The following is a 115,343-nucleotide window of genomic DNA, read 5'->3' on the forward strand; positions in this document are numbered from 1 at the left end:
GGCGCAGCGCCTCCGCCAGGCGGCCCGCGGCCGCGGCGGCATCCACCGCGAAGGGCTCGGCCGGCTCGGCGGCCACCTGCCGTGACGCGAAGCGCAGCGTGCGGACGACGAGGACGCCCACCAGCAGCAGGACGAGGACCAGCAGGACGAGGAGGACGCGCTTCATCGGTGGGGAGTTCCCGGAGAGGTCGCCGTCGAGCCTAGCAGCAGCCCTGGCGCGGCACGCCCACCGGTGCGCCCGGACCCCGCGACGACAGGGCGAGGCCACGGCGCGTCACCGCCCGGATTCCAACATCGGGGATGCCCCGGCGGGCGGCTTCAGCGCAGGGGCTGACAGGCTACCGTGCAACGTGAAAGCCAGTAACAAAGTGAAATACATTTGTGATGCCACAGGTGGCGGGGGGGCACAGCCATGCGGATGATGCGAACGAGCGCGGTGCTCGTGCCTGATCAGGGGGCCTTGGCGCTGTCGGAGGATTACTTCCGCTCCGCGCATCATCTTCGAGCCGAAGGCGTGACGCACACGCTGCTCCTCAGGGACGAGAGGGGGAACGCGCAGCGAATACCGCTCATCGTGCGGCCCATCGAGGGAACGCCCTACCACGACGCCATCTCCCCCTATGGCTTTCCCGGCGGCGCGCTGCACGGGCTCCAGGAGGTGTCGAAGGAATCGGTGGATTGGACGGGGACGGGGCTCGTCAGCATCTTCGTGCGCGACCGCGTCGTGGGGCCCCAGTGCTTCGCGGGCGGGACGGAGCGCAACGAGGTGTTCTTCATCAACCCGCGCCTGCCGGTGGAATTCCGGGAGATGCATTACCGGCACATCCGGCGCAACCTCCGGCTGGGCTTCGTGAGCATCGCGCGGGAGGCGCGCGCGGCGCCGCGCGAGGAGCGGGAGGGGTTCCAGGCGGCCTACCGGCAGACCATGGTCCGCGAAGGCGCGAGCCCCCGCTACTTCTTCTCCGATACCTATTTCGAGCAGCTGTTCTCGTCGCCGTGGACCTGGCTGGTGACGACGCATGCACCGGAGGGGGGCGTGGCCTCCGCCGCGCTGTGCGTCAGCAGCGACGGCATGCTGCACTACTACCTGGGCGGAACGGCGGATGCGCACCTGTCGCGCTCGCCCGCCAAGAATGTCTTTGGAACGCTGGTGGAGCTCTGCTCGCAACTCGGCGTGACGCTCCATCTGGGTGGAGGCATCCGGCCGGGGGACAGCCTCGAGCAATTCAAACGGAGCCTGTCCAATGCGAGCTCCCGCCTCCACACCCATGAGCTGATCTGCGATCCGGCGGTGTATGCGTGCCTGTCGGAAGGCCGCGGCGGCAGTGACTTCTTTCCGGCCTACCGTGCGCCCCGGAGCTGAAAGGGCATGTCGCATGCCGACCCTCCTCCGGGAGGGCTGACACATGCGGAAGACGTGACACATGGCCGTGACCCAGGTGCGCATGGTGAGAACGCCGGAAGACACCTACCGTTCGACTCGCTCCGAGCTCTGAATCGGAGAGGTTCAGGAAGGGTGAATCCGGATGACACGCATTGCCGCCACCGCAGAGGCGAACCCGCCGCGCCTGGTTGAACTGGACGCGCTCCGGGGCTTCGCCGCGCTGGCGGTCGCGCTGTATCACTTCACGGCGGAATACAGCGACCTGTACGGGCACTCGGTTCCTCTCTGGGAGATGCGCTTCGGGAAGTATGGGGTCCAGCTCTTCTTCGCCATCAGCGGCTTCGTCATCCTGATGTCGCTGGAGCGGGTCGAGCGGGCCCGGGACTTCGTGTGGAGCCGCGCGGCCCGGCTCTACCCGTCCTATTGGACGGCTGTCGCGCTCACCTTCACGGTGGTGACGCTGTTCGGGCTGCCGGAGCGCGAGTTCAGCCTCCAGACGGCCCTGGTCAACCTGACCATGTTTCATGAGCTCCTTCGCGTCCCCCACGTCGACACCGTGTATTGGACGCTGACCATCGAGCTGTCGTTCTACCTGCTGATGTTCGTGCTCGCGTACGCGCGGGCGCTCCCCAGGGTCATCCCCATCTTCATCGTGCTCGTCGTGCTGCAGACCCTGGCGGAGCTGTCCGCACAGGCCGTGGGCATGACCTTCCTGGCACGCCTGGCGAGCCGGCCCCACCTGCAGTACTTCGCGCTGGGCGTGCTGGCCTTCAAGCAGAGCCGCGGCGAGGTCTCCCTGCCGTCCGCGCTGGTGCTCGTGGCGGTCAGCTTCGCGCACGAGGTGCTCGTGGGGAGCGAGGCTCCCGCGTACGTGTTCCCGGTGGTGCTGGGCATCTCCCAGGCCCTGTCCCGGGGCTGGCTGCGGTGGCTCACCTGGCGACCGCTGCTCTTCATGGGGTTCATCTCCTACTCGTTCTACCTGGTCCACCAGAACATCGGTTACGTCATCATCCGGCGGCTCGAGGCCGCGGCCTGGCGCCCGGAGGCCGCCATCGCGGTCGCGATGACGGTCGGATTCATGCTGGCCATTGTCATCACCTACGGGGTCGAACAGCCCGCGTTGCGTGCCTTCCGGCAGTGGCGGCGGAAGGCAGGCACCCGGGCGGCGATCCCCTCACACCCCGCCTGAGGGCCTCCGCGCCCCCGCTGGAGCAGGGACGGCGGCCTTGCATCGCTCATGGAAAGGATGCGCTCGAATGAACCCCACCGAGGCCTTGAGATTGACGTCTCCGAGCCGGAAGCCCTGCCGCGCCGTCCTGGTGCCTGATGCGGGGATGTCCGCCCTGTCGGAGGACTACTTCCGCTCCGCGCACCACCTGCGGGCCGAGGGGGTGACGCATACGCTGGTCATCGAGGACGGCGAGGGGAACGCGCAGCGGATGCCGCTCGTCGTGCGGCCCATCGAGGGGACGCCCTACCACGATGCCATCTCGCCCTATGGCTATCCCGGCGGGCGGCTGGATGGATTGAGCGAGGTCTCGAAGGATGACGTGGATTGGACCGGCATCGGGCTCGTGAGCCTCTTCGTGCGCGACCGCGTCGTGGGACCCCGCTGCTTCGCGGGCGGGACGGACCGCAACGAGGTGTTCCTCATTGATTCCCGAAGCCCCATCGAGTTCCAGGCGGAGGCCCGCCGGCAGATGCGGCGCAACACCCGGCTGGGCTACGTGAGCACCTGTGCTCCGGTGCGCGAGGCCACGCCCGAGGCGCGCGAGGGTTTCAAGGAGGTCTACCGGGAGACCATGGTCCGTGACGAAGCGCACGCCCGGTACTTCTTCTCCGACGCGTACTTCGAGGACCTGTTCTCCTCCTCCATGGCCTGGCTCGTGACGACGCGTGCGCCGGACGGCGGCATCGCCTCCTCGGGGATCGCGGTCGCCAGCGACGGCGTGCTGCACTACTACCTGGGCGGGACGGCGAATGCGCACCTGTCACGCTCTCCGGCCAAGAACACCATCTTCGAGGCCATGGTGGAGCTCAGCATCCGCCTGGGATTGCCGTTGCACCTGGGGGGCGGCGTGCGGCCGGGTGACGGCCTCGAGCAGTTCAAGCGGAGCTTCTCCAATGCGAGCTCCCGCCTCCACACCCACGAGGTCATCTGCGAGCCCTCGGTGTACGCGCGCCTCTCCGCGGGCCGCGAGGACACCGGCTTCTTCCCGGCGTATCGCGCGCCGAAGGGCTGAACAGGGGAGGGCCCTCCCATCTTCGCGGGCCTTGTCAGGACGGAGCCGGTGTTTTCGTCCCGCCCGGACCTGACACACCCAGGAGCCCACCGGATGGGAGACCCCAGTTCCGCAGATGAGTGAGCCGCGGCGACACGTCCACCGTTGCCGCGGCCCTCTGCCCCAGCTCATCCCGGTCCCCGTGGAGAGGCAGATCGCCGCCAGATGTTTCTCATTTGCGCGGATGCCTTCATGTCTGACCCCAAAGCCCTGCCGTGGAATCTCTCCGTGCCAGCAGCGCTGTTGCTGATGGCCCCCTTCGACCTCCTGGCCTCGCTGGCCATGGACATCTACCTCCCCGTGGTTCCGGCCATGACCGGAGTCCTCGGAACCTCTCCCTCCATCATCCAACTCACGCTGAGCCTCTACATGGCCATGCTCGGGGCCGGACAACTGGTGTTCGGCCCGCTCTCGGACCGCATCGGCCGGCGCCGGGTGTTGCTGGGGGGCGCGTGGGTCTTCGCGACCACCTCCTTCCTGCTCGGGAGCACCACCGATGCCGCAGTGTTCGTCGGGCTCCGGCTCGTGCAGGCCCTGGGGGCCTCCGCGGCGCTCGTCGCCACGTTCGCCACCGTCCGGGACGTCTACGCGGAGCGGCCTGAAGGCGCGGTCATCTACAGCCTGTTCAGCGCCATGCTGGCCTTCGTCCCGGCGCTGGGGCCCATCGCCGGGGCCCTGCTCGCGAGGCACTTCGGATGGCGGGCCATCTTCGTCACGCTCGGTGTCCTGGCGACGGCGGCGTTGCTCCAGGCCCTGCCACGGTGGCCTGAAACACGTCCCTCCGCCGTTGCCCGTCAGCCGGTGTCCATCCAGCGCATCCTGCGCAGCGGCGCGTTCTGGACGTACACGCTGGGCTTCAGCGCGGCGATGGGCTCCTTCTTCGTGTTCTTCTCCACGGCGCCCCGGGTGCTCATGGGCCGGGCGGGCTTCTCGGAGCTGTCCTTCAGCCTGGCCTTCGCCACCGCCGCGCTGGCCATGATGGTGACGACGCGCTTCGCGAAGCACTTCGTGGCCCGCTGGGGGCTGGCGGGGAGCCTTGCCCGAGGCATGCTCCTGTTGCTGCTGGGCGCGGTGTTGCTCACCGCCGGGCAGCTCCTCACGGCTCCGTCCTTCTGGACCTTCGTCGTGCCCATGTGGGTCATCGCCGCGGGGATTGTCTTCGCCGCCTCCGTCACCGCCAATGGCGCGCTCCAGGCCTTTGGCGCCGTGGCGGGGACGGCGGTCGCGCTCTACTTCTGTATCCAGAGCCTCATCGTCGGCGTCGTGGGGACCCTGATGGTCGTCCTGCTCGACGGCGATACCGCGTGGCCCCTGGTGGGTTACGCCTCGCTCATGGCGGGCGTGACGTTGGGCTGCCTGGCAGCCTTCAGGCGCTCCTAGCCCTTCCGGTCCCGGCGCCACCTCGCGGGGGTGGTGCCGTGGGCCCGCCGGAAGGCCTTGCCGAAGTGCACCGCGTCGGCGAAGCCCGTCGCCTCGGCGACCTGCTCCAGCGACGCGGGCGTGCTCAGCATCATCGCCTGCGCGCGCTCCAGGCGGGCGCGCAGCTGCCATTGATAGGGCGCCACGCCGGTGGAGGCCTTGAAGGCGCGGCTGAAGTGCGCCTGCGACAGGTCCACCAGCGCCGCCAGCTCCGACAGCTCGACCCGTTCGGGCAGGCGCGACTCCATGAAGTCGAGCACCCGCCTCAGCTGCCACGGCGCCAGTCCCATACGCGCCGAAGGGCGTTCGCCACGGCGCGACCCCAGCATGGCGAAGAGGGCGGCGGTCAATCCGTCGCCGTAGAGCTGGGTGGCGGGGTCGTCGTCATCCACCACCTCGGCCAGCAGCCGCATCAGGGTCCAGAGGCGGTCATCGGAGAAACGCAATCTGGGCGCGGAGCCCAGCCCGGTGGGGCTCAGGGATTGGCCCAGGCGCTCGCCCAGGGCCTTCGGGTCGAACGTGAGCACGGCGTCGCGCACCAGGCGCGAATTGGCGCTGTAGCCCCACAGCGGCATGCCGGCGGGCATGAGGTTCAGCTGCCGGGGCACGTAACCGATGGGGCAGGGCCGGCCCTCGCGCAGGCGCGGCTCGCAGGGCTCCCCGACCTCCTCCAGCAACGCGCTCAGGCGTGTATGGCTTTCCAGGCACAGGGGCGTTTCGGCGGGCCCCGAACAGCGGGTGGCGTTCACATCCACGCTGATGCCATTCCAGCTCCGCCGGGTGACGGAGATGTCCACCACGTTCTCCGGCAGCGGAGTCAGCCGTTTCGCGCGCGTCTCCACGACATCGTCCTCCCGTCTCCCCAGGCAGTGGGGAGTCATAACCCGGGAGGACGGTGTCCGCAGTCCAAAGGCGGGTCATCCCCTGGTCGGGGCCCGCCACGCCTTCAGACGCCCTTGCCGGCCCGGCCCGCCAGCAGTTGCAGCTCCCAGGCGAAGGCCACGGCGCTGCCGCCGCCATGCTCGGCCAACACGCCGGCGAGCCCGGTGGCGCTCTCCTCGCGGGCCCAGTCGCGCTGCCACTCGGCGGCCACCGCCATCCAGGTGATGGGCGTCACGCCCGCCATCTGCATGCGGCGCACGGCCATCTCATGCGCTTCGCGGCTGACGCCTCCGGAGGCGTCGGTCACGGCGTAGACGTCATAGCCTTCGCCCGCGGCCTGGATGGCGGGCATGGCCAGGCAGATCTCGGTCCACAGCGCGGCGATGATCAGCTTCTTGCGGTCCGTCTTCTTCACCGCGTCCACCACGCGGCGGTCCTCCCAGGTGTTGATGAAGGTCCGGTCGATGGGCTTCTGCTCGGGGAACACGTCCTGCAGGCCCTTGACCAGGTAGCCGCCGCGCTCCTCCAGGACGGTGGTGAGCAGGGTGGGCACGTTGTAGACGCGGGCCGCCTTGGCCAGGCCGATGACGTTGTTGAGCACCATCGTCGGCTCGTGGCTGTGCAGGTTGGCGAACTGGTAGGGCTGATGGTCGATCAGCACCAGCACGGAGTTCTGGGGCGTCAGCAGGGCTTCGAGCCCGCGGTGGGAGGGCGAAGGGGACGTGCTCATGGTCAAAAGGCTCCTGGGTGGGGTGACAGTGGGGGAGGGGATTGGGCCCGAAACCAGGGGCGGACACACGGTCCGGACCTGCGGCGTCTGGTCCGTTCCTGCTCCGGAATCAGGCCGGTTGCGGTCCCAGGGCCTGGATGGTGAATTGCCCCCCTTCCGATGAGCGCCCCCCTCCAGACCCACCTCGCCCCTGACCCGTACCGGACGCGGCTCGACGGCCTGATTCTCGTGGCGCTCGTCGTCTGGGGGCTCGCGCAGCTGGCGCCGCATCTGGCCCATCCCGCCATCTACAACTGGGACGAGGCGATGCATCAGGCCGCCGCGCGCGGCACGCACGACACCTTCTTCACGCCGCACATCTACAAGGACCCGCTCTACCCGAGCGACATCCGGCACTGGTGGGCCGCCAACGTCTGGATGCACAAGCCCACGGGCCCCTTCTGGTTCGGGGCGCTGATGATGCACGTGGTGGGGGTGACGCCGCTCGCGCTGCGGCTGGCCTCGCTGCTGGGCCACCTGGCCGCGGGGGCCGCCATCTACCTCATCGCCCGGCGGCCCGCGGGGCGGCTGTGGGCCACGCTGGCGGCGGTGGGGTTCCTGGCGCTGCCCTTCGGCTGGCAGTTGGTGCAGGGGCGCTTCTTCGGGGACGTGACGGACTGCACGCTGGCGGGGTGCAACGCCGTGGCGGTGGCGCTGCTCTTCCACGCCACCCGGGAGCGCTCCTGGAAGTGGGGGCTCGCGGCGGGAGTCGTGGTGGGGCTGGGCTACCTCTGCAAGACAGGGCTCGCGCTGACCCCGCTGGGCGTGGCCGCGACGCTGTGGCTCCTGAGCCGGCTTCGTTTCTGTCCGGGCCCCAAGCTCGCCACGGTGGTGGCCATGGTGGCCGCGGCCGGCGTGGTGGCGGCGCCGTGGAGCCTCTACTCCGCGTGGCGCTGGCCGGAGCTGCACGACCTGGAGTCGCGTGTCACGCGCGCGCACCTCTTCCATGACCCGACCGTGGACGTGGGGCCCTGGCGCCGTCCGCTGGACGCCGTCCTCAACGAGGTCAACCGCACGAGCCTCCAGCCGCTCCCGAACGTGCTGCCCCTGGTCGCCTTCTGCTGGCTGCTGGTGCGCGCGGTGCGCAAGCGGGACCTGGAGACGGTGGGGCTCGCGCTGTGGGTGGGGGCGACGTGGCTCGTCCTGTCGCTGGGCACGGTGAAGGTCCCGGCCATCGCCTGGGGCGCGGTGCCCGCGGTCCTGGCCGCGCTGGCCATCGCGGGCTCGGACGCGTGGCGCCATCCAACGCTCGCGGCGCTGCTCCTGGCGGCGCTCGGCACGCCGCTGGCCATTGAACACCTGCCCGCGCTGACGCGGATGCGCGAGTCGCTCCCCGCGACCTGGGACCAGACGCGGACGCTCCCGGGGCTCGCAGAAGGACTGGTGATGGCCTTCTTCGCGGGGGCGTTCACCGCCGTGGTGTGGCGGCTGGCGCGCCGGCCCGCGTGGATGACGGGCGCGCTGGGGCTCGCGGCGTCAGGCGTGCTCGCGTGGCACCTGGCCGTCACGCTGCCGGTGGAGAAGGCGCGCTACGAGAAGGAGCACCTCGAGGAGCTGTACGTCAGCCATTCGCGCGAGGTGGGGCTGGCGCTGTCCCGGAACACGCCGGAGCGCAGCGTCGTCTTCGCGGCCCTGGACTCGGATGCTCCGCTCAACTTCGAGAACCTGAACCTCATGTTCTGGAGTGGCCGCATGACGTACCGGCGGGCTCCGGACGTGGCCCTCGCGCACGAGCGTGGGTATCACCCCTATCTCGTCTCCCCGCTCGCGGAGCGCTACGCGCCCGTGCCGGGAGTGCCGCCCCAGGCCGCGCTGCGCGCCTACGACCTGGATGCGCCGCTGCCCCAGCCCGCGCCCCTGCCGGACGGCATCACGCCGCTGTCCGTGCGGCAGGGCAACCTGGAGGTGCTCGGGTTCGCGTCCCGGAAGCTGGGCCACGGCCTGGAGCGCTACGCCTTCTATGTCCGGGCGCTCGGCCCGCCCCAGCCGCTGCGGGTCACCTTCCATGGCCCGGACGGCATCGTGGAGCGGGTGCTGGAGCCCGGAGCGACGCTGCGCAGGCCCCAGGCCCTGGTGGGCGCGGCGTGGTTCATCCTGCCCGCGCTGGGGCCGCCCCGCGCGAAGGTGACACACCTGGAGTTCGGCGCCGTGGGGCAGCGCGTGGCCGTGTCACCTCCGTGAGCCGGCTGCCAGGGGTGGACCGTGGCAGCCGGCGGTCCTCACCTCACGGCGTGGCCGTGGGGAGGGTGTAGTAGACGATCAGCCGCGGCCAGCGGGCCGTGGTGTTCGAGTACTCGCGCGAGTCGTACACCGAGCGGCTTCCCGGGGAGTCGAGCCGCAAGGAGAGCAGCCCGCCCGGGGACAGCATCTCCTGCACGATCGGCACCAGCAGCGGGCTCTCGTTGATGCCCGCCTGCGTGGTGTACGGCACTGGCCGGCTCGGGAGCTGCCAGGAGCCCAGCTCGCAGCTGAAGACGGAGGGCTTGGTGTTCCAGGTGAGGCCCGTCTCGCTCCACGTGTTGTTGCGAACCCACCGCGTGTAGACGTTGCCGTCCGCGCCAGCCGTGACGTCGCTGCTGCCCGTGGCCGTGGTCACCAGGACGACGGAGGCCACCTGGGCGGTGGACGGGATGGCCGCGAGGTTGAAGCGCAGGAAGGTCTCCGCGTCGTCCCGGTCCACGGTCAGGGCCATGGACGCGCCGGCGTTCGCGTTCGGGTTGCTCATCCAGACGGACGCGTCCGCCACCGGGAAGAAGGACGCCGCCTCCAGGTGGGTGGTCACCTGCGGGTCGCCCGGCTCGAAGTAGCTGACGACCAGCCGCGGCCGCTCACTGGCGACGCCGTACTCACGCGAGCGGTACACCGTGTGGTAGCCCGGCGACCTCAGCCGGAAGGAGATGAGCCCATCCGAGTCCAGCGCCTGCTGCACGGGCACCTGCAGCTTCGGATCGGCGTTGACGCCCAGCTGCAAGGGTTTCGGAGAGCTGTTGCTGTTCCAGAGCCACCAGGAGCCCAGGTCGCTCCCAGTCACGGGAGGCCGGTTGTTCCAGGTCATGCCCGTCTCGCTCCAGGTGTCATCCGGCACCAGGTGCGCGTAGACGCTGCCGTCGCCGCCCGCGGAGGAGCCGTCATAGGCCAGGGCCTCCAGACGGACCGAGGCGATGTGCGAACCCGCCGGGATGCCGCCCAGGTTGAAGCGCAGGTAGGTCTCACCCTTGCCGGAGTCGACCCACAGGTTCTGGTTGGCGCCGTAGTTCGTGGTCGGGCTCAACGACCAGACGTACGTGTCCGCCTCCGGCTCCAGGACCACCTGCGTGGGCGCGGAGGCGACGGGCGTGGGGCAGGGGGGCGGCACGAAGTAGGAGACGATCAACTGGGGCCAGCGGGCCATCGTCGCGTCGTACTCGCGCGAGTGGTAGTTCGTCCGGTACCCGGGCGAATCCAGCCGCAGGGAGATCATCCCGTCCGACTCCAGCGCCTCCTGCACGGGCGCCACGAGCTTCGGGTTCGAGTTGATGCCCACCTGGGTCGTGTACTGACCATTGCGGTTCCACAGCAGCCAGGAGCCCAGGTCGTCCGTGGAGGCGGCGGGCTTGTTGTTCCAGGTGATGCCGGTCTCGCTCCAGGAGTCGTCGGAGACCAGCCGCGTGTAGACGTTGCCGTCCGCGTTGTCATACGCGTAGCCGTCATTGGACGTGGCCACCAGGGAGACGGCGACCACCTGCGCGTTCTCCGGGACGCTGCCCAGACCGAAGCGCAGGAAGGACTCCGCCGACGTCCGGTCGACGGTCATCCCCCCGCTCTTGCCGTAGTTGGTGGTGGGGTTGCCCGCCAGGACCTGCGCGTCCGCCTGCGGGTAGAGCGCCACGACCTGGAGATCGGTGGTCACCTGCGGATCGCCAGGCTCGAAGTAGTTGATGATGAGCCGGGGCCGCTCGCTGGCGACGCCGTGTTCACGCGAGCGGTACACCGTGTGGTAGCCCGGGGACATCAGCCGGAAGGAGACCAGACCATCCGAGTCCAGCGCCTGCTGCACGGGCGCCTTCAGCTTCGGGCTGAAGTTGGCGCCGACCTGCAAGGGTTTGGCCGTGGTGTTGGGATTCCAGAGCCACCAGGAGCCCAGCCTGTCGCCGGTCACCGCGGGCCGGTTGTTCCAGGTCATGCCTGTCTCGCTCCAGGTGTCGTCCGGCACCAGGTGCGCATAGACGCTGCCGTCACCGCCCGCGGAGGAGCCGTCATAGGCCAGGCTCTGCAGCACGACCGAGGCGATGTGGGCGCCGGCCGGAATGGCGCTCAGGTTGAAGCGCAGGTACGTCTCGGCCTTGTTGGAGTCCACGAGCAGGTTCTGCGCGGTGCCGTAGTTCACCCCCGGGCTGGCGGCCCGGACGTACGTGTCCGCCTCCGGCTCCAGGATGATCTGCTTGGGCGTGGGGACCGCCGTGAGCGCAGTGGCCTGGGCCCGGGCCGGAGGGGCCGGCGCCGGGGGGACTTCGCCGACATCACAGCCAGGGACGAGCCCCGCCACGAGCGGCGCGATGAGAAGGGAACGGAGGGACTGCTTCCACGGGGGTGCGCGATGCATGCGAGGGCACTCGGGGTCATGCGCGCCGGTCCTTTCCGGCGCGACGTGCGCACCTTGAGCAACCCTTGCGCCAGGGCGCGGCGGACGCCGGAACCCTTGTCACTTCCAGCGCTTGCGCGACGAGGTGCCGCGTGACGCCGCTCGTGACGGGGCGGAACGTGCCAGAACCGGCACGCGCGTGGAGGCGCCTGGCGGACGCGGATGTCATGGGCCTCGCGGTGTTGGCGGCTCGAGCGCAAAGACATTCCAGGTGCGTGCGTTCGCAGGTCAATGCGCCACCTCCTTCCACTGCTCCTGCTGACCAGCCTTTGCACCCTGCTCGCGTGCAAGCCTCGCGAGTCATGGATCACGCCCACACCCATTCCCCCGGGGTATGACTTTCCAGGCAACCGGGACGAAATCCAGCAGTGGGCGGACGCATGGAACACCGCCCGCATCACGGCCAAGGCCTGGAACCTCTGGGCGGGCCTGCATGCGGATTCCGGACAGACCTATCCGGGAACCGGGCTCCCCATGCCCGTGTGGGACACCTGGAGCGGAGAGGAGCTCTTCCCGGCCCCGGGTGAGCCAACGCCAGACGTGTCACGGCGCAAGGCCACCCATGGCTTCCACGGGCCCCGCCAGTTCCATCATCCCGCGGGCTCGGGGCCGGTCGTCACCCCGACCGACCAGCTCGTCTCCTTCAACAAGTTCAATCCGGAGATGGCCGCGTACCTGACGCAGGGCCATCCGGCCGCGCCGGGGGGACCGTCGTACTTCTACAACCGGTTCACCAGCCTGGGGGACCTCAACAGCCAATGGCCGGCGAACACCCCCACCGCGCAGCGGACCGTGCAGCAGGCGCCGTACACCGCGCCCTCCCAGGGGAACCGGGGCTCGGCGGCCATGGAGCTCAAGCCCGTGCTGTACCTGGTGAAGAAGCACAAGCCCACGCCGGTGCCCGTGTGGAGGGGCCTCGCGGGCAGCCTCGACTCCGGGACCACATGCACGCCCGAGCAACAAGAGGCGGACCAGTGCCATCCCACGCCGTCGCTGTGGCTGACGTGCGCCATCGTGGACCCCGCGGCGCCGGCGGATGCTCCCATCACGGAGGCCACCCCCGAGCAGATCCAGGGCGTGGCGCCCCTCATCGACGAGGTGAACAACGCCCACCCCGAGGCCGCGATCCTCAGCTGCGAGCACTACCTGCACACGCCGCTCTCCGCCATCTACTCCTTCCAGATGACCGCGGACGAGGCCCAGGCCTTCAACGACACCAACATCGAAGGGCTCCAGGCGGAAGCGGGCGACTACGCCGTCCTCACGGCGATGCACGTCAACACCAAGGAACTCGTCAATTGGACATGGCAGACCTTCTGGTGGCAGCCCGGCGGTGACGCGCCGGATGACTTTCCCGGAAGCAAGAAGGGGATGACGGACAAGGTCACGGGGGCGGGGCGCAACTACGCGATGTGCACGGCCTACAACCAGACCCAGGGCCAGGGCAGCGGCAAGATGACCGTCTGCTTCAATCCCTATCTGGAGACCTCGCCGAACATCCCCGTGGGCGTCCAGAGCAACTGCATGACGTGCCATGGCACCGCGGCCGTGGCCAGCGCCTTCGCGAACACCGCCAGCAGCCCGCCCGCGACGTGGGTGCTCCAGACGCCCTCGTATCCCTGTGATTACAAGGCGCCCATCGACTTCGCCACGTACCCCTGGTTCACGGGCTTCACGACCACGGACTTCTCCTGGGCCATTCCGGCGGATCCCCAGCCGCTCCCCCAGAACCCGAACAACCTTCCGTCCCCGGCGACATTGAACTGTCCTTGAGCGGCCTGCTTCGGCGCCAGGAGAGCCGCAGGGGCTCCTGGCGCGCGGTGGCCCTGACGGCGTCCTTCAGCCGTTGCGCGTCGTAGGGGCTCCCATTCACGGCCGTCACCACCGCGCGGGACATCAGGCCCACCTCGAAGGCAGGCCGCTCCCACTCCACCCGGAGCGCCTTTCCGTCCTTCGCGAGTGTCATGCCGAGGGAGTCGCCGAGGTCCACGTTTCCACTCGCCGCTTCGGCGCACCAGACGGCCTCCGTGGGGTGCTCACTCGACGCTGGCCGTGCTGGAGCCCGGCCCCTCGGGCTTGCCCGCGCTGGGGAGCATTCCGGTGTACCTGCTCAGGGCCGAACGGGAGCCGAGCGAGCCCGTGGCCCAACTGGCGGGCATCCTGCGAGAAGCGCTCGCGCAAGAGCTGACGGCACCCCGGTGGTCACGGCCGCGCCGCGTCAGGGCGCGCGAGGCCGCGCGAGCTTCCAGGCGAGGGACATGAGCAGTCCCGCGATGACGGCCTTGAGCAGTCCGCCGGGGACGAAGGGAGCGAAGCCCTTCTGGAAGGCGGTGGCGAAGTCGAGCCCGGCCTTCGCCTGGAGCCAGCACACGCCGATGAGCAGGACCAGGAGCTGGCCCGCGAGGAAGAGCGGAACCGCCGTCCACCACCGCCGGTCGTATCCGTGGCGCGCGGCGAGTCCCACGAGGAACGCGGCGGGGAGGAAGCCCACCAGGAAGCCACCGGTGGGCCCGGTGAGCGCTCCCCATCCGCTGGCGCCCTTCGCGAAGAAGGGCAGTCCCACCGCGCCCAGCAGGAGATAGGCGGCCTGTGCCGCCAGACCCCGCCCCGCCCCGAGCGCCGCCGCCGTGAGGACGACCGCGAGCGTCTGCCCCGTGATGGGCACCGGTGACCCCGGCACGGAGATGGCGACCTGGGCGAGCAGCGCGGTGAACAGCGCCGCGCCCAGGACGAGCGCGGCTTCCTGTGCGCGCGTGCGCACGAAGCGGTCCGCCAGGACGCCGGCCGACGAAGAGGGGAGGGGAGACACGGGCCGATGCTCGGTGAGGACGTACGCCGGTGCAAGGCTTCCCGCGCGGTGCATGAGCCGCCCACAGGCGTCATGAAACGGCTAGCGTCTCAGCCTTCTCGTGGTTGGAGGCCTTCGCTTTGACGAACCCCCTGCTCGGCACGCTCTCCCTGGTCCCTGTCACCTCGCTCTACGCCGCGCTCAACGCCTTCCTCACGCTGGCGCTCTCCATCAACGTCAGCATGGTCCGCACGAAGCTCAAGGTGTTCCGGGGCGACGGAGGCCATGCCGGCCTCGGGTCCGCCATCCGCGCGCATGGCAACAACGTCGAGCAGGTCCCCCTGGCGCTCATCCTGCTGCTGCTGGCGGAGCTGAGCGGTGGGAACTCGACGGCGCTCCATGTCTTCGGTGGTGCGCTGCTCGTGGCGCGCCTGGCGCATGCCGTCGGAATGCTCCGCACCAACCCCATCCAGGCGGTTGGCGCGACGCTGACCCTGGTCGTGCAGTTGGGCCTCGCGGGTTGGGTGCTCTGGCTGAGGCCCTGGGGCTAACGCTTGGCGATGTTCAGGTGGACGTTGCCGCACTCACCCTCGTAGCCCTCGACGATGATGAGCAACTGGGTGCCCTTGATGAGCGTGAGGGTGATGCCGGACGTCAAGAGGTCGCCCGAGTCGTCGTTGCACTTCAGGACCTCGTTCGTGGCCTTGTAGTTCCGGATCTCCATGATGGTGTCGAAGTTGGAGTTCCTCGTGCTGAACGAATAGGTCGCCGTCTCGGGCACCCGCCACACCCAGGAGACGTCTCGCGACGAGCCCGAGCGGCACGTCGTCGCCCACTGATTGCTCGCCGTGCAGCTCGTGGGATAGGTCGCGACCGGAACGCCCATGGCGGTCCCCAGGTCTCCCGCGAGCGTCTGCGCCTCCACGCGCCGGGGCTCCTCGGATTGGGTGTCGTCCAGGACCTCGGCCTCCCCGGGAACGGAGCCGTCGAGCTCCTCACCCTCCGGAAGGGGACCGCAAGCACCGAGGAACAACGCACACGAGGCCACACCCACAAGGGATTTGCCGATGTTCGCCATGGTTCACCTGGGCACGCCGCCATCCGGGGACAGGAAGCACTGGCTCCCCACACATGGGGAAATCCGGCCGGACGGACATGGATGGCTGTGCCCGCCTTGAACCGAAGGGTGCGTCTCACTGGCAATGACAGCCATTGCCCCAACCGGCCAAGACACGGGTCATTTCTGGATAGTATGGATTCCTTGTTCTCTCAGTTTCCCAATGTCTAACCCACGTCTTCCTTTGCCCGCGCGCGGACCTCCGCCGCGAACAGCTCCGCCGCGGGTGTGCGCGGCGCGCCCTTGCGCCAGAGGAGCGCCGCCAGCTCCGAGCGGGGCGCGGGGGACAGCCGCTTCACCACCAGCCGCTCCGCGTCCGCGAGCCGCGGCTCCGGAAGCACCGTGACGGCAAGGCCCGCGCGGACGATGGCCAGCACGGTGGCCACCGCGTTCGATTCGAGCGCGATGCGAGGCGCGAACCGCATCGCCGCGAAGTGCGCGTCCACGCGGGCGCGCACGCGCAGGCCGCGTGACAGGAGCGCGAAGGGCTCCTCCGCGAGCAGCTTCATCCCCACGGACTCCGCGGCCGCCAGCGCATGCCCCCGCGCGACGACGAGCGCGAGCCGGCTGTCGAAGACGGGCTCCGCGTCCAGGTCCGCCAGCCGCGCGGGCGCATAGCCCAACCCCACGTCCAGCCTTCCGTCCGCGAGCTGCCGCTCCAGCTTCCGGACCACGGCCTCCTGCGCGCTCAGCGCCAGCCCGGGATGTCTGCGCAGCACCGCCGTCAGCGCCGGCAGCACGAGGCCGCGCATGCTCGGGGGATAGCCCACGCGCAGCGCCCCTGTGGCGAGCCCTCGCAGCGCGCCCACCGCGGACAGGCCCGCGTTCACGTCCTCCAGCGCGCGGGAGGCATAGGTGCGGAACAGCTCCCCGGCCTGCGTGAGCCGCACCCCGGTGCGAGCCCTCTCGAAGAGCGGGGTTCCGACCTCCTCCTCCAGCTGGTGGATCTGGTGCGACAGCGTGGGCTGGGAGACGTGCAACCGCCGCGCGGCGCGCCCGAAGTGCAGCGCGTCCGCGACGGCGGAGAAGTAGCGGAGGTGTCGGAGCTCCATGGCGCCATCATAGACGGCATCTATCGCCCCGATGAAAACAGACGAATGTACGAATCGAGCCCCCTGGGTACATCTTCCTCGTCACCGAAGGAGAGGCACCCCATGAAGGCATCGGATCTGTTCGTGAAGGCGCTCGAAGCGGAGGGCGTGCGCTGTGTCTACGGACTCCCCGGCGAGGAGAACCTGGACCTGCTGGAGTCCATGCGCACCGCCGGCATGCGCCTCATCGTCACCCGGCACGAGCAGGCGGCCGGGTTCATGGCCGCCACGCAGGGACGGCTCACAGGACGCGCGGGCGTGTGTCTGGCGACGCTGGGACCGGGGGCCACCAACCTCGTCACCGCGGCCGCGTACGCGCAGCTCGGCGCCATGCCCATGGTGATGCTCACCGGCCAGAAGCCCATCAAGGTGAGCAAGCAGGGGCACTTCCAGATTGTCGACGTCGTCGGGATGATGCGGCCGCTCACCAAGTCGACCCGCACGCTCGTGTCCGCGGAGCACGTGCCCTCGGCGGTGCGTGAAGCCTTCCGCCGCGCGGAGGAGGAGCGCCCCGGCGCCACCCATCTGGAGTTGCCCGAGGACGTGGCGCGCGAGTCCACCGAAGCGCTGCCCCTGTCGCCGGGTGTGGCGCGAAGGCCGGTGGCGGATGAGGCCTCCATCGCCCAGGCGGTGGACGCGCTCGCGTCGGCCCGCCGTCCGCTGCTGATGATTGGCGCGGGGGCCAACCGCAAGCTGACGTCGGAGATGCTCCGCGCCTTCGTGGACCGGGTGGGGCTGCCCTTCTTCAGCACGCAGATGGGCAAGGGCGTGGTGGATGAAACACATCCCTTGTGGATGGGCACCGCCGCGCTGTCCGACGGCGACTTCGTCCACCGCGCCATCGAGGCCTCGGACTGCATCCTCAACGTGGGCCATGACGTCATCGAGAAGCCCCCGTTCGTCATGCGCGACGGCCGCCGCACGGTCATCCACCTGAACTTCTCCTCGGCGGAGGTCGACCCCGTGTACTTCCCGCAGGTGCAGGTGACGGGAGACCTGGCGAACGCCGTGTGGCGCATCGCGGAGGGCGTGGGCCCGCGCTCGCACTGGGACTTCACGCCCTTCGAGAAGTCGCGCGCGGGACTCGACGCGCAGTTCGTCAGTGGCGCCGCGGACGACCGCTTCCCCATCTACCCCGCGCGGCTGGTCGCGGAGGTGCGCCGCGCCATGCCGGATGACGGCGTCGTGTGCCTGGACAACGGCATGTACAAGCTGTGGTTCGCCCGCTACTACCGCTGCCGTCGGCCCAACACGCTGCTGCTCGACAACGCGCTCGCGACGATGGGCGCGGGCCTGCCATCCGCCATCGCCGCGAAGCTCGTGCACCCGCGTCGCAAGGTGGTGGCCGTCTGCGGTGACGGCGGGTTCATGATGAACTCGCAGGAGCTGGAGACGGCGGTGCGCCTGAAGCTGGACCTGACCGTGATTGTCGTCCGAGACGACGCCTACGGGATGATCCGCTGGAAGCAGGAGGAGATGGGCCTGCCCGATTATGGGATGACGTTGGGCAACCCGGACTTCGTCCGCTACGCGGAGGCCTACGGCGCACGAGGCCACCGCCCGGCGAGCGCCACCGAGTTCGGCGCCACGCTCACGCGCTGCCTGGAGTCGGGCGGCGTGCACGTCATCGACCTGCCCATTGATTACACGGACACCGCGCGGGCGCTCGGTGCCGGTCCCCTGGTGGAGTCGTGAGCCATGGGCACACACGCGAAGGAGAGGAACGCCATGCTGGCTGAGCGCTACCCGTACTACCTGGCCAACCGGCCCATGCAGCCCAACGCGGAGCTGCCCGTCACCGACAAGTACACCGGGGAGGTCGTCACGCGAGTCGCCATCGCGGACGCATCCGCCGTGGAGGAGGCCATCGCCGCGGCGGTGCGAGCGGCGGGGCCCATGCGCAAGCTGGCGCCGTATGCCCGGCAGCAGGTGCTGGAGCACTGCGTGCGCCGCTTCCAGGAGCGGGCGGAGGAGTTCGCGCTCGCCCTCTGCATCGAGGCGGGCAAGCCGCTGCGCGACGCGCGAGCAGAGGTCGTCCGGCTCATCGAGACCTTCAAGGCGGCCGCGGAGGAGGCGGTGCGCGGCGGCGGCGAGGTCCTGAACCTGGAGGTGTCTCAGCGCGCGGCGGGCTACCGGGGCTTCACCCAGCGCGTGCCGGTGGGGCCGTGCTCCTTCATCACGCCGTTCAACTTCCCGCTCAACCTGGTGGCGCACAAGGTGGCGCCCGCCATCGCCGCGGGCTGCCCCTTCGTGCTCAAGCCGTCGGACCGCACGCCGGTGAGCGCGCTGCTCATGGCGGAGGTGCTCGCGGAGACAGCGCTGCCCGAAGGCGCCTTCTCCGTGCTGCCCACGCGCCTGGAGGACGTGGGGCCCTTCATCGAGGACGACCGGCTGAAGCTGTTGTCGTTCACCGGCTCGGAGAAGGTGGGCTGGGATTTGAAGGCCCGCGCCGGCCGCAAGAAGGTGGTGCTGGAGTTGGGCGGCAACGCGGCCTGCGTGGTGGACGCGGATCAGGCCGGGCGCCTGGACTTCGTCGCGGACCGCATCGCCCAGGGAGCCTTCTTCCAGGCGGGGCAGAGTTGCATCTCGGTGCAGCGCGTGCTCGCGCACGAGTCGCTGTACGACGCCCTGCGGGAGAAGCTCGTCGAGAGGGCGAAGGCCCTGCGCGCGGGCAATCCCCGGGATGACTCCACCACGCTCGGGCCGCTGATTGACGAGCCCGCCGCGCGGCGGCTGGAGGGATGGATTCAACAGGCCGTGGAGCGAGGGGCCCGGGTGTTGACGGGCGGCGGGCGGCGCGGTGCGCTGCTCGAAGCCACCGTGCTGGAGGGCGTCCCGGAGGACGCGGCGCTGTGCGCGGAGGAGGCCTTCGGTCCGGTGGTGCTGCTCCAGCCGTTCCGAGACTTCGACGAGGCCCTGCACCGGGTGAATGACAGCCGTTACGGCCTCCAGGCAGGCCTCTTCACCCAGGACCTGTCCCGGGCGATGCGGGCCTGGGATGAACTGGAGGTGGGCGGAGTCGTCGTCGGTGACGTGCCCAGCTTCCGCGTCGACACCATGCCCTACGGTGGCGTGAAGGGCTCCGGGCTGGGACGCGAGGGCGTGAAGTACGCCATCGAGGACATGACGGAAGTGCGGCTGCTGGTGCTTCGGCAGACATGAACCTCCCGCTTTCGATAGTCTGGGTTTGATGTGGGGGCCCGGAGGCCGGCATGCGAAAGTGCACGAGCTGTGGTTTTCAGTACTCGTGGGGAGTGGGAAGTCGGCAAGGCACGCCACGGTGCACTCAGTGCGGGTCCTTCGATTCCACGAAGGCTCCCTTGAGACTGTTCCCGCCGCTTCCCGTGCCCAGCATCCTCGGCAAGCGGGAGACGAGCGACGTAGGCGTTCCCTTCGACCTGCCCTCGCGCCCGGAGAAGCGTCGCAGGCTGCTGCCCATTGACCTGGGGGTGGCGACCTGGAACGTCAACCACACGCAGAAGCAGAAGGCGAAGGTCGCCTCGCTCCAGCGGCTGTTCGACAAGAACCCGTGGCTGGACGTCGTCGTGCTTCAGGAGGTCAACAAGGAGGAGCTCCTGGCGCCCCTGACCGGGGGGCTCCTCGTCACGAAGGGGCCGCAGATGGTGAACGTGAACCATCTGGAAAATCGCATGGGGCGCACCCTGGTGGAGGGGGGCGTGGACGTCATCGCGGCCCAATACGAGTACTACCCCATCGTGATGCGTGCCGGTCAGCAGCGGGTCACGGTGGCCGATGTCCAGGCCTACGATGGGCGCAAGCTCCTGCCGCCAGGCGACATCCAGTGGACCAAGCCCCTGGAGGTCCGGTCGGGTTGGACGAACACCTCCGAGGCGTACCAGGTCAACGTCAGCGCCCTCAATGTCTGGCTTCCCCCCTACCGGCCCATCATCGTCTACACCCTTCACGTGGGGGAGGTGGTGGTGCGGCTTGGCGTCGTCCACACGTCGCCGAGCGGCAAGAAGCTTGGGCGTCAGGGGGAGTTCAAACAGATCAAGGACTTCCTCGAGCACGTCATGAAGCCCGACGAGGCGTGGATCCTCGCGGGAGACTTCTATCTGGACGAGGAATCGTCGGTGTTCCACAACAGCAACCCGACGTCTCGGGGCGTGGAGCAGTTGTTCCGCACGGCGTTGGAGGAGTTGAAGCTGCGGCCCATCGTCCCGGTGTCCGCGACGAACATGTCGGTCCTGTCGCACAAGACGACGACGTTGAAGGTCGAGACAGGCAAGCTGGGCGATTCCTGGGAACTCTTCGGAGGGCAGCTCGCGGTCAACAAGCGAGCGGACTTCTTCATCGCCACGCCGTGGTTCGAATACTCGCGCGCGCACCTCCTCAGCCCGCGCGCCATGCCCCTGATTTCGGACCCCAACCACCATGCCCTGACGTGGTGGTCGCGCGTCAGCGACCACGCGCCGGTGGGAGGCATGTTCAGCTCCGACCTGGAAAGTGAACAGACACGGAGCTTCCAGGCGGACCTGGCCAGCGACCGTCGTCAGGTGGAACAGGTGCGGATGGAGGTCCAGATGCTGCACAACAAGGCCGTCCTCGACCTGCACAAGCTGATGCCCTCCCTCATCCAGGAGGTGATGAAGGCCCCGCTGAACCAGGAGGAGCAGGTTGCCTTGAGCCGGCTTTGCGCGGAGCTGCGCGACCGCATCCGGGCGAACTACGCGCAGACGGTCTCGCCAAGCGAACTGAGCCATCCTCTCTTCACGGTGACGGTGCCGGAGCCGATGGAGAAGCTGGCCGGAGTGGCGGGGTTCCGGCGGGAGGAGTGCACCCGGTTGCTGAACGCGACCGAGCAGAACCCCCAGGCTTGGAGCCTGGCTCCCGGCCTTCGCGCCCAGCTCCTGAAGGTCGCCGATGCATGGCGTCTCCTGGAGCGCCGTCCGGAGGACTACGAGGGCGCGTGGGAGTACGACACCTACGCGGACGTAAACCCGGCGAAGGTGTGAAGCGGCCGGGCAGGGGCGGCGATAGAGTGCGCCGGGCCCGGGCATGTCCTCGTGAAAGGAATCCGCCGTGATGCTCTTGAAGGCTGTCGTCCTCCTGTCGCTGGCTTCGGCACCTCCCGCGAAGCCGGCGTGTGCCACCACCAACATCGAGACCGCGGTCCAGAACCTGGCGGCACACCTCAAGACGGCCGTGAAGCCCGCGCCGAAGGACGACTCGGTGGATGACTCCGACATGTACTTCGCGGAGGAGGCCGTGGGTCAGACGTGGAAGGTCCGGGACGTGCCCAATGGCTACATGTCCACGGAAGACGACTCCGGCACGACCTTCGAGGCCGCCCTCTTCAAGAACCCGGAGGGCTACCACCTGGCGCTCGTGGGCACTGGGGCCTCCGTGGTCAACACGGCGGTCTACCGGTGCGACAAGTCGGGCTGGACGCTCGAAAAGGACGCCCTGGAGGTGCCACTCGAAAAGGCCATCCAGCTCTATGACAACGCGGGCCTCATCGCTCCCAAGGGCAAGCCCGGACTGAGCAGGAAGGACCTCAATGACTGGGGTGGCTCCATCCTGGCCTACCACCTGCCCCGGAAGGGCCGGGTCATCCGCATCACGTCGTATGTGGATGAGCCGAGCTCCGCTTACGGCAAGGACCTGGGTACCCTCGAGTACGTCCAGTCGAAGTTCCAGGTCGTCCCGCTCAAGACGAAGGCGCGGTGAGCTGCTCTCGGAGGGAACTCAATTCGCCAACTGCTGGCAGGTGGTCCCTCCGTTGGCGTTCTTCACGTAATACATCAGGCCGACGTTCGGATCCTTGAGGACCGACCCGAAGGCAGACGTGAACGCGTTGAAGTCCGTGAAGAAGACGTGACTGCTGAAGTTGGGATCGCGGTAGTAGATGCAGTCCTTCTTGATGCTGACTCCACAGAGGGCGATGGCGTGCGTGGCCGCACCTGTCGTCGGGACCAACGGGCACTTGTAGGCGGCGAACCCGACCGAGCCCGTGTAGTTGTGCACCGTGGCGCTGTCGACCGCTCCCATGCTGAGTGGAGAGCCACACCAGAGCGGGCCATGCTCCTTCATGAAGACGTCGAGCTTGCTGGTGCTCCCCAGGATCGCCATCGTCGTCAGCTTGTCCAGGCCCTTGAAGCCCAGCATCGTCAGCAGGTATCCGCGGGCGAAACCCTGCTTCTTCCAGTCCATGAATTGTTGCAGGGACGCCTCGACCTCCTGGGCGCTGTGCTTCTTGGTGGAGACGAAGCTGCTTTCAATCTGGCTGCGGTAGAAGCGGATGTCCTTTTCACCGTGCTGCCCGGTCAGGACCTGGAGGATTTCGTCCAGCCCATCGAACTGTCTGCCTTCAAGCTGACTGAGGGAACCCTTGATGCCGGGCGGCAACGGCATGTCCTGCGGCCGGATGAAGCTGGGCGTGGGCACCAGCTTCGCGTTCATGGGGTTGAACATGGCGTCCGGTAGGAGATCCCACTTGTAGGCGGGCTCCAGCGCCTTGAACCCCGTCTGACTCAGCGCGGAGTTGAGCTGCACCTTGTCCTTGTTCATGGCCGAGCCCATGAAACCCTTGTGCGCGAGCAGTAGCTCCTGATCGCCCAGGTTGTTCAGGTTCTGGTTGTTGGCGGCGATGAAGGTGCTGATCTTCCGGATCAGCGAAATCCACTTCTGGCCGGCGGGGGGCCAGGGCTCATGGCAGCGGGCCACCATCTTGGCCGCGTAGTACCAGCACGTCGGGCCCTTCTGGGCGTTGGTCGAATTGCCGATGGGGGGCACCGCGTAGAGGATCGACATGGCGTTGGGAGCATAGGCCAGGCGTAGAGTGCGGCGTCATGGCACGTCGTGGAACCTGGCAGGGATGGGCAGTCGCATCCGCCTACTGGTCGCTGGCCGGCCTGGCGGCCGCGAGCGAATCCCACTCCGTGGGTGGGATGGAATGGGGACATGCGCTGCTCACGTCGATGGTGGCCCACCTCCTCTGGGTGCCCCTCACCATCGCCATCGTCGAGTTCGGGCTGCGCTTCCCACTGGAGCGGCGGCAGGTGACGTCGCGGGTCGCGCTCCACGTGGCCGGAGCGCTCGCAGTCTCGTTCATCCGCGCGGCGCTGATCTTCTCCCTGGACCCCTGGGTCGGCTGGTACGCGCAGCGTCCTCCCTTCGTGGACGTGCTCGAGCACGCGCTGCTTTCCAACCCGTTCGTCTATCTGACCGTGCTGGGTGTGGCGCACGCCGTCCATTACGCGGACCTGCTCCACCTGCGGGACGCCCAGCTGGCCCGCGCGCAGTTGCATGCGCTCAAGGCGCAGCTCCACCCCCACTTCCTCTTCAACACGCTGAACTCCATCTCCGCGCTCGTGCATCGCGACCCGGACGGGAGCGAACGGATGATCGCGCGGCTGAGCGACCTGCTCCGGGGCACGCTCGAAGCCGCGGGCACGGAGGTGGTGCCGCTCCAGGAGGAGCTGCGCTCGCTCCAGCCCTACCTGGACATCCAGGGGGTGCGCTTCGCGGACCGGCTCACGGTGAAGCACGACATCGCGCAGGACGCGCTCGGGGTCCACGTCCCGCATCTCGTCCTCCAGCCGCTCGTGGAGAACGCCATCCAGCATGGCATCGCTCCAGGCTCGGAGCCGGGGACGGTGACGCTGGTCGCGCGGCGTGAAGGGCCGGAGCTCCACCTGGAGGTCCGCGACGACGGCGTGGGCCTCAAGGAGCGTCCGGCGGACCTCTCCCAGGGCGTGCGCGGCGGCCGGGGCCTGCGCATCACCCGCGAGCGCCTGGCGCAGCTGTATGGCGGTGCCCACCGGCTGGAGCTCCGGGACGCGGTGGGCGGTGGCACCACGGTGGCGCTCGCCATTCCCTTCCGCACGGAGCCCTCCCCATGAGCGCCGCCCTGCGCGTGCTCATCGTCGATGACGAGCCGCTCGCCCGTCAGCGCCTGAAGGACCTGCTGGCGGAGGCCCCCGACATGCAACTGGTGGGGGAGTGCCGCAACGGCCACGAGGCCATCGCGGCCATCGGCTCCGAGCGTCCGGACCTCGTGCTGCTGGACGTGGAGATGCCCGGGCCGGACGGCTTCGGCGTCCTCCGGGCGCTCGCCCCCGGACATGCGCCCGCCGTCATCTTCGTCACGGCCCACCGGGACTTCGCGGTGCAGGCATTCGAGGCCAACGCGCTCGACTACCTGCTCAAGCCCTTCGACCGTGAGCGCTTCCGCGCCAGCCTGGAGCGTGCGCGCGACCGGCGGCGGACCGTTCCGTCCTCCCTGGACGCGGCGCTGCTCGAACGGCTCCAGTCGCTCGCCGCCCAGCCCTCCGCCGCGCCCGCGCGCTACGTGACGCGGCTCGTGGCCCGGGTGGGGTGGCGCATGCGCTTCCTGCCGGTGGAGGACATCGACTACCTGGTGGCGGAGGGGAACTACGTCGCCGTGCACGTGGGGAAGCAGTCGCATCTCACGCGCGAGACGATGGCGGCGCTGGAGGAGAAGCTCGACCCCAGGCAGTTCCTGCGCGCGCACCGCTCGTTCATCGTGCGCTTGGATCGCATCGAGGAGGTGGAGCCGCTTCCCCCCGGTGAGTTCGTGTTCGTCCTGCGGGATGGCACCCGGCTGACGTCGGGCCGCAGCTACCGCGCGCAGGTGCAACGCGCGCTGGAGCTGTCCACGTGAGGCCGCCTTCCACCGTTCGTCCCTGACCCTCCACGGTTCGTCACATCTCCTTGGACCCCTTCGCCGCCGCCGGGCGACGGTGGCTTCAACAAAGGAGATGCACATGCGTCGTTTCGCCAGGCAGTGGTCGATGAACGTCCTCCTCGCCGTCTCCGTGGTGTCTGGTGCCGCGGGGGCCCAGGAGTTGGAGCCGGAGCTCGCGTTCGGCTCGCGGCCCCGGTGCGAGCCGGGCGGCAGCCTCTTCGCGCCGGAGGAGATCTCGCTGGAGGAGCGCTCGGAGTACCGGCTCGCGCTGTCCGCGGACGGGAAGACGGCCTACTACCACGTCGACTCGGACACGCCGCCGTACCAGGCCATCCACGTGACCCGGCTGAAGAACGGCCACTGGGGGCCCGGTGAGGTGGTGTCGTTCTCGGGGACGTACAAGGACTCGGATCCGTTCCTGTCTCCGGATGGGCAGAGCCTCTTCTTCTCCTCCACCCGCCCCGTGAACGGAGGCGCCGAGCGCCCGGACACCGACCTCTGGGTCGTGCACCGCGTCCGCGACGGCTGGGGAACCCCCGAGCACCTGGGGCCGCTCGTGAACTCACCCAGGGAGGAGCTGTACGCCAGCGTGACGCGCGACGGGACGGTGTACTTCGCGAGCGGCACGTTCGACACGGACTTCGACATGTACCGCGTCCGGCGGCAGGGCAATCACTACACCGCGCCGGAGAACCTGGGCCCCGCGGTGAACAGCCCGGACTCGTGGGAGTACAACCCCTGGGTGTCCCCGGATGGGCGGGTGCTCGTCTTCGCCTCGCTCAACCGCCCCGGAGGCTACGGGCTGGGGGACCTGTACGTGAGCTTCAACGTCGCGGGCACCTGGACGCCCGCCGCCAACCTGGGCCCTGCCGTGAACACGGAGAAGGATGAGTTCCACCCCACGCTGAGCCGTGACCTGGGCCAGCTCTACTTCGTGCGGCAGACGTGGGATCCGTTCGTGCCCTCGGATTTCTACCACCTGGACACGCGCTGCCTCTGGCGCTGACGGCGTACGCCAGGAATTGCCACACAGCCCCTGGCGTGGTGGGGTAGGGCATGCTCACAGAGCAGGTCCGCAAGGCACGACAGAAGCTGGTGTTGGCCCATTTCCACGACGAGGTGAGACAGGACTGGGACTCCGTCCTGTCCACCTTCCCGCATCCGCATTACGAGCTCATCCCTACCCTGACGGTGCACGACGGGAACAGCGCGGTGCGCGACTACTACCGCGACACCCGCGTGGCGTTCCCGGACCAGCACCACGAGATCATCTCGCTGCGGCACAGCGATGACGCCGTCATCGTGGAGTTCTGGCTCATGGGCACCCACCTGGGGCCGCTGGGGCAGATTCCCGCCACGGGCAACACGTTCCGGGTGCGCATGTCGGCGTACTTCATCTTCGATGAAACGGAGACGCTGGTGTGCGAGCGCGTCTACTTCGACACGCTCAGCATCCTCAAACAGCTCGTCGGTGGGCTGGACATGAAGAACCCGAAGAACTGGCTGCTCGCCGCGCGGTGCCTCAAGGGCCTGCTGGCGATGTCTGGCGACAAGCCGGTGCCCATCCTCACCCAGACGACTCCGCCCGTCTTCAATGACTGACGCAGGCCTCATGCGGCAGGCGCGCGAGCCCATCTGGCTTGCGCGCTCTGCCGCCAGGCCCGTGGCTAGCGGACCTTCGCCAGACGCACGCTGGTGTTATTGCTCAGGCCCATGAAGCGGGACACGTCCGTGAGCTGGCCATGCGAGTCGGTGATGCTGTTGTCGTTGCCGCCGTCCTCGTCGTCCGTGTAGACCCAGCCTGTCGCCAGCCGCTTGCTGAAGTCCTCCGCGGCGAAGACGCCGTAGCTGAAGCCCACGTCGGGCATGGCGCTCATGGTCGAGACAGAGGAGGGCGCTCCACGGAACACGCAGAACACGAGCGTGGTGTTGTTGCTCGATGCGTTCGGCCACCAGACCCAGTTGGCGCTGGCCCAGTTGTTGTTGTTGTTGTCCTCATTGTCGAAATAGCGCGCGAACGGAGATGAGCCCGCCGGGCACGAGCCCAGCGCCAGCACCGCGTAGTGGTTCTGGCGGATGCTGTCATGCGACAGCGGCTTGAACTTGGACGCATCCACACGGCAGAAACGCCAGGTGGTGTTGTCGGTGCTGGTGATGCCGCCAATCCAGCCGCCGCGCGAGTTCTCGTTGTTGTGGTCCTCGTCGTCCATGTGGAAGGTGAGCAGGTCGGCCGGGTTCGGACAGGTCTTGCCCTCCGGAATGACGCCCACGTAGCTGAGGCCCGGGTTCGGGTGGTTGTGGGTCCCCGGAAGCTCCTTCTTCGCCGCCCCCCAGGTCTGGCGGAAGGGATTCCAGCGGAAGGCGGTGGCGCTCAGCATGAGCGTCTCCTGGGCCAGGTCCGTGGGCAGGGTGAACTCCACCGCGCTCGTGGTGGTTTCACCCAGGAACCAGCGCTGGCCGTTCGGACGGGTGGCGGTCCACTGGTAGAGGTCTCCGCCGGAGCCAGCCTCCGCGCGCATGAGCGTGCCGTCTTCCGCCTCCGCGACCGACGCGAACCACACGCCCCCCCGATTGCGGATCGGCTGGGGCGCGGTGTCCGGGGGCTCGTTCGCGAGCACCCGCGCGGGAAGCGGCACCTCGGCGCCCGTGTCGATGGGCATGGCGACGACCTGCGTGGCGTCGAGCAAGCCGCTGCACTTGCCCTCGCAGGGGGCCTGCGGGCGGACGTCCAGCACGCGCTCGGGATCGAGCTGGAGCAGGGACTCCACGTCCACCGCGCCGTTCTCCGGGAACAGCTCATCCAGCGTCCCGGCGGGCAGCACCAGCACGAGCCGCGCGCCTTGCGGCTTGAGGGCTGCGTCGCCCACCGCCGTGCCAGGGCTCAGCACCTGGCCCTCGGTCCCCACCACCTCGCGCAGAATGTCCGCCAGGGGGACGCCGTCATCCAGCGCCTGGGTGCTCTCGTCCGTCGCGTCCACCAGCACCAGGTCCGAGCCATCCAGGTAGCCCGCGGGCAGCGTCTCCCGCCAGAGTCCGTCCGGCGTCGGCAGGACGGACACGCCATGGGCATGCTGATACTGCGTGAGGAACCCCGCTTCGGACGCGGCGTCCAGCGCCGTCCACGTGCCGCCGGAGATGAGCACCGCGCGCCCACCGCTCGAATTGTCTTGGGCCAGCGCGTGTCCCCCAGCCAGCAGCGTCAAGGTCAACAGCGTCCGCCGCATGACTTCACTTCGCTTCCACATGGGTCACCTGTCGTGTCGAAAAGACAATGAATGGATAGCGGTAAAGTCAGGAAAATGTAAATACACGGTATTTCGCGACCCAGTGTTCTTGGGATGTGAGGATTTGATGTGGCGAAGGCGTCTGTTCATGGCGTGAAGCGTCACAAGCGGACGGATGCTTGCGCCTCCCGGCCCGTTTGCCTGAGCGCGCACCGTTTCCAGTTTCCGGTGCATGGCGGACCTGTACGCGGTGCTTGGCGTGGCGAGGACAGCGGACGCACACGACATCCGGCGCGCCTACCTGCGGCAGGTGAGCCGTTACCACCCAGACCGGGATCCCCGGCCGGAGTCCACGGAACACTTCCTCCGCGTCCAGGCCGCCTACGACGAGCTGGGCGACGCGGCGAAGCGCCAGCGCTACGACGCCAGGAACCGAGAGGAGGTTCGCGTCACTCCCTCCACTTCCGCTCCCAGGTGCGAGCTGAACATCCCCAGGGGGCGCATGAGCGTGAAGGTGCGAATGCATTGAGCATGTCAGTAAGAAATCCAGTTTGTTCGGTTTGTTCTTGAATGTAGCGTTAGTGTCTGTGGATGGGGTCCATCCACGCGGTGCGTCCCTTCGGGCGTCCCCGACTGACCGAAAGAAAGACCAACCATGAAGAAGCTGCTCCTGGGACTCATGCTGGCCGCGGTTCCGCTGGTGGGATGTGGTACGGGCGTGGAGGACTACCCGTCCGACAACGCCGAGATGATCTCCACCGAGTCCGGTCAGCAGATCATCCTGGACCACGACCCGCTGACGTCGTCGGACGAGCCGCTCGCGTCGATGGAGTCGCCGTCCGAGGTCTCGGCGATGGGCCCCAACTGCTGGGTCACGCTCCTGTACTGTAAGTGGCCTGGCACGGACATCGGTGTCTGCAAGGACAACGGCAAGTGCACCCGCCAGCAGCGGATCGATAACTGCATCGCCCTCTACAACAAGACCTGCTAGGCCTTTCAAGGCCTTGCGTCTGTCCAGGAAGCCCGGCGCCCGCGAGGGAGGCCGGGCTTCTTGCCTTGGGGACTACAGCCCCGTGCTCTTGAGCAGCACGTACGCGTTCTCGCTGGGGAAGTACCCGGGCGTGTAGACGTTCGCGTCCGTGACGAAGGCCCGGTCGCCCAGGATGGCCAGCTTCGGTCCGGTGGTGGAGCGGATGAACAGCGGCACCGCCAGCTGCGTCTCCGGCCAGCGCACCATGCCGTCCGTGCCGAAGGACGTGTCCAGGTCACCGTTGGCCAGCAGCCGGAAGAGCACGGGCTTCGCGTACACGTCCGCGAAGACGAGGATCTTCCCATCCGCCTGGATGCGAAGGCCGCTGACGTCCACCACGTCGAGCACTCCCGCGGGCGCGGTGAGCTCCCGCACGCCCGCGGGGCCGAAGGTGACGTCCGGCTTGCCGTCCGCTGTGTACGCCACGAGCTTGAGCACGCCGTGCGCTTCACCGCCGACCTTCACGTCCTGCCGTTCGCCCGCGAGCAGGAGGCCGCCGTTGGGCCGCGCCACCAGCGCGTGAGCCTGGCCGTCCTCGCTCTTCGCGATGCCGCCGGTCCCGAAGGTCATGTCCTGGCTGCCGCTGGCGGTGATGCGCACGGCCGCGAAGTGGTCACCCCCGGCCAGGACGACGTTGGAGCCCTGGAGCACCATGCCCTGCACGGATTCGGCATCCGTGTACGCGCCGCCAATCCAGCTGCCGGATGGGCTGCCTGCGGACTTGAACGTCGTGTCGAGCGAGCCGTCCGCGTTGTAGCGCAGCAGCGCGAAGTCCTCGTCGAGTCCGTCCGACTTGGTCAGGAAGCCGCCGACGTAGAAGCGGCCGTCCGCCAGGGGCAGGATGCTCCGGACGGTGCCCACGAAGTTGACCGAGCCCTCCTCGCCGAAGTGCAGCCGGGACTTGCCCGTCTTGTTGAAGCCGGTGTCCAGCTGGCCATTGGGCTGGAGCTTCACCACCGCGAAGTCGCGCGAGTCCGTCTTGGTGCCGCCCCGGGCGAAGCCCGCGACCAGGATGCTGCCATCCGCGAGCACCGCCACCGTGTCCGCGCGGTCGTCCTGTTCCCGCTGACCGGAGATGGGGCCCTTGGCGGGACCGTCGAAGTCGAGCACCACGGAGCCCTGCGTGCCGAACGACGTGTCCACCTCGCCCGACGCCTTGTAGCGCCGCACGAGCAGGTCCACGCCCGTGGTGGCCAGGTTCGCCTCGGTGGAGCCCACCAGGATGAGGCCGCCATTGGACACCGCCAGCGCCCGGCCCTCCTCCGCGGGGAGCTTCGCTCCGGCATCGGGAACCGTCCCCGCGTCCGGCTGCGTCCCTCCGTCCGGGGACGGGGTGTCGTCAGGGGCGCCGTCGTCGCCTCCGCAGGCTCCGCCACCCAGGAGCAGGGCGCTCGCGGCCAGTGCCGCCCACGCCGCCTTCCGCACGCTGTGATTCATTCGAGATGTCCCTTCCGGTCTGTCCGGTGCCGCCGTTGCACCGGGGTTACGCCGTCAGGGGCATTTATTTCCTGGCGCGGGCACCCTTCACGCGTAGTCCGACCTCAGTTGCTGTTTCAGCGTGTCATCCAGGTTGACCTGCGCGGACAGCAGCTCCCAGTAGTCCGGCCCGCCCACGGTGGGCGTGTCGAGCATGATGCGTCCGGCCACCCGGTCCAGGTCGGTGAGGAACCCGGAGGCCTCGGGGCCGGTGGCGAAGACGTCCTGCGGCTCATTGTCGAGCACGAGCTCGAAGGGCCTGGGCTCGCCGGGGCGCAGCAGTTCGCGCTCCTCGCGGTCCATCCGGTGCCGGAAGTCCGGCAGGTCCGCCATGGCCTCCTCGAGGAGGACGCGGGCCGCGTCGAAGCCCACGTCGTTGAGCGGGGAGTCACCCGCCCACAGGGAGAAGGCCTTCTCGACGCCGCCGACGGTCCAGGGCTCGGCGGGATGGCCCGGGTCGAAGGCGAGGGCTTCCATCAGCGCGCGGTCCCCGTAGCGGGCAACGCCATCCACGATGACCAGGCGCACCTCTTTCTCCGTGGCGGAGATCAACGCGTCATAGGGGTCGCCGTCCGTGCCCGCGATGACCAGCAGGTCCGCGAGCGCGTTGGCCCGGAGCGTGCCCAACTGGGTCTGCCAGCCCGTGACGCGGGCGGCGTCCGCCGTCACCGAGCGCACCAGGGTCTTGGAGGACAGGGACACGCCCTGCCGCTCTGCTTCGTGGCGGGCGACCTTCAGCTCCTGGAGGAGGTTCTTGCTGCCGGTGGGGGACCAGTCACAGCCCAATGAGAACGTCACGCCCGCGCCAAGCAGGTCCGCGATATGCAATGTCTGTCCATACAGCAGCAGGTTGCTGAAGGGAGACCACACGACCTTGGCGCCCATGGTGGCCATCCGGTCCAGGTCCGGGCGCTGCAATCCCAGACTGTGGATGCCAATCAGTGAAGGCTGGACGAGGTCATGGTCCGCCAGGTCGACGTAGCGGCGGTGGGCATAGTCATCCACGCCTTCGCCCAGGTGGTAGAAGTACGCGGCGCGGGACTTCAGGGCCTCGCGGAAGGCTTCGATGTCCTCCGCGTCGTCATGCAGGTCCATCACGCGGGTGCTGCCCGCGGGCAGGTGGTCGTCGCGCGGTTCCTCGACGTTGCGCATGGCGCCCCGGAAGAGGGCCTCTCCGCCGGACACACGGGTGCGGATGCCCTGGCCGGTGGTCGTGCCCGCGAGCAGCGCCTTGGCCTCGATGTAGCGGACGACGGCGCGGGCCGAAGGCGCGTGGCCGGCGAGCACGCGGATGGGCAGCGAGATGCGCGTGGCGTACTCCGCGTGGCGCGGCCACTGGGTGCGGTTGAGGTAGCGCTTCGGCACCCGCCACAACGTGAGCACGTCGTAGACGAAGTGGTTGTGCAGGTCGATGAGCCCCGGATACAGCGTCCCACCGGTGTCGATTCTGGGCGCGTTCCGGAAGGCCTCGGGGAGGGGGCCGCCCGACGGCTCGACCGCGACGATGCGGCTGCCACGGATGAGGACGCGCCCCCGTTCAATCACCTCGTCCCGGGAGTTGAGCGTCACCACCCGGCCTTCCAGCACGTAGCGGGGGATGGCGTCGGTGGGCTCGGATGCTCCGGTGTTCATGGCTCGCCTCCCGTGGCGCAAGGACCTCAGGGATTTGAAGTTAGGGATGGGGCAGGGCAGGGTGGGGAAGGGAGGCGCCAAGGGCGTCGCCCCGCGCCCGCTCCGGTGTGGCTCTTTCGCCGCGAATGACCGGGCATGAGTGCTGCAAGAGGACCGGCCCATGGGTGAAGCCTCGCGACGTGGATGGATGTGGAGGGCGCTCGCCCTGGTGCCGGTGCTTTGCGCGGGTTCTCCCGTGCTGGCGCAGGAGGAGGCCGAGCCACGCCGCCTCGTCGAAGTCGAAAGCCCGGACCCGATGCTGGGGGAAACCGTCCGCCGGAAGGATTGCCGGGGCGCGTTCTGCGCGTGGCATGTCCACGATGCGCTGGGGCCCTGCTCGTCGGACTATTGCGCCAACGATGCGCTGGTCATCACCGACCGCGAGGGCCGGGTGCTCTGGGAGTCTGGCGCCAGGCAGGACTCCATCATCCGCCGGACCACGAAGGACGTGCGGTTCATCGCGGATCGCACGCTCCAGGTGCTCGACTTCAACCCCCCCTTCCATGGCGAGTACTACGACTCGAGCGCGCCGGCTCAGGACACGGGGGTGGATGAGTCATCCGTCAGCCACACCATCTTCCGCCTGTCCCCCGATGGCAGGAAGGTGACGCCAGACCTCAAGGCGGCGCGGCTTCTCGTGTGGAGGGGCGCGCGGGGGACCCTGACTCCCGCGCCCGCTCCGGCCCCACCCGAGTCGCCCCGGCTCCTGTCCCCGGTGCCCGAGGCCTCGCTCGCCAAGGCCCGCGAGGTCTGCGGCGCCGACCACACCGTCCCCCTGCACCATGAGTGTCATGGAGACACGTGCACGCTGCTGGTCAGCCCGCCGGGAGAGGACGAAGGGCGCTGCGACGGCTTCGTGTGTCCTGTCGTGCTGAAGAACGGCCAGGTGCGTCCCCTTCCTTTCGACACGAGCATGGCGGTCTTCGAGCAGGTGACCCGGACCGAGTATGTCTTCACTCAGTGCGACGGTCCCTATGGCTCGCGGGGAAGCCGCTCGAGCTTCTCCCGCCTGCGGCCGGACGCCATGGCGTTCATCCCGACGCAAGGGCTGCACGTGGATGGGGGCCAGCCGTATCCGGTGCGGCAGGCGGCCAGCATCAAGGCCGCACGGGCGCTCGCCCCCACGGCGCATGCGTACACGCGGATCCACATTCCGTGGGGCAGGGACGCCTGGCGCGACAAGCAGGACCTGGCGCTCGCCTGGCAGGTGATGCGCGTGGGAGAGGCGCTGTGGCTGCACGCCGAGGTGGATGACGACGTCGTCGTTCCCTCCACCCGGGGCGCTGCCGGGCGGGACTCGGACCACCTGGAGCTCACCGTGTCGCACCGTTCTGGAGGCTTCAAGCTGGGCGTGCTCCTGGAGCCCGGTGGAGGGCTCCAGGTGCGCCGCTGGCAGAAGCAGGAGGAGACGGGGATGAAGGAGGAGGACGAAGCCTTCTCCGGCGCGGAAGGCAGCTGGCGCCGGACCCGGTACGGCTACGAGGTGGACCTGCGTCTGCCCCTGACCGCCGTGCGCGACTCCCAGTCACCGCTCAGGACGGATCTGGCGGTCTTCGTCTCCGACGCGGACCAGGCCGGCAAGCAGGAGACGCTGATGGGGCACCAGGGCTCCCTGCGCTTCTGGACGGAGTACCCGCCGAGCACGGAGGAATACCTCCAGGTTTCCCACTGAGCCCGGCGTCTCAGGCGCCTTCGTGGCCGCCGAGCGACGTGTCCCAGAAGTTCGCTTCGACCTTGTGGCCGTCCGGATCCCTCACGAAGCACCCGTAGTAGGGCGGGCCATACAGGGGACGCGGGCCGGGGGCGCCGTCATCGGTGGCTCCCGCCTTGAGCGCCGCCTGATGGAAGGCATCCACCGCCTGCTTCGACGTGGCGATGAAGCAGAAGTGCGTGCCATTGCCCACGGTCGCGGGCTTCCCGTCGATGGGCGCCTGGACCCAGAACTCCGGGAACTGGCGGCCGTAGGCCACCGCGTTCGGGAACTCCAACACCCGCCGGCAGCCTAGCGGAGTGAGGATCGCGTCGTAGAAGGCCACGGCTCGCGCGAAGTCGTTCGTGCCAATGGAGACGTGGGACAGGATGCTCGGGTTCTCGTCGCTCATGGCGGCATGGATAGCACGCGCTCCCGGGCGCGCACGTGACGCTCGCTCAAGGGCTGACCGGGGCTCCCCCGGCCTTCCCGAATCGGAGGGCCGGGGGAATGGGTGTCGGTACCGCGCTCAGTTGTTCTGGAGCGTGTTCATCGAGGGGCAGTAGGTCGCGTACCCGTGGCCAGAGACGGCGGCGCCGTTCTCGTAGGTGACGTTCACGTCGAAGGCCACGAAGTGCTTCGCGGGAGGCGTCCCGGCCTTGATGCAGCTGGGGCAGAGCGAGGCCGCCACGGGCGTGAAGATGAGACTCGTATTGCTAGCGGCATACTCCGGCATGAGCGCGCCATCGAAGTCGAACAAGTACGATGTCGGTCCACCCGCCGTGGAGCCCGTCTGCGGGGTTGTGTCCACCGGTGCCATCACCGATTCAAGAGTGGCGATCTGCGGCGGGAATGACGCTGTCTCAGACGGGCACTCATCCGTCTCGCTGTTGCTGAGCTCGAACACCAGCTTCCACGGGGCCGCGGCGTTCGCCGGCTCCACATAGCCGAAGTAGGCGTGGTTCAGGGCCACCTGGTTCTCGTCCATCTGGGCCGTGACGGTGGTGTCCTGGCACGTGCCCTCGCAGGTGGTGAAGGGATCGGTGCCAGCGTCCGGTTCGGTGCCCGCGTCGGGAGTGGTGCCCGCGTCCGGTTCGGTGCCCGCGTCGGGAGTGGTGCCCGCGTCCGGTTCGGTGCCAGCGTCCGGTCCGTTGGTCTGGAGGCGGTCGAGCGAGGAGCAGTAGGTCGCGTACCCGTGGCCGGAGATGGCGCCGTTCTCATAGGTGCCGTCCACGTTGAAGGCCACGAAGTGCGACGCGGGAGGCGTCCCGGCCTTGATGCAGCTGGGGCAGAGCGAGGCCGCCACGGGCGTGAAGGTGAGGCTCGTGCTGTGAGCGAAAGGAGGCCAGGAGAGGAGCGCGCCATCGAAGTCGACCAGCGTCGCGGCCGGTCCCCCCTCCTCCGAGGAACCCGTCTCCGGAGTCGTGTCCACCGGCACCTTCACCGAGTAGACGTTGACGAGCTGCGGAGGGGTCGGCGCAGTCTCGGACGGGCACTCATCCGTCGGCCCGTTGTTGAGCTCGATCCACAGCGTCCACGGGTCCCCGGCGTTCGCCGGCTCCTCGTAGCCGAAGAAGGCGCGGGGCAGGACGCGCTGGTTCCCGTCAATCTGAACCGTGACGGCGGTGTCCTTGCACGTGCCCTCGCAGGTGGTGAAGGGGTCGGTGCCTGCATCCGTGCTGGTGCCCGCATCGGAAGTGGTGCCCGCGTCGGAAGTGGTGCCCGCGTCGGGAGTAGTGCCCGCGTCAGGGGTGGTGCCTGCGTCCGCTTCGGTGCCCGCGTCGGACGTGGTGCCCGCGTCGGGCTCCGTGCCTGCGTCGGGAGTGGTGCCCGCGTCCACTTCAGGGCCCGCATCGGGCTCGGTGCCCGCGTCTACTTCGGTGCCCGCGTCGGACTCCGTGCCCGCGTCGGACTCCGTGCCCGCGTCGGACTCCGTGCCTGCGTCTACTTCAGGGCCCGCATCGGGCTCCGTGCCCGCGTCTACTTCGGTGCCTGCATCGGCCTCGGTGCCTGCATCTACCTCGGTGCCCGCGTCGGACTCGGTGCCCGCGTCCACTTCGGTGCCAGCGTCGAACTCGGTCCCGGAGTCGGGCGGGGGGCCTGCGTCGGGCCTGGTGCCCGCATCCGGCGGGGTGTCGCCGTCATCGGAGCCACAAGCGGAAAGGATGGGTACGACCGCGAGGGAGAAAATCAACAGGGAGAGAATCGGATGTCGCTGGGTCATGCCGCGGATTGTCACGGGTTCCGTGACGAGAAGCGAGCCGGCTTGTCCCTGCGCGTCATCGCGTCCTGGCGACAGGCCCGGATTGTCCCCGACCCGTGCTCCTCATTCGGGTGCGCGTCAGGCCGAAACCGTTTTCGCTCCTCATGTGCGCCCACTATCCTGTGTGGCCCAGAAGCCCGGCATCGGGGCTGCCCGTGAGTCCCCGCCAGCCGCATGCTGCCTACCCAGGAGATGAAATGTCGCGCGAGTACCCCCAGGAGCAGTTGCTGGCGTTCGTCCAGGCCATGGCCAACGTGGCGGCGAGCGACGGCCGCGTCACCGAGGAGGAGCGTCAGCAACTCGACGAGGTGGTTCTGAACATCGGCCTGTCGCCCCGCGACCCGCAGGTCGCCGCGCTCATCGAGGCGGAGTTCCAGAAGCCCGGCCGGCTCTCCGACATCATCACCCGGATTGAAATCCGCGAGCTGCGCGCCTCCCTGCTGCGCATGCTCGTCGAGGTGGCCTGCGCCGACGGAGAGCTCGCGGCCGAGGAGCGCGCGTCGGTGAAGGAGGCCGCCACCACCTTCGGCTACGACGCCTCGGTCGCCGACGAGCTCATCAACTGGACGCTCGACTCCATCAAGCTCGATCAGCGCGAGCGCGACATCATGGCGAAGCTGCTCTGAGAGAGCGCGTCATCGGGCTTCAGTGACGGCTGTATCCACCGACTTCCACTGTCTCGCCGTTGTTCGCCACCACGCGCAGCCGGCTGAAGCCCCAGACGTCGTCGGTACGGACGGCCTTCACCTCCAGCCGGCCGTCCTGTCTGCTTCCGGAGAGGTGATGCAAGCCCATCCAAGGAGAAGCCCATGACGTCAATCCAACATCAGCCCATCGTCGCGCCGGGTCTGCCCAAGCCCGCGGGCCCGTACTCTCCCGGCATGCGGCTGGACCGACTGCTCTTCATCTCCGGACAGGCGGCCAGGGATCCCGCGACCGGCGTGCAGGCCGAGGGAATCGAAGCGCAGACAGAGCAGGTGCTGCGCAACCTGGAGCGCATCCTCGTGGCCGGTGGCTCCAGCCTCCAGCACGTCCTGCGCTGCGGCGTCTTCCTGGTGGACATGCAGGAGTTCGCCCGGATGAACGCTGTCTACGAGCGCGTCTTCGCCGGGCACCGGCCCGCGCGGACCACCGTGCAGGTGTCCGCGCTTCCAGACGCCGGCCTGCGCGTGGAGATTGATTGCATCGCCTACGTGCCTTGATTCGACAGACACGCCAGCGCGTCCGCGCGCTACCAGATGCAGGAGAGCCCGGCGGAGAACAGCGGCACGGAGGTCAGCGCACCCGCCGGGACCTCACTGTCCGCGGGGGAAGCCGTGACGGACTTCCTCATGGTGGTGGAGCTGCTGTTGATGTACCCCAGGTTGTACACAGTGCTGCTTGCGCGCTCACGCAGGTTCGCTCCGCACCACGGCTCGTGCGTAGTGCTGGCCAGCGTTCCCAGCGGAATCACCTTCACGTTGGACCATCCGCCGAAATAGTCGAGGTCCGCCGTGGTGGTGATGGGGTATTTGGCGCCAGCCACCCAGAGGTAGACCTGGCTGGTCGAGCGCTCCTGGACCAGGACCTTGTGTGAGAAGTTGATGAAGGGCCCCCGCCAATCACTGTTCGGGATGTCATTGACCATCCGCCAGTCATCCCAATAGGCCAGCTCCGTGGGCGACGGGATCCACCAGTACGCCTGCCCCACCACGACGTAGATTTCCGAGGTGCCTTTCTGGCGGATCAACGTGCCGTCCTGGGGAATCTGCGTGTAGGAGTCGATGGTCGCCTGGGACAGCGACACGAGGTTGGCGCCGGAGTACAGGGCATGCTGCGCGGGCGGGATGTAGAACCGGGCACCCCCCGCCACCAGGTAGCGGCTCGAGGTGTCGCTGCTGAGGAGGACGTACCCGTCCGGCACGGGCGCGTATCCCGCGAAGGCCTGAGCGCCGAAGAGGCCCAGGCACACGGCGAGCCAGCGAGGAAGGATTGCAAGGAACGAAATCGCACGCACAGGTTCTTCTCCGTTCAAGTGGGACTCCAGAGCAGTACCGGGATTGACGGACACGGGACATCGCCGTGCCGTCAGTGGCACCAGGCGTGTGGCGAAGCGGCCCAAGGCGTCCGCGGGCTGGCGCTTGGCCTCAAGCGCCCCGTGACGCGATGAGCGCGAGGTTGCGCGGCGAAAGGTGGGGATCGAAGAGCTGGAGGAGCTCGACCTGGAAGCCCAGTTCCTCCAGGAGGATCGCGCGATCGAGCAGGAGCACGACCTCCAGCGCCCGCGCGAAGCGGTCCCTCAGCAGATGGCAGAGCAGGAGGTCGCGCGTCTCGGCGCGAACGGACACCTCGAAGGCATCCAGCGCTGCATCCGTCATGTTCGCATCGAGGCCCAGGCGCTCCAGGCGGTCGCGCGCGTAGACGGCGAAGGGGCCGTCATAGAGCGCCCGGGGCGCGTCTCCCGCCCTGACGAAGCCGAGGTCAGGAAAGCGTTGCCTCGACAGGAGATCGAACGCGAAGCGCCACGCGTACACCTGCTTCATCCGCGCGAACTCTTCATCCGTCTTGTGGTGCCGTCCCCGCGTCGTCAGTGCCAGGGCATGCGGAGTGAAGGGCAGCGGATGCGCGCTCGCGAAGCGGGAGACGGGGAAGTCTCGCGGGGCCTCCAGCTTGTCGTAGCAACAGCCGATGTTCAGGACGAAGCCCGCCCCCTGGCTCTTGCGGAGCTGCGTGAGCGCGAGCGGCCCGCACGTATGCAGCCCGATGGTGGCCCGGTCCCGGCCGGAGAAGAGCGGATCGATTCGGGGTTGGAGCCCGTCCTCGACGGAGGCCTGGATGAAACTCAGGGTGTCCCCGCCCGGGAAGGGGGCTCTCGCCAGCCACCGCCGCCCCTTGTCCTGTAGCGCGGCGTCCCGATCGATGCTGTGGAAGGTCCACCCGAACGTCCGCGCACAGAGGCGGGCGAGATGTCCCATGCCCCCGCCGATGTCGACCGCTTGGTGGATGAAGCGCGTCCTGGGCGCGAGCAGGGCAAGCACTCGCTCCAACTCGTGGGCCTTCTTGGCGCTGAGTCCCTGCGTCTGCGCGACCGTCAGCGGGTGGATGCCCTCGTGCCAGGGCAGTGCCGTCAGTTCCTGGAGCGAGCCCAGGAGCGCGGACAGGGACGGAGGCGGGGTGCCCACGAGCTCCCCCTGGTCCAGCCGCCGCTCGCCTGCTTCATCGAGCGACCGGGCATGGGCCAGCCAGTCCCCGGGATATGCGGCACCGGTTTCAGGCCAACCCTGGAGGATGGAGCGGGACCAGAGCGGAGACCAGGGCCGGAGCTGGTGCGTGAGCGCCTCGAACCGCGCCTGGAAGTCCATGTCCGCGCATCCTACGCGCCGCCGCTCCTCCGGTGGGTGGGAGGACGGCGGCGGGAGACGAGCAGGGCCACGACGAGCAGCAGGGTCACCGAGGAGGCCGCGCCGCCCTGGCTGGAGGCGCAGCCGCAGCCGGTGCTGTCCGGGGGCAGCTCGGGCTGGAACTGCGCGCGGACGGTGAGGTCGAGCACGAGTTCCGCGCTGCCCTCGTCGTCATCCATCACGCGGATGCGCACGGGGAAGTGGCCTCCGGTGCGGGCCTCGGTCTTCCACGTATAGAGGCCCTCGGGCGTCACGGTGCCCGGGCCCTCCACGAGGCTCCAGGTCAGCGGGTCCCGGTCGCCCGCGGCGTCCGTGGCCTTCAACTGGAGCGACACGGTGTCGCCACCGCGCAGCGTCTGGGTGGGCACGGGCTCGGGGACCGGGGGCAGGTTGTCCACCCGCACCTCGCGCACCTCCTGCGAGAAGGCGCCCGCGTCGTCCGTCACGGTGACCTTCACGGTGTAGAGGCCGCTGTCGGCGTACGTGTGGGGGGCCTCGGGGCCGGAGGCCGGCGCGCTTCCGTCGCCGAAGTCCCACGTGAAGGTGAGGGTGTCCTGTTCGCCGCTGTCGCGGGCCTGGGCGTGGAAGGTGAGCGCCTCGCCCTCGTCGGCCCGGGCAGGAGCCTCTACCGGCACCAGCACCGGCGCCGCGTTCCGCACCTCCAGCACCCAGGACCGCCGCACGGTGTCGATGCCGTCCGTCACGGTGAGCACCGCTTCGTAGGTGCCTTCGTTGGCGTAGACGTGGAGCGGACTGGCCTCCTCGGAGGAGGCGCCGTCGCCGAAGTCCCACGTGAAGGTGAGGGCGTCGCCATTGGCGTCCGCGGCGGTGGTCTGGAAGTGGAGCGTCTCGCCCTCGAAGGGGCGCTGCGTCTGGAGGGCGACGGCCACCACGGGCGCGCTGTTGCCCACGCGCAGCGTCACCGTGGCCGGTGCCGAGGTGGCGAGGCCGTCCGAGGCGGTGAAGGTGAAGGTCGTGGTGCCGCGGAAGCCCTCCGCCGGGGTGAAGGTCAGCTCGGGGGGAGTGCCGCCCAGCGTGCCGTGCTCGGGCGGCGTGTGGATGGCGAAGGTGAGCGTGTCGCCGTCCGCGTCGGTGCCCGCGAGTATCAGCGCGGAAGGCTCGGGCTCCACCTGCAGCACCTGGTCGAGCGCGATGGGGGCGTCATTCACCGGGCGCACGGTGAGGGACACGGTGGCCATGGACGTGGATCTGCCGTCGGTCACGGTGAAGGTGAAGCTGTCCTCTCCATGGAAGTCGGTTGCAGGTGTGTACGTCACGTCCGGCGGCGTGCCGCTGAGCGTGCCGTGCTCGGGCTGGACGGAGAGGGCGAAGGTGAGCGTATCGCCATCCACATCCGTGCCCCGCAGCACCAGCTCCAGCTCCGTGTCTTCGTTCAGCGAAGCGCTCTGCGCCTGGGCCACCGGTGCGTCATTCACGGGTGAGACGGTGAGGGTCACCGTGGCCGCGGCGGACTCGGCGCCTGACGCATCCGAGACGGTGAAGGTGAAGCGGTCCTCACCGTGGAAGTCACCGGCGGGCGTGTAGCGCAGGTCCGGAGGTGTCCCCGTCAGCACGCCATGGAGTAGCTGTGTTCGAACGGTGAAGGCAAGCACTTCGCCATCCGCGTCCTGGCCTTCGAGCACGAAGTCCGCCCATCCGTCCTCCACCACGGGGACCGCCTTCGCCCGGGCCACGGGAGCGTCGTTCACCGGAGTCACCGTCACCGACACCCGCGCGGGCATGGAGCTGGTGCCCGCGGCATCCGTCACCTGGAAGGTGAAGCCGTCCTCTCCATGGAAGTCCGTGTGAGGCGTGTACGTCACGTCCGGCGGCGTGCCGCTGAGCGTGCCGTGCACTGGCAACGTGGCCACCGTGAAGGTGAGCGCATCCCCGTCCACGTCGGAGCCCGCGAGGGTGAGGGGTAGCGGCACGTCCTCCTCCGTCTCCAGCGACTGTGCCTGCGCGACAGGCGCGTCGTTTTCGGCCGTCACGGTGAGGGCCACGGTGGCGGGCGGGGAGGCCACGCCCGACGTATCCCTCACGATGAAGGTGAAGCTGTCCTCACCGTGGAAGTTCGGCGTGGGCGAGTACGTCACCTCCGGAGGCGTGCCGCTCAGGGCACCATGCGCGGGTCCGGTGACAATGGTGTACGTCAGCACGTCGCCATCCGCGTCGCTCCCCGAAAGCGTGAGCGGCCGGGCCGTGTCCTCACCCAGCGTCGCTGACTGCGCATGAGCGACGGGGGCAATGTTCACGGCCCTCACGGTGAGGCTCACCGTAGCGCTTGCAGGGAACCCCACTGGATCCTGCACCCGGAAGGTGAAGCTGTCCGGGCCGCGGTAGCCGGGGGCCGGCGTGTACCGCACGTTGGGAGCCGTGCCACTCAGGGTGCCGTGCGCGGGAGGCATGGTGATGGAGAAGGTGAGCGAGTCCCCATCCACGTCCGAGCCTTCCAACACCAGGTCCACGCTCGTGTCCTGGTCCAGCGAAGCGCTCTGCGCGTACGCCACGGGGTAGTCATTCATGGGCGCCAACGTGATGGACACCGGGGTGGGTTTGGACGCGGCCCCCAAGGCATCTGTCGCGATGAACGTGAAGCTGTCGTCGCCGTGATAGTTCGGAGTCGGCGTGTACTTCAGGTCCGGAGGTGTCCCCGTCAGCGTGCCGTGCTGGGGCAGGGTGTGCACGTGGATGGTGAAGGCATCGCCTTCTGGATCGGACGCCTGAAGCCGCAGATCCAGCACCCGGTCCTCGTAGCTCCCGATGTAGAGCGAACTTCCGGTGGGCGGGTCGTTCACCGGCGTGATGGTCACAGACACTCGTGCGGGCTCGGAGCTCTCGCCCGAGGTGTCCGTCGCGCGGTAGGTGAAGCTGTCGGCGCCGTTGAAGTCGTTGGAGGGCCGGTACGTGAGGACGGGCGGCGTTCCGGAGAGAGTGCCGTGCGATGGAGGCGTGACGATGGTGAAGGTGAGCGCATCCCCGTCCACATCGGAGCCCGCGAGGGTGATGTAGAACGGCACGTCCTCCTTCGTCTCCAGCACCTGCGCCTGCGCGACGGGCGCGTCGTTATCGGCCGTCACGGTGAGGCTCACGAGAGCGGGCGAGGAGGCCACGCCCGACGTATCCCTGACGATGAATCTGAAGCTGTCACTCCCGTGGAAGTTCGAGGTGGGCGTGTACGTCACCTCCGGAGGCGTGCCGCTCAGGGCGCCATGAGCGGGCCCGGTGACGATGGTGTACGTCAGCGCATCACCATCCGCGTCGCTCCCCGAGAGTGTGAGCGGCCGGGCCGTGTCTTCACCCAGCGTCGCTGACTGCGCATGAGCGACGGGGGCAATGTTCACGGCCCTCACGGTGAGGCTCACCGTAGCGCTTGCAGGGAACCCCACTGGATCCTGCACCCGGAAGGTGAAGCTGTCCGGGCCGCGGTAGCCGGGGGCCGGCGTGTACCGCACGTTGGGAGTCGTGCCGCTCAAGGTTCCGTGGGCGGGAGGCTCGTCGATGTGGAAGGTGAGCGTATCTCCGTCCACGTCGGAGCCTTCCAACACAAGGTCCACGCTCGTGTCCTGGTCCAGCGAGGCGCTCTGCGCGTGCGCCACGGGAGTGTCATTCACCGGAGTCACCGTCACCGACACCCGCGCGGGCATGGAGCTGGTGCCCTCAGCGTCCGTCACCTGGAAGGTGAAGCCGTCCTCACCATGGAAGTCCGCGTGAGGCGTGTACGTCACGTCCGGCGGCGTGCCGCTGAGCGTGCCGTGCTCCGGCAATGTGGCCACCGTGACGGTGAGCGCATCCCCGTCCACGTCGGAGCCCGGGAGGGTGAGGAGGAGGGCCACGTCCTCCCCCGTCTCCACAGCCTGTGCCTGCGCGACGGGCGCGTCGTTTTCGGCCGTCACGGTGAGGGCCACGGTGGCGGGCGGAGAGGCCACGCCCGACGTGTCCCTCACGATGAAGGTGAAGCTGTCCTCACCGTGGAAGTTCGTGGTGGGCGTGTACGTCACCTGCGGAGGCGTGCCGCTCAGGGCACCATGCGCGGGCCCGGTGGCGATGGCGTACGTCAGCACGTCGCCATCCGCGTCGCTCCCCGAAAGCGCGAGCGGCCGGGCCGTGTCCTCGCCGAGCGTGGCCGATTGCGCATGGGCCACGGGGGCCACGTTGATGGCCTTCACGGTGAGGCTCACCGTGGCGCTCGCCGGGAATGCCTGGGGATCCTGCACCCGGAAGGTGAAGCTGTCCGGGCCGTGGTAGCCCGGAGCCGGTGTGTACCGCACGTTGGGAGCCGTGCCGCTCAGGGTGCCGTGCGCGGGCTGCTGGGTGATGGAGAAGGTGAGTGGGTCCCCATCCACATCCGAGCCTTCCAGCACCAGGTCCACGCTCGTGTCCTGGTCCAGCGAGGCGCTCTGCGCGTACGCCTCGGGAAAGTCATTCATGGGCGACAAGCGGATGGACACCTGGATGGGCTTGGACGTGGCCCCCGAGGCATCCGTCACGACGTACGTAAAGCCATCCGTGCCGTGGTAGTCCGGAACCGGCGTGTACTTCAGGTCCGGAGGTGTCCCCGTCAGCGTGCCGTGCTCGGGAAGGGTCTGCACGCTGAAGGTGACGGACTCGCCTTCAGGGTCGACCCCCAGAAGCCTGATGTTCAGCAGCTGGTCCTCGGAGCTTGAGATGTAGATCGTGTCTCCGGTGGGCGGGTCGTTCACCGGCGTGATGGTCAGCGACACGGTGACGACCGCGGAGCTTTCGCCCGAGGAGTCCGTCGCGCGGTAGGTGAAGCTGTCGGCGCCATTGAAATTGTTGGAGGGCCGATACGTGAGGGCGGGCGGCGTTCCGGAGAGCGTGCCATGCGTCGGAGGCGTGACGATGGTGAAGGTGAGCGCATCCCCGTCCGCGTCCGTCGCCGCCAGGGTGACGGGGAGGGGCACGTCCTCGGCGGTGGTCAGTGACCGGGCCTCGGCCACCGGCGCATGGTTGAGGTTGATGAGCCGTGCCTGGATGCGCTCGGCCAGTGAGGAGACCGCTGGATCGGTGCGCTGGTACAGCAGCAGGAACTGGGACGGCGCATGCGAGGCGGTGGCGGGCCGCACTTCGTTCTGCGGCGACGCGGCGATGGCGAAGGGCGCTTCGATGAGCGCCCCGGTGGCGCCGGACACCTGCGCGCCGTGGATGTCCTGGTTGCTGGTGGAGGTCTGTTCCTCCCAGGCGACGAAGTAGTTCACGCCGTCCGAGGCCACGGTGGGGTTTCGCTGGGCGGTGGACGTCGTGGCGATGGCCAACCCCGACGGGTCCAGCGCCGTGTCAAAGACGGCGACGCGCGTGCCGTAGATGTCCTGAGAGGCGTTCCGCCCGTCCTGCCAGACGACGAGCCAGCCCCCCACCGAGGCGGCCACCGCCGGTGCCACCTGTCTGCCCGGAGCATTGCTGAGCACGAAGCCCCCCACCGGGCGCACCGCCCCCGCGCGGGACACGTGCGCGGCGTAGATGTCGTCCTCGTTGGTGACGTAGCTCCGGTAGTCCGTCCAGGCGACGAGGTACTCGGCGCCGTTGAAGGCAATGTCGGGCTCCAACTGGGAGCCGGTGTTGCCCGAGGTGAGGTTCGTGCCGTAGGTCGGCGTGACGGTGCCCGACGCGGTCACCTTCGCGCCGAAGATGTCCCACGAGGCGGAGGAGAGCTGGCCCCGGCCATCCTCCCAGACGACGTACCAGTCCGTGCCGTCGGAGGCCAACGCCGGCCTGCGCATGGCCCAGGATGCCGTCCCGATACTCCAGGCCGAGCGGATCACGCCCGCCGTGGACACGCGCACGCCGTAGAGGATTTCGTCGGTGGCGTCGTAGCGGTTGTCGTCCCAGGCCACCATCCAGTCCGTGCCGTTGGAGGCGACCGTCGGGTTGTCCTGCTCACCCCCCACCGTGCACAGGGGAATGCCCGAAGGATCCAGGACCACGCCCTGGCTCGTCACCCGGACGCCGTAGATGTCGGACTCGCCCGCGCGGTTGTCCCGCCAGACGACGAGGTAGTCGGTGCCGGTGCGAGCCACCGCAGGGGTGTACTGATCATTGGGCGCGGTGCTCAGCAGGATGCTGGTGGTGTCCCGGACCACGTCCTGCGTCGTCACACGTGCGCCACGCACGTCGTAGCCGCTGGTATGGGCCTCGTGCCAGACGACGAGCAGGTCTCCGCCGCTGGAGGCCACCGACGGCAGGTACTCGGACTGATACTGCGCGGACACCGCGACGGGCCCCCGGTAGGACGGTGTCCCGTCCCAGTCCACTCCCGTTCCATAGATGTCCGGATAGCCGTTCCGGGCGTCTTCCCAGACGACGAACCAGCTGTACCCCCGGGCCACGACGTCCGGATAGCTCTGGCTCCCGAGGAGCGACGTGAGGACCCGCCCATTCGGGGTGCTCACCGAGCCCGTGTTCGACACGACAGTGCCGTAGATGTCCCCATCGAAGGAATCGGCGCGCTGGTCCTCCCAGACGACGAGCCACGAGCCGCTGTTGGCGGCGACAGCGGGATGCCACTGGTTGCCGTCCATCGCGCAGAGACTCAAGGGGAACGCATCCCGCAGCGTGCCCGCCGAGGCGACGCGCGCGCCGCGGATGTCGAAGGCCCGCGCGCTGGTGTAGTCCTGCCAGACGACGAGGTAGTCCACGCCGTTGAAGGCGATGTCCGGAGTGGTGGCGAAGCCCGTCGACGGACTGATGCGCACCGGGCTTCCCACGGGCAGCCCCGCGCTGGACAGCCGGGTGCCCCAGATGACCGAAACCGAGCCGCTGTTCTCGTGCCAGACCACGAAGTACTCCGAGCCCGACGAGACGACGGCCGGCGCGTACTGGTAGCCGGGGAGCGCGGCGATGGGGATGCCAGAGGGGTCCAGCACCTGTCCTCCCAGGCTCACCCGCGTGCCGTAGATGTCCCGTGTCGACTCCTCCCACACGATGAGCCAGTCGCTCGCTCCCGGAGCGATGGACAGCCTGGAGGAGACCTTGTCACCGCGGGGAAGGGTGATGCCATTGACGTCCAGCACCTGACCCGAGCTGGAGACACGCGTGCCGGTGACCTGCTTGGTCGTCGCGGCGTAGTCATGCCAGACAACGAGCCAGGTCGAGCCATTGGCGGACACCACCGGCCCCGTCTGATCACCGACCTGCCGGCCAACGACGGGCGTGTCCATGCCGAACTCGGGCGAGATGCGCGGGTCGAGCACCGCCGGATACGCGGAGGCGTCCAGCACTCCGGCCGGGACGCGAAGCTGAATGTGGCCCTCGACGAAGCGGGCCTCCACCGGGGTGCGCTGGCCGCGCCCGTCCACCCAGGTGCCATGTCCGTAGCGGAAGCCCAGGCCCGTGCGGGCATCGGTGAAGTGAAGGCCCGTGCCGGTGGTGCCCTGGTAGGTGAGCCCCTTCACGGGGACCTCCACGACGAGGTCGCCCAGGCCCGCGGGCGCGTGCTCGAAGGTCCAGGACTGCTCCACGCCATCCTCGGCGTTGCGCAGGTGCTCGGTGACGTCGCCGCGAGCGAGCACGAGGTGGCCGTCCTGCTCGACGCGCTCCCGGGCAACGGCATCGCCCAGGCGCCGCGCTCCGCGTTTCAGTCCGGGCGTGCCCAGGGTGAGGGGCGCGCCCGCGAGCGGCGAGACGGACTTACGCGCCTTCGTCACCACGCCGGGCCTGGGGGCCGCGTCCGGCTTCCGGGGGTGGTGGTAGGGCGTGAGGGTGAGGCCCTCCGCGCCGGAGCGGACCGCGTACGTGGAGTGGCCGCCACTCCACGCCCCGTTCTCCGGACGCCAGGCGAAGTGCACCTGACGGATGATGGCGCCCACGTCGAAGGGGGCCTTCTCCAAATCCGGGGCGTGGGCCTCCGGGACGGCAGCCGGCGGGGGCGCCGTCGCGGCGGGAGCCGCTGCGTCGCGGGTGCAGGCCAGGGCCAGCGACAAAGCCAGCAGGCAGCCGATGCGGAAGGACGCGGGGAGCGGGGGCGAGGCGGGAGCGCGCACGAGGCTTCTCGGGGAGTGAAGGCGAGAGGGACGGCGGATTTTCGGGAGTGACGGAGCCGCGCCGTCCAGACAGACAACGGCGGCGCCTCAAAGCCTTGAGCGCCGCCCACCGCACATCGTCAGGAGCTACTCCTGGACGGCCGCGGACGCGGGCCCTCGCAACGACACGCGTTGCTCCAGGGCCCCCAGCGCGGCCTGCATGGCGTCCTTGTACGCGGGGTACCTGGTGGCTTCGTAGCGCCCCTTCGCCCGCTGGATGCGGAAGTCCCGCGTGAGCACGCCATCGGCCAGCCGGGACGCCAGCTTCCACGCCGCGTAGTCCGTGGTGCCGGAGCGCTCCGCCAGGTCCTGCGCCGGGATGTCCTGACCCGAGGGCACCTCGAAGTGGGTCACGCTCTCGATGACGAGGGGCGTCCTCGTTTCCAGGGGCGAGTCGCGTCGCTCCGTCTCCCGGAGGCTGAGGAAGTTGTGCTCCCAGTGCGAGGGCAGTTGCCCCACGATGCCGCCGCCCGCGGCGGCGAAGCGGCCGCGCACGACGTATTCGATCGTCAAGGTCAGCGGGCGCTCGGGCTCCTCCAGGTCGGGGACCTCCAGCGTGGTGACGCTCACGCCGGCCCGGGAGCCTCCCATCATGGAGGCCATCAGCTCCGCGCGCTCGGAGGGCTCTTCGCTGGAGAGGTAGTAGCGCAGGGCGGAAGCATGGCTTCCCTTCAGCGTCACCTGCTCCTTCACGTGCAGTGTCGTTCCCTGGAGGCGGACGTGCCGTTCGGCGTGCACGTGGCTTGGGGAGGATTCGGGGATGCGCACGAGCCGGGACTTCGTGGCCTCCAACACCAGCGTCTCCCGGCCGCCCAATGCCTGCTCACCACTGCTCATGGGCGCGACGGACTTGTTCGTCACATCCACGAAGGTGCCCCCGCCCACCGTCGGCAGGTAGACGACCATGTGGTCGAACTGATCCAACGAAGGCGTGTCCGCGACGATGGGTCCGCCCGTCCGCACGAGCGCCAGTTGCGAGGGAATTCCGGCGGCGCCCAGCAGCTGGTGCAGCAGGAGGGAGTGGTCCTTGCAGTCGCCGGTGCGGTTGCCGAGGATTTCATCCACGGTGTGCGGAATGCGAGCCCGGGCGCCGAAGAGGATGCCTCGGTAGGTCAGGCTCTTCTGGACCCACCGGGCCAGCGCGGCGGCACGAGTCGCCTCATCCTTCGCCGTCCCCGCCTCCTTGGCGGCCAGGGACTTCACGGCGGACGCGGGCGTGAGCTGCGCGGCGATGGACTTCAGGTAGTCGCTTCCCTCGGCCTCCCACGTCGTGCCGACGGGGGCCAGCCACGCCATGGGCAGGTACTCCTGATAGTCGGGCTGCAGACCCTCCTCGCGGTAGGGGGCGGGCTGCTCGACGACGAAGGTCAACGCATCGGGCGCCTGGAGGGGCTTGATGCCGGGCGAGGCCCGCCACTGCATCGCGTCCACGTCGCCATGGACGTAGAGCACGGAGCGTGACGCGGGGATGCTCGCGAAGAAGTCATGTTCGAAGAAGCGCATGGATTTGGGTGGCGTGATGTCTCGCCGGGTGACCACCACCTCCACGGTGTGCCCGGGCTTCAGCCCTGGCACGGGCACCACCAGGGTGCGGCGCTGGGTGCCCTGCTGCGCGGAGGCCCGGTCGGAGACGTAGCAGTCCTCCACCTTGCCCCTGGCCACCACGCGGCCCTGCTCATCCCGGACCTCCACCCGGTTGACGAAGATCTCCTCGGACAGCGGGTTGAGCTCGAACTCGAAGGTGTTGTAGCGCTCCACGCCCGCCGCGTTGTGCACCTGGACCCGGCGCAGGTCGGTGGTGCGCAGCTCCTTGCCCTTCACGAAGGAGATGGCGGTGGCCAGCAGGTGGTACTGGCCATTGTGGCCCTTGGCCTCGGCGGGCTTGCCCTTCTGCGCGAGCAATTCCGGCGGCAGCGCGACCTCCTCGATGGGTGTCTTGAGCACCGAGTTCGCCCCCTGGCCCAGCATGCCGGACACATGCTCGAGGAACTGGCGCGTGTCCGTGGAAGCGGGCTCCAGTTCCAGCGCCTTCTCCAGGGACGACTTGGCGTCCGCATAGCGCTTGAGCGCGTACTCCACGCGGGCCCGGGCCTGGTAGCCCGAGGGGGACTGCGCTGACTTGCTCACCATCTCCTCGGCGACTTCGAGGGCGAGCTTCGGCTTCTTGGCCTCCAGCCACGTGTTCGCCAGCGCTTCGGACAATTCCAGCGCGTAGCCCTCGCGCTTCTGCCGCTGACGCAGGAGGGCGGCGGCCTGTTCGGGGGCGCCCTTGCGCCGCAGGAGGCCCGCATGCATGAGCGTGGCGTCCGTCGAGTCGGCCCGCTTCCGGTACTTCTGGATGACCTGGAGCGCCTGCGCGACGCGGCCCTTCTCCTCCAGCAGCGTGAGGTACCGGTTCAGGTGGCTCTCGTTGGTGAGGCGGGAGGGGAAGATGGATGCGTAGGCCTGGAATCCTTCGGCCTCACGGCCGCTGCGCACGAGCAGGTAGGCCCGCCAGGACTCCAGCCGCGGCTCACCCCGGAACCGCTTCGCGTGGGCATTGATGAGCGCGAGCCCCTCCGCGTACTGCTCGGAGCTGGCGTACCCGGCCGCGGCGTTGATGAGCAGCATGGGCACGCCGGGCTCCAGCTCGAAGGCGCGCTTGAACCAGGGCGCGGCCGCGGCGAAGTCCTCCCGGTCGCTGTAGTAGCGCGCGATCTGGTCGAAGACCCTCGCGTGGGTGGTCGCGGCGGTCTTGCCCACCGCCGCGGAGCGGGGCGCCGTCGAGGGGGCGTTGAGCTTGACGGCATCCAGCGCCGAGCGGACCCGGGTGCCAAGCGTGGGCTGGTTCTTGGTCCACCATCCGGCGAGCAGGTACGCCATGTCCCCGTCGCGGAACACGCGCAGCTCGTACTCGTCGACCCCTCCCTCTTCACTCTTGGAGTCGTAGGAGAAGGCCTGTCCAGAGAGCTTGCCCGTGGTGACCTCGCGGGCATTGCGGACCGCGCCTTCGCGCGAGTCGATCTCGAGGACGCTCAGCAGGCCGTGGGCGAGGGCGTCCGGAGAGGGCTCCTCACCGAAGAGCCAGAGGGGGACGACCACCATGCTGGCGTTGTCACCGGTCGCGCCGAAGTCCGCTTCGGGGAACTCCGTCGCGAGGTTGGTGGGCCGAGTCCAGAGCCGCCCGTCCAGTTCGACGGAGTATCCATACTCCGTGGACTGCGCCGTCACGGGACTCGCGGCCGCGGCGGTGGGGGCGGCCTTGCGCTGGGGATCCACCAGGGAGAAGCGCGCGAACAGGCGGTCCGCCTCGGCGAAGAGCGCCTCCTCTGCCTTCGGGCTTCCCCACGCCACGAGCTGATACGCGTGCTCACCGCGCGCGTAGACCCAGTGCACGTAGGTCAGCGGCATGTTCGCGTGCTGGGCACGGGAGCGCAGGCGGATGCCCTTCAGCTCACCGACGGCAAGGGGTTCGCGCGACAGCTTCTCGACCGTGCCCGTGGCGCTCTCCAGGTTGGCGCTCACGATGTCCGCGAGCAGCTCGGTGCCCTCCGCTTCGTCCGCGAGCTCCCCGTCCGCGAACTTCTCCGGGACGATCATGAAGTACATCTGGGCGTCGCCGCCCCGAGCCATGGCGAACTTCGCGAGCTTGTTGAGCCGAGGTGCGTTCAGCGTGGTCCACGGCTTGCCCGGATGCTGGAAGGCGAAGTTCATCTCCTCGTCGCGGATGCCCTCCTCGGGCTTCTCCACCCGGAGGTTCGCCGGGATTTCATTGCGGCGGGCCATGACCCGGGCGAAGCCAATGCCCATGCCGGTCAGCATGAGGGCCGAGATCGCGACGGCCCACCACGCATGCGAGCGTCCCTTCAGGAGCCGTTCCTTGTCGGCGCGGAGCTCGATGAGGCCGGTGACCGCGAGGAACAGCCCCAGCAGCATGACGACGAACGTGAACAGCCCCACCAGGATGGCCGCCGGGGGCGAATCGAGCACCTTGAAGAACTGGACGAGGAGGATCACCAGCGCGGCGACATCCACGAGCATCAGCGAATAGACCGCCTTGCGGTTCGTGGAGGCATCCTGGAGTGCCTGCCAGCCTTTGAAGAGGCCGAAGAAAAGAAGAACGATCCAGATGAGCGAGCCGGTGGACACGTCCGGGTCCGTCGCCGCGGCGAAGAGCAGGGTGGTCATGTGAGGATGGACCGCAGCCTAGCAGCCGCGGTGCATGCCATCCCATCCCCCCGGGATTCACGAAGGACGATACGCGTCGGCTAAAGCGTGTAATTCATTGTCTTTCGGAAAAATCAATGCAGGGTCGAGGTCTGGGATTACCCATGCAGCTCGGGGGGGCTGCCCGCCTCCGCCGGTTTCGCGGGGGGAAATGCAAAAGAAATCCCGGTCCGGATTCCTCCAGGCGTGGGGGGCGCTCACAAGCCCTTGGAGGAAACTCGAATGGCGCCAGTCAGCGGAGCGGGGACGCGTCCCCGGACAGCGGTAGGTCAGGCGAACAACACCGGGGGGCCGAACCAGGTCGGTGACACGGTGCAGAAGCCGCCGTCGGACGTCGAGGCGGCGCTGAAGGAGCTCGAGCAGAAGCTGGGCAAGATCTTCAAGCCCGACGCCGAGGCCCTGGCGGGAGGGAAGCTGCCGCCCCGGCAGGGACGTGAGCTGCCCGCGGCCGACAAGGCCCAGGCCGAGCGAGCCGTCTCCGACTTCCTCCTCAAGGTGGGGCTGGACCAGGGAGAGAAGTACCTCCTGGGACCCAAGGCCAACTCGCCCCATGCGGCGGCTGTCCTCGGAACCCTCAAGAAGCTCGTCGGGCCGGAAGGGCTGAAGGTCAAGCTCGGGGACAAGGGTGACTTCACCCTCAAGGCGGAACTCGGCAACTGGCTTCAGAAGGCCGACCCCAAAGGCAGCGCGTCCGTCAAACTCCAGCTCACGAAGAACACCGAGCTGACGGGCTCCGCCAACTTCAACCGCGACGGGTTCGACAAGGGGGCGGCTGGTGTCACCTGGTCGAAGGACGGAACGAAGCTCACCGCTACTGGAGCCTTCAACAAGGATGGCTTCGACCGGGTGTCCGGAGGCGTCGAAAGGACACAGGGGCGCTTCACCACCACGGCGACCGCGACGCTCAACGCCCAGGGAGGCTTCAAGGCGGAAGGAGGCGTGACCTTCAAGAACCCCCAGGGCGTCTTCGGCCTGAAGGCTCTTCAGGACTTCCAGAACGGCTCCACGCGCATCGAAGGCAGCGTGAAGCGCGGGACCACGAACCCCTTCGAGGTGACTTCTGGGGCCAGCCTGAAGAATGGGGTCCTCTCGAGCGTGGATGGGAAGTTCAAGTGGTCGCTCGACAAGGGCCGCCTCACCCTTCAGGGCAACGCGCTCCAGGACTTCATGAAGGGGACGAAGAAGTTCGAAGGGCAGGTCAGCTACAAGCCCGGAGCCGACACGAGCTTCTTCGCGGCGGCCTCGGCCGATTCGAAGAACGGCTTCGGCGTGCGCTTCGGCGCCGCGATCCGCTTCTGATGCCCCCTGTCCGCCGGCCGCGTGAGCACACAAAGCCGGCGAAAGTGGCGGTACGCTCCGCCCCATGTCGACGGGCAGCGAGCGCTTGCGGAGAGCGGATCTGGTGATCCTGACCGCGCTCCCCTTGGAGTTCGAGGCGGCGAGGCAGGTGGACGCCGGAGCGTGGGAGCACAGCCGATGGAGGGAGGAACCGGGACCGCAGGGGATTCCTGTCGTGTCCCGCTCTTTCCATGGAAGAGGGGCACGCCCCCTGCGCGTCGTGCTCGCGCAGGCGGGAGGCATGGGGGACGTGGCCGCGACCCAGGCCCTCATCCCACTGATTGAGGCCTACCGCCCCCGGTGCGTCGCGATGTCCGGGGTCTGCGCGGGCCGCCGCGGAAAGACGAACCTGGGGGATGTCATCGCCGCGGAGCGGCTCTTCTTCTACGACGAGGGAAAGAAGCGCCACGACACGGTTGAACAGGACCTAAGGACGTACAGCCTCCGGCAGGACTGGAAGGTGGCGCTCGAACGGTTCGACTTCGCCTCCCGGTTCAAGGACGAGGCATGGTGGCTCGACCGGCCCGTGCCCTTCGAGTGGCAGGAGCACTGGGCACTGGCGCAGCTGGACGCAGGGAATACCGAACCCTGGGACCTTCCCGATGCTCGACGCGCGTGTCCCCAGTGGGATCAGGTCATCGAGGCCTTGTGGAAGGCCGGCGATGTCCAGGAGGGCACCGGTGTCCTTACAGAGAAGGGACGCGGACGCATCCGCGCGGTGCTGTTCAAGCACAGGAACCAGCTGCCGGACCTCTCACCCCAAGGACCGCTGATTCCCTTCAAGGTCCATGTCGCGCCCATCGCCAGCGGAGATCGGGTCATCGAGGACGAGTCCATCTGGGACGACATCGTGCCTCACGTCCGCACGACGCTGGGCCTGGAGATGGAGGCCGCGGCCCTGGGCGCGCTTGTTCGCGCTCATCGGAGCATGGGGTTCGACGTGCTGGTGCTCAAAGGCATCATGGACTTCGCGGATGCGGGCCGCGCGGATCAGTTCAAACCATTCGCCGCGCGCGCGTCCGCCGAGTGCCTCCTCGCCTTCCTTCGAGAGCACATCGAGGTGGAGGTCCAGCCTGGCATCGATGATTTGCTGGTGTCGGGGACAGAGGCGACGCTTCCAGCGTCTCCCTCTCCATCCACCCTGCTCAGTGCGCGCCATGAAGTCGTCCCCTTCCATGAGGAAGGACGCACGGCGGTGCTCGAGGAATTGGAGCGCTGGTGCGAAGACGACCGTGCCGTGGCGGTGCGGCTGATTCACGCTGACGGAGGGGTCGGGAAGACACGGCTCGCCATCGAATGGATCCGGCGCCTCAAGGGCGAGGGATGGACCGCGGGCTTCCTGCTCAAGGGAGTCCCCGACGATTGGTTCGAACGGCTGTGGGACGTCGGACAGCCGCTGCTGGTGGTCATCGACTACGCTGAGAGCCGCGCTGAGCTGCACGCGGTGCTCAAGCGCCTGTATCGCTATCACCAACAGCAAGGCACGGGTTCGCTGCGCCGGGTGCGGCTCCTACTGCTTGCACGTGGGGCAGAGGACTGGTGGAAGTCCCTGCGGGCTGCTGATGAGGGGCTGGGTGTCTGGCTCGACATAACGCCTCCCTATGAGCTTGCGCCACTGGCCGTGAGTGATGACGAGCGCGAAAAGGTCTTTCACGAAGCAACACGGTGGTTCGCCGAGAAACTCAGCCGACCAGCCCCACGGGCCGCACTTCCGCACTTCGCCGATGAGCGCTTCCAGCGTGTGCTCTACCTGCACATGGCCGCGCTCGCCTGTGTCGAGGGGCTACCATTCGAAGCAAACAACTTGCTCAACGTCATCCTGGAGCACGAAGAGCGCTTTTGGGAGAGCCGCGCCCACCAGGGAGAGATTGCACTCTCAGGCACGAAGTCGCTAGCGCGTCAGTTGGTGGCCGCTGCTACGCTGCGGGGAGGGCTGCCCGACCTCACAGCGGCCCGCCTCCTCGTCACGAAGCTGCTTGAACGGTCTCCCTCCCCAGAGGAGGAGGACCTGCTGCGCCTGCTGCAGCGCATCTACCAAGGCAGCGGTGGAGACCCTGAGTTGTATCTGCCACCGCTCGTGCCGGATCTCCTGGGAGAGGGCATGGTGCTTCGAGTCCTCTCGCCAAGGCTCAAAGGAGATCGTCCTCCGCAGGACTGGCTGGACAAGGTCTTGCCCCCAGATGCGCCAGAGTACGAGGTGAGGACGGGCCTGGAGGTGCTGGGGCGAGCCTCCGCCTCCCAACCAGAGGTGGTACGTCCTTGGCTTTCGCGTGTCCTCACTCCACTGGCTGTTCGAGCGCCACTGGCGTGGGACGCTGCGGCAGCCGTAGGGCTGCGGACCGGCCACTCTGTGCTGGGGGATGTCCTGGCTGATTGCCTTGAACAGGACGGGGACCTCGAGCTCGCGTTTACTTTATGGCAGCGCAGGGAGTCCTCTGGCAGCTCAATGCGCCGGGTGAATGAGTGGGCAGCCCGCACGCTTGAGCAGGCGGTCCCAGGCGGAGATGATGCCGAGGGACGGCTTCCCCGTGCGTTCCTGCGGCTTCAGCGGGGCGAGAGCCTGATTTCCATGGGCCGCTATGAGGAGGGAATCCAGGCGGCTAGCGAGTCTGTCGAAGTCTTCCGCCTGTTATCGCAGAATGCAGCTGCGAACCTGCTTGGGGAGCTGGCGTCGAGCCTGCATGTCCTGGGCAATGGGCTGCGGTCGGCAGGGCGCTATGAGGATGCGCTTGAGGCGGCAGATGAGTCCATTTCGATTCTTCGAAACCTGATTCAGCGTGAGGCCAAGCCTCTGCATGGTGTCCTGGCTAGCGGATTGATCAATAAGAGCGCCATCTTGATCGATTTGAAACGTCATGAGGAGGCATTGGCCGCCTCCGAGGAGGCGATCAATCTCCTCCAGCTTGAGGAACGAGATAGGTCCGAGGCCTATCTGGACCTGCTGATTACAGCTCACATCAATTTGAGTGTCGCAGCCGGCAAGCTGAACAGGACTGCCCAAGCACTCGAAGTCCTGGAGGAGTTCCTCCCGCGCATCCGTGCTCTGGCCCGGCAGCATCCTGATGCCTACCAAATGAGACTCGCCCTGTTCCTTTTGAACATGAGCATGGCATTGAATAATGCCGAAAGGTATGCCGATGCCGCTTCCATTGCCAGGGAGTCTGCCGGGTTGTACAGGCCTTTCGCGCAGCGTGACCCCCGAGTCTATGGGCCACAGTTCATCCAGAGTCTCAGCAACCTGACCGTCGGGCTCTTCGTGCTGCGCCAGCATGAGGAGGCGAAAGTGGTCCTCCAAGAAGCCATCAGCTTCAGTCGCCCCCTGGCTGAGCGCGATCCTGGAGGTTACTCCGAGCGACTCTCGTCACATCTCTTTATCCTCGGCGCCAGCCAGCAAATGCTTGGTGAGCACGAGGCCGCTGTGGAGTCCTTCCGGGAGGCTGTCGGAAGGTTGCGTGAGGTGTCGTCAGGGCACGAGAAGCTTTGGTCCTACCTCCTTGCTCAGAGCGAGTCGCTCAGGCAGTTGGATCGGAATCAGGAGGCCCTCGCCGTCATAGAAGAGGCCATTGCCGCCATCTGGCCGGCCTTCGAGAGCAATCCTGCCCATTTCATGAGAGAGACAGGCCGCCTGCTCCGGGGGGCGCAGGCCTTCTCCGAGCTTCACAATCTGGCGCTCTCGCGCGACTGCTCGGTCCGCTTTGCAATCTTTAATCGCCTTGCTCCACCTCACGGTGGAGAAGGGGGGACCTGAGGCGGTTCGAAGTCCCGCTGCCCGGGCAGACTCGACGCACCGTGAGGCGTGCGGCTATATCCGCCCCATGGTTCCACTGACGCTCGACGAGGCCGTCCCCTTCCTCCGACAGGCTTATCGGGAACAGCGCTTGATCCCCTTCCTGGGGGCCGGCTTCAGCGCTCCGCTGCGGCTTCCCCTGTGGAAGCAGCTCATGGGGTGGATGGGCGCGGACCTGGGCTTCGCTCCCGAACTCTTCGAGGTGCACGGCCACGCTCCACACCTGGCCGGTTACTTCGACCTGGAGTCCCCCAAGCGCCTGGAAGGCTTCATCCGCGAGAAGATGGCGCCGGAGTTCCATGCGCCCGCAGTCGAGGATCGGCGCAAGAAGTCCCTTCAGCATCAGGCCCTGGCTCGCTGCCGGTTCCGCACCATCTACACGACGAACTTCGAGCACCACATCGAAGAGGCCCTGCGCGACGGCGGGCAGAAGGTCCAGGTCCTCACCCGGCTGGAGGACTTCCGGCGCCCCGCGGAGCCGGACACGTGCCAGGTCATCAAGTTCCATGGGGACTTGTCACACCCGGACAGCATCGTGCTCACCGAGCGCCAGTTCTTCGACCGCTTCCGCCTAGAGGCCGCGCCGGATCAACGGCTGCGCTCGGACCTGCTCGGCAACGTCTTCCTGTTCCTGGGATATGGCTTCGGTGACGTCAACCTGCGCTACATCTGGTACCGGATGGACTTGATGCTGCGCGAAAGCCTGCCGCCTGGCGCGGTCCTTCCCGCCGAACATCACAGTTACTGGGCGGCCTTCGAGACGGGCCTCGTCCAGCCAAGGCTGCTCCAGCAGTGGCACATCGATGTCATCCAACTCGACTCGGGTGACAAGTCCGGGAGCGTCGTCGCGCTGCTCGACGCGCTTCAGGCATGAGGGACCGATGACGCTCTATTTCTGCTCGTCGAATGAACAGAAGCATGCGGACGTGGCCTACTTCTTTCGCGACAGCAAGAGCCCGCCACGTGCCTTGAAGCAGGAGTTGATCGAGGTCCTCTCTCCGGACCTCGCCACCGTCGTGCGCGAGAAGGCCCTGGCCGCGTACAAGACGGCACTGGTCCCCCTCTTCGTCGAGCACGGGGGGCTCTACATCGACCACCTGAAAGGGCTTCCCGGGCCGCTGGTGAAGCCGTTTTGGACCGCGCTTGAGGGAGACATCTGCACCTTGATTCCCGACAAGGCCTCACGGCGCGCGCATGTCGAGCAGAGGGTCTGCTATTGCGACGGCAAGCAGCTCCAGGTCTTCGCGGGACGGGTCGATGGGACGATTGCTCTGGAGCGCAGGGGCGATCAGGGGATCCACTGGGAGCCGGTGTTCATCCCCGACGGGCAGAGCCGCACGATTGGCGAGATGACTCTCGAGGAGAAGCTCACCTTCGGTGCCGGTGCCCAGGCTTATGCCCAGCTCCGGGCCAGACTCGGAATCTGAGGCGGAAGGTGAGGGGAGTGGGCCCTCCTGGATTCGAACCAGGGACCAATCGGTTATGAGCCGACAGCTCTAACCGCTGAGCTAAGGGCCCTCGCGCTGACTATACGGCCTTGCCGTCCTTCTTCACCACCACGCGGAACACCTGCCCCCGTTCGTCCACGGTGACGCCCTCCGCGCGCAGCCGCTTCGCCTGCTCGTGCGCCACCGGGGGCGCCAGCGTCCCGTCCGAACGGATGACCCGCCACCAGGGCACCTGCGTGGCCTGTCCCGGCAGGTGCTTCAACTCACGCCCCACGCCCCTCGCCGCGCCCGGCCTGCCCGCGTAGATGGCCACCTGCGCGTAGGAGCGCACTTCCCCCCGGGGAATGGAGCGCACCTGCTTCATCACGCTGTCGGAGAAGGGCAGGGGCTTCTTCGCGGCCATGGCGCACCTCACTCAGGGACAGAAACGACGAAGGCCCCCGTCCACTCAAGGAACGGAGGCCTTCGAATCCAATCAGCTCAACGGCCTTGCGTCAGCTCTCCACGAAGGAGCGCAGGCGCTTGGAGCGGCTGGGGTGGCGCAGCTTGCGCAGCGCCTTGGCTTCAATCTGGCGGATGCGCTCGCGCGTCACCTCGAAGTCCTGGCCCACCTCTTCCAGCGTGTGGTCGCTCTTCTCGCCAATGCCGAAGCGCATGCGCAGGACCTTCTCCTCGCGCGGCGTGAGCGTGGCCAGCACCTTCCGGGTCTGCTCGGCCAGGTTCATGTTGATGACCGCGTCCGCGGGCGACACGAGGCTCTTGTCCTCGATGAAGTCGCCCAGGTGGCTGTCCTCTTCCTCGCCGATGGGCGTCTCGAGGGAGATGGGCTCCTTGGCGATCTTCAGGACCTTGCGCACCTTGTCGAGCGGCAGCTCCATCTTCTCCGCGATCTCTTCCGGCGTCGGCTCGCGGCCAATCTCCTGCACGAGGTAGCGGCTCGTGCGGATGAGCTTGTTGATGGTCTCGATCATGTGCACCGGGATGCGGATGGTGCGGACCTGGTCCGCGATGGCGCGGGTGATGGCCTGACGGATCCACCAGGTGGCGTACGTCGAGAACTTGTAGCCGCGCTTGTACTCGAACTTGTCCACCGCCTTCATCAGGCCGATGTTGCCCTCCTGGATGAGGTCCAGGAACTGCAGGCCGCGGTTCGTGTACTTCTTCGCGATGGAGACCACGAGGCGCAGGTTCGCCTCCACCAGCTCGCTCTTGGCTCGCTCGGCGCGCTTCTCACCCAGGCGGATGGCGTCGTAGTTGCGGCGGAGCTGATCCACCGGGAGGTTCGCTTCCTCCTCCACGCGCTTGATCTTCCGCACCGCCGTGCGCACGTCGCGGTCCAGGACCTCCAGCTGCTCAGGGGTGAAGTTGAGCTGCTTCTGGAGCTTCTTGGCGATGTTCGGGTTCTCGCGCGACTCCTTCAGCTGAGGGCGCAGGTCCTTCATGTTGACCTGGTAGCGGCGCTCCAGGTCCCCGAGCTCCTCCTCCGCCTTCTCCACGCGCTCGATGAGGCCCTTGAGGTTCAGGACGATGCGGTCCACCTGCTTCTTGTTCAGCCGCATCTCCTCCAGGACCTCCATCATCTTGGTCCGAAGGTCCTTCACCTCCTGCTTCAGCTCCTTCTTGCGAACCTCCGTGAGCTTCTTCTTCCCGGAGAGCTCCTCCTCCAGGACCTCGCAGTCCTTGGCGAACTTGCGGAAGCGCTCGATCTGCTTGGAGATCTGCTCGATCTTGTTGAGCTCGCTCTGCGCGAGCTGCGCGGGGGCCTCGCCCTCGGCTGCTTCCTCGGCGGGCTCTTCCGCGTTCTCCGACTGGGCCTCTTCGGGCGCGTCCTTGATGACGTCGCGCACGCGCAGCTTGCCCGTCTTCAGGCGGTTGCTGATGTCCAGGATGTCCGCCACCGCGACGCGGCAGGCCAGCAGCGCGCGCAGGACTTCCTTCTCGCCCTCTTCGATGCGCTTGGCGATCTCCACCTCGCCCTCGCGGGTGAGGAGGCTGACGCTGCCCATCTTGCGCAGGTACAGACGGACAGGATCGTTGGACTTGCCGCCCGGCTCGTCGTCCTCGTCCTTCTCGTCCTCGTCCTGGTCTTCCTTCTCTTCTTCAACGGCGACGGTGGGCTTGATCTCGTTGGACTGCGCGGCCTTCTGCGCGTCCACGATCTCGATGTCGTTGTCGCCGAACATGCTCATCACGTCGTCGATCTGATCGGACGACACGATGTCGGCGGGGAGGGCGTCGTTCACCTCGTCATAGGTGAGGAAGCCCTTCTCGCGGCCCGCGGCCAGCAGGTCCTTGACTTCCTTGCGCTCGGCGACGGGATCCTCCTCCACGTCGTCTTCCACGGCGTCCGGGTCCACCTGGACGGCGGCGGCGGCTTCCTCCGCGGCCTCCTCGGGGTCCACGTCGTCGGCCATGGCGGCGACGCCCTTCTTCTTCTTGACCTTCTCGGGCGCCTCGGCGGGGGCGTCCTTCGCCAGCAGCTCCTTCTCCTCAGGCTCCGCTGCCTTCGTGACCTTCGCCGCAGGGCTGTCCGGGGCCTTCTTCTTGCGGATCACCGGGTCCACCTTCTTCTTGGTGGGCTTCACGGATGCCTTGGGGGGCTTCTGCGTCGGCATTCGGGTACTTCTCCTTAAGAAAATCAGGTGCTTTGGCCTGGGCGAGCCGGCCGATCTACCGCAAAGTCGAGCTTTCTTACAAACGCGAACTCAAACCGGTTGCATTGGTCCCTTTGTTCCCGTTGCCGAGGAAGCGGGGGATAGCTCATCCAGGACGCGCTTGCGGAGGGCCAGCAGCTCCTTGCGCTCGGACAGGAGCAACCGCGTCTCCTCTGTCAAATCAAAAGCCCCCTGCGTCTGTTCCGTCGCTCGCTTTATATAAACGAGCCGCTCGTCAATGCGCTTCTTCATGATGTCGCGGCACGCGAGGATGAACTCCGTTTCGAGCTCCATTCCCGCCGGAGAGAGCCGGCGGCCGGCCTCCAGGAGCGTCCGCTTGACGACCTCGGATGCCTCGAAGAGCGCCTCCTCCAGCCCCTGCCCGGACGTCGTCTGGGCCAGCACCATCCGCAGTCCCATGTGGGACAGCTCATCACACACGCGGAAGGTGTCCCGGGCGAGCAGCCGGGAATCCCGAAGGATTGCGGCCACATAGAGCGCTTCCGACTCCGGCGGAGGGCGCTCCGCCTGGGGCTTGGGCACCGGGCGCGGCACGGCCTGGGCAGGGACGGCGTTGGGGTACGCCGTGGGAGCGGCGGCGGGCTTGGGGGTGGGGGGCGGCTTGTACTGGAGCGACGACTCGATCTGCGCCGGCATCCAGCCGAAATGCCCCGCCAGCGCGCTGATGAGCGCCGAGCGCGTCAGGCCCGGAGGCACCTGGGAGGTGACGGGCTTGAGCCGCTCCAGGGCGGACATCTTCTCCTCGAAGCTCGCCTGCTTGCCTGCGGGGAGCAGGGTGGCGAAGAGGTAGGCGGTGAGGGGCTGGGCGCCCTCCAGGAGGCGCTCCACGCCTTCGGTGCCCTCGCGGCGGGCGAAGACGTCCGGGTCATCTCCCTGCGGCAGGAGGGCCACGCGGGTGGGCGCGCCCGCGGCGAGCAGGGGACCGGCCAAGCGTTCCACGGCCGCGAGCCCCGCGGAGTCTCCGTCCAGGAGCAGCACCAGGTCGCGGGCCTCCGCGCGCTTGAGCACCTGGAGGTGCCCGGCGGTGAGGTTGGTGGAGCACAGGGCCACCGCGTTGCGCACGCCCACCTGGTGCAGGCCGATGCAGTCGAAGTACCCCTCCACGAGCACGGCCGTCTTGCGCTTGTGGATGTCGTCGCGCGCCTGGTCCATGCCGAAGAGCGTCTCGCTCTTGTTGTAGAGCCGGGACTCGCGCGAGTTGAGGTACTTGGGGCCGTCCTCCGCCGCGACCAGCCGGCCGCCGAAGGCGATGGGACGCCCCTCCGGCGCGCGGATGGGCACCATCAGACGGCTGCGGAAGAAGTCGATGCAGCCATCCCCGCTGTTGCGCTTGGTGATGAGCCCCGCCTTCAGGCCCCACTCCAGCATGCCGTTCTTCTGGAAGCGGTCCGCCAGGAGGCTCCACTGCGCGGGCGCCCACCCCAGGCCGAAGCCCTGGGCGACCTCTTCCGACACGCCACGGCTGGCCAGGTAGGCGCGCGCGGCGCGGCCTTCGTCCTCGTGCCAGAGCAGGCCGCGGAAGTGCTCCGCGGCGAAGTCCGTGGCCTCCTTGACCTGCTGACGCTCCTTGAGGCCGGGGTCCTGCGCGGCCTCCAGGTCGATGCCCACCTCCTGGGCCAGGTCGCGGATGGCGTCCTGGAACGTCTTGCCCAGGTAGCGCTGGATGAAGGACACGGCGTCGCCGCTCGCCCGGCAGCCGTGGCAGAAATAGAAGCGCTTCTCCGGGACGACGTAGAACGAAGGCGTCTTCTCCTGGTGGAAGGGGCAGCGGCCCTTGAACTCGCGCCCGGCCTTCTTGAGCTCCACGTGACGGGACACCAGCGACACGATGTCCACGCGGTCGAGGACCTCCTGGATCTTGTGCTCCGGAATCACGACGCCCCTCCATCCATCCGCATGAGCGCGGCCTTCCGCCCGCCATCCTGACGGCCCCCTCTGACGAAAACGGACGGAAGCTGGGACACGGCGCGCACTCCTGATGGCTGCCCGCCCGCCTCCCAGGTTGGGGGACGGGCGAAAGAGGCCTTGAGGATCAGCGCTTAATGGGCAGCGGGCGAGGGATCAAAAAATCCGCTTCGAGCCCGGGGTGGGGAGGGCACCTGGGAGACGTTCCCGGCGCCCCTTCCCCGAAGAATCACGGGTGCTTCAGGACAGCTTGGCCAGCTGGGCCTTCACTTCCTCGGAGATGGCCTTGCCCTCGGCCTTGCCCTGGACCTTGGGGTTCACGTTCTTCATGACCGCGCCCATGTCCTTGGGGCCCTTGGCGCCGACCTCGGCGATGGCGGCCTGGACGGCGGCGGTGAGCTCCGCCGGGGTGAGCTGCTGGGGCAGGTAGCGCTGCAGGACGGAGATCTCCTGCTCTTCCTTCTCCGCCAGCTCCGGACGGCCTCCGGCCTTGAACTGTTCGACGGAGTCGCGGCGCTGCTTGATGAGGGTGGCGATGACCTGCTGGATGCCTGCGTCGTCCAGCTCGCTGGCTCCCGGCTCGACCTCCTTGTACTTCACGGCGCTCTTGAGCATGCGCACCACGCTCAGGGTCAGCTCGTCCTTGGCCTTCATCGCGTCCTTCAGGTCCGCGGTCAGGCGCTCTTTCAGGGTGGTCATGTCGGGATTCCTCACGGGCGGGGAAAAGGGTCGCCGCGCCAGCGGATGGGACGGCGGGAGCCAGGGCACCTGACTGCTGGAGCCCCGGCTCCTCACTGCGGGCCTGCTAGTACGACTTGCGGGCCTTCTTCACAGCGCGCTTCTTGGCGGCGAGGGCCTTCTTCTTCCGCTTCACGGAAGGCTTCTCGTAGTGCTCGCGCTTGCGGATCTCGGAAAGGATTCCGGCCTTCTCGGTGGCCTTCTTGAAGCGCTTGAGAGCGCTTTCGATGGACTCACCTTCCTTCACTCGAATACCGGGCATGCAGTCACCTCCTTCCGCCTAGCTGGATGCAATCTGGAAATCTTCAGAGGGTCGGGGGGTATGGCGCAGCGGGCCGGAAAAGGCAAGGAGACCCGCACGGAAAGGATGGGCCGGGTGCGCTAGAGTGTCCGCCGCGTGCCCCGCCTCCTCCTCCTGGTCCTCCTGCTGGCGGTCAGCCCCTCCCGGGCCGGCACGGTCGCTTCCGAGTGCTGGGCCTCCTGTCGCCGCCACGTCGCGGACCCCTCCCTGCGCGCCCGGACCTGTGGCGCCTGCGTCACCGGGGGCCGGGTGGACAGCTGGGTGGCGTCCCTGGGAACGGGTGGGGTGGAGGCGCAGCAGGCGCTGGCCTCGGCGCTCAAGGACTCCAGCTGGCGGGTGCGCTGGGCCGCGGTGCGCGCGGAGGCCCGGAGCCGGGGGCTGACGGAGCGGCGGGCCCTGGCGGACTGGATCATGGATACGCCGCCGGACGCGGACCTGGGGGCCTGTCTCACCGCCGTCCGGGCCGCCGCCGATTCCGGCCGGTCCACGGCGGACTTCCTGCGGGAGGCGGGCGCCCGGGGGCCCTCCGCCGCCGCCCGGGTGTGGGCGAAGCGGGACGCCGTCCGGCAGTCGCTGTCGCTGGAGATGTTCTCGCAGGAGCCGTCCGTGCGGCTGCCGGCGCTCCTGCACCTGGCCACCTTCCAGGGGCGGTCCGCGACGCGCGTGGTGCTGGACGCGGTGGCTTCGCGGCCCGTCGCCGGTGACGCGGTGATGGCGGAGCTGCTCTCCGCCGTCGCCGAGCGGCAGCGTGCGTCCGTGGGCCGGCTGCTCCTCACCGAGGCCAAGCCCCCGGACGAGGCGGTCATCAACCGGCTCTTCGCCGTGTACTCGCGCGAGCTGGATGCGCTGCGGCCGGAGCTCACCTCCGGTGACGTGCAGCGCCGGCGCACGGCGGTGGCCACCCTGCGCCGCTACGGCCCTCTGGCGAAGCGGGAGCTGGAGGGGGCGCTGGGAGACGACGATGGCCGGGTGCGGGAGCTGGCGGCGCGAGGCCTGGCGGAGTCCACCGGGAAGCCGCTGCGGGACGTGGCGCTCCAGGGGGTGAAGGACTCGGAGTCCGCGGAGGCCGCGCGGCCGTGGCTGGGCGCGATGGCGCATGAGAAGGGGTGTTTCGCCTTCCTGCGGGACGTGGCGGAGGGGCGCAACGCCCGGACTCCGGAGGTGCAGGGGGAGGCGGTGGCGTTCATGGGGGACTGCACGGAGGGGCCGCCTCCCACGCGGCGGCTGGCGCCCTTCCTTTCTTCGAACGTGACGCCGGTGCGTGCGGGGGCGGTGCGCGCGCTGGGGTCGCTGCCCCGGAATGGCGACGCGATGGCGCTGGCGGCGAAGGCGCTGGAGGACGGTGCGCCGGAGGTGGTGGTGGCCGCGCTGGACGTGCTGTCCGCCTACCGGCAGCCGTCGCGCGGGGACGAGGCCGCGGGCCTGCTGGCGTCGGAGCATCCGGTGGTGCGCGCGGCGGCGGCGCGGGCGCTGGAGTTCGTGGGCCGCACCGCGCACGTGCGCGTCCTGGCGGACCGTCTGCGCGGGGATCCGGTGGCGGACGTGCGCATCGCGGCTGCGAGAACGCTGAGCACGCTGGGCGGGCCACAGGCGGTGGCGGCGCTGAGCGAGGCGGCGACGCACGACGCGGACACGCACGTGAAGCACGTGTCGGCGGAAGGGCTGCGGCGGCTGGGCTTCGGACGCTGAGCGTTGGCATTGCGAGCGGCTCCGGGCCGCTCAGGCTGCTCGCTCGGACTGCTTGGGAAGCCGGGAGGCGGAAGGGCCGTGGATCACGGCCCTCCTCCGGATGCTCACGGGCCGCTGATGGCCTTGGCGTCCACGCGGTTCCGGTCCGCGTGCTTGGCCCGGTAGAGGTACTTGTCCGCGGCGGAGATGAGGTCCTCCGGCTGCGAGAAGTCCGAGTCCAGCAGCGTCGCCACGCCCAGGCTGATGGTCACCTTGATGGGCGTGCCGCTGAAGATGAAGTCCGCGCGGTCCACCGCCACACGGCAGCGCTCCGCGCACGCCAGGGCCGCGTCCTCCGCGGACTCGCGCAGCATCAGCGCGAACTCCTCGCCGCCGTAGCGCGCGAGCAGGTCCTCGGTGCGCACCGTGTCCGCCACCCGCTGCGCGATGCGCGTCAGCACGAAGTCTCCGGCCGGGTGGCCGTACACGTCGTTGATGCGCTTGAAGTGGTCCACGTCGAAGAGCACCAGCGACAGCGGCACGCGGTGGCGCAGGCAGTACGCGAACTCCTTGCGCACCGTCTCCATGAAGTACTTCTTGTTGTAGACGCGGGTGAGGCCGTCGCGCGTGGCGGACTCGTAGATGCTGCGCTGGTACTGCTCCTCCAGCGCGTCCTGGATGCTGAACTTCAGCACCGTGTTGGAGCCGATCTGGATCTTGTCGCCGTCGTACAGCGGCGCCGCGCTCACCTTCAGGCCGTTCAGGTACGTGCCGTTGGTGCTGCCCAGGTCCACGAGCTGGAAGCGGCCGTCTCCAATGGCGACCACCTTCGCGTGCTTGCGGGAGATGCCGTCGTCCTCGACCTGGAACTGGGCCTCCGAGCTGCGGCCCAGCACCACCTCTGAACGGTCCAGCTTGAACATCCGCCCGATGCCGGCGGCGGACTTGGCGCTGATCACGATCAGATAGGCGCTCTGCTGCTGGGCGCTGCCCAGCAGGTCCGAAATCGAATGGACGGAAGTTTTCTCCTCGGACATCGCGCCTCCCATCTTACGGGCCGCCTTTTCACGGCGGCAAGCACACCCACGCTCCTTTCACGCACCCGGTGTCAGCCGACCCGCCCCACCCGCGCCGGCCGGCGCCTCTTTTTCTCCGGTGGAGGAACTGTCGGCCGCCCGACGGACAGCTCGCCGGCCACGGGCGTCCGGAGGAAGCGGGAGAGGGCCTCGCCCCCCCGGGGGTGCTCCGCCAGCCCCTGCATCAGCTTCACCAGCGCCGCGGACGGGGTCATGTCCGCGCCCCCCACCGCCCCTTCCGCCAGTGCCTTGGCCCCGGACTCATAGAGCGTGAGGTCCACCCCGTTGCGGTAGGCCTGGCTCACCACCAGCACCGGGATGCCCCGCTCCCGCGCCTGGACGAAGAGCGGCAGCAGCGAGCGGCCCAGCTCCGGCGCGATGGGCACGTTGCCCGCCCCGTACGCCTCCACCACCAGCCCCTTCACGTGCGGCAGGAGCTGAAGGGGCAGGGCCGGGTCCAGCCCGGGGTACACCTTCAGGAGGAAGACGCGCGGATCCAGCTTGTCGTGGAGCCGGAAGGGGCCCCGGGAGGGGAGGCCCTTCTCGAAGGTGGCGTCCACGCCCAGCGTGCCCAGCACCGGGAAGTTGGGGCTCTCGAAGGCGTCGTACTCCGCCACCTTCACCTTGCGCGTGCGGTTGCCCCGGTAGAGGTGGGAGTCGAAGCAGATGGTCACCTCGCGCGGACCCTGGAGCGCGGAGAGCACCGCGTCGATGAGGTTCAGCCGCGCGTCCGAGCGGATCTCCCCCAGCGGGCGCTGCGAGCCCGTCAGCACCACCGGGCAGGGCGGGTTTCGCAACATGAACGACAGTGCACTGGCCGTGAAGGCGAGCGTGTCCGTTCCGTGGGTCACCACCGCCCCGTCGAAGTCCGCCAGTCGACGGTGGAGGTGGGCGGCCATCCGGCTCCAGAGCTCCGGCTGCATCTCCGAACTGTCCAGGTTGGAGAACAGCTCCAGTTCGATGTCGGCCAGCTGGAACAGCTCCGGGGCTCGTTTGCGGAGCGTCTGGAAGAAGGCCGCGGGACGCAGGGCGGAAGGCCGGCCACCGGCCATTCCGAGCGTGCCTCCCGTGTGCAACATCAGGACTCTGGGCATGGGCGAAGGGCCGTCTGCCAAAGGCCGCCTTGCTTTACAAGCCCGGCGCGCGTGGCTAAACCCCGGAGCCGTGCTCCTCCCTCGATGGAAGCGTGTTGCTCCCGTGCTGGCCGCGGCGACCCTGATGGGCGTTGGCTGCGCCAAGAGCGCGGAAGTTCCGGCCACCCCCAAGGCCCCGGCGGCCGCCGCTCCGGCCCCGGCCCCCGCCGCCGCTCCGGCCGCGAACCCCGCCTCGGAGGCGCCGTCGGCGGATCCGGCCCAGGTGCTGACGGGCATCCCCGGCATGGACTTCTCCGCGCTGCCGCCCGCGGCCAGGCGCGAGCTGGCCACGGTGTTCAGCGACGAATTCTGTTACTGCGGCTGCCCCCACTCGCTGGGCGCGTGCCTCAAGCAGCACACGCCCTGCAAGCACGCGAAGCGGATGGCGCGGCTGTCCGCCCGGATGGTGGCGGAGGGCGGGCCCGCGAGCGAGGTCATCGTCACGCTGTCCAAGTACTACGCGTCCTTCCGCGAGCCGCGCGTGCAGCTCAAGGTGGATCCGCGCATGTGCCAGGGCGACGCCAACGCGCCCGTGACGGTGGCGGAGTTCTCCGACTTCGAGTGCCCCTTCTGCGGCAAGGCCCGTCCCATCCTGGAGGGCTTCGCGAAGAAGCACCCCAGCGAGGTGCGCTTCTGCTACCTGCCGTTCCCGCTCTCCATGCACCCCAACGCCGTCCCCGCCGCGCAGGCGGTGCTGTGGGCGCGCGACCAGGGCAAGTTCTGGCAGATGCACGACGCGCTCTTCGGCCAGCAGAGCAACCTCAAGCCGGAGGCGCTGCCCGCGCTGGCGAAGTCGGTGGGGCTGGACGGAGACAAGCTGGCCGCCGTGCTGAAGACGGATCAGTACAAGGACGAGATCGAGGGCTTCCAGGCGCAGGGGCGCAGGGCGGCCATCAACAGCACCCCGTCCGTGTTCTTCAATGGACGCGCCTACGAGCTGGGCTTCCAGGAAGGGCAGCTGGAGCACAGCATGGAGGACGAGGTGGAGTGGCGCGCGAACAACAACGCGTGGGCCGCTGACTGACCCTTCGATGAGCCAACGCTTCCGCATCGATGGCGCCGCGCAGCTGGTCCCCGAGGACCGCACCGGCATCCCCGCGCTCGCGGGACGCTCGGGGACGTACGCGCTGATGCCCACCGCGCCCGACCTGCTGGTGTTCTCCCGCACGCCGCCGGAAGGGGGCTCCATCCCCACGCCGCGCGTGGTGCTGTCCGGGGACGCGGGCGGCTTCCCCCTGTCGGACCTCATCGCGTTCCTCAGCCAGTCGCGCTGGAGCGGCGTCATCCGCGTGCACACGCCGGGCGGCGAGCGGTCGCTCACGCTGCGCGAGGGCGAGGTGCGCGGCGCCACCTCCGAGGAGCCCGCGGACCGGCTGGGCGAGGTGCTGGTGCGCCTGGGCTACGCGGACCGCGCGCAGGTGGAGGCGGTGCTGCGCGAGCAGTCGCCATCCAAGCTGGGCCGGGCGCTGGTGGAGAAGGGCGTGCTCCAGGCGCACGACCTCTTCAAGTGCGTCACGCACCAGGTGAGTGAGATCTTCCACGCCATCGTGCTGTGCCGCGAGGGGGCGTTCTTCCTCATCGACCAGCCGCTGGATGAGAAGACGGGCCACTCGCTCCAGCTGTCCACGCAGAGCCTGCTGATGGACAGCATCCGGAAGATCGACGAGATGGCGCACTTCCGGAAGCGCATCCCGCACGGCCGCATGTACGTGGCGCGCAAGCGTCCTTCCGACGGCAAGCTGGAGGAGGACGAGGACCGCGTGCTCGCGATGCTGGACGGGCGGCGCACGGTGCTGGAGCTGGGGCACGCGGCGCGGCTGTCCGAGTTCGACGTCACCAAGGTCGTCTTCCGCCTGCTGGAGGGCGGCTTCGCGGGGCTGACGGACAAGCCGGCGGGGGCTCCCGCCTCGGCCGTGGCGCCGGAGAAGGCGGCCGCTCCGCGCGTGCGTCCTCCGGTGCGGGCGCCCGCTCCGGTGGATGCGCGGCCGGTGGCGCGCGTCTTCAACTTCATCTTCCGGGAGATCCGCGACGAGGTGGCCCGCTCCGGCATGGACCGCGAGTTCATCGCGGCGGCCAACGCGGCGCTGGTGAACCAGGCGCTGTCGTCGTCGCCGGTGCTGGAGGGGCTGGCGTTCGCGGCGGATGGGAGCCTGCCGGAGGGCCGGTTGATGGAGGCCTTCGACAAGCACCGCGCCCACCTGGGCAGCGAGCCGCTGGCCTCGTTCCGTCAGGCGCTGAGCGACGTGATGTTCTTCCTGCTGTTCCAGGCGGGGGAGCTCTTGGAGTCGCGCGCGGACGAGGACCTGGCCCGCCGGGTGAAGGAACTCCTGGCCACGCTCGAGGCGCCGTGACGGACACCGGCTTTCCGAGGCTGACCGCGGGCGTGCCCGGGTGTGGCGGCGCGTTCAAGCTCACCCCCGAGGACTTCGAGGTGGAGGAGCTGCCCGCGTACCTGCCGTCCGGCGAGGGCACGCACCTGTACCTCTGGGTGGAGAAGCGCGGCCGGGACACGCGCGAGGTGGTGCGCGCGCTGGCGATCGCGCTGGGCGTGCGCGAGGACGACATCGGCGCCGCCGGCATGAAGGACCGGCAGGCGGTGACGCGGCAATGGCTGTCCGTGCCCGCGAATGCGGAAGCGCGCGTGCCGGAGTTCGCGCTGGACGGTGTGCGCGTGCTGGAGGCGAAGCGGCACGGCAACAAGCTGCGCACCGGGCACCTGAAGGGAAACCGCTTCACGCTGCGGCTGCGCGGCGTGCAGGACCTGGGCGCGGCGCGGGAGTCCTTCTCCCGGCTGTCCGCGCAGGGAGTGCCCAACTACTTCGGGGAGCAGCGCTTCGGGCGGACCGGGGACAACGCGGACCTGGGCCGGATGCTCATCCTGGGGCAGCGGCTGCCGAAGCGGCCGGACCGCTTCCAGCGCAAGCTGTACCTGTCCGCCTTCCAGTCGCGCCTCTTCAACCAGGCGCTGGCCGCGCGGCTCACCGCGGGCACCTTCGCCACGGCGCTCCTGGGCGACGTGCTGCGCAAGGAGGAGACGGGCGGCCTCTTCGTGTGCGAGGCGCCGGACGTGGACAACCCACGCGTCGCCGCGTTCGAGGTGAGCCCGGCGGGCCCGATGTTCGGCCCGAAGATGACCGCCTCGAAGGGCGAGGTGGCCGAGTTCGAGGCGCGGCTGCTCACCGATGCGGGCGTCTCGCTGAGCGACTTCCAGCGCGGTGGCGACGAGACGGAGGGCACGCGCCGTCCGTACCGCGTGCGGCTGGGCGCGGCGGAGCTCACGGCGGAGGGCGAGGACGCGCTGCTCACGTTCGAGCTGCCTCGCGGCGCCTACGCCACCGAAGTGCTGCACGAGCTGCTCAAGGACGGCTGAGCCGTCCCCCTGAAACGACCGCGCCTCCCTGGGCTCGAGGCCCGGGAGGCGCGTTGGGAACCGCGGGTCCCGCTCCGTGTCGCACGGAGCGGGGTGGGCGTTACGTCACTGACGGATGACGTTGAACTCCGTGCGGCGGTTGAGCGCGCGGCCCGCCTTCGTGTTGTTGGGCGCCACGGGCTTCGTCTCACCGAAGCCCACGGCCTCCATGCGGCCCGGGTCGATGCCGCGCTTGAGCAGCTGCGCCATCACCGCGTCGGCGCGCTTCTGGGACAGCTTCAGGTTCGCCGTGTCGTTGCCCAGCGAGTCGGTGTGGCCCTCGATGCGCATCTTGCGGATCCACGGCGCGTCCTTCAGCGCCTGCGCCACCTCATCCAGGATGGTGGTGCTCTGCTTGCCGATGATCTTCGCGGAGCCGGTGCCGAAGAGGATCTGCTTCTTGATCTCAATCCGGTCCTTCTTGACGATGACCATCTTGTACTGCTTGGCGCACCCGCGCTCCTCCTTCACGCCCGGGTCGTCAGGGCACGCGTCCAGGCGGTCCACCACGCCGTCGCCGTCGCGGTCCGGATCCGGGCAGCCGCCGTTCTCCTGCGGACCGGTCTCATTCGGGCACTTGTCCTGCGCGTCCGGCACGCCGTCGCTGTCGTTGTCCAGGTCCGGGCAGCCGTCCTCGTCCTGGTAGCCGTCCTTGTCCTCCGGCTCGTCCGGGCACTTGTCCTTGTCGTCGTTGATGCCGTCCCCGTCCTTGTCCACGATGGGGCAGCCCAGGTTCTGCAGCGGACCCGGCTCGTTGGGGCACTTGTCCGTGCCGTCCACGATGCCGTCCAGGTCGTTGTCCATGTCCGGGCAGCCGTCCTCGTCCTCGAAGCCGTCCTTGTCCTCGGGCTGGTCCGGGCACCGGTCCACGTTGTCCAGCACGCCGTCGCCGTCGCGGTCCTTGGGGGCCTCCGGCGGGCAGCCGTTGTTCTCCGCCACGCCGGGGATGAGCGGGCACTTGTCGGCCGCGTCCAGCACGCCGTCGCCGTCGTTGTCCGGATCCGGGCAGCCGTCCTGGTCCTGGAAGCCGTCCACGTCCTCGGCCTGCTCGGGGCAGGGGTCGTCCTTGTCCAGGACGCCGTCGCCGTCGTTGTCCGTCTCCTCGATGCTCACCACCACCTGCTGCTGGGGCTGGGTGGGCTGCTGAGGCTGCTCCGGCTGCTGCTGCGCCTCCGGACGGTCGCGCACCAGCACCTGGCGCGGGCCGCAGTTCTTGGACAGCTCCAGGGCGCGCTTCACCGCGGTGTCGGCGTCGCGCACGTGCTGGGCGGCACGCGAGCTGTTGCCCTGGCTGAGCTCGCCGCGGGCGAAGTCGAGGTTGGCCTCCGCGGCGGCCAGCTCCGCGGGCGCGCAGCGCAGGGCACCGCCCCGGCGGGCGCGCTCCACGTCGGCGGTGAGCACCTCCGTGTCAGCGCGGATCTTGTTGCCGCTGACGCAGGAGAGGGAGGCGAGAAGGAGGGTGAAAAGCGCGGACTGGGTCAGACGCTTCATCGGAGAACGCTCGGGCGTCACGGGTTCTGGGGGCGGCCCTGGGAGTCGCCGCTGTTGGCCGCGGACATGGCCTTCTCACGCGCCTCGTTGGCGAAGCGCGAGGCCTTCACGGCGAAGTCCACACCGGCCTGGTAATCCGAATAGCCGACCTCCTCCCGCGCCTTCTGCAGGTAGAGGTTGGCGGCCGTCCACTCGTAGGGGGCTTCCTTCTCCGCCCCCGCGGTGCGCGCGGCCTGGATCTGCACCTCGGCGTCGAGGATGTTGGACGTGGACTTCACGGGGCCACATGCGGTCAGCACGCCCGCGAACGCCAACAGGAGCGACTGCTTCGTCATCACGTGGGCCTCGGTCGACAGAGCGGAGGGAGACTGGTCGCCGGTCGTATCAATCGCCTCCGGGGGGGTCAAGAATCGGGCGGTTGGCGTGAAGCAGGGGGCCGGGCGGAGGGGTGGACTTTGACGGCGGGTGCCGTGCTTGCCATCGTTCCGCCCCTGTGCGTCCACCGTCCGTCCGTGCCCTGCTCGTCGTGCTGCTCCTGCCCCTGACCGGCCTCGCGGGCCCGGGGGCCGCGTCCAAGAAGGCCCAGAGCCGCGCGGAGGCGGACACCGTGCTCGCCCAGGTGGCCAACGGCGCCGCCGTCCCCCCCGCCACCTCGCGCCTGCGCTTCCTGCGCATGGAAGCCTACGCGGCCGAGGAGATTGGCCCGATGCTGCGCACCACCTACGAGGAGCGCACCCGCCGCAACCTGGTGGCGCTGCTGGCGTCGCTGGGCGCGCGCACGGGGGAGGCCACGCTGGTGAAGCTGGCGTCGGACGGCGACAGCACCGTGCGCATGTACGCGGCGCAGGGCCTGGCCCGGCTGGGCAGCCGCAACACCGCCGCCGTGCTGCCGCTGCTCCAGGACAAGAGCAGCGGTGTGCGCCGCGAGGCCGCGCGGGCCCTGGGGGCGTCCAAGAACCCGAAGATGGGCAAGCCGCTGATGGCCGCCGCGAAGGACGAGCAGGAGCTGGAGGTCCGCGCGGCGCTGCTGGAGGCCGCGGGCGCCACCGGTGACGCGAAGCAGAAGGCCGCGCTCAAGACGTACCTGGACAGCGACTCGGAGAGCACGCGCTTCGCCGCGGCCCGGGGGCTGTGCCGGCTGGGCGCGCCGGAGGGCTTCGCCTTCGCGCAGAAGCTCTTGGGCAACACGGACAAGTTCGTGCGCCGCCAGGGGCTGGTGCTCTTCGAGGGCGTGCCGGCCAAGAAGGCCAGCCCCGTGCTGTCGCCGCTGTTGAAGGACGCGGACCGCACCCTGGCCGCCACCGCCGCGCGCGTGCTGTACCAGGGTGGAGATGCCGCGTCGCTGGACTGGCTGGTGCTCGCGTCGTGGAACGCGAAGGGTGAAGAGAAGCTCGTCTATGAGAAGGAGCTGGAGACGCTCCAGCTCGCGGACGACCGCCGCAAGGCCATCCTGCGCAAGGCCGGGGTGGCGCCGTGAGCCTGTGGGGTGTCTGCGCGCTCGCGCTGCTGTCCCAGGCTCCCGCGAAGACCTCCGCCCCGCCGCCCGTGCCCCCGGCGCGCGCGGTGCCCGCGTCGCTCACCGCGCCCGCGCAGCCGGCCGCCGCACCGGTGACGCCGCCCGTGCGGGAGAACGGCTGGAGCGCGCTCACCCCCGAGCAGCGCGCGGCCCTCATCGCCGACAAGGCCGAGTCCCCGCTGGCGGAGCGCCTGCTGGGCATGAGCGAGAAGTTCCTCAACACGCCCTACGTCCTGTCGCCGCTGGGCGAGGGGCAGGGCGTGGACCCCGACCCCACCTTCCGCCTGGACGCGGTGGACTGCCTCACCTTCGTGGAGGAGTCGCTGGCCCTGGGCCTGGCGAAGGGCGAGCAGGAGGTGCCGGCGCTGTTGGAGCGGATCCGCTACGCGAGCACGCCCACCTACGAGGACCGCAACCATCTGATGGAAGCGCAGTGGCTGCCCAACAACATCAAGAAGGGCCTCCTGGTGGACGTGACGCGCAGGTACGCGAAGGCGGACACCGTCTCCGTCACCAAGACGCTCACCGCGCACACCTGGCAGTCCAAGTCGTCCATGGCGCTGCAGTTGCCCCGCGAGCGTCAGCCCGTGGGCACCTTCACCCTGGACATGATCCCGTTGGACAAGGTGCTGGAGCACGCGCGCGGCGTGGCATCCGGCACCATCCTGGTCGTCATGCGCGAGGACCTGCCGCTGAAGGCCACGCGCATCACCCACCTGGGCTTCGTGGTGCAGAAGAAGAAGCGCACGTACCTGCGCCACGCGTCCAGGGGCGGCTACAACCGCGTGGTGGACGAGGACCTGGAGACGTTCCTCGCCCGCAACGCGCGCTACGACAAGTGGAAGGTGACGGGCGTGAGCCTCTTCGAGGCCCGGCGTCCGCCCGCCACGCTCGCGTCCCAGCCCGCGCCCGCTCAAGGCAGCGCGGACGTGGGCACGCCCTGACGGCGGCGGGCCGCTAGTAGGCTGGAGGCGCGCTGTTGTCGGCTGGCGCCTGGCGCGCCCGCTCGTCCTCGAGCTCCTCTTCCTCCGCCGCGCGGCCGGCCTCGTCCGCGTAGACGCGCGCCTGGATCTTCTCCTCCTCCAGGAGCCGGGCGGCGCGGGCCTGCTCGGTGTCCGGCACCAGCAGCTCCCACCAGGGCAGCAGGTTGCCCGTGGTCAGCTCGTCCACCACGCCCGAGCGGCCGGGACGCACGATGAGCGGGATGCGGTGCTCATCCAGCACGTCCACGAAGACCTGGGCCGTCACGGGGTCGTCCGCGATGCCCGCCCTCACGAAGCGGCGTTGATCCAGCTCATGGGGGAGGGGCAGCCCCCGCTCGTGCATCTCCTCCGCGGAGACGAGCGGCGGGTGGTTGGGGCAATCCGTGCAGTCCACGACACTGTCCTGATACTCCGAGCCACACCGTGCGCAGTACCTCATGGGGCCCTCCTGGGCGATGGCTGGAATGTTAGGAACGGCTCGCGCGGATGGCAGGCTGGGCCCGGCGCGAATTTCCGTCAGTGCCGCGCCGCGTCTCCCAGCTCGCCCACCATGCGGGAGAGGCGCTCCACGTCGATGGGTTTGCGCAACACGGCATCGCAGTAGTCCGCGCCCTCCACCTGTGCGTAGCCGGAGACGAGAACGACGCGGGCCCTGGGCTCGCGCTCCTTCACCTGCTGCGCCAGCTCCGTGCCGTTCATTCCGGGCAGGGATTCATCCGTCACGACGACGTCGGGGTGCGTGGCCTCGAACGCCTTCAGTCCCGCCACGCCGTCCGACGCGGTGGTGACCTCGAAGTCGTCCTCCAGGAGCTCCGCCAGGAGCTCGCGGCTGTCCCCGTCGTCCTCCACCAGCAGGACCTTGATTCGCTCGCCATCCATGCGACTAGAGCAACCCGGTGCTGAGCGGGATTCGTCCAACGCGTCCCGGGCGCGGTGACGTCCGGCCGGCTGCTTCGGGGGAGGGCAGGCGGGAGGGCTTGCGACAGCCCCTCACGGGCGGGCGGGGGACTGCCCATGTTTGTGCCCGGAGGTGAATCCATGAAGGTGCAGCTGCGGGGAGTGCATCTGGGGCTGACGGACAACCTGAAGCAGTACGTGGACACGCATCTGGTGGCGCATATCGAACGGTTCGCCGAGGACGAGGCGTCGGAGATCGAAATCGCGCTCGTGGACATCAACGGGCCCAAGGGAGGCGTGGACAAGGAGTGCCGGGTGACGGTGCGCATGCCCGGCCTGGAATCCATTCACGTGACGGAGACGTCGGAGACGCTGTTCCAGGCCATCGACGCAACGCGTGACCGCCTGGAGAAGGCCATCAAGCGCGCGGTGGAGCGCCGTCGCCAGGGCATGGGGAACAGCGGCATGCCGTTCGACCTCAACGCCGACGCGACGAACTACTAGGCGAGCGGTTGTAGCGGCTGTGACAGAACGAAGGGCCCGGGAATTCCGGATGCCAGCCAGGCATCCGGCCCCCGGGTTCCTTCGGGCCAGTTCCTTGCTGGGGTCGAACGGTGGACGCTATAAGCGGACCCCTCACCCCTGGGCTAAAGGACGGCGATGGTCCGCCTCAAGTTCCTGCTGTTCGCACTCCTGGTCCTCGGACTGGGCCTGGCTCACCTCCCGATGCTGTCGGCGCCTCTGGGCGCGCGCGCGGTGGAAGGTGCGTCATTCCAGGCCGCGTCGGGCACCGGCGAGGTCGCGCGTCGCGTGGATGCACGCCGCGCGGAAGTGCAATCCCTGGCGCTGAAGCTCGCCGGCAGCCCCCAGGTGGCCGCCGCCGTGCGCGCGCTGACCCCCGTGCCCGCGCCGAAGTCCCCGCGCGACCGCTACGGTTCGTCGAAGGACGCGGAGGAGACGGCTGGAATGCCGCCGCTCACCGCGGAGCGCTTCGGCTCGCTGCGCACCGCCGCGGAAGCCGGTCTGCCCCAGGAACTCCAGGGCGTGGTGGTGGCGGTGGTGGCCGGCGACGCGGTCTTCCACGCGCGCGCGGGCGCCGAGCCGTCCTCGGATACCGCGGCGCTGGATGTCGCGGCGCTCGCCAAGGCGGGCACGTCCACGGTGGATGCCTTCGGGGCGCCGCACGTGTTCGCGTCCGTGCCGCTCGCGTGGAGCGGTGAGGGCACTCCTGCTCCGGCGCTGACGCTGGTGGTGGGTGCGCCCCTGGCCGCGGATGCCGCGCTGCAGGGCGCGCTGGATGCGTCCGGCGCGGCCGCGGTGGGGCTGGTGCAGGGCGACAAGGTGGTGGGCGGTGTGGGCGCGGCGAAGGACCGGCTGGAGGGCACGCTGCCCCGGCTGTCGGCGGGGGCGAAGGACACGGTGCTGGACTCGGGGGCGCTCCAGGCGCTGGGCCCGGTGCAGCTGCCCGCCTTCACGAAGGGCGACGCGATGGGCGGCCAGGCGCCGCTGCTCGTGGGCTCGCGCCAGGCGCTGACGGGCACGCCGTATGAAGTCGTGGTCCTCGCCAGCACGGCGGCGACGCTGGCTCCGTTGGCCGCGTACCAGCACACCGCGCTGCTCGCGCTCGCGGGCCTGCTCCTGCTGAGCCTGGTGTGGACGGCGCTGATGGGCGGCGGCAAGAAGTCCTCCGACGAGGAGACCGTGTCGGGCGGCTCGGACACGCTGGGCTGGGGCGCGGCGATGGCCGCGCAGCAGTCCGCGCCCGCCGCGCAGCCCGTGGCCCAGACGTCGCCGCCGGCTCCGGCCGCCGTGGCGCCGGTGGCCGCTGCTCCCGCGGATCCGTTCGCGTCGAGCGCTCCCTCGGAGCCCCTGTCCAACCCGTTCGGGTCGGCCGCGCACTCGGAGCCCCTGTCCAACCCGTTCGCCTCGGCCGCTCCGCCGGCCGCGGATCCGTTCGGGGGCGCGGACGCGTTCCCCTTCCCGGGCACTCCGGCTCCGGCCGCGGATCCGTTCGCGATGCCGCCCCCGGCCGCCGCGCCGCTGGCGGATCCGTTCGCGATGCCTCCTCCCCAGGCCGCCGCGCCGTCGCCGTTCGGGGCGCCGCCTCCGGCCGCCGCGCCACTGGCGGATCCGTTCGCCGGGGCGGAGTCGTTCCCGTTCCCGTCTCCTCCCGCGGCCTATCCGCCGCCGGCCGCGGAGCCGTTCGCGCCGCCTCCGGCGTACGCGCAGGGGGGCGCGATGCCCTTCGAGCACCCGGCCGAGCCCATTGCTCCGGCGGCGCCGCGCGCTGGCGCGTTCGCCTTCGAGGACCAGCCCACGGCGGCGTACTCGCTCCAGCAGGCGGCCAATCCGTTCGCGCTGGCGGCGGCGCAGTCCTCGGATCCGGAGTCCCCGGAGACGACGCGCGTGGCGGCGATTCCGCGCGAGCTGCTCCAGGCCAGCACCCGGCCCACGTCGGAGGCCATCCCGATGCCGGCTCCGCGCTCCACCGGCGCGCAGGCGATTCCGCTGCCCATGCCGGGCGTCAACGGCGCGGCGGCGGCGGCCCTGTCGGAGGAGCAGCACTTCCAGGACGTCTTCCGCGAGTTCGTCACCACGCGCGAGCGCTGCGGTGAGCAGGCGGACGGCCTGACGTACGACAAGTTCGTGCAGAAGCTGCGCAAGAACAAGGAGCAGCTCGTCACGAAGTACGCGTGCAAGACGGTGCGCTTCCAGGTCTACGTGAAGGAGGGCAAGGCCGCCCTCAAGGCGACGCCCGTCAAGGACTGACGGCCGCGAAGCCACCGTGTGGTGCCCGAAGGCCCGGGACCTCTTCCACGAGGTGCCGGGCCTTCTTGCGTGGGGCTTCAGCTCGCGCGGGGGAGCACGACGCTGAAGCGGGCGCCCTGGCCCGGCTCTCCGCCGACCTCCAGGCGGCCGCCGTGCTCCTGGAGGATGCGCGCGGCGATGGCGAGCCCCAGGCCGGTGCCGCCGTCCTTGGTGGTGAAGTAGGGCTCGAAGATGCGGGCGCGGTGCTCCAGGGGGATGCCGGGGCCTTCGTCCTCCACCTCCACGATGGCGTCCGCGTCGGTGCCCTTCACGCGCACGCGCAGGCTTCCGCCCTTGCCCGTCATGGCTTCTTCCGCGTTCTTCACCAGGTTGACGAGCACCTGGGTGAGCTGGTCGCGGTCCGCGCGGGCCACCACGCCCGTCTGGAGCGCGGGCACCAACTGGATGCCTTCGGGGGGCGCGGCGTAGAGCGACAGGACACTCTGGGTCAGCTCGCTCAGGTCCACCGGTGCGAGCTGGGGCTTGGGCAGGCGCGCGAAGCGGCTGAACTCGTCCACGATGCGCCGCAGCCGCTCCACCTCCTCCAGCACCACGCCCGCGCTCTCCTTGAAGAGGGTGGGGAAGCTGGGGTGGCGCGCCTCGTGCGCGGCCATCAGCGTCTCCAGGGACATGCGGATGGGGGTGAGGGGGTTCTTGATTTCGTGCGCCAGCCGCCGGGCGACCTCCTGCCACGCGGCGATGCGCTCGGTGGCCATCAGCCGCTCGGTGGTGTTCTTCAGCTCGGACGTCATGTGGTTGAACGTCCGGACCAGCTCCCCCACCTCGCCGGTGGCGCGGGCCGTCACCTGGACGTCCAGCGCGCCTTCCGCCACGCGGCGGGCGCCGGAGGTGAGGGCCTCCACGGGGCGCGTCATCCAGCGCGACACCAGCATGCCCAGGAGTGCCGCGAAGCCCAGGCCCAGGCCCGCGAGGAGGAGGAACGCGCGCATGACGCCCTCTTCGGCCTCGCGCGCGGCGGCGCGGCTGAAGGTGAGGCGCACGGAGGCGGCGTTGCCCAGCGGCAGCACCTGCTCCACGGTGGGCGGGGCCGCGCTGCCGGCGTGCGCGACCTGGGTGCCGCCGGACAGGAGCGTCACGTCGGATTGCGTGAGGCGGGCCAGGTGCTGGGCCAGGCCGTCGTCCAGCACCACGCCGCCCACGGCCCACAGGCGCACGTCGCCGTAGTCCACGGGGCGCGCGGTGACGAGCGCGGGGACCTGGCGCAGGCCCGCGTCTCCCCGGACATCCACGCGGACGGGGACGGGCCTGGGGGACTTCTCCTTCGTCACGGCGAAGAGGGCGGGGTCCGGGTCGCCGCGCCGGGCGGGCAGGTGGCCGGAGGACAGCACGGTGCCGTTGCGGTCGAAGAGCGCGAGCACGGTGAGGCCGCGGCTCTTCATCAGGCCCTCGGCGGTGTTGGCCTGGATGACGCGCAAGGGGGCGGTGCGCGCGTCGCGCACGAGGTCCTCCATGGCGGGGCTCTCCACCAGTTCCTCGACGGCGCGGCGCGCATTGGCGGCGGAGCGCTCCAGGGACTCCTGCGCGGAGGCGGTGGCGGCCGTCATGCGCGCGTCGAGTTCGCGCGACAGCGTGTCGCGCAGGCGCGTCAGCGTCAGGGGAACGACGACCGCCAGCGGCACCAGCGCGAGCAGGGCGAACGCGAGCGCGAGCCGGGTCCTCAGGCGCATGCGGGCCGGTCCTTCCTGGGGGCCTGAGGGCCTGGGGATTTCGGGGCCGATGCGCGCGGCGTGGCGCGGATGGACTTCATGGCTGGCCACCACCGCCCGAGGCTACTGATGGCGACACCGGCCGCGTCGTGCCCTGACAGCAGCCGATGCGCTGGGGGCCGCGCCTTATCGGTGGGGTTCATGGCCGGCCTCCGATGCGGGAGGGCTCGATGGGCTTGCGCGAGTTCCCGAACACACCACGGACGGGCCTGGGCGCTGCATGCGCATTCACACTCGCAGGTCTCACGGTCGGCCTCCAGCGCCCGAGGGACTCGCAACAGGCCCCGGACACGCGACGGCCTGCCTTGGGCGCTGCATGCGCAACCACTCCGGCAGGCCTCATGGCCGGCCTCCGCCGCCAGTGGCTTCGACGGGGGCGAACCAGGCGCTTTCGAGTACCGGCAGGCCCTGGGCGTCCAGCACCAGCCCCGTCACTTCTGGCACCACGCGCAGGGCGAGTCCCTGGGCGTACAGCGGGATGAGGGGCACGGAGGGCGCGAGCGCCACGGCTCGTTCGCGGCTTCGCGCGTCCCGGGCTCCGGCGTCCGTCAGGGCTCCGATGGGCGGCAGCTCCACTCCGAGCAGGTCCCGGCGTCCTCCTGCTTCGAGCACCACCGCCAGCGCGGGTCCGGGAACGGGCGGGAGCAGGAACGCGCTGAGCATGAGCTCGAAGTCCCCCTTCGCCTGACGGCTTCGCAGCGCGGCTCGCGACTGGGGCTCTAGCGCGACGGTGTAGCCCTGGTCGTGCAGCTTCACCTGGATGCGTTCGGCCACGGCGCGTTGATCCGCCAGCGCGGCGTCATAGACGAGCGTCACCTTGCGGGTCGCTCCCGCTGGCGGTGCGGTGGGCCGGGGCTTGGGCCCCTGGGGCATCAGCGCGGGCGGCAGCAGGTTCGCCATGGGCACGGCGGGGCCCTTCACGAACAGGCGCGTGAGGTCCTCTCGGTCGATGGCGCTCTCCACCGCCTGGCGGAAGTCCGCGGGCACCTTCCGGGGCGAGTACGCCAGATAGGTCGCGTACAGCGCGGCGCCCGTGAGGGTGTTGTCGTCGGGCGGCGCGCCCAGCGCCACCTGCACCTGCCGCGCGGACCACAGCCTCGCGAGGCCCCGTTCATCCGTGGCGGTGAGCGCCAGCCGGTCCAGGTACGGACGGCCTTCGGGCCACGGGGTCTGGGCCTCCAGCACGCCCCGGCCCGCGGCGCTGAACGGTCCCGACGCGGGCGACGGCGGCGCGGCGAGGGCAGGGTGGCACAGGGCGCGCTCCAGGTCGGGCCACGGAAACGCCAGTGCCAGGTCCAGTGTGGCGCCCGAGGACGTCACCTGACGGCCATCGCCGCGCAGCGGGTACAGGAGCGCGCGGTACGGTGACTGCGACTCCGTGGAGGACAGCCGCGTCCACGCGCGGGCCACGGCGGTCGCGCTGGCCGCGGAGGGCATCGTCACGCGCAGGGCCTGCGGCACGGGACGCGTCATCTCGCGCGACAGCGTCGGGTGCACCTGTCCGCCGGTGTCCACACGGCACACGGGCCGCGTCAGCAGGCCCAGCAGCGCGGCCTCCATCGGCGTGTCCGCGAGCGCGGGCTCTCCGATTTCAGGGGGCCCCGCGTGAGCCACCCGCAGCTCGCCGCCGTAGCGCGGACGGCTGGCCGCCAGTGCCGGAGTGGAAGACAGAAGCACAAGGCCCGCGAGGGCGGTGCGGATCCTCACGGTGCTCTCCCGTCGATACCGCGGTGCGGCCGCTGCTTCGCGGCTCACAGGTTGGAGCAGCGTTCCGCTGGAGGGCGACGCCATCACCGGGACTTCGCTGCCCTGATGCGCCTCCATCACGATGCACCCTGGCGCGGGAGGACCCATTCGCTCGTGCCGCTGGCGCGCGAGGTCGTCCGCGAGGGCTCGCGTCGCTTGAGCCTTCATCACGGTGCACCCTGGCGCAGGAGGAACAGCTCGCTCGTGCCGTCCGGCTTCCACGAACCCACGACGACTTCGCGGCGCTTGTCGCCATCCAGGTCCGCCGTCACCACGTACAGCGCCCGGCCCGGCGGGAGCGCTCCCTGCCACAGGGGCTCGTGCGCCATTGGCGCGTCGGAGTTCAACGACAGCACCCGCAGCACGTCCGGCGACGGCTGGAGCTGCGGTGACGTGGTGAGCAGCTCCGGCAGCCCGTCCCCATCCAGGTCTCCCAACGCGCTGCCCGCGCCCAGCCCGGACACCTTCATCGGCGCGGACGTGGGTCGTGTGTAGAGCGACGCCGTGCTGTCCGCGTGCACGAACAGCATGCGCGGGGCCGCGAAGCTCGCCGTGCCGAAGGGCGCGGGCACCGTGAGGCTCCGCCCGTCCGCCAGCCGGACCTCGGGCGCGAACACCGTCTGCCCCGGCACGAACGCCCCTCGCTCCGCCGTCCCCAACGGCGCGGCGTCCAACGTCCCCGTCGAACGCAGCGTCCCCTTCGCCTTGTCCAGCACCAGCACCTCGCCGCGCGCATACCGCGTGCTCCAGGCCGCCAGCCGTGGCGGCCCCGTCAGCACCGCCAGCGCTCCGAAGGGCTCGCGCGTCGTCGCCGTGGCCGCCGCGCCCTCCAGCTCCCGCCGCGCGAGCACCCGCCCGTCCGCGCCGAACACCACCACCTCATGCTCGGTGAGCGCGGCCACTTCATCGCGGCCATCGCCATCCAGGTCCCCCGCCGCCAGCGCGGCCAGCGGCGTCTCCAGCCTCGCGAACACCGCGCCCAGCAGGCGCACCGGCCGCCGCTCCCGCGGACCCGGGCCCGTCACTCCCGACGACGGCGTCCCCACCGCCGCCAGCGCGAGCACCGCGGCGTCGGCCTCCACGCCCTCTGCCACGGCGGCGGCGGGCTTCGGCGGACGCGTGGGCGTGCGGCCGGACCAGAAGTTCACCCACGTGCCCAGCACGTCACCCCGCGCCACCAGCTCACCGCCCTCCACGTCCAGCGTGAGCCGCGCCAGCGAGCGGGCTCCCTGTTCGCGGGCTGCGGCCTCGGCGCGCTCGGGGGGCACGTCCAGCACCACCGGCCCCAGGTTCATCGCGGACAGGCGCGCGGCGAGCAGCGTCCCGAAGGCCCGTCGCAACTCCGGGGAGCTTCCTGACAGGGAGAGGGCCACGGGCGCCTCCGCGGGGGCGCCGCGGATGGCGTCGGCCACGGCCAGGGCCAGCCGGGCGGAGGCAGGGGGCGCGCTTTCGTCCTGATCCGCATGGGCGGGCAGGGCGAACGCGAGCGCGAGGACCAGCGAAAGGAGCGAGCGACTCACAGCCCCCTTTTGCCACCTTCCTCCAGGAAGTAGTTGTCCGGCGTCACCTGTCCGGGCGGCGGGGCCTCGGCGGTGGGCTGGGTGCCCTCCAGGTAGGGCTCCATCCGGCCCGGAACGGCGTTGCCCGCGAGCAGTCCGGTGACGGGGTCGATGCGCACCTGGGTGACGCCCGGAGGCACCTCGAAGTCGCGCGCGGGCAGGCCCTCCTCCGCCACCCGCATGAAGTTGAGCCAGATGGGCAGCGCGGCCCGGCCACCCGTCTCGCTGCTGCCCAGGGGCGTGTTGTCATCGAAGCCCACCCACGCGCTGGCCACCCAGTCCATGGTGTAGCCGTTGAACCACGTGTCCTTGGACTCGTTGGTGGTGCCCGTCTTGCCCGCGGCGGGCCGGTTCAGCTCCCGCACCGCGCGCGCGCTTCCGTCCTCCACCACGCTGCGCATCAGCGACGTCGTGAGGTACGCCACCGCCGGAGGCAGCGTCTCCTCGAAGGCCGGCTGGTGCTCCTCCAGCACCGTGCCCTTCGCGTCGCGCACGCGCAGCAGCGTCAGCGGCTCCGCGTAGCGGCCGTTGGCCTGGAGCGTGGCGTACGCGTTGACTGCCTCCAGCATCGTCAGCTCGCCGGTGCCCAGGGCCAGCGTGAGGTTCTCCGGCATCGCCGAGCGGATGCCCGCCCGGCGCGCGAAATCGATGGCGGTCGCGGGGGTGATCGACTCGATGAGCCGCACGGACACCGTGTTCTTCGACTTGCTCAGCGCCGTGCGCAGCGTCATGGGGCCCTCGAAGCGCCCGTCGAAGTTCTTGGGCCGCCACGTCTTGCCCGTGTACGGGTCGCGGATGGACTCCGGCGCGTCGTTCACCATGGAGAGCGGCGTGAAGCGGCCGCTGGCCAGCGCGGCGCCGTAGATGAAGGGCTTGAACGACGAGCCCGGCTGCCGCTTCGCCTGCGTGGCGCGGTTGAACGACGAGCGCTCCGCGTCATAGCCGCCCACCATGGCCACCACGTTGCGGTTGGCCGGGTTGATGACCACGAGCCCGCCCTGCACCACGGGCACCTGATCCAACGTGGCCTCCACGAAGGCCGGCGCCGGAGGGGCCTTGAGCACGCGCACGAACACCAGCTCCCCGGGCGTGAAGACATCCGAGATGTCCTTGGGAGCCTTCTTGCCCTTCTGCCGCGCCCAGGTGACGGAATCGAAGGACACCTCCGCGGTGCGGCCCACCAGGTCCACGCGCGCCACGTTGCGCTTCGTGTCCACCTCCGTGACATAGCCGGTGAGGCGCAGTCCCTCTTCCATCGGCTTGAGGAGGACCTGGCCCACGCGCTCGCGCTCGGGCGACCGGGCCTCTTCTTCCTCCGAGTCCGTGTCCGCGGCCAGCGCGGCGGGTTGCTGCTCCTCGGCGCCCTCCACCTCCTGCGCGGTGGGCGTCTTCGCCGGGGCCGCGGCGGCGAGCGGCTGGGCCAGCGGCGCCAGGTCCGCGACATAGCCCTGGTCCTTCTGGCGGCGGCCGGCCTCGTCGATGCGCTGGACGATGAGCTCGCGGTAGCGCTTCCACTGCGCCTCCTCCAGCTTGCCCTGCGCGCCCCGGTAGCCCTGGCGCCGGTCCACGGCCTCCAGGCCGTCACGCACGGCCTGCTCGGCGGTGGCCTGGAGCTTGGGCACGAGCGCGATGTCCACGCGCAGGCCGCCCTCCATCACCGTCTTCTCGCCGTAGCGTTCAATCAGCGTGCGGCGGATCTCCTCCGCGTAGAAGGCGCCCGCGCTGACCGTCTTGCGCGGCGCGAGCACGATGGGCTTGTCCTTCTCCGCGTCCACCACCGCGCGCGGCACGAAGCCCTGGCCGGCCATCTGCTCCAGCACGTAGCGCTGGCGCGCCTTGGCGCGGGTGATGTTCGCCACCGGGTTGATGCGGTGGGGGGACTGCACGGTGCCCGCGAGCACGGCGGCCTCGCCCACGGTCAGGTCCTTGGCGTGCTTGCCGAAGTAGTAGAGCGCCGCCTCCTCCAGCCCGTAGCGGCGCTGCCCGAAGTACACGCCGTTGATGTAGAGGCTGAGGATCTGATCCTTGGTGAGCGCCTGCTCCAGGCGCGGGGTGAGGATCCACTCGCGGATCTTCCGGCCCAGGCTGCGCTCGGGCGTGAGCAGCATGTTCTTCACGACCTGCTGCGTGAGCGTGGACGCGCCGGACTTGCGGCTGCCGGGGATGAGGTTCTTCACGCCCGCGCGCAGGATGCCGAAGGGGTCCAGGCCCTCGTGCTTGTAGAAGTCCGCGTCCTCGGCGGCGAGGAACGCGTTGCGCACGTGCGGGGGCAGGTCCTCCATGCGCACGAGCGTGCGGCGCTCCAGCGCGTACTCCGCGCAGAGCGAGCCGTCCGCGCACGTCACCTTCGTCACCTGCGGAGGCTGGTAGTTGCGCAGCGACTCCACGGAGGGCAGGTCGCGGCTGAAGTAGACGTACGTGCCCACGCACACGCCAATGAGGAGCACCAGCCCGACGGCGCCCAGCACCAGGAGCCGCTTCGTCCAGCGCCACAGCGCGGCGCCGAAGCCGCCCTTCCTGGGCGGCGGGGCTCCGGTCGGGGCCGGGGGGAGGGGCTCGGGAGAAGGAGGCATCGGTCGGGCCGGAGTCATGACGCTCGTGAAGGCGGGGATGAAGGACTGGAGGTTAGACCGGGGGGCGGGCGGGGTGAACCCGCCCGGGCCATCCCCCCGGAAACGGCGCTGTTTCCTGGCCGCCCGCCCTACGGCGCGACGGGCAGGAGCGGCTCCGGCAGGGGGGGACCCGCCGGGTCGGCCCGGGCCACGCGGCCCACCCGCTCCGCGTTGACCCGGGCCTGGACGTAGCGGGGCGACAGCCGGGTGGCGGCGGCGTAGGCGGCGCGGGCTTCCTCCAGCCGGCCCAGGCGCTCGCAGGCGACGCCCAAGTTGTTCTGCACGTAGGCCACGTGCGGCAGGAGGCTGGCGGCCTGGGTGAGGACCTCCACGGCGTGGGCGTTGTCGTTGGCGTGCAGGTAGGCGAAGCCCAGGTTGTTGAGCGCGTGGCCGTGCTCGGGGTCCAGGTGCACCGCCTGCTGGAAGCGCAGGATGGCGGAGGTGAGCTCCTGGGCGCCCAGGTGCGCGCGGCCGAGCACCTGGTACACCTCCGGGTCCTCCGGGTCGCGCAAGAGCGCCTCCTCGCCCACGCGGACCGCGTCCGGGAAGCGGCCCTCCGCCACCAGCAGCCGCGCCTGCTGCACCAGCGCCCCTGCGTCATGGGGCTCCGCCTGCCCCAGCCGGGCGTACGCGTCGATGGCGAGCCGCGTGTCCCCGGCCAGCCGGGCCGTGCGCGCCAGCTGCGCCAGGGCGTCCGTGGCACCCGGGTCGTCATGCAGCGCGCGGCGCAGCTCCGTCACGGCGCCGGACACGTCTCCCAGCTCGCGCAGGCCCAGGGCGCGGGCCACGTGGTCCACCCGGCGGGCGTGCGTGTGCGGCAGCGCCAGGGCGTCACCGGGGGCGGAGGCCTCCGTCGGGGCGCTCTCGTCCATGGGGCGCGGGGCGGCCATCAGCGAGGGCTCGAGGGCCGTGACGGCCAGGGGCAGGGTGGGAGCGGCGGCGACAGGGCCCTGTCCAGCGCGGGCCTCCAGGGCGTGGGAGAGCCAGGGCTTGAGCAGGCGGGGCAGGGGGACGTCCTCCCAGGCGGCGAGCCCCAGGGCGGCGAGCGCGGCGGGGATGAGGGCCTTGCGAAGCGCGGGCGGCACGGTGAAGCGCCGGAAGGAGGCGGGGCGACGGGACCGGGTGCGCGTCTTCGGGTTCATGGCCATCCCCTGTTGCGACCGGTGTGCCAACGGACTTTCCCTCTGGGGGCCGGCGGGTGTGTCCCTGGGGCCACAGGCGGGAGGGGAAAAGCGTGGCAGGGGCGTGGGCCGCGTGCGACGGTCCGCGCCGCATGCGAATCGCGACCTGGAACGTGAACTCGGTGAGGGCTCGGCAGCAGCGGTTGGTCAACTGGCTGAAGAGCGCCCAGCCAGACGTGCTGTGCCTGCAGGAGCTCAAGTGCACCGACGCGGACTTCCCCTTCGACGCGGTGAAGGAGGCGGGCTACTTCGCCGCGGTGCACGGGCAGAAGACGTACAACGGCGTGGCCATCCTGGCGAAGACGGAGCCCACGGATGTCATCCGGGGCCTGTCGGACGGGGTGGATGACACGCACGCGCGCTTCATCAGCGCGACGGTGAACGGCATCCGCGTGGTGAGCGCGTACGCGCCCAACGGGCAGCAGGTGGACTCGCCCGCGTATGTGTACAAGCTGGAGTGGTACCGGCGGCTGCGCAACTACCTGGACACGCGCCACAAGCCGGACGACCTGGTGGTGATGGGCGGGGACTGGAACATCGCGCCGGATCCCATCGACGTGTACGACGTGGCGCAGTGGGAAGGGCAGACGCTCTTCACGTTGCGCGAGCGCGACGCGCTCCAGCAGGTGTGCGCGTTTGGCCTGACGGACGCGTTCCGCAAGCTGCACCCGGACGTGCAGAAGTTCTCCTGGTGGGACTACCGGATGCTGATGTTCCCCAAGAACAAGGGCGTGCGGATCGACCACCTGTTCCTCACGGCGCCGCTGGTGCCCCGGCTCACGGCCTGTGACGTGGACCGCGAGGAGCGCAAGGGACAGCAGCCGTCGGACCACGCGCCGGTGTGGCTGGAGTTGAAGGACTGAGTAGAGTCGGAGGCATGTCCGTCCTCCGACTTGAATGCACGAAGTGCGACCAGACGTTTGCGCCGGGCAAGGTGTGGAACCTGTGCACGGCGTGTCAGGCGCCGCTGTTCGCCCGCTACGACCTGGAGCGCGCGGCGAAGACGCTGCGCAAGGAAGCGCTGCCTGGACGTGAGCGCTCCATGTGGCGCTACCACGAGGTGCTGCCGGTGGATGACCCGGCGCAGCGCCTGTCGTTGGGCGAAGGCTTCACGCCGCTGCTCTCCGCGCCCCGGCTGGGTTCATGGCTGGGATTGCAGCGGGTCTGGGTGAAGGACGAGAGCGGCAACCCGACGGGCTCCTTCAAGGCGCGAGGCCTGTCCGCCGCGGTGTCCATGGCGAAGGTGCTGGGCGCGAAGGCGGTGTGTCTGCCTTCCGCAGGGAACGCGGGCAGCGCGCTGGCGGCGTACGCGGCGCGGGGCGGGCTGGAGGCGCACGTCTTCGTTCCGAAGGACATCGCGTCGCTGTTCCTGATGGAGACGCGGGCGTACGGCGCGCACGTGGAGACGGTGGAGGGGCTCATCTCCGACGCGGGCCGGGTGTGCGCGGGGCTGGCGAAGGAGCATGGCTGGTACGAGTGCGCCACGCTCAAGGAGCCCTACCGCGTCGAGGGCAAGAAGACGATGGGCTACGAGCTGGCGGAGCAGCTCGGGTGGACGCTGCCGGACGTCATCCTCTATCCGACGGGCGGCGGCACGGGGCTCATCGGGATGTGGAAGGCCTTCGACGAAATGGAAGCGATGGGGCTGATTGATTCGAAGCGGCCCCGGATGGTGGCGGTGCAGGCGGAAGGCTGCGCGCCCATCGTGAAGGCGCACGCGGAAGGCAAGCCGGACGCGCCCATGTGGCAGGGCGCGACGACGCACGCGCACGGCCTGCGGGTGCCCAAGGCCTTGGGTGACTTCCTCATCCTGCGCGCGGTGAAGGACAGCCACGGCACGGCGGTGTCGGTGACGGAGGAGGAGATCGTCCAGGGCACGAAGGACGCAGCCGCGGCGGAAGGGCTGTTCATGGCGCCGGAAGGTGGCGCGTGCGTGGCGGCGCTCAAGAAGCTTCAGGCCGCCGGGGACGTGAAGCCGGAGGAGACGGTGGTCGTGTTCAACACGGGCACGGGCTTCAAGTACGTGGAGAACATGGCGCCTCTGTGGTGAGCGCCCGGCCGATGAAGGTCTTCGCAGAGCCATTCCTCGATGCTGGCCGGGGGCACGTTCGCGCCATTGGCGGCGTTGGTGCAAGGAGACCTTCGTGAGGTTCTTTGAAATGAATGCCGCGAAAGGGGCGCGCTTCACCGGATTCATCGATGGCGCGCACCGATGGGGATTGCCGGGAGGGTTGTGTCCTGTGTGTGGGGCCAGCCCTGGTGGATTGGGAGAGGCGTATCCCTCCGTGGATCTCTCTGGCTGGGCCCACCGTGAGGAGCTTGCGGAAGCAAGGCAGGTTCCGCTCGAAGAGTACGAGCGACTGCGTGATCTCGTTAGGCTTCAGGTGCCCTTTGAGGCGCCACTGTTGCCAGGGGCCGAGTTCGGGCCGCTCATCGGCAAGGCCTCCGGCAAGTGGAGTGCAATCGATCTGTATGACCCTTGGACCCTGGTGATGCGGAGCGAGATCGTGGACCTGCTGCGTGAGGCAGGTATCGCCCTTCGCGCGAGCAAGATGGACCTGCGCTTTCGGAGCAAGGTCGAGGTGGAGCTCCGGGAGGTCGAGATCCATTGCCGAGGCCGACTGCACGACAGCTGCTTTCCGGGCGGACGGGAATGCCCCTGCGAACGGTGCGGGCGGCAAGGAGGCAGTTATCCAGACGCGCCCATCCTTGATGGGAGCACCCTGACCGGCGACCTGGACCTGTTCCGGCTGACTGACTACACGACCATCATCATCGCCACGGAGCGCTTCGTGGACGCCGTGAACCGCTTCGGATTCGAAGGCGTCGTGTTCAAGGAGATTCCTGTCCTCTGACCTACGGCGCCACGTCCAGCCGCGCCCAATCCGCTGCGAGCTGGAGCTCCAGCACACCGTTCTCGTAACGGTGTGCACGCGCTCCCGTCACCTTCCGCACCGACGTCAATCCGTACACCCGGATCGTCTCCTCCGTCCGGCTCCGCGCGAGCGTCCCCGTCTCGCTCCGCTCCAATCGCAGCACTCCGTCCGTCACTCCGCCGCGCAGCTCCGTGAGCCGTGATTCGCCGTAGCCGTCTCCCGCGTCCTCGTAGAGCCGGCCGTACACCTCCGGCGCCGCGTGCACGTGCCACTCCAGGTGCTTCCAGTTCGCGTCCGTGGTGTGCATCGCGGGCTGGGTCAGTGCCACCGCGCCTCCCGCGCGCAGCCATACCGGCACCGTGTCCAGGGGCCCGTCCGCGATGACGTGCTGTCCTCCCTCGCGCACTTCCCCCGTCCGCTCCAGCCCCGGCCACTCCAGCCACGCCCCCGCCGGCAGGTACGCCAGCCGCTTTGTCTGCCCGGGCCGCACCACCGGCGCCACCAGCAGGTCTCTTCCGAACAGGAACTGATCAAACGCTCCCGCCGCCTCCGCGTCCCCAGGCGCCTCCATCAACAGCGGCCTCAGCGGCGCGAGCCCCGTCTCCGACGCCTCGTGCATCAGCGTGTACAGCGTGGGCAGCAGCCGGTACCTCCTCTCCAGCGCCGCTCGCGCCAGGGGCAGATACGGCTCTCCAAACCGCCACGGCTCCTGCGGCGACGTTCCCTTGCCCGCGTGGTTGCGCATCAACGGGTAGAACGTGCCCGTCTGCATCCAGCGCACCAGCAGCTCGCCGTTTGCCCGGCCGATGAAGCCCGGGATGTCCACCCCCGTGTGCGCCACCGCCGCCAGGCCCAATCCCATCAACATGGGCAGCGACGTCTCCAATTGCGTCCAGTGGCTGGAGTTGTCCCCCGTCCACACCGCCGAGTAACGCTGGATGCCCGCGAACCCCGCCCGCGTCAGCAGGAACGGCCGGGCCTCCGGGCGCAGCTCGCGCAAACCCTCGAACGCGCCCTTCGCCATGCCCAGCGCGTAGACGTTGTGCACCTCCAGGTGCCGCTTCTCCCCGTGACGCGCGTCGTACGGCAGCGTCTTGCCCTCCACCTGGCCAATGCCTTCCGCGCGCTCGCTCGTCAGCGTGAGGATGCCCACGTCCGGCTGCACCCCGAAACACGACGGCTCGTTCATGTCGTTCCAGAACCCCGCCATGCCCAGCGCCACGAAGTCGCGGTGCAGGCCTCCCCACCAGCGCTGCACCTCCGGCCGCGTCAGGTCCGGGAACACCGCGGGCTTGGGCCACACCTCGCCCACCAGCACGCCGCCCCGGTCGTAGCGCACCAGGTAGTCGCGCGCCTTCGCGTCCTCGTACACGTTCCAGCCCGGCTCCAGCTTCAAGGCCGGGTCGATGATGGGCACCAGCCGCACACCCTGCGCCGCCGCCTCGCGCACCAGTCCGGCCGGGTCCGGATAGCGCGCGCTGTCCCAGGTCCAGACCTTGTACCCATCCATGTAATCGATATCGAGATACACGCAGTCCAGCGGCAGGTTCCGCTGCCGGTAGCCCTGGATGACGCCCCGGATGTCCTGCGCGTTCTCGTAGCCCCAGCGGCTCTGCTGCGCGCCCAGGCTCCACAGCGGGGGCAAGGGAGGCCGCCCCGTCAGCGCCGCGTACCTGCGCACCACGTCCGCGGGCAGGGGCCCCGCGAAGAGATAGCAATCCAGCTCCGATCCCCACGACTCCCACGCCACCCGCGACGCGTCCGCGAGCGCCACGTCCACCTCCGAGCGCCAGGACTCATCCAGGAAGAACCCCCACGCCACGCCGTCGCGCAGGCCCACGAAGAACGGGATGGACTGGTAGAGCGGATCCGTGTCCGGGTGATGCGGCACCACGTCCGTGTTCCAGAACGTGAAGTGCATGCCGCGCTTGTCCAGCGGCCCCACCTTCTCTCCGAACCCCAGGTAGCGCTCGCCCTCCGGCGCCCGGAGCTTCAGCCTCGCGCGGTGCCGGCTCATCGGATACGCGGCCTGCACCTCACCGGACACGTCCACGCAGCGCGCCAGCTCGCGCCCGTGCGCGTCCTGGAAGCGCCACGTCCCCGACTCCGTGTCCACCTCCAGCGATACGCCCTCCGCCGTCACCCGCGCGCGCTCGCCGTCGCGCTCGACCTTCAGGGGGTGGCCCTCCTCGGCGATGACCGACCAGGACCGCTTGCCGGGCAGCTCGGGATGGAGGAAGCCGATCTCCGACGACACCGGCGCGTGCCTCAGCCGCAACACCCCGGGCAGCGGACACGACACCTCCAGGACGGCATGCCGGCCGGACAGGCGCAGCCGGTGGGATTCGACGTGGGCGTCAGCGACGTGCATGCCTCGCAATCTAGGGAGGCCGCGCGGCCCGCACCCGCCTTTCCTTCCGGGCCCGTGCGATGCTGTCCACTGCCATGACGCCGCCCCCTGATCCGCTGCCATTCCCGGACAGCCTCTGCCACCGCTGCGCCGCGCCGCCCCGCTACGTCCAGACGCGGACCTCCACCTTCATCATGTGTCCGCTCCTGCCCCAGAAGTACGCGCCCCAGCCCGTGCGCGCGTGCTCGCTGTTCCGTCCCCGCGAGCCCGGCGCCACCCACGAATAGCCCTGGTGGCGAGCAGGCAGCGGGGCGTCCAAGGCCATCTCCCACGAGGCATCCGTACCTTTGTCACAAACAAAGGAGCCTTCATGGCCAGCCGTCGCAAGACCCCCGCCGCTCCCCGTCGCAAGCACTCGGCCGCCACGCCCGCGAAGCGCGCCGCGCGCAAGAACCACGCGTCCGCCAGCGCCAGCAGCCGCTATACGAACCCCGCGCTGCGCGAGCGCCTCAAGAAGCGCATCATGAAGAGCGACAAGGGCGGTCGCGCGGGCCAGTGGAGCGCGCGCAAGGCCCAGCTCCTCGCCGCTGAGTACAAGAAGGCCGGCGGTGGCTACCGGGGCTCGCGTGGCACCGCGCAGCGCCACCTGTCCTCCTGGACGAAGGAGAAGTGGGGCACCCAGGACGGTGGCACCCGCGCCCGCCATGGCAGCACCACCGCGCGCTACCTGCCTGAGAAGGCCTGGGCCCACCTGAGCCCGGCGCAGAAGAAGGCCACCGAGCGGCGCAAGCGGACCGGCTCCCGGGCGGGCCGCCAGTACGTCGCCAACACGCCCGCCGCACGCCGGGCGAGGAAGCAGGCCTCGAAGCGCTAGCCCGCGGCCACCCGTCCTTCCATTTCGAAGGCGTGTGACAGGTCCCACCAGGACGGCTCGCGCTCGTGGCATAGAGTGCGGACCTCCTGGAGGTGGGGACCGCTCACGCCCGAAGGAGACGGAGAGGACGTCATGGACTGCGACTGGCTCATCATCGGCTCGGGGTTTGGCGGCAGCGTCAGCGCGTTGCGGCTCGTCGAGAAGGGCTATCGCGTGGTGATGCTGGAGAAGGGCCGACGCCTCCAGGGCCAGGACTTCCCCAAGTCCAACTGGAACCTGAAGCGCTGGCTGTGGATGCCCCAGCTCGGGTGGCGCGGTCTCTTCAAGATGACCTTCTTCCGCCACGTCACCGTGCTGTCCGGCGTCGGCGTGGGCGGCGGCTCGCTCGTCTACGCCAACACGCTGCCCATCCCACGGGACGACTTCTTCGACGCCGCCTCCTGGGGCCACCTGGCGCCGTGGAAGCAGGAGCTGGCGCCGCACTACGCGACCGCGCGCCGCATGCTGGGCGCCACCGTCAACCCGCTCAACACCTTCCCGGACCAGGTGCTCAAGGAGGTGGGCCAGGACCTGGGCCGCACCGACTTCCAGCCCACCACCGTGGCCATCTACTTCGGCGAGCCCAACGTCACCGTGAAGGACCCCTACTTCGGCGGCGAGGGCCCGGACCGCACCGGTTGCAACGCGTGCGGCGGCTGCATGCTGGGCTGCCGCAACAACGCCAAGAACACGCTCGACAAGAACTACCTCTACTTCGCGGAGAAGAAGGGCCTCACCCTCCACGCGGACACGGAGGTCACGTGGGTGCGCCCCCTGCCCGGCGGTGACGGCTACGAGGTGACGGCGAAGGAGGGCACCGGCTTCTTCAAGAAGACGCGCCGCTTCACCGCGAAGCACGTCATCTTCGCGGGCGGCGTGCTGGGCACCATGGACCTGCTGCTCAAGCTCAAGGCCTCGCCGGACGGCCTGCCCCAGCTCTCCGAGCGCGTGGGCGACGGCGTGCGCACCAACTCCGAGGCGCTCATCGGCATCATCAGCGGCAAGAAGCAGAAGGACCGCGACCTGTCCCGGGGCATCGCCATCGGGTCCATCCTCCACACCGACGAGCACTCGCACCTGGAGCCCGTGCGCTACCCGGAGGGCTCCGGCTTCTTCCGCCTGCTCATGGCCCCCCACGTCCCCGGCGCCACCGCGTGGTCGCGCGTGGCCCGGCTGGTGGGGCTGCTCGCGCGCCGCCCCGTGCGCTTCCTCCAGGCCTTCTTCGTCCCGGACTTCGCGCGCCGCACGATGATCCTCCTGTACATGCGCACCATGGAGGGACACCTGCGCATGCGCCGGGGCCGCGCGCTCACCACCGGCTTCCGCTCCGGCCTCACCACCGGCCTGCAGGAGGGCCCCGCGCCCACCGCGAACATGCCGGAGGCCTTCGACCTGGCGAAGCGCGTGTCCGACAAGCTGGATGGCTACCCCATGACCATGGTCAGCGAGACGCTCATGGGCATCCCCACCACCGCGCACATCCTGGGCGGCGCGTGCATGGGGGACTCGCCAAGGACAGGCGCCATCGACGCACGCCACCGCTTGTATGGCTATGAAGGCCTCTATGTGGTGGATGGCGCGGCCATCTCCGCCAACCCGGGCGTCAATCCCTCGCTTACCATCGCCGCGCTCGCCGAGCGCGCCATGACCTTCATCCCCGCCGTCCGGGAGCTGCCCCGGGGCGACACGGACGCCACGCTCGAAACACCCTCGCGCCCCCAGGCCGCCGTTTCCTGACACGCCCCCGCGGGCGTGTACGTGGATGCCCCTTGTGCCCCCTTGAGACCTGGGGACGGGCGCCATTGATCAGACGTGAGCGCGGGGCTCGTACTCCGGTCCTGACTTGCGCGAGTCCGGTGGACGCGGGGATGGCCTGCTTGTCATTGTTGGCTGCGAATGCACGGGATGCCGCCAACCTGGCGACATCCCGCAATGTCGACATGGGTGGGGATCGGCAGTGTTCAGGCACGGGCACTCCGGGTGCCCCCAGGCAGCATGGTTGGCCTGAAGAGTTCCGTGTAGTTCCTATTTTGCAGGATTAGTCGCTTTCGCCACCAGTCCGGTCGGGTGAAGAGATGACTCCGTTCATGTCAGCCTTTTCCATTCATGCCCCGGTGGATGTCTCCGCTGGGCTGGAGAGCCGGGCGGCGGCGCTGCTGGCGTTGCAGTTGCGTGAGTCGCGCAAGCGGGTGGATGGCCTGTTCACCTGGCTGATGTTGGGGCAGTGGGCGGCGGCGGTGCTGGTGGCGGTGTTCGTGTCTCCCTATGGGTGGGAGGGCAAGGTGCGCGCGCTGCACCTGCACGTGCAGACGGCGGTGCTGCTGGGCGCGGCGCTGAGCGTGTTCCCGGTGATGCTCACGCGGCTGCACGCGGGCGAGACGGCGACGCGGCACGTGGTGGCGGTGAGCCAGATGCTCTGGTCCGCGCTGCTCATCCACCTGACGGGGGGCCGCATCGAGACGCACTTCCACATCTTCGGCTCGCTGGCGGTGCTGTCGTTCTACCGCGACCCGAAGGTGCTCTTCACCGCCAGCCTGGCCATCGTCGTGGACCACTGCATGCGGGGGGCGCTGTGGCCGGAGTCCGTCTATGGCCAGCTGCACCCGGAGTGGTGGCGCTTCCTGGAGCATGCCTTCTGGGTGGCCGCCATCGACGTGGTGCTGGTCGTCGCCTGCCGGGACGCGCTGCGCGAGCTGCGGGAACGGGCCGGGCGCCAGGCCCTGGCGGAGGCCTCCATCGAGGAGGAGCTGGCGCTGCGAGCAGGGCAACTGGACGCCGCCGTGCGCGAGGTGCACGCCGTCCGCGGGCACGTGGAGCAGATGGAGCGGCTGGCGTCGCTGGGGCAGCTCACCGCCAGCGTCAGCCACGAGCTGCGCAACCCGCTGGCGGCCGCGCGCACCGCGCATGCGTTCGTCCTGCGCCGGCTGCGCAAGGTGGAGACCCTGCCGTCGGATCCACGCATCGCGCGCTTCCTGGACATCATCGACCGGGAGCTGCAGGCGTGCTCGGTCATCATCTCCGACCTGCTGGACTACGCGAAGGGCCGGCCTCCGCGCCGCACGCCGTGTCCGCTCAAGCCGCTGGTGGAGGAAGCCATCAGCGTGGTGCCGTGCCGCGACGGCGTGCGCGTGGACAACCAGGTGCCGGACGGGCTGCCGGTGCCGCACCTGGACCGCGAGCAGTTCCGCCAGGTGCTGGTCAACCTCATCCAGAACGCGGTGGAGGCCATTCCGTCGGAGCGCTCCGGGACGGTCTGCGTGCACGCCGACGCGTTGGGGGACGGGGGCTGGAGCCTGCGCGTGACGGACGACGGGCCGGGCATCCCCGCGTCGCTCCTGGAGCGCATCTTCGAGCCCATGTTCACCACCAAGCTGCGCGGCACGGGGCTGGGGCTCGCCATCGTGAAGCGGCTGGTGCAGGGACATGGCGCGCGCATCCAGGCGGAGAGCGACTTCGGCCACGGCTCGCGCTTCACCGTCCTCTTCCCAGAGCGTCTCTTCGCTGAGGCATGCGCGCCGGCCGCCGCGGCGCATCCCTGAAGAGAGCAGCGGCACGTTGGCGACTCGCACGTGGGGCGTGGGCTCACGCGATAACGGAGGCAGGCATGCAGGCACAGGCGAAGCCGTACCCGGAGGCGGGTGCGGTGGATGCGGACTGGGCGGTGCGGCGCATGGCGGCGACGGAGCTGGACACCGCCCGGGGGATGTTCTTCCTGGGGGTCCTGGAGACGGTGCGCACCGGCGTGGGCGAGGACGCGGTGGCCGCCTGCCGCGCCGTCACCGACGAGCGCCGCTTCGTGGGCTTCTTCAACTACCCGGTGGCCAGCTTCCTCAAGCTGGCGCAGGTGGCGGCGCGGCAGTTGTCACCCCGGTGGGGCGGGTTCGACGAGGCGCTGCGGCAGATGGGGATGCAGGCCACGCGCAGCTTCCTGGAGTCCGCGGTGGGGCGCACGTTCCTGCTCCTCGCCGCGGGTGACCCACGCAAGCTCGTGACGAACCTGCCGTCCGGCTACCAGATGGCGGTGAGCTACGGGGAGCGCACCGTCGACTGGAAGGGAGAGGGGGACGCGCTGTTCACCATGCGGCGCGACTTCATGCCGCCGGCCTATCACGAGGGGGTCTTGCGCGAGGTGCTCACCATGGTGGGGGCCCGGAACGCCCGGGTCCAGGGGCGCAAGCTGGGCCTGCTGGACACCGAGTACCACATCACCTGGGAGGTGCCTGTCGTGCTGCCCTCGGAACCCCCCAGGCCGTCCCGCTGGCGGATGTTCCAGTAGGGCGCGGGGACCGGGAGTTGGGGCCCGGTCCCCCAAGGCGTCACGCTCCGGGATGACGCGGGACTTGCGCCCCCGGTGCGGCGGCGGTCTCCTCTCACCGGGAGGTCTTCACCGCGTGAGCCGCAGTGACAGTCAGGAACGGACGGAGCGCTGGCGGCGGCTCCTGTCGGACAGCCGCGTCGGGTCGGAGCCGCGCTCCGCGCAGGACGAGGACGCCGCGCACCGGCAGCTCGATGAGCGCAATGACTACTCGCGCGACTACGACCGCATCGTCTTCTCCAGCGAGTTCCGCTGTCTGCACGACAAGACGCAGGTGTTCCCGCTGTCGACGAGCGACTACACGCGCACGCGCCTCACGCACAGCATCGAGGCGTCCTGCGTGGGCCGCTCGCTGGGCCATCAGGCCGGGCTGGGGTTGAAGGCGCAGGGCGTGGAACTTGAGCCGTCCCACCTGGGCACCATCGTGGCGGCGGCGTGCCTGGCGCACGACATCGGCAACCCGCCGTTCGGCCACTCCGGAGAGGCGGCCATCCAGCACTGGGTGGGACAGCGGCTCTCGCCGCCAGGGGAGGGGACGAAGAGCCCCTTCGCGACGGAGGCCGAGTGGCGCGACCTGCGCGACTTCGAGGGCAACGCGCAGGGCTTCCGCATCCTCAACCGGCTCCAGTCGCGCGAGCGCCGGGGCGGACTGCGCTACACCGCCGCGACGCTGGGGGCCATGAGCAAGTACCCGCGCCCGTCGGTGCTGCCCGGCTCGCGGCGGAAGTCGGAGGGCGTCGTGTCGGAGCGGAAGTTCGGTTACTTCCAGGACGACGTCGACCTGGCGCTGGAGGCGTTCCGCGCCACGGGCCTGCGCGAGCGCGAGCCCGGCGTGTTCAGCCGCCACCCGCTGGCCTTCCTCGTCGAGGCGGCGGACGACATCTGCTACGCGGTCATCGACCTGGAGGACTCCGCGAAGCTGGGGCTCGTGCCCCTGGAGCGCGCGTGTCAGTTGCTGGAGTCGGTGCTGCCGGAGCCCACGGTCCGCAAGCCGCCCCGGCACCTGGAGACGCGGATGGCGCAGGCGCGGGCGCGGGTCATCGGGAAGCTCATCCCCAAGTGCGTGGAGGCCTTCGTGGAGCACGCGCACGCGCTGGAGACGGGACGGATGGAGACGTCGCTCACCGAGCTCAAGCCCGACGTGCGCGCGCATCTGGAGGAGATCACCGACTTCACCCGCGAGCACGGCTACTGGAGCGAGCGCGTGCTCCAGATTGAGAGCGCGGGCTTCAAGACGCTGGGCGGCCTGCTGGACATGTTCGCCCTGTCGGTGGTGGCGGAGTCCCCCAACGCGGAGGAGAAGAAGCTGCGGCAGCTCCTGCCCATGGAGTGCTTCCAGCGTCCGGAGTTCGCGGCGGCGGATGAGGCGGCGCCGCGGCCTCCGCGGCGGGACGAGGTCATCCAGCGGCTCACGCCGTACCAGCGGCTGTTGTGCGTGACGGACTACATCACCGGCCTGTCGGACAGCCGCGCGGTGGAGCTGTACCAGCGCCTGTCTGGCATCCAGCTTCCCACGTAGGCCACTTGGCGCGGGGAACGTGCGGCGCCGGCCGCCGGGCGCTACGCTTCACCCCCATGTGTGGCCGAGTCACCGTCCGGACCTCTCCCGCGCAGCTCGTCGCCGAGCTGGAGCTCGCGGGCGCGCGCGCGACGCTGGAGCGCGAGCGCTTCAACCTCTGTCCCACGCAGCTCTTGCCCGTGGTGCCCAATGACGGCGCGCGGCTGTTGGACGTGTTCCGCTGGGGGCTCATCCCGTCCTGGGCGAAGGACGCGTCCATTGGCAACAAGCTGATCAACGCGCGCGGTGAGACGGTGGCGGAGAAGCCCAGCTTCCGCTCGGCGTTGAAGCGCAGGCGGTGCCTGGTGGTGGTGGACGGCTGGTACGAGTGGAAGCAGTCCACCAAGCCCAAGACGCCGTACTTCTTCCACCACCGCGACGGGAAGCCACTGGCCCTGGCGGGGCTCTGGGAGGAATGGACCGCGCCGGACACGGGCGAGGTGCTGCGCACCTGCACCATCATCACCACGGGGCCCAACGCGCTGATGGCGCCCATCCACGACCGGATGCCCGTCATCCTGTCGCCGGAGGGCCAGTCCGTGTGGCTTCGCCCGGAGCCGCAGGAGGCATCCGTCCTGCTGCCGCTGCTCGTCCCCGCGCCGGAGGCGCCGCTGGACGTCTACGAGGTGGCACGCGGGGTGAACTCTCCCGCCAACGACAGTCCGGAGTGCGTGGCCCGCATCGCCGCCTGAGGCGCTATCCCGCCGTGGAGCTGCCCGATTCCCCCGGAGGCGGGCAGTACGGGGCGACAGCCTCCTTCAGCAGTTCCATGTGTAGGGGCTTTCTCAGGGTCCCGACGACGCCGGCCATCCGCTCCGTCTGGAAGCTGGCGGTGAGCACGAAGACGGGCAGTCCGCACAGCGTCGCGTCGTCGTGCAGCCGCCGCAGGAAGCCGTAGCCGTCCATCACCGGCATCATCAAATCCAGCAGGACGATGCAGGGCTTGCGGCAGGACGCCAGCGCCAAGAGCCCCTCCTCACCATTGGTCGCCGTCAGCACGGAGTAGCCTTCGAGTTCGAGGTACCGGGCCATCACTTCCAGCTCCGGCTCGTCATCGATGAGGAGGATCAAGGGCGGGGTCGTCTCGTCGGGCACGGCTCTCTCTTCCGTGTGGTCAAAGGAAAGCTAGGTCGACCGAACGCCGCACTGCCCAGGGCCATCCTTTGATTCCGGGCGGGCGGTTCCTCCCACGGCCAGTGGGGCAGGGGGCCGGCTGGCCGTCTGCCCTGAAACAGTGGCGCGACGGCCCTGTGACACTTCCTGGGTACTCGGGGAAAAGCCCCCTAGGATTCGCGCCATGACGTCCTCCGACAGGGCCGCGCCGAACAAGCACCGGCGCATCGCCGTGGCATCCCTGGCGGGGCTCGCCGTCCTGGCCGGCTGCGGCCTCCTGGGCGCGGAGGCCTGGTACCAGCGGAAGTTCGAGACGCCGCTGCGCCTCCACGGCGAGGCGCTGGCCGCGAACGTGGACGCCTACTGCGCCGAGGAGGCCGCGCTGGGCGACGACCCCTGGTTCCACGAAGGCCGGACGGAAGGGGACGCGGGCCTGCTGCTCAACGCGTGGCTGCCCTGGTCGCGCGACCTGAAGCGCCCCCCTCCGGAAGGCTCGCCGCTCCTCCTCCCCGAGTCGCTGCGCGAGGAGGCCCTGGACCTGAAACAGGGCCGGTGGCTCACCGCGAACATCGACGTGTCCCGCCTGGACTTCGACTGGATGGTCCGGCTGCTGGCCTATGACCGCTGGGACCTGTTCAACGGCAGCCCCCTGAGCGCCGAGGGCCGCTTCAACTGGGCCTCCGGGGACGTCCCCGACCTCTTCCTCCTCCAGCGTTGGGCGAAGTTCCGCATGCTCCATGGCCTGAGGACCGGCCACCCGGTGGAGGCCGCGCAGCAGGTGCGCCACCTGGCGTGGCTGAGCCTGCGGACGGACTCGCTCGTGGGCGGCTCGCTCGCCGTCAACCTGCTCGACATCGAGCGGCTCGCGCACGACGCCATGCCCTCGCCCCCGGCGGACTGGACGCCCATGTCCGCCGAGCAGACGGCCCGGATGAACGCCCTGCTCCAGACGGCGCCCCAGTTCGCGGGGCTCGCCGCGCCCCCGGACGTGGCCCAAAGGGCTCGCGGCTGCGCGACGGAGGCGAACCGGTGCATCGCCCTGACGGAGACCGCCTTCCATGCGCGGCTGCTGGAGCCCCTCGGGTCCCCCTCCGTGGAGGTGGCCACCGCCGCGCTCGACCGGGCCCTGAAGGACGCCGGCTGCCCCACGCCCGCAGCGCACGAGGTGCGCACCCGAGGTGTGACGGTGGAGGACCCTGCATCCGGCATGTCCTCCCTGGCCTCGTCCGTGGCATGGATCCCCTGGGCCCCCGGCCGCCAGGTCCGCTCACACCTTGCCCGGGGTGTCCTCGCCAGCACCCTGGGAGACCTCACCCCGTTGCATGAAAACCGAACGAAACATCCCGCCCCCCTCCAAGGCCAGGCAGGCCTTCCAACCCCCTGAATCGCCGTCCCGGGACCGCCGGGAAACGGCCTGCGCCTGCCCACCTCCACGGTTTTCCGTGGATGACATGGAACTGGCGCCTCGACTGACCTACAGTTCTTGAACGGAGGGGGAAGTTTGCCCGAACTGCCACCCAGCGCGTATCCGGCCTTGTTCGAGCACACGCGAGACGGCGTGCTCGTCCTGGACCCGACCCTGCGGGTCGTGGCCGTGAACCGCGCTGCGGAGGCGCTGCTGGGCCCTCGCGACCTGTGGGTGGGACAGTCCGTGGAGGGCGTGCTGCCGGGTTGGACGCCCCCCCAGGTCACTTCCCCGGACGCCGGCCCCCTGGAGACGGACGTCCCGGTGGGCCCGGTGCGCTCCGTGCGGGTGCAGGCGGTGCCGCAGCAGGACGGCGGCTGGCTGCTGCTGCTCCGGGGCCTGGACGCGGCCCAGGCGGCCGAGTCCATCCTCCGGCAGCAGAAGGAGTTCTTCGAGGCGGTGGTGCGCCACAGCCCGGTGGCCATCATCACCATCAGCCGCGCCTTCGAGGTGCTGTCCTGGAACCCCGCCGCGGAGCGGCTCTTCGGGTACACGCCGCAGGAGGCGCTGGGCCGCAACATCCTCAAGCTCGTGGCCAACGCGGACGAAATCCGCCCGGAGGCCGAGGAGACGTCGCGCGAGGTGCTGCGCAAGGACCGCGTGCACGTCGTCACCCGCCGCGTGCGCAAGGACGGCACCGTCGTGGACGTGGAGCTGCGCGCGCTGCCGGTGACGGTGGCTGGCCAGTCGATGGGCTTCATCGCCATCTACCACGACGTCACCGACCTCCAGCGGGCGCGCCAGGCCGCCGAGGACGCCAACCAGGCCAAGAGCCTGTTCCTGGCCACCGTGAGCCATGAGATCCGCACGCCGATGAACGCCATCATCGGCATGGCGGGGCTCTTGATGGACACGGCGCTCACGCCCGAGCAGCGCGACTTCGCGTCCACCATCCGCCAGAGCGGGGACGCGCTGTTGGGGCTGCTCAACGACATGCTGGACTTCTCCAAGATCGAAGCCGGCCGGGTCGAGCTGGAGCAGCAGCCCTTCAACCTGCGCCAGTGCGTGGAGTCCGTGTTGGACCTGCTCGCCATGCGCGCGAGCGAGAAGTCCCTGGACCTGGGCTACCACGTCACGGACGAGACGCCCGTGAGCGTGGTGGGCGACGGCGCGCGCCTGCGGCAGGTGCTGCTCAACCTGGTGGGTAACGCGGTGAAGTTCACCGAGCGCGGCGGGGTGTCCATCTCCGTGGACACGCCGCGCCAGCCGCTCGCGCCGGGCGGCCTCTTCGAGCTGCACTTCTCCGTGCAGGACACCGGCCTGGGCATCAGCGAGGCCGCGCGCGCGGGCCTCTTCCAGCCCTTCAACCAGTTGGATGAGTCCGTGTCGCGCCGCTACGGCGGCACCGGCCTGGGCCTGGCCATCAGCAAGCGGCTGGTGGAGGCGATGGGCGGGCGGCTGTGGATGGAGAGCGAGGGCGTGCCGGGCAAGGGCGCCACCTTCCACTTCACCTTCCAGGCGCGCGAGGCCCCGCGCGGCGCGGAGGCCCTGCGCCCGGACGCGCTGAAGCTGCATGGCCGGCGCGTGCTGGTGGTGGACGACAACGCCATCAACCGCAAGCTGCTGGGCCGCCAGCTGGCCGCGTGGGGCATGGCCATCGTGGAGGTGGGCTCCGGCGCGGAGGCGCTGTCCAAGCTGGAGTCCGGGGCCCGCTTCGACCTGGCCATCCTGGACCACCGCATGCCGCTGATGGACGGCCCCACGCTGGCGGCGCACATCCGCCAGCAGCGCGACGCGCGCGAGCTGCCCCTGTTGCTGCTCACCTCGTTCGACCAGCGCGACGCGCAGCCGCCCGGCCTCTTCACGGCGGTGCTGCCCCGGCCGGTGAAGGCGTCGCAGCTGCATGACGCGCTGATGACGTGCCTGGCCCAGGACCTCATCTCCGCCCGGCCCATGCCCGTCACGCCCGCGCCCGCCACGCGCGAGCGCTCCGTGTTCAATACGCGCCCCGGCGAGCAGATGCCGCTGCGCATCCTGCTGGTGGAGGACAACCCCACCAACCAGAAGCTGGCGCTGCTGGTGCTGGAGCGGCTGGGCTACCCGGCGGACACCGCGAACAACGGCCGCGAGGGGCTGAACCTCCTGGCGCGCAAGCGCTACGACGTCGTGCTGATGGACGTGCAGATGCCGGAGCTGGACGGCCTGGAGACGACGCGCCAGCTGCGCAAGGACATGCCCCTCAGCGACCAGCCGTGGGTCATCGCCATGACGGCCAATGCGATGACGGCGGACCGCCGCGAGTGCCTGGACGCGGGCATGGACGACTTCCTCAGCAAGCCCATCCGCGTGGAGGAGCTCATCTCCGCGCTGCGCCGCGCCTGGGAGCGCCTGGCGCGCGAGCCCGGGGCCGCCCCCGTCGTCCGTGCCTCGGAGGCCCCGCGCATGGGCGCCCCGCGCATCCGGGGCCTGGAGTCGGGCGCGTTGGATCGGCTGTGGCAGTCGCTGGACGGGCAGGTGGAGCGGATGCTCCCGGAGCTCGTGGACACCGCGCTGGAGAGCATGCCCCGGCTGATGGAGGACGCGCGGGGGGCGCTCGCGCGCGGCGAACTGGAGAACCTGGCGCGCGCCGCCCACACGCTCAAGTCCAACGCGGCCTACTTCGGCGCGGCCATGCTGGAGTCGCTGTGCTGGGACATCGAGCAGCGCGCGGACGCCCGGGTGATGGACGGGATGGAGCCGCTCGTCGCCCACTGCCAGGAGGCGCTGGAGGAGAGCCGCCGGCTCCTGGAGCAGCTCAAGGGCACCGTGGTGCCCGGGCCTCGGCCTGACGCCTGCTAGGCCCGTTGGGGCGCGTTCGGGTCACTGATGGTGAGCGGCTGCCGCTGACCGTCCTTCCCGACGAGGCTCGCGGTGAGGGCGAAGTCCGGCCCCATGCGCAGCTCCAGCGTGGTGGGGCCCGGGTGGGCCACGCGCCAGTCCGGCTCGATGCGCACGGTGCCCAAGAGCTCGCGCTCCACGGTGGTGCGGTCCAGCGCCTCGAAGAGCGCCACCGGCACGGGGCCCGGCCAGGGCGGCAGCTCCAGGTCCACGGTGCGCGTGCCGGGCACGGGCGTGTTGGCGGGGAGCACCTCGTGCTGGCCGCCGCCGGGCACCATGGCGCCAATGGGCATGGGCACCACGTCCGACAGGCCGCTGATGCCGCGCGCCAGGTTGCGCCCCAGGATGGCCGCGCCCACGGCCACGCCCAATTCCGGGTGCACTTCCTTGTCCGACGACAGCTTCTTGAAGTGGGCCAGGCGCTTGCGGATGGCGGGCATGCGCGTCTGGCCGCCCACCATCACCAGCTCGTCGATGGCGTCCGGCTTCAGGCCCGCTTTCTCCAGCACGTCGTCGCACGCGGCGGCGGTGCGCTCGATGAGCTGGAACACCATGGCCTCCATCCGCTCGCGGGTGAGCGTGACGTTGAAGTCCACGAAGGCGCCGTCCTTCTGCGTGATGCAGGGGATGCGGATGGGCACGGACGCGCCGCTGGAGAGCGCCATCTTCGCGGACTCGGCGGCGAAGACCAGGCGCTGCATCACGACCTTGTTGCCGCGCAGGTCGATGCCGTGCTCCTTCTGGAAGTCATCCACCAGCGCTTCCACGATGGCTTCGTCGAAGTTGGCGCCGCCGAGGAACGCGTCGCCGCCGGTGGCCAGCACCTTCACCACGCGGTTCTGCACGGACATGAGGGTGACGTCGAAGGTGCCGCCGCCCAGGTCGAACACCATCACCGTCTGCTCGGGGTTGCGCAGGTTGGCGTAGTAGAGCGCCGCGGCGGTGGGCTCGTTGACGATGGCGCGCACGCGCAGGCCCGCCTTCTCCGCGGCGCGGCGGATGGCCTCGCGCTGGCGGATGGTGGCGTGCGCGGGCACGGTGAGCACGCACTCCTTGAACGGGGTCCCGGCCGCGTGCGTGGCCAGCGTGTTGAGGTGCTTGAGGATGAAGTGCGCCACGTCGATGAGCGGCGTCACCTTCCCGTACACCTCCACGGCGGTGTAGCCGTCCGGGCCCTCCACCAATTCGAAGGCGAAGCGGTTGCGGTGGCGGGCCACGTATTCGGACTGGAAGCGGCGGCCCAAAAAGCGCTTGGCGCCGAAGATGGTGTGGCGCGGGTCGTCGATGATCTGCCGCCGCGCCGCCGGGCCGACGATGGCCTTGTCGCCCGCGTGGAACCACGCGATGGAGGGCAGGGTGAGGCTCTTGTCCGCGATGGGCACCACGCGCAGCTTGTTCGCCTTGTCGAAGAAGGCCGCCGCGGTGTTGGTGGTCCCGAAGTCAATGCCGAGGATGGGGGCGGCGCTCGTGCTCATGTGGGGCCGCCATCCTCGCACGTCCCGCCGCGCCGGGGCACCCGGCACGACGGTTCGCCTGTGCGCGGAGGTCGGTTGAACCCACCGTGTGTCAGGTCCTGGGTGGCGTGTTGTAGCCGGCGTCGCCGTAGGGCTTCAGCCGCTCCAGCCACATCTCCTCCAGCACCTTCAGCTCCTCCACGGGCGGAGGGCCGCCGGGCTCCTCGCGGGGCTTGAGCCTGTCCAGCACCTCGAAGGAGAAGGCCGCTTCGCCGTGGCGCTCCCAGTCCGCCTGCAGCTCGGGGACGCGGTGCATGCGCTGGGCGAACTCGAACCGGATGCGGTTGAACATCGCGGTCAGGTTGAGGGCGTGGCCCACGAACAGCTTGCCGTTGGCGTGGCAGCGGATGGCGTAGATGCCCATGGGCACCTCCGCTTCCTTGTAGGCGCGCTTGCGTTCCGAGCGGGCCGCGCGCGAGTCATCACCGGGCGACATGGTGACCTCCGAAGCCCTGCGAGACGAGCTTCGCCTCCAGCCGCTCCTTCGCGGCGGGGTCGCGCGGGCGCACCCAGTCGCGGCCCATGCGCGCCCAGTCCGCGTCGCGCGCGTCGATGCCCAGCGCCTGGAGGAAGTCGGCCTCGCAGATGAAGCACTGCTCGCGGAAGGGGAAGAGGAAGCCGCCCTGTTCATCCAGCGAGCGCGCGGCCTCCTCGTAGGTGGAGAACCACCGGTTGAGGAACGGGCTCTGACCCTTCTGGAAGAAGGCGCGCGTGTCCAGCGTCCGCGCGCCGCCCTCCAGGGCCTGCTTCAGCTCCGTCCAGGTGGTGTGCCCGGCTTCCCGCGCGACGACGGCGAGCCCGTGCTTGTGCTGCACGGCGTCCCGGCGCGCGAGCACCTCGCCCAGGGACAGGGACGCGAAGAAGGGCAGGGCGCGCATCCGCTCCGCGGCGCGCGTGGCGCGGGCGGTGTCGGACGAGTCCAGGTCCTTGAGGAGCAGGGACGCGCGGACCTTGTACTCATGAAGCGTGACGGGGAGGGTGCTGCCGGTTCCCATGACGAATCCTCCGGTGCTGGCCCTCACCCGTTGGGGGACCGTGGAAGGACTTCATCAGGAGTCTGGCGACAGCGGGTGATGCGAGGGTGACGTCGTCTTTCCGGGCGGCGGGCACCCCTCGGCACCCGTGCAACGAATAGACCAGACGCGTCCCACGGTCGTCAAACGGTTCAGGAGGCGTGCGACCCCTCGGGCCCTCCTTCGCACCTACGGACTCCCTGTCTGTTGGACGCAGCACGCGCCGGCTCCCCCATCCTTCAATAACAGTCAGTCCTTGGGACTTCGCGAGTGCTTGCACCCGCTGAGGCGGATACCCAAGACATCCCCCTTCTCTTGAAGTGAGGCCTTGTCATGCCAAAGTCCATGAGTCTGCGTCCCTCATTGCCTCGTCCGACGAAGCCCCTGTCGGGTTCGGCGGTGCTGACCGAGACGAAGAAGTACGGCATCTTCAAGGAGGGGACCCATCCGAGAACTGAACCCAAGAGCGCTTCGCTCTTCGTCAACACGAAGGTCGAGGAGCCCAAGTTCCATCGCTTCGGGGAGATGCCACCCAGTCCCACCCTCTACACTCGGGGCAAGGACACCTTCGAGCGTTTTGAGTTTCCCAAAGGCGTGGATGACTGCATGCACAACGCAGAGGAGTTCATGCACCAGCGGGAGTTGGCCCTGCCCACGGACAAGACGTACAGCCTCTCCAGCAAGGAGAAGGTGACGGGGCGCGTCCTGGGCGCGACGGACCGGAGAAACATCAATGCTTCAAGGAAGGCCGCGGAGACAGCGCCGGATCAACTGGGCGTCCACGCAAAGCCTGAACCGGGAGAGGCCTTCGGCATCATCCGGCAGGGCAAACTCTCCAAGGTAGAGGCCCAGTCTCCCTACCACTTCGCGCCGGTGGTTGCCCGGGATGGCAGGCACACCATCACCGCTGAGCAGACCGCGGGGACGTCGAATGCGACCGGCGCTCGCGACCAGTACCCGGTCATGGATCGCTACACCGACGGTGCACCCAGGGCCTCGTTCCAGGGGCGTTACGGCACCCAGGGGGGGTACGGCACGGATGCCATCACCGTCGTGGCCCAGAAGCACGGCCCGGATGAATTCAGCGAGGAGTAGGGCGCAGGAACCTACGACTCGGACTGTCCGCGGCGCAGGCCCAGGGCCTTCATCTTCTTGTAGAAGTGCCCCCGCTCCAGGTCGAGGATCCGCGCCGCCTCCGTCACGTTGTCATGCGTGTGGGCGAGCACCCGCTGGATGATCTCCCGCTCCGCGTCCTCCACCTGCTCGCGGAAGGTCTGGTCCACGCGAGGCCTCCAACCGCCCGGGTTCGCCGAAACGGGCTCGGAGCTGGGCCCGGAGGCGGGCGCGGCCTGCGTGACGGCCGCGACGGGGGGCGCATCTCCACCCGCGGTGGGCTCGGGCATGGGGGGCAGGGGACGGCCCCGGGGCAGCAGTTCCAGCGCGTCCGTGCGCGAGACGACCGGCCCCTCGCAGAGGATGGCCAGGCGCTCCACCAGGTTGCGCAGCTCGCGCACGTTGCCCGGATAGTCGTACGCGCTCATCACCGCGAGCGCGTCCGGCGACAGCGCCAGAGGCCGCCGCCCGTTCTTCGCGCACGCCTCGCGCAGGAACGTGTCGATGAGGTCCGGCAGGTCCTCGCGGCGCTCGCGCAGCGGCGGCGAGTGAATCTGCACGACGTTGATCCGGTAGTAGAGGTCCTCGCGGAAGCGTCCCGCGGCGATCTCCTTCTCCAGATTCTTGTTCGTCGCGGCGATGACGCGCACGTCCACCTTGAGCGTCTCCGCGCCGCCCACGCGCTCCAGCTCACCCTCCTGGAGCACGCGCAGGAGCTTCGACTGCATGGCGGCCGGCATGTCGCCGATTTCATCCAGGAAGAGGGTGCCCTCGTGCGCCAGCTCGAACTTGCCGCGCCGCACGCTCACCGCGCCGGTGAAGGCGCCCTTCTCGTGGCCGAACAGCTCGCTCTCGATGAGGTCGTGCGGCACCGCGGCGCAGTTGAGCTTCACGAACGGCCCGCCCTTGCGCTTGGAGTTCTGGTGCAGCGCCCGCGCGATGAGCTCCTTGCCGGTGCCGTTCTCACCGGTGATGAGCACGCGCCCCTCGCTGGGCGCTGTTCGCTGGATGAGGGAGAAGATGCGCTGCATGGCGGGCCCGCCGCCCACCATGTCGAAGCGGCCCAACTGCGCGCGCAGCTCCTGCAACTCCTCCATCGCCGCCTGGTGCTTGAGCGCGTTGCGCAGCGCCACCAGCAGCCGGTCGCGCGCCAGCGGCTTCTCCAGGAAGTCGCGCGCCCCCAGCTGCGTCGCCTTCACCGCCGTGTCGATGGTGCCGTGGCCGGACATCATGATGACGGGCAGGTCCGGCTTGAGCTCCGTGAGCCGCGCCAGCACCGTGAGGCCGTCCATGTCCGGCATCTTCACGTCCATCAGGACGGCATCCACCGGCCGCGCGCTCACCACGTCCAGCGCCACCTGACCGCTGCTGGCCAGCTCCGTGCGGTAGCCGGCCAGCTGCAACGACTGGCTCAGGGTGAGGAGGATGTTCTTTTCGTCATCAACAATGAGGACCGCAGCGGGCATGGGCAAACCGTTCACACTCTCATGGAAATAATCGGGGCATCAAGGGTCTCGTGCTGCCCGGAGGGGCAGGGAAAAGACAAATCTTTTGACTCTCCCCGGTGGGTCCGACTACACGCGGACAGCTCGGCCCACCCCCTGTGGGCCTCTCTTTTCCCGTGGTTGCTGTCGGAGGAATGATGCGTCGGATTTCGCTTTGGGCCGGGTTGGCCCTCGCCGTGGCCGTGATGACCGGGTGCCCGCCCACCTACCCCAAGTGCAACAACGACGAGCAGTGCCAGGAGAAGGGCGAGGTCTGCGTCCAGGGCCAGTGCCAGGAGTGCGCGACGGACGCGAACTGCCGCGAGGGCTTCACGTGCCAGGCGAACAAGTGCGCGCCCAAGCCCCCTGAGTGCACCACGGACACGGCCTGTGGCACCGGCCGAATCTGCGAGGCCGGCAAGTGCGCCGAGGCCCAGTGCAAGGACGACTCCGCGTGCAACGGTGGCAAGTGCCAGGCCGGCCGCTGCCAGGCCCCCAAGGACACCTGCTCCGCCAACACCGACTGCGGTGAGGGCCAGGAGTGCCAGTCCGGCAAGTGCGTGACGGCCGACGCCAGCTCCAAGTGCGACTACTCGCCGGTGCCCTTCGGCTTCAACGAGTCCACCCTGGACTCCAGCGCGCAGTCGCGCCTGGGCGAGCTGGCGGCCTGCATCAAGGCCAGCCAGGGCAAGATCACCCTGGGCGGCCACGCGGACGAGCGCGGCACGGAGGAGTACAACCTCCAGCTGTCCAACCGCCGCGCCGCGGCCGTGAAGCGCTACCTGGTCGACCTGGGCGTGCCGTCCAACCGGCTGTCCACGGTGGGCTATGGTGAGACCCGCCCGGTGTCCAGCGCGGCCACCGAGGAAGGCTGGGCGGAGAACCGCCGCGTGGAGTTCCAGCGCTAGTTCTGGGGTAGGCTCTGGCGCGCATGGCCGCCCTAGAGTCGGAAACACGCCAGTCCTACCTCGTCTTCGCGTGTGGAAGCAGTTGGTACGCGGTGCCCGCGGAAGCCGCGGCGGAGGTTGTCACCTTCCCCGAGCTGACGCGGGTACCGGGTTCCCCGCCCCACCTGCTGGGCGTGTTCGCGCACCGGGGTGAAGTCATCCCCGTCGTGGACATGAGCCTGCTGGTGGGCGGGGTTTCCGCCGGGTCCCGCCGCGCCGTCCTGGTGCGCCTGGCCCGGGGAACCCTGGCCCTCACGGCCAGCAGCGTCGCCGGTGTGTCCGCGCTGATGGGACCGCTGGAGCCCCTGGGCCCCTCGGGCGTGCACGTCCACCTGCGCGGCCCCGTGAAGAGCGGCTCGCGCGACGTGGCCGTCATCGACCCGGAAGGCCTCTTCGACCACCTCAGCCAGGGCGGCTAGCCCCATGCTTCCCGCGGGCCGGGTCGAGGGGACGCTCCTGTGCCACGTGGGGCCGCACCGCATCGCCTTCGAGGCGGGCGAGGTGGCCTCCATCGCCGCGCCAGACGCGGGCACCGTGTCCGCGCACCGGGCCTTCCTGGGGACCGGGGGCGCCCAGCGCGTGCTGGTGACGGCCACCGGAGGCACGGTGGGCGTGGACGGGCTGGAGATCGACTCGGAGGTGCTGTCCGTGCTGCCGCCCTCGCCGGTGGTGGCGGGGGCCTCCGGCGGCAGCCTGCGAGGCTTCGTGCTCACGCGCGGCGTGCTCTGGCCGCTGCTCAGCCTGGACGCCTTCCAACGCTACCTGCGCGGGCTGGACGGGGAGGGCGCATGATTGCTCCGCCGGAGCTTCGCGCCCTGGGGCGCTGGACGACGCGGCCCCGCATCCCGGGCAGCTGCCTGGGCGTGGGCATCGCGTTCCTCCACATCCACCTGTCGCACACGCTGCCGGAGGCCGGGCGCACGCCGCTGACGTGGCTGATGTTCGGCGCGCTCGTGCTGTTCATCAGCGTGGGGTACGCGCGAGACACGCGGGCCCTGCGTACGCTCTTCGCGCTGGGCGAGGGCCGGCTGCCCGCCACGTCCGAGCACCTGCTGGTGGCGGTCCAGGAGGTGGCGGCCATCCCCGGCCGCAGCTTCTGGTTCGTGATGCAGGGCTGGCTGGGCGGCACGCTGACGGTGGCCCTGGCCTTCCCGACCCTGGCGGACGTGCCGTGGACGGAGGGCGTGCGGGTGATGGCGCTGGGGATGTCCATCGGCCCCCTGAGCGCGATGCTCACGTACCTGATGGTGGTGCGCCGCGCGCGGGCCACGCTGGACCGGCTGGTGTCGCTGGGGCCGGCGCCGCTGGAGGTGCTGGCCGCGCTGCCGCCCCGGCGCATGCACATCCGCCGCCGGCTGGTGGTCTTCACCGCCATCGCGGTGCTGAGCCCGTCGCTCTTCATCCTGGACGTGGCCTTCACGCGCACGGTGACGGTGGTGGACGCGTGGACGCAGGCCACCACGCCGGAGGCGCGCAAGGAGGTGATGGCGCGGGTGCGCGACGGAGACGGGCCGCCCCTGGGGCTCATCGCGGGGCTCGTCACGCTGCTCATCCTGGGCACCGCGGCGCTCGCGGGCACGGCGCTGTCGGAGCCCCTGCGCGCCATCACCGAGGACGCGACGCGCATCGCGCGCGGCGAGGTGAGGCCCCCGCGCGTCATCCACGCCGAGGACGAGGTGTGGGCCACCTCCGCGGCCTTCACCCAGATGCAGGTGCAACTGGTGCAGGCCCTGTCGCAGCTCAAGCGGGCGGGCATCCAAATCTCCTCCACCACCGAGCAGCTGGTGGCCACCAGCACGGAGCAGGAGGTGGGCGCGGACGAGCAGGCCGGGGCGCTCAACGCCACCAGCGCCACCACGGAGGAGCTGGCCCGGTCCGCGCAGCAGATCGCCGACAACGCGGAGTCCGTGTCCGCCATCGCGGAGACGACCTTCGGCGCGGCGCAGTCCGGCCAGCGCGGGGCCACCGCCTTCCTCGGCGCCATGCAGCGCATGAAAGAGGACAACGAGGCCATCGCGGAGGCGGTGGTGCGCCTCAACAAGCGCGTGCAGCAGATTGGCAAGGTGGTGGAGTTCATCAACGAGATCGCCGACAAGTCGGACCTCTTGGCGCTCAACGCGGAGCTGGAGGGCACCAAGGCGGGCGAGGTGGGGCGGGGCTTCTCGCTGGTGGCGGCGGAGATGCGCCGGCTCGCGGAGAACGTCATCCGCTCCACGAAGGAGATTGAGGGCCTCATCGGGGAGATCCGCGACGCGACCAACGGCGCGGTGATGGCCACGGAGGCGGGCCTGAAGACGACGGAGCTGGGCACGCTCCTGGCGGCGCAGGTGGACGACAGCCTGGGGCTCATCCTGGAGCTGGCGCGGCAGACGTCGCACGCGGTGCGCAGCATCTCGCTGGCGACGCTGCAGCAGCAGACGGGCACGGATCAGCTCGCGGCGGCCATGGGGGACATCCTGCGCGTCACCGAGCAGAACGCCGCGGCCACCAAGCAGATGGTGGCGGCCAACGCGGACCTGTCCGCCCTGGCGGCGGACCTTCAGCACGTGGTGCAGCGCTTCCACGTCGAGCCGGCCGGCGGCGAGTCGGCCGGAGCTTCTGGCGGCGCTTCCGGAACGCCTGGCGCGACGGGAGGCGTGTGACATGGACCGCTCCTCGCGCTCGGATTCCCGGCGGCCGCCTTCAGCCAGCAGCTGATGTTCCCCGTGCCGCTGGCGAACCTGGTGGGCTCCACGCTGGGGCTGCACTTCGCGTCGCTCGTGGTGGGCGATGAGCTGCCCCGGAAGGAGCTGGGAACGCTCGTCGCCCTGGTGGTGGGCGTGAGCGCGCTGCACATGCTCCTGGGGGTGGGCGTATCCCTGCGCCGCTTCCCCCGGCTGCGGGCCCTGGAGCGCGGAGCGCTGCCACCCACGCCGGAGCATCTGGCGAAGGCTGTGGGCGAGGTGGCGCGCGCGCCGGGCGAGGCGTTCTTCCGCTCGTTGGGGCTGTGGGTACTGACCACGGGCGTGGTGGCGATGGCGCTCTGGTCGGTCATCCACCTGCCGTGGAAGGTCACCCTGCGGGTCGCGGGGCTGGGGGCGCTGTTCGGCCCGCTCACGTCGCTGCTCGTGTACGGGCTCGTCACTTTGAGGGCTCGGCGCGGCGTGCTGTGGGTGGCGGAGCAGGGGCTGACACACGCGCAGGTCATCGCCGCGCTGCCCCGGCGCTCGCGCATCGGCGCGCGGCTGGTGGCCTTCACCGCCATCTGCGTGCTGACGCCCGCGGTGATGTGCGCGCAGGTCGTCACGGCGCTGACGGACCGGCTCTTCCACCGGCTGGTCCAGGAGAGCAGCCCGGCCGCGCAGGGCGTGCTGCTGGACGCGTTCACGTCCAGCGCGCTCCTGTGCGCGGTGGTGTTCGGCCTGGCCCTGGCCACGGCGTACCTGGGCGGCACCCTGCTGGGTCGGCCCATGCGGGAGCTGTCCGGCGAGGCGCGCCGCATCGCCGCGGGGGACCTGGCCAGCCCCCGGCTGGTGCCCGCGGAGGACGAGGTGTGGGCGGTGTCCGCGGCCTTCACCACGATGCGTACGCACCTGGCGGACGTGCTCGCGGAGCTGCAGCGCGCGGGCTCGCAGATTTCGGCCACCACGGAGGAGATCCTCAGCACCTCCGGGCGCTACGAGGCGGGCGCCGCGGAGCAGGCCAGCAGCCTGGATGAGACGAGCGCCACCACGGAGGAGCTGGCGCGCTCGGCGAAGCAGATCGCGGAGAACGCGAGCTCGGTGGCGGAGATCGCCCAGCGCACGCTGGCAGCGGCGCAGGGGGGCCAGCGCAGCGCGGAGTCCTTCCTGGGGGCCATGTCGCGCATGCGGCAGGACAACCAGG

General features: G+C 69.6%; 90 protein-coding genes and 1 tRNA gene (2 of these 91 cut by a window edge). 50 read left to right on the forward strand and 41 right to left on the reverse strand.

Features of this window, described 5'->3' with window-relative positions; translation table 11 throughout:
* Positions 1-166 carry the start of a M20 family peptidase gene (locus tag ACX114_RS11225; protein WP_459297443.1) on the reverse strand. It extends 1,283 nt beyond the left edge of the window, so 166 of the gene's 1,449 nt are visible here — the first part of the coding sequence; the start codon lies at positions 164-166; its stop codon lies off the left edge, out of view.
* Positions 167-412: 246 nt separating this feature from the next.
* Between ACX114_RS11225 and ACX114_RS11230 the strand changes: the two genes are divergently transcribed.
* The 4 genes from ACX114_RS11230 (at position 413) to cml (ending at position 5,046) form a co-directional block, all read left to right on the forward strand.
* Complete coding sequence (locus tag ACX114_RS11230) at positions 413-1,363, forward strand: GNAT family N-acetyltransferase (protein ID WP_459297445.1); 951 nt, start codon at positions 413-415, stop codon at positions 1,361-1,363.
* A gap of 163 nt (positions 1,364-1,526) precedes the next feature.
* Entirely contained in the window at positions 1,527-2,573 is a 1,047-nt protein-coding gene (locus tag ACX114_RS11235) for an acyltransferase family protein (RefSeq protein ID WP_459297447.1), read from the forward strand.
* Between the two features lie 67 nt (positions 2,574-2,640).
* Positions 2,641-3,627 carry a GNAT family N-acetyltransferase gene (locus ACX114_RS11240; protein WP_459297449.1) on the forward strand — a complete coding sequence of 329 codons (987 nt, stop codon included), beginning with the start codon at positions 2,641-2,643 and terminating at the stop codon, positions 3,625-3,627.
* A 231-nt stretch (positions 3,628-3,858) separates the two neighbouring features.
* Positions 3,859-5,046, forward strand: a complete 1,188-nt coding sequence (gene cml / locus ACX114_RS11245) for a CmlA/FloR family chloramphenicol efflux MFS transporter (RefSeq protein WP_459297451.1) — start codon at positions 3,859-3,861, stop codon at positions 5,044-5,046.
* Here cml and ACX114_RS11250 read toward each other — a convergent pair.
* Positions 5,043-5,927, reverse strand: a complete 885-nt coding sequence (locus ACX114_RS11250; RefSeq protein WP_459297453.1) for a helix-turn-helix domain-containing protein — start codon at positions 5,925-5,927, stop codon at positions 5,043-5,045. The two genes, cml and ACX114_RS11250, sit on opposite strands and share 4 nt — an antisense overlap.
* 104 nt (positions 5,928-6,031) lie before the next feature.
* Positions 6,032-6,697, reverse strand: coding sequence for a hydrolase (locus ACX114_RS11255; protein ID WP_459297455.1), 666 nt, complete (start codon positions 6,695-6,697; stop codon positions 6,032-6,034).
* 159 nt (positions 6,698-6,856) lie between these two features.
* On the opposite strand from ACX114_RS11255, the gene ACX114_RS11260 reads away from it, so the two are divergent.
* A complete protein-coding gene (locus ACX114_RS11260) occupies positions 6,857-8,917 on the forward strand; it encodes an ArnT family glycosyltransferase (RefSeq protein ID WP_459297457.1) in 2,061 nt (686 codons plus the stop codon).
* Positions 8,918-8,960: 43 nt separating this feature from the next.
* Here the strand turns inward: ACX114_RS11260 and ACX114_RS11265 are convergent, their stop codons facing one another.
* A complete protein-coding gene (locus ACX114_RS11265) occupies positions 8,961-11,318 on the reverse strand; it encodes a CBM96 family carbohydrate-binding protein (RefSeq protein ID WP_459297459.1) in 2,358 nt (785 codons plus the stop codon).
* 270 nt (positions 11,319-11,588) lie between these two features.
* On the opposite strand from ACX114_RS11265, the gene ACX114_RS11270 reads away from it, so the two are divergent.
* On the forward strand, positions 11,589-13,130 hold the full coding sequence (locus tag ACX114_RS11270) for a hypothetical protein (RefSeq protein ID WP_459297461.1): 1,542 nt from the start codon (positions 11,589-11,591) through the stop codon (positions 13,128-13,130).
* 445 nt (positions 13,131-13,575) lie between these two features.
* Here the strand turns inward: ACX114_RS11270 and ACX114_RS11275 are convergent, their stop codons facing one another.
* A complete protein-coding gene (locus tag ACX114_RS11275; protein ID WP_459297463.1) occupies positions 13,576-14,166 on the reverse strand; it encodes a biotin transporter BioY in 591 nt (196 codons plus the stop codon).
* A 119-nt stretch (positions 14,167-14,285) separates the two neighbouring features.
* On the opposite strand from ACX114_RS11275, the gene ACX114_RS11280 reads away from it, so the two are divergent.
* Positions 14,286-14,696, forward strand: a complete 411-nt coding sequence (locus tag ACX114_RS11280) for an MAPEG family protein (RefSeq protein WP_459297465.1) — start codon at positions 14,286-14,288, stop codon at positions 14,694-14,696.
* Here ACX114_RS11280 and ACX114_RS11285 read toward each other — a convergent pair.
* Together ACX114_RS11285 and ACX114_RS11290 are read right to left on the reverse strand one after the other, a co-directional pair.
* Positions 14,693-15,178 carry a hypothetical protein gene (locus ACX114_RS11285; protein WP_459297467.1) on the reverse strand — a complete coding sequence of 162 codons (486 nt, stop codon included), beginning with the start codon at positions 15,176-15,178 and terminating at the stop codon, positions 14,693-14,695. The genes ACX114_RS11280 and ACX114_RS11285 overlap by 4 nt on opposite strands.
* A gap of 251 nt (positions 15,179-15,429) precedes the next feature.
* On the reverse strand, positions 15,430-16,314 hold the full coding sequence (locus tag ACX114_RS11290; RefSeq protein ID WP_459297469.1) for a LysR substrate-binding domain-containing protein: 885 nt from the start codon (positions 16,312-16,314) through the stop codon (positions 15,430-15,432).
* 102 nt (positions 16,315-16,416) lie between these two features.
* Between ACX114_RS11290 and ACX114_RS11295 the strand changes: the two genes are divergently transcribed.
* The 4 genes from ACX114_RS11295 to ACX114_RS11310 all read left to right on the forward strand — a co-directional run bounded on the left by ACX114_RS11295 (position 16,417) and on the right by ACX114_RS11310 (position 22,044).
* A complete protein-coding gene (locus ACX114_RS11295; protein ID WP_459297471.1) occupies positions 16,417-18,048 on the forward strand; it encodes an acetolactate synthase large subunit in 1,632 nt (543 codons plus the stop codon).
* 33 nt (positions 18,049-18,081) lie between these two features.
* Positions 18,082-19,515: an aldehyde dehydrogenase family protein gene (locus tag ACX114_RS11300; protein ID WP_459297473.1), complete on the forward strand. Its 1,434-nt coding sequence runs from the start codon at positions 18,082-18,084 to the stop codon at positions 19,513-19,515.
* 158 nt (positions 19,516-19,673) lie between these two features.
* Entirely contained in the window at positions 19,674-21,329 is a 1,656-nt protein-coding gene (locus tag ACX114_RS11305; protein WP_459297475.1) for an endonuclease/exonuclease/phosphatase family protein, read from the forward strand.
* A 67-nt stretch (positions 21,330-21,396) separates the two neighbouring features.
* A complete protein-coding gene (locus tag ACX114_RS11310; RefSeq protein ID WP_459297477.1) occupies positions 21,397-22,044 on the forward strand; it encodes a hypothetical protein in 648 nt (215 codons plus the stop codon).
* A gap of 18 nt (positions 22,045-22,062) precedes the next feature.
* Here ACX114_RS11310 and ACX114_RS11315 read toward each other — a convergent pair whose 3' ends face one another.
* The gene (locus ACX114_RS11315; protein WP_459297479.1) at positions 22,063-23,127 is read right to left on the reverse strand and encodes a hypothetical protein; all 1,065 of its coding nucleotides are present in this window, start codon (positions 23,125-23,127) and stop codon (positions 22,063-22,065) included.
* A 38-nt stretch (positions 23,128-23,165) separates the two neighbouring features.
* Between ACX114_RS11315 and ACX114_RS11320 the strand changes: the two genes are divergently transcribed.
* From ACX114_RS11320 to ACX114_RS11335, 4 genes are all read left to right on the forward strand, one after another.
* Complete coding sequence (locus ACX114_RS11320) at positions 23,166-24,218, forward strand: sensor histidine kinase (RefSeq protein ID WP_459297481.1); 1,053 nt, start codon at positions 23,166-23,168, stop codon at positions 24,216-24,218.
* Positions 24,215-25,000, forward strand: a complete 786-nt coding sequence (locus ACX114_RS11325; RefSeq protein WP_459297483.1) for a LytR/AlgR family response regulator transcription factor — start codon at positions 24,215-24,217, stop codon at positions 24,998-25,000. The genes ACX114_RS11320 and ACX114_RS11325 overlap by 4 nt, the downstream gene beginning before the upstream one ends.
* Positions 25,001-25,103: 103 nt before the next feature.
* Positions 25,104-26,030, forward strand: coding sequence for a TolB family protein (locus tag ACX114_RS11330; protein WP_459297485.1), 927 nt, complete (start codon positions 25,104-25,106; stop codon positions 26,028-26,030).
* Between the two features lie 50 nt (positions 26,031-26,080).
* Complete coding sequence (locus ACX114_RS11335; protein WP_459297487.1) at positions 26,081-26,626, forward strand: ester cyclase; 546 nt, start codon at positions 26,081-26,083, stop codon at positions 26,624-26,626.
* 65 nt (positions 26,627-26,691) lie between these two features.
* On the opposite strand, the gene ACX114_RS11340 is transcribed toward ACX114_RS11335, so the two are convergent.
* Complete coding sequence (locus ACX114_RS11340; RefSeq protein ID WP_459297489.1) at positions 26,692-28,248, reverse strand: hypothetical protein; 1,557 nt, start codon at positions 28,246-28,248, stop codon at positions 26,692-26,694.
* Positions 28,249-28,480: 232 nt separating this feature from the next.
* Here ACX114_RS11340 and ACX114_RS11345 point away from each other — a divergent pair, with 232 nt between their 5' ends.
* Both ACX114_RS11345 and ACX114_RS11350 read left to right on the forward strand, forming a co-directional pair.
* Entirely contained in the window at positions 28,481-28,777 is a 297-nt protein-coding gene (locus ACX114_RS11345; protein ID WP_459297491.1) for a J domain-containing protein, read from the forward strand.
* 126 nt (positions 28,778-28,903) lie between these two features.
* Positions 28,904-29,239 (forward strand): hypothetical protein, encoded by a 336-nt coding sequence (locus tag ACX114_RS11350; protein ID WP_459297493.1) that lies wholly within the window; start codon positions 28,904-28,906, stop codon positions 29,237-29,239.
* Between the two features lie 72 nt (positions 29,240-29,311).
* On the opposite strand, the gene ACX114_RS11355 is transcribed toward ACX114_RS11350, so the two are convergent.
* Positions 29,312-30,715 (reverse strand): hypothetical protein, encoded by a 1,404-nt coding sequence (locus ACX114_RS11355; RefSeq protein WP_459297495.1) that lies wholly within the window; start codon positions 30,713-30,715, stop codon positions 29,312-29,314.
* 87 nt (positions 30,716-30,802) lie between these two features.
* Positions 30,803-32,386: an amidohydrolase family protein gene (locus tag ACX114_RS11360; protein WP_459297497.1), complete on the reverse strand. Its 1,584-nt coding sequence runs from the start codon at positions 32,384-32,386 to the stop codon at positions 30,803-30,805.
* A 160-nt stretch (positions 32,387-32,546) separates the two neighbouring features.
* Between ACX114_RS11360 and ACX114_RS11365 the strand changes: the two genes are divergently transcribed.
* The gene (locus tag ACX114_RS11365; RefSeq protein ID WP_459297499.1) at positions 32,547-34,097 is read left to right on the forward strand and encodes a hypothetical protein; all 1,551 of its coding nucleotides are present in this window, start codon (positions 32,547-32,549) and stop codon (positions 34,095-34,097) included.
* A 10-nt stretch (positions 34,098-34,107) separates the two neighbouring features.
* Here the strand turns inward: ACX114_RS11365 and ACX114_RS11370 are convergent, their stop codons facing one another.
* Positions 34,108-34,527, reverse strand: coding sequence for a VOC family protein (locus tag ACX114_RS11370; protein ID WP_206798234.1), 420 nt, complete (start codon positions 34,525-34,527; stop codon positions 34,108-34,110).
* 117 nt (positions 34,528-34,644) lie between these two features.
* Positions 34,645-36,339: a hypothetical protein gene (locus tag ACX114_RS11375; RefSeq protein ID WP_459297501.1), complete on the reverse strand. Its 1,695-nt coding sequence runs from the start codon at positions 36,337-36,339 to the stop codon at positions 34,645-34,647.
* Between the two features lie 236 nt (positions 36,340-36,575).
* On the opposite strand from ACX114_RS11375, the gene ACX114_RS11380 reads away from it, so the two are divergent.
* Positions 36,576-37,004, forward strand: a complete 429-nt coding sequence (locus ACX114_RS11380; RefSeq protein ID WP_459297503.1) for a DUF533 domain-containing protein — start codon at positions 36,576-36,578, stop codon at positions 37,002-37,004.
* Between the two features lie 19 nt (positions 37,005-37,023).
* Here the strand turns inward: ACX114_RS11380 and ACX114_RS11385 are convergent, their stop codons facing one another.
* Positions 37,024-37,173, reverse strand: a complete 150-nt coding sequence (locus ACX114_RS11385; protein ID WP_459297505.1) for a hypothetical protein — start codon at positions 37,171-37,173, stop codon at positions 37,024-37,026.
* A gap of 14 nt (positions 37,174-37,187) precedes the next feature.
* On the opposite strand from ACX114_RS11385, the gene ACX114_RS11390 reads away from it, so the two are divergent.
* Entirely contained in the window at positions 37,188-37,580 is a 393-nt protein-coding gene (locus tag ACX114_RS11390) for a RidA family protein (protein ID WP_459297507.1), read from the forward strand.
* Positions 37,581-37,609: 29 nt separating this feature from the next.
* On the opposite strand, the gene ACX114_RS11395 is transcribed toward ACX114_RS11390, so the two are convergent.
* The 4 genes from ACX114_RS11395 to ACX114_RS11410 form a co-directional block, all read right to left on the reverse strand.
* Complete coding sequence (locus ACX114_RS11395) at positions 37,610-38,374, reverse strand: hypothetical protein (RefSeq protein ID WP_459297509.1); 765 nt, start codon at positions 38,372-38,374, stop codon at positions 37,610-37,612.
* Between the two features lie 130 nt (positions 38,375-38,504).
* The gene (locus ACX114_RS11400) at positions 38,505-39,719 is read right to left on the reverse strand and encodes a methyltransferase (protein WP_459297511.1); all 1,215 of its coding nucleotides are present in this window, start codon (positions 39,717-39,719) and stop codon (positions 38,505-38,507) included.
* A gap of 11 nt (positions 39,720-39,730) precedes the next feature.
* Complete coding sequence (locus tag ACX114_RS11405) at positions 39,731-47,758, reverse strand: Ig-like domain-containing protein (RefSeq protein ID WP_459297513.1); 8,028 nt, start codon at positions 47,756-47,758, stop codon at positions 39,731-39,733.
* A 126-nt stretch (positions 47,759-47,884) separates the two neighbouring features.
* Entirely contained in the window at positions 47,885-51,964 is a 4,080-nt protein-coding gene (locus ACX114_RS11410) for a DUF3857 domain-containing protein (protein ID WP_459297515.1), read from the reverse strand.
* Positions 51,965-52,225: 261 nt separating this feature from the next.
* On the opposite strand from ACX114_RS11410, the gene ACX114_RS11415 reads away from it, so the two are divergent.
* The 4 genes from ACX114_RS11415 (at position 52,226) to ACX114_RS11430 (ending at position 58,555) form a co-directional block, all read left to right on the forward strand.
* The gene (locus tag ACX114_RS11415; RefSeq protein WP_459297517.1) at positions 52,226-53,302 is read left to right on the forward strand and encodes a hypothetical protein; all 1,077 of its coding nucleotides are present in this window, start codon (positions 52,226-52,228) and stop codon (positions 53,300-53,302) included.
* A gap of 280 nt (positions 53,303-53,582) precedes the next feature.
* The gene (locus ACX114_RS11420; protein WP_459300128.1) at positions 53,583-57,089 is read left to right on the forward strand and encodes a tetratricopeptide repeat protein; all 3,507 of its coding nucleotides are present in this window, start codon (positions 53,583-53,585) and stop codon (positions 57,087-57,089) included.
* Between the two features lie 130 nt (positions 57,090-57,219).
* Positions 57,220-58,002 (forward strand): SIR2 family NAD-dependent protein deacylase, encoded by a 783-nt coding sequence (locus tag ACX114_RS11425; protein WP_459297519.1) that lies wholly within the window; start codon positions 57,220-57,222, stop codon positions 58,000-58,002.
* Positions 58,003-58,009: 7 nt separating this feature from the next.
* The gene (locus ACX114_RS11430; protein WP_459297521.1) at positions 58,010-58,555 is read left to right on the forward strand and encodes a non-canonical purine NTP pyrophosphatase; all 546 of its coding nucleotides are present in this window, start codon (positions 58,010-58,012) and stop codon (positions 58,553-58,555) included.
* Between the two features lie 18 nt (positions 58,556-58,573).
* Here the strand turns inward: ACX114_RS11430 and ACX114_RS11435 are convergent.
* From ACX114_RS11435 to rpsU, 6 genes are all read right to left on the reverse strand, one after another.
* Positions 58,574-58,646: transfer RNA gene (locus tag ACX114_RS11435), tRNA-Ile, on the reverse strand.
* Positions 58,647-58,655: 9 nt separating this feature from the next.
* Positions 58,656-58,979, reverse strand: a complete 324-nt coding sequence (locus ACX114_RS11440; RefSeq protein WP_459297523.1) for an MGMT family protein — start codon at positions 58,977-58,979, stop codon at positions 58,656-58,658.
* 91 nt (positions 58,980-59,070) lie between these two features.
* Positions 59,071-61,191 carry an RNA polymerase sigma factor RpoD gene (rpoD, locus tag ACX114_RS11445; protein ID WP_459297525.1) on the reverse strand — a complete coding sequence of 707 codons (2,121 nt, stop codon included), beginning with the start codon at positions 61,189-61,191 and terminating at the stop codon, positions 59,071-59,073.
* A gap of 90 nt (positions 61,192-61,281) precedes the next feature.
* The gene (gene dnaG, locus ACX114_RS11450; protein WP_459297527.1) at positions 61,282-63,126 is read right to left on the reverse strand and encodes a DNA primase; all 1,845 of its coding nucleotides are present in this window, start codon (positions 63,124-63,126) and stop codon (positions 61,282-61,284) included.
* A 270-nt stretch (positions 63,127-63,396) separates the two neighbouring features.
* The gene (locus ACX114_RS11455; protein WP_014395135.1) at positions 63,397-63,855 is read right to left on the reverse strand and encodes a GatB/YqeY domain-containing protein; all 459 of its coding nucleotides are present in this window, start codon (positions 63,853-63,855) and stop codon (positions 63,397-63,399) included.
* A gap of 106 nt (positions 63,856-63,961) precedes the next feature.
* Entirely contained in the window at positions 63,962-64,156 is a 195-nt protein-coding gene (rpsU, locus tag ACX114_RS11460; protein WP_014395136.1) for a 30S ribosomal protein S21, read from the reverse strand.
* 135 nt (positions 64,157-64,291) lie between these two features.
* On the opposite strand from rpsU, the gene ACX114_RS11465 reads away from it, so the two are divergent.
* Positions 64,292-65,884 (forward strand): HEAT repeat domain-containing protein, encoded by a 1,593-nt coding sequence (locus tag ACX114_RS11465; RefSeq protein ID WP_459297530.1) that lies wholly within the window; start codon positions 64,292-64,294, stop codon positions 65,882-65,884.
* Positions 65,885-65,988: 104 nt separating this feature from the next.
* Here the strand turns inward: ACX114_RS11465 and ACX114_RS11470 are convergent, their stop codons facing one another.
* Together ACX114_RS11470 and ACX114_RS11475 are read right to left on the reverse strand one after the other, a co-directional pair.
* The gene (locus ACX114_RS11470; RefSeq protein ID WP_459297532.1) at positions 65,989-66,900 is read right to left on the reverse strand and encodes a diguanylate cyclase; all 912 of its coding nucleotides are present in this window, start codon (positions 66,898-66,900) and stop codon (positions 65,989-65,991) included.
* Between the two features lie 71 nt (positions 66,901-66,971).
* The gene (locus ACX114_RS11475; protein WP_459297534.1) at positions 66,972-68,033 is read right to left on the reverse strand and encodes an asparaginase; all 1,062 of its coding nucleotides are present in this window, start codon (positions 68,031-68,033) and stop codon (positions 66,972-66,974) included.
* A 103-nt stretch (positions 68,034-68,136) separates the two neighbouring features.
* On the opposite strand from ACX114_RS11475, the gene ACX114_RS11480 reads away from it, so the two are divergent.
* From ACX114_RS11480 to truD, 3 genes are read left to right on the forward strand one after another with little or no spacing between them, the layout of a single operon-like run.
* Positions 68,137-69,096 (forward strand): DsbA family protein, encoded by a 960-nt coding sequence (locus ACX114_RS11480; RefSeq protein ID WP_459297536.1) that lies wholly within the window; start codon positions 68,137-68,139, stop codon positions 69,094-69,096.
* Between the two features lie 7 nt (positions 69,097-69,103).
* Complete coding sequence (locus ACX114_RS11485) at positions 69,104-70,423, forward strand: DUF4388 domain-containing protein (RefSeq protein WP_459297538.1); 1,320 nt, start codon at positions 69,104-69,106, stop codon at positions 70,421-70,423.
* Complete coding sequence (gene truD, locus ACX114_RS11490) at positions 70,420-71,442, forward strand: tRNA pseudouridine(13) synthase TruD (RefSeq protein WP_459297540.1); 1,023 nt, start codon at positions 70,420-70,422, stop codon at positions 71,440-71,442. Before ACX114_RS11485 ends, truD begins: the two co-directional genes overlap by 4 nt.
* A gap of 105 nt (positions 71,443-71,547) precedes the next feature.
* Here truD and ACX114_RS11495 read toward each other — a convergent pair whose 3' ends face one another.
* Positions 71,548-72,972: an OmpA family protein gene (locus tag ACX114_RS11495; protein WP_459297542.1), complete on the reverse strand. Its 1,425-nt coding sequence runs from the start codon at positions 72,970-72,972 to the stop codon at positions 71,548-71,550.
* A 17-nt stretch (positions 72,973-72,989) separates the two neighbouring features.
* Positions 72,990-73,307, reverse strand: coding sequence for a DUF4398 domain-containing protein (locus tag ACX114_RS11500; RefSeq protein ID WP_043321207.1), 318 nt, complete (start codon positions 73,305-73,307; stop codon positions 72,990-72,992).
* 158 nt (positions 73,308-73,465) lie between these two features.
* On the opposite strand from ACX114_RS11500, the gene ACX114_RS11505 reads away from it, so the two are divergent.
* Together ACX114_RS11505 and ACX114_RS11510 are read left to right on the forward strand one after the other, a co-directional pair.
* Positions 73,466-74,449, forward strand: coding sequence for a HEAT repeat domain-containing protein (locus ACX114_RS11505; RefSeq protein WP_459297545.1), 984 nt, complete (start codon positions 73,466-73,468; stop codon positions 74,447-74,449).
* Complete coding sequence (locus ACX114_RS11510; RefSeq protein WP_459297547.1) at positions 74,446-75,432, forward strand: N-acetylmuramoyl-L-alanine amidase-like domain-containing protein; 987 nt, start codon at positions 74,446-74,448, stop codon at positions 75,430-75,432. Before ACX114_RS11505 ends, ACX114_RS11510 begins: the two co-directional genes overlap by 4 nt.
* Positions 75,433-75,445: 13 nt before the next feature.
* On the opposite strand, the gene ACX114_RS11515 is transcribed toward ACX114_RS11510, so the two are convergent.
* Together ACX114_RS11515 and ACX114_RS11520 are read right to left on the reverse strand one after the other, a co-directional pair.
* The gene (locus ACX114_RS11515; RefSeq protein WP_459297549.1) at positions 75,446-75,910 is read right to left on the reverse strand and encodes a putative signal transducing protein; all 465 of its coding nucleotides are present in this window, start codon (positions 75,908-75,910) and stop codon (positions 75,446-75,448) included.
* 77 nt (positions 75,911-75,987) lie between these two features.
* Positions 75,988-76,350 carry a response regulator gene (locus ACX114_RS11520; RefSeq protein WP_014395148.1) on the reverse strand — a complete coding sequence of 121 codons (363 nt, stop codon included), beginning with the start codon at positions 76,348-76,350 and terminating at the stop codon, positions 75,988-75,990.
* Positions 76,351-76,509: 159 nt separating this feature from the next.
* Between ACX114_RS11520 and hpf the strand changes: the two genes are divergently transcribed.
* Positions 76,510-76,872: a ribosome hibernation-promoting factor, HPF/YfiA family gene (gene hpf / locus ACX114_RS11525; protein ID WP_120552606.1), complete on the forward strand. Its 363-nt coding sequence runs from the start codon at positions 76,510-76,512 to the stop codon at positions 76,870-76,872.
* Between the two features lie 156 nt (positions 76,873-77,028).
* Complete coding sequence (locus ACX114_RS11530; protein WP_459297551.1) at positions 77,029-79,137, forward strand: MXAN_5187 family protein; 2,109 nt, start codon at positions 77,029-77,031, stop codon at positions 79,135-79,137.
* Positions 79,138-79,214: 77 nt separating this feature from the next.
* Here the strand turns inward: ACX114_RS11530 and ACX114_RS11535 are convergent, their stop codons facing one another.
* The 5 genes from ACX114_RS11535 to ACX114_RS11555 all read right to left on the reverse strand — a co-directional run bounded on the left by ACX114_RS11535 (position 79,215) and on the right by ACX114_RS11555 (position 87,962).
* Positions 79,215-80,864 carry an ATP-binding protein gene (locus ACX114_RS11535; protein ID WP_459297553.1) on the reverse strand — a complete coding sequence of 550 codons (1,650 nt, stop codon included), beginning with the start codon at positions 80,862-80,864 and terminating at the stop codon, positions 79,215-79,217.
* A 378-nt stretch (positions 80,865-81,242) separates the two neighbouring features.
* The gene (locus tag ACX114_RS11540; protein WP_459297555.1) at positions 81,243-82,610 is read right to left on the reverse strand and encodes an ABC transporter substrate-binding protein; all 1,368 of its coding nucleotides are present in this window, start codon (positions 82,608-82,610) and stop codon (positions 81,243-81,245) included.
* A gap of 206 nt (positions 82,611-82,816) precedes the next feature.
* Positions 82,817-84,169, reverse strand: a complete 1,353-nt coding sequence (locus ACX114_RS11545; protein ID WP_459297557.1) for an FG-GAP repeat domain-containing protein — start codon at positions 84,167-84,169, stop codon at positions 82,817-82,819.
* Positions 84,166-86,781, reverse strand: coding sequence for a penicillin-binding protein 1A (locus tag ACX114_RS11550; RefSeq protein ID WP_459297559.1), 2,616 nt, complete (start codon positions 86,779-86,781; stop codon positions 84,166-84,168). The genes ACX114_RS11545 and ACX114_RS11550 overlap by 4 nt, the downstream gene beginning before the upstream one ends.
* Before the next feature lie 128 nt (positions 86,782-86,909).
* On the reverse strand, positions 86,910-87,962 hold the full coding sequence (locus ACX114_RS11555; protein WP_459297561.1) for a tetratricopeptide repeat protein: 1,053 nt from the start codon (positions 87,960-87,962) through the stop codon (positions 86,910-86,912).
* 131 nt (positions 87,963-88,093) lie between these two features.
* Between ACX114_RS11555 and xth the strand changes: the two genes are divergently transcribed.
* From xth to sitI6, 3 genes are all read left to right on the forward strand, one after another.
* The gene (gene xth / locus ACX114_RS11560) at positions 88,094-88,864 is read left to right on the forward strand and encodes an exodeoxyribonuclease III (protein WP_014395156.1); all 771 of its coding nucleotides are present in this window, start codon (positions 88,094-88,096) and stop codon (positions 88,862-88,864) included.
* A gap of 14 nt (positions 88,865-88,878) precedes the next feature.
* Entirely contained in the window at positions 88,879-90,051 is a 1,173-nt protein-coding gene (locus ACX114_RS11565; protein WP_459297563.1) for a threonine synthase, read from the forward strand.
* 94 nt (positions 90,052-90,145) lie between these two features.
* Positions 90,146-90,856, forward strand: coding sequence for a SitI6 family double-CXXCG motif immunity protein (sitI6, locus tag ACX114_RS11570; RefSeq protein ID WP_459297565.1), 711 nt, complete (start codon positions 90,146-90,148; stop codon positions 90,854-90,856).
* 1 nt (position 90,857) lies between these two features.
* Here sitI6 and ACX114_RS11575 read toward each other — a convergent pair whose 3' ends face one another.
* Positions 90,858-93,248 carry a glycoside hydrolase family 31 protein gene (locus tag ACX114_RS11575; protein ID WP_459297567.1) on the reverse strand — a complete coding sequence of 797 codons (2,391 nt, stop codon included), beginning with the start codon at positions 93,246-93,248 and terminating at the stop codon, positions 90,858-90,860.
* A 74-nt stretch (positions 93,249-93,322) separates the two neighbouring features.
* Here ACX114_RS11575 and ACX114_RS11580 point away from each other — a divergent pair, with 74 nt between their 5' ends.
* The 7 genes from ACX114_RS11580 (at position 93,323) to ACX114_RS11610 (ending at position 100,705) form a co-directional block, all read left to right on the forward strand.
* A complete protein-coding gene (locus ACX114_RS11580; RefSeq protein WP_459297569.1) occupies positions 93,323-93,514 on the forward strand; it encodes a hypothetical protein in 192 nt (63 codons plus the stop codon).
* An 83-nt stretch (positions 93,515-93,597) separates the two neighbouring features.
* Complete coding sequence (locus ACX114_RS11585; RefSeq protein WP_459297571.1) at positions 93,598-94,101, forward strand: hypothetical protein; 504 nt, start codon at positions 93,598-93,600, stop codon at positions 94,099-94,101.
* Between the two features lie 132 nt (positions 94,102-94,233).
* The gene (locus ACX114_RS11590; protein WP_459297573.1) at positions 94,234-95,877 is read left to right on the forward strand and encodes a GMC oxidoreductase; all 1,644 of its coding nucleotides are present in this window, start codon (positions 94,234-94,236) and stop codon (positions 95,875-95,877) included.
* 350 nt (positions 95,878-96,227) lie between these two features.
* Entirely contained in the window at positions 96,228-97,679 is a 1,452-nt protein-coding gene (locus ACX114_RS11595; protein ID WP_459297575.1) for a sensor histidine kinase, read from the forward strand.
* 65 nt (positions 97,680-97,744) lie between these two features.
* The gene (locus tag ACX114_RS11600; RefSeq protein ID WP_459297577.1) at positions 97,745-98,416 is read left to right on the forward strand and encodes a DUF2378 family protein; all 672 of its coding nucleotides are present in this window, start codon (positions 97,745-97,747) and stop codon (positions 98,414-98,416) included.
* 115 nt (positions 98,417-98,531) lie between these two features.
* Positions 98,532-99,974 (forward strand): dGTP triphosphohydrolase, encoded by a 1,443-nt coding sequence (gene dgt / locus ACX114_RS11605; RefSeq protein WP_459297579.1) that lies wholly within the window; start codon positions 98,532-98,534, stop codon positions 99,972-99,974.
* A gap of 56 nt (positions 99,975-100,030) precedes the next feature.
* On the forward strand, positions 100,031-100,705 hold the full coding sequence (locus tag ACX114_RS11610; RefSeq protein WP_120523335.1) for an SOS response-associated peptidase: 675 nt from the start codon (positions 100,031-100,033) through the stop codon (positions 100,703-100,705).
* Positions 100,706-100,709: 4 nt separating this feature from the next.
* Here the strand turns inward: ACX114_RS11610 and ACX114_RS11615 are convergent, their stop codons facing one another.
* On the reverse strand, positions 100,710-101,108 hold the full coding sequence (locus tag ACX114_RS11615) for a response regulator (RefSeq protein WP_459297581.1): 399 nt from the start codon (positions 101,106-101,108) through the stop codon (positions 100,710-100,712).
* Positions 101,109-101,310: 202 nt separating this feature from the next.
* On the opposite strand from ACX114_RS11615, the gene ACX114_RS11620 reads away from it, so the two are divergent.
* A complete protein-coding gene (locus ACX114_RS11620) occupies positions 101,311-102,510 on the forward strand; it encodes a hypothetical protein (protein WP_459297583.1) in 1,200 nt (399 codons plus the stop codon).
* 117 nt (positions 102,511-102,627) lie between these two features.
* Positions 102,628-105,369 carry a response regulator gene (locus ACX114_RS11625; protein ID WP_459297585.1) on the forward strand — a complete coding sequence of 914 codons (2,742 nt, stop codon included), beginning with the start codon at positions 102,628-102,630 and terminating at the stop codon, positions 105,367-105,369.
* Here ACX114_RS11625 and ACX114_RS11630 read toward each other — a convergent pair.
* From ACX114_RS11630 to ACX114_RS11640, 3 genes are all read right to left on the reverse strand, one after another.
* The gene (locus ACX114_RS11630; RefSeq protein WP_459297587.1) at positions 105,366-106,883 is read right to left on the reverse strand and encodes an Hsp70 family protein; all 1,518 of its coding nucleotides are present in this window, start codon (positions 106,881-106,883) and stop codon (positions 105,366-105,368) included. The two genes, ACX114_RS11625 and ACX114_RS11630, sit on opposite strands and share 4 nt — an antisense overlap.
* A 91-nt stretch (positions 106,884-106,974) precedes the next feature.
* Positions 106,975-107,358 (reverse strand): GIY-YIG nuclease family protein, encoded by a 384-nt coding sequence (locus ACX114_RS11635; protein ID WP_459297589.1) that lies wholly within the window; start codon positions 107,356-107,358, stop codon positions 106,975-106,977.
* Complete coding sequence (locus tag ACX114_RS11640) at positions 107,345-107,917, reverse strand: hypothetical protein (protein ID WP_459297591.1); 573 nt, start codon at positions 107,915-107,917, stop codon at positions 107,345-107,347. The genes ACX114_RS11635 and ACX114_RS11640 overlap by 14 nt, the downstream gene beginning before the upstream one ends.
* Before the next feature lie 381 nt (positions 107,918-108,298).
* On the opposite strand from ACX114_RS11640, the gene ACX114_RS11645 reads away from it, so the two are divergent.
* Positions 108,299-109,030 carry a hypothetical protein gene (locus tag ACX114_RS11645; protein ID WP_459297593.1) on the forward strand — a complete coding sequence of 244 codons (732 nt, stop codon included), beginning with the start codon at positions 108,299-108,301 and terminating at the stop codon, positions 109,028-109,030.
* 11 nt (positions 109,031-109,041) lie between these two features.
* Here ACX114_RS11645 and ACX114_RS11650 read toward each other — a convergent pair whose 3' ends face one another.
* The gene (locus ACX114_RS11650; RefSeq protein ID WP_459297595.1) at positions 109,042-110,514 is read right to left on the reverse strand and encodes a sigma-54-dependent transcriptional regulator; all 1,473 of its coding nucleotides are present in this window, start codon (positions 110,512-110,514) and stop codon (positions 109,042-109,044) included.
* A 176-nt stretch (positions 110,515-110,690) separates the two neighbouring features.
* Here ACX114_RS11650 and ACX114_RS11655 point away from each other — a divergent pair, with 176 nt between their 5' ends.
* The 5 genes in view from ACX114_RS11655 to ACX114_RS11675 are tightly spaced (at most 54 nt apart) and all read left to right on the forward strand, a layout consistent with a single transcriptional unit that may run on beyond the window.
* Complete coding sequence (locus ACX114_RS11655; protein WP_459300130.1) at positions 110,691-111,440, forward strand: OmpA family protein; 750 nt, start codon at positions 110,691-110,693, stop codon at positions 111,438-111,440.
* A gap of 23 nt (positions 111,441-111,463) precedes the next feature.
* Positions 111,464-111,898, forward strand: coding sequence for a chemotaxis protein CheW (locus tag ACX114_RS11660; protein ID WP_014395176.1), 435 nt, complete (start codon positions 111,464-111,466; stop codon positions 111,896-111,898).
* Between the two features lie 4 nt (positions 111,899-111,902).
* Positions 111,903-112,271 (forward strand): protein CrdC, encoded by a 369-nt coding sequence (locus ACX114_RS11665; RefSeq protein ID WP_459297597.1) that lies wholly within the window; start codon positions 111,903-111,905, stop codon positions 112,269-112,271.
* Entirely contained in the window at positions 112,268-114,121 is a 1,854-nt protein-coding gene (locus tag ACX114_RS11670; RefSeq protein ID WP_459297599.1) for a methyl-accepting chemotaxis protein, read from the forward strand. The genes ACX114_RS11665 and ACX114_RS11670 overlap by 4 nt, the downstream gene beginning before the upstream one ends.
* Before the next feature lie 54 nt (positions 114,122-114,175).
* Positions 114,176-115,343, forward strand: the 5' portion of a protein-coding gene (locus ACX114_RS11675) for a methyl-accepting chemotaxis protein (RefSeq protein WP_459297601.1). 593 nt of this gene lie beyond the right edge of the window; only the first 1,168 of its 1,761 coding nucleotides appear in the window; the start codon lies at positions 114,176-114,178; the stop codon falls past the right edge of the window.

It is taken from the genome of Corallococcus sp. M7 (genome assembly GCF_054512695.1).

Excerpts from the sequence above, each read along its gene's own strand:
- ACX114_RS11515 (WP_459297549.1), bottom strand. The coding sequence starts at position 75,910 with ATGAGGTACTGCGCACGGTGTGGCTCGGAGTATCAGGACAGTGTCGTG.
- ACX114_RS11640 (WP_459297591.1), bottom strand. The coding sequence starts at position 107,917 with ATGGGAACCGGCAGCACCCTCCCCGTCACGCTTCATGAGTACAAGGTC.
- ACX114_RS11660 (WP_014395176.1), top strand. The coding sequence starts at position 111,464 with ATGGCCGCCCTAGAGTCGGAAACACGCCAGTCCTACCTCGTCTTCGCG.
- ACX114_RS11475 (WP_459297534.1), bottom strand. The coding sequence starts at position 68,033 with ATGCCCAGAGTCCTGATGTTGCACACGGGAGGCACGCTCGGAATGGCC.
- xth (WP_014395156.1), top strand. The coding sequence starts at position 88,094 with ATGCGAATCGCGACCTGGAACGTGAACTCGGTGAGGGCTCGGCAGCAG.
- ACX114_RS11350 (WP_459297493.1), top strand. The coding sequence starts at position 28,904 with ATGAAGAAGCTGCTCCTGGGACTCATGCTGGCCGCGGTTCCGCTGGTG.
- ACX114_RS11230 (WP_459297445.1), top strand. The coding sequence starts at position 413 with ATGCGGATGATGCGAACGAGCGCGGTGCTCGTGCCTGATCAGGGGGCC.
- ACX114_RS11430 (WP_459297521.1), top strand. The coding sequence starts at position 58,010 with ATGACGCTCTATTTCTGCTCGTCGAATGAACAGAAGCATGCGGACGTG.
- ACX114_RS11655 (WP_459300130.1), top strand. The coding sequence starts at position 110,691 with ATGCGTCGGATTTCGCTTTGGGCCGGGTTGGCCCTCGCCGTGGCCGTG.
- ACX114_RS11340 (WP_459297489.1), bottom strand. The coding sequence starts at position 28,248 with ATGCGGCGGACGCTGTTGACCTTGACGCTGCTGGCTGGGGGACACGCG.
- ACX114_RS11530 (WP_459297551.1), top strand. The coding sequence starts at position 77,029 with ATGGTCCGCCTCAAGTTCCTGCTGTTCGCACTCCTGGTCCTCGGACTG.
- ACX114_RS11610 (WP_120523335.1), top strand. The coding sequence starts at position 100,031 with ATGTGTGGCCGAGTCACCGTCCGGACCTCTCCCGCGCAGCTCGTCGCC.
- ACX114_RS11270 (WP_459297461.1), top strand. The coding sequence starts at position 11,589 with ATGCGCCACCTCCTTCCACTGCTCCTGCTGACCAGCCTTTGCACCCTG.
- ACX114_RS11320 (WP_459297481.1), top strand. The coding sequence starts at position 23,166 with ATGGCACGTCGTGGAACCTGGCAGGGATGGGCAGTCGCATCCGCCTAC.
- ACX114_RS11535 (WP_459297553.1), bottom strand. The coding sequence starts at position 80,864 with ATGCGCCTGAGGACCCGGCTCGCGCTCGCGTTCGCCCTGCTCGCGCTG.
- ACX114_RS11455 (WP_014395135.1), bottom strand. The coding sequence starts at position 63,855 with ATGACCACCCTGAAAGAGCGCCTGACCGCGGACCTGAAGGACGCGATG.
- ACX114_RS11290 (WP_459297469.1), bottom strand. The coding sequence starts at position 16,314 with ATGGAGCTCCGACACCTCCGCTACTTCTCCGCCGTCGCGGACGCGCTG.
- ACX114_RS11240 (WP_459297449.1), top strand. The coding sequence starts at position 2,641 with ATGAACCCCACCGAGGCCTTGAGATTGACGTCTCCGAGCCGGAAGCCC.
- ACX114_RS11375 (WP_459297501.1), bottom strand. The coding sequence starts at position 36,339 with ATGACCCAGCGACATCCGATTCTCTCCCTGTTGATTTTCTCCCTCGCG.
- ACX114_RS11590 (WP_459297573.1), top strand. The coding sequence starts at position 94,234 with ATGGACTGCGACTGGCTCATCATCGGCTCGGGGTTTGGCGGCAGCGTC.
- ACX114_RS11235 (WP_459297447.1), top strand. The coding sequence starts at position 1,527 with ATGACACGCATTGCCGCCACCGCAGAGGCGAACCCGCCGCGCCTGGTT.
- ACX114_RS11440 (WP_459297523.1), bottom strand. The coding sequence starts at position 58,979 with ATGGCCGCGAAGAAGCCCCTGCCCTTCTCCGACAGCGTGATGAAGCAG.
- ACX114_RS11385 (WP_459297505.1), bottom strand. The coding sequence starts at position 37,173 with ATGGGCTTGCATCACCTCTCCGGAAGCAGACAGGACGGCCGGCTGGAG.
- ACX114_RS11555 (WP_459297561.1), bottom strand. The coding sequence starts at position 87,962 with ATGAACCCGAAGACGCGCACCCGGTCCCGTCGCCCCGCCTCCTTCCGG.
- ACX114_RS11620 (WP_459297583.1), top strand. The coding sequence starts at position 101,311 with ATGACGTCCTCCGACAGGGCCGCGCCGAACAAGCACCGGCGCATCGCC.
- rpoD (WP_459297525.1), bottom strand. The coding sequence starts at position 61,191 with ATGCCGACGCAGAAGCCCCCCAAGGCATCCGTGAAGCCCACCAAGAAG.
- ACX114_RS11370 (WP_206798234.1), bottom strand. The coding sequence starts at position 34,527 with ATGAGCGACGAGAACCCGAGCATCCTGTCCCACGTCTCCATTGGCACG.
- ACX114_RS11360 (WP_459297497.1), bottom strand. The coding sequence starts at position 32,386 with ATGAACACCGGAGCATCCGAGCCCACCGACGCCATCCCCCGCTACGTG.
- ACX114_RS11255 (WP_459297455.1), bottom strand. The coding sequence starts at position 6,697 with ATGAGCACGTCCCCTTCGCCCTCCCACCGCGGGCTCGAAGCCCTGCTG.
- ACX114_RS11595 (WP_459297575.1), top strand. The coding sequence starts at position 96,228 with ATGTCAGCCTTTTCCATTCATGCCCCGGTGGATGTCTCCGCTGGGCTG.
- ACX114_RS11575 (WP_459297567.1), bottom strand. The coding sequence starts at position 93,248 with ATGCACGTCGCTGACGCCCACGTCGAATCCCACCGGCTGCGCCTGTCC.
- ACX114_RS11345 (WP_459297491.1), top strand. The coding sequence starts at position 28,481 with ATGGCGGACCTGTACGCGGTGCTTGGCGTGGCGAGGACAGCGGACGCA.
- ACX114_RS11365 (WP_459297499.1), top strand. The coding sequence starts at position 32,547 with ATGGGTGAAGCCTCGCGACGTGGATGGATGTGGAGGGCGCTCGCCCTG.
- ACX114_RS11355 (WP_459297495.1), bottom strand. The coding sequence starts at position 30,715 with ATGAATCACAGCGTGCGGAAGGCGGCGTGGGCGGCACTGGCCGCGAGC.
- ACX114_RS11670 (WP_459297599.1), top strand. The coding sequence starts at position 112,268 with ATGATTGCTCCGCCGGAGCTTCGCGCCCTGGGGCGCTGGACGACGCGG.
- ACX114_RS11665 (WP_459297597.1), top strand. The coding sequence starts at position 111,903 with ATGCTTCCCGCGGGCCGGGTCGAGGGGACGCTCCTGTGCCACGTGGGG.
- ACX114_RS11410 (WP_459297515.1), bottom strand. The coding sequence starts at position 51,964 with ATGACCACCCTGCTCTTCGCCGCGGCGACGGACCCGGACGTGTCCACC.
- ACX114_RS11520 (WP_014395148.1), bottom strand. The coding sequence starts at position 76,350 with ATGGATGGCGAGCGAATCAAGGTCCTGCTGGTGGAGGACGACGGGGAC.
- ACX114_RS11635 (WP_459297589.1), bottom strand. The coding sequence starts at position 107,358 with ATGTCGCCCGGTGATGACTCGCGCGCGGCCCGCTCGGAACGCAAGCGC.
- ACX114_RS11420 (WP_459300128.1), top strand. The coding sequence starts at position 53,583 with ATGGGGGACGTGGCCGCGACCCAGGCCCTCATCCCACTGATTGAGGCC.
- ACX114_RS11550 (WP_459297559.1), bottom strand. The coding sequence starts at position 86,781 with ATGCCTCCTTCTCCCGAGCCCCTCCCCCCGGCCCCGACCGGAGCCCCG.
- ACX114_RS11585 (WP_459297571.1), top strand. The coding sequence starts at position 93,598 with ATGGCCAGCCGTCGCAAGACCCCCGCCGCTCCCCGTCGCAAGCACTCG.
- ACX114_RS11485 (WP_459297538.1), top strand. The coding sequence starts at position 69,104 with ATGAGCCAACGCTTCCGCATCGATGGCGCCGCGCAGCTGGTCCCCGAG.
- ACX114_RS11295 (WP_459297471.1), top strand. The coding sequence starts at position 16,417 with ATGAAGGCATCGGATCTGTTCGTGAAGGCGCTCGAAGCGGAGGGCGTG.
- ACX114_RS11400 (WP_459297511.1), bottom strand. The coding sequence starts at position 39,719 with ATGGACTTCCAGGCGCGGTTCGAGGCGCTCACGCACCAGCTCCGGCCC.
- ACX114_RS11470 (WP_459297532.1), bottom strand. The coding sequence starts at position 66,900 with ATGTCCGAGGAGAAAACTTCCGTCCATTCGATTTCGGACCTGCTGGGC.
- ACX114_RS11580 (WP_459297569.1), top strand. The coding sequence starts at position 93,323 with ATGACGCCGCCCCCTGATCCGCTGCCATTCCCGGACAGCCTCTGCCAC.
- ACX114_RS11565 (WP_459297563.1), top strand. The coding sequence starts at position 88,879 with ATGTCCGTCCTCCGACTTGAATGCACGAAGTGCGACCAGACGTTTGCG.
- ACX114_RS11325 (WP_459297483.1), top strand. The coding sequence starts at position 24,215 with ATGAGCGCCGCCCTGCGCGTGCTCATCGTCGATGACGAGCCGCTCGCC.
- ACX114_RS11630 (WP_459297587.1), bottom strand. The coding sequence starts at position 106,883 with ATGAGCACGAGCGCCGCCCCCATCCTCGGCATTGACTTCGGGACCACC.
- ACX114_RS11330 (WP_459297485.1), top strand. The coding sequence starts at position 25,104 with ATGCGTCGTTTCGCCAGGCAGTGGTCGATGAACGTCCTCCTCGCCGTC.
- ACX114_RS11600 (WP_459297577.1), top strand. The coding sequence starts at position 97,745 with ATGCAGGCACAGGCGAAGCCGTACCCGGAGGCGGGTGCGGTGGATGCG.
- ACX114_RS11390 (WP_459297507.1), top strand. The coding sequence starts at position 37,188 with ATGACGTCAATCCAACATCAGCCCATCGTCGCGCCGGGTCTGCCCAAG.
- ACX114_RS11260 (WP_459297457.1), top strand. The coding sequence starts at position 6,857 with ATGAGCGCCCCCCTCCAGACCCACCTCGCCCCTGACCCGTACCGGACG.
- ACX114_RS11500 (WP_043321207.1), bottom strand. The coding sequence starts at position 73,307 with ATGACGAAGCAGTCGCTCCTGTTGGCGTTCGCGGGCGTGCTGACCGCA.
- hpf (WP_120552606.1), top strand. The coding sequence starts at position 76,510 with ATGAAGGTGCAGCTGCGGGGAGTGCATCTGGGGCTGACGGACAACCTG.
- ACX114_RS11495 (WP_459297542.1), bottom strand. The coding sequence starts at position 72,972 with ATGAAGCGTCTGACCCAGTCCGCGCTTTTCACCCTCCTTCTCGCCTCC.
- rpsU (WP_014395136.1), bottom strand. The coding sequence starts at position 64,156 with ATGCCCGGTATTCGAGTGAAGGAAGGTGAGTCCATCGAAAGCGCTCTC.
- cml (WP_459297451.1), top strand. The coding sequence starts at position 3,859 with ATGTCTGACCCCAAAGCCCTGCCGTGGAATCTCTCCGTGCCAGCAGCG.
- ACX114_RS11380 (WP_459297503.1), top strand. The coding sequence starts at position 36,576 with ATGTCGCGCGAGTACCCCCAGGAGCAGTTGCTGGCGTTCGTCCAGGCC.
- ACX114_RS11415 (WP_459297517.1), top strand. The coding sequence starts at position 52,226 with ATGGCGCCAGTCAGCGGAGCGGGGACGCGTCCCCGGACAGCGGTAGGT.
- ACX114_RS11335 (WP_459297487.1), top strand. The coding sequence starts at position 26,081 with ATGCTCACAGAGCAGGTCCGCAAGGCACGACAGAAGCTGGTGTTGGCC.
- ACX114_RS11315 (WP_459297479.1), bottom strand. The coding sequence starts at position 23,127 with ATGTCGATCCTCTACGCGGTGCCCCCCATCGGCAATTCGACCAACGCC.
- ACX114_RS11265 (WP_459297459.1), bottom strand. The coding sequence starts at position 11,318 with ATGCATCGCGCACCCCCGTGGAAGCAGTCCCTCCGTTCCCTTCTCATC.
- ACX114_RS11650 (WP_459297595.1), bottom strand. The coding sequence starts at position 110,514 with ATGCCCGCTGCGGTCCTCATTGTTGATGACGAAAAGAACATCCTCCTC.
- ACX114_RS11300 (WP_459297473.1), top strand. The coding sequence starts at position 18,082 with ATGCTGGCTGAGCGCTACCCGTACTACCTGGCCAACCGGCCCATGCAG.